Raw genomic sequence first — 100,633 nt, forward strand, 5'->3', positions numbered from 1 at the left:
CCAACTGAATAACACATCCCCGTCAATACGGTTCTCGCTGTACGCTTACAATTAAACTACCTTTCTCAACAGCAAAGGCGGGATAACCCTACCTTCGCAGGGTTTCTACGCCTGGTAATATGCCCATGACAGTCTCTAAGACCGCTTAGAGCGAGAAGCGTAAGTGAGAGTTTGTAATGATTACCAGGATGCAGAACTAAAATCGGCCGCTGATAATCAATGAAGAGCAGGTCAGGGTGACCAGCTCCCTTCCGTTTATATATTTCGGGCAGGCGAGCATACGTTTTTACTTAATACTCGTTCACTTTAAGGCTTCGTCTCTGCCGTGATACCAGGTTTCAAAAGCATCAGGGGTCATCGGTTTGGCAAAAAAATAGCCCTGAACTTCATCGCAGCCCAGCCTTCTTAAAATATCAACGGTCCTGGCATCCTCGACGCCTTCGGCCAGAACGATATAGTCGAGCTGCTTGAGGAGTGTGATAACGTTGCGAACAATAATGCGGCTGGCATTGTCGTCAGCAACCTTACTCACAATAGAGCGGTCAAGCTTGATGATGTCCATCGGGATTTGTCGCAGGTAATTAATGTTGCTGTATCCGGAACCAAAATCATCCAGAGATATTTTAAATCCGCGTTGTTTGAGCATGTCCAGGCCGATAAGTGCAGCGGGGCTTTCCAGCATCTTCTCGGTTTCCAGACACTCCACCCCCAGCAGGGCGGGATCCAGACGCGCGTCCAGCATTTTCTGTTCCAGCTCATCGCAGAAATCTGGTCTTGAAAAATCACTGGCAGCCAGATTAATCGACACAGGGAAAGAAAGTCCACGGCTTTGCCAGGCACTCAGTTGCACAATAGTGTGATCGATAACCCATGCTGTGAGTTCACGCATCAGGCTGGTCTTTTCGACCAGAGGAATAAACACACCCGGCAACACTTCGCCATTTTTAGGATGTTGCCATCTAAGCAAAGCTTCGGCTCCGGTTACACGCCCTGTCACCAGTGAGATTTTCGGCTGATAAACCAGATATAAGCCCTGGTTTTCTTGTAGCGCTTGTCTAACTTCAGTAAGAAGGCTGAAATCAGTCTTCTTACGGCTATCCAGTGCGTCATCATAAACTGTAAACTGGCGCCCCTGACTTATCCCTTCATGCAATGCGCTGACTGCACGGCGCAGTATTTCATTCGATGTCAGAGATTTATCGCAAAGCCCGGAGTCACCCATGTGAATATCAAGATCAAGGGGAACTTCAGGGGTAAGCCTGGCCTGGATCCCCTGAAGGCTTTGAGAGATATCTTCTAATGTCCGAGTTTTTTCCTTATGGGTAAAAAAGGCAAATCGTCCAACTGCCACGGCGTAGAGCGGCCCTTCTAAAGGTAGGCGGATCTGCAGCTCTGCGACCATATTACGAAGTAGATTTTCTACGGCAGTCATACCGAGTGAGCGAGCCATTTCGTAGGCTAATGGCATATCAATACAATCAATAATGACGAGCCTGAATACGCCTTCAGTTGAAACCTCTATATCCTTCAGCAGTCGCTGCCGGTTTGGTAATAGCGTGACTATATCGAGGTAGCCGACGGAGTGCCACGAGGCCAGAAAATCCGATATAAGTCCTGCAATCTTTTCAAAAAGATCGAGCTGCTCGTCTGAAAGTTCCCTGGGCTGAGTATCGAGGATACACAAGGTACCTATGGGTACTCCATCCTGGGTTTTAAGTGGGCAGCCTGCATAAAAGCGAATGAATGGAGCCTCTTTCACCGCGTGATAGTCACGAAAGGTAGGGTGCAGATGAGTGTCATGACAAATGAATGTCTTACTCTGCTCCTGGGTCTGTACGCAAAATGCCTCGCTCAGGCTGATTTCAGTGACGGCAACATTTTGGGCTGATTTGATGTATTGCTTTTCTTCATCGAGAACAGAAACAAAGCCCATCGGCATGTTCAGCAATTGGCATATTAGATGAGTATATTTTTTTAACGCATCATCCCGGCCCTTGTCAGGATTTTTCAACAAGTCGATTGCCGCAAGTCTTTTACTTTCATCTCTGCTGAGATCGGTCAACATGGCAAGACATCCTCCGGCGCAATAGGCTTCTGGTTATTCCACACTCAAAGGTAGCATGCATCATTCTTCCAATGGCATATGGTAATACATACGCTGTGACCTGCATAAACTCTCACATTAAAATGTTTCCAGTTGATTGTCTCCCGGAAATGTCGCCCCCGGCCGCCCGGTAATCCATTTGCTGGTTTTGTTTGTGTCAGTAATGTCCGCTCCTGGCACAAAGCAGACGTTAAGACTTACAGCATCGGGAAGCTTCTGGATGCCGCGTCAGCGGCATGGAGGCGCCAGATGAGGCTACATGTGTCTGTGGAGTCAAATGGCGCCGAAAGCCCGGCGTAGCCGGTTACCTGGCTATAAACTCTGCCACCCTACCCCCTGCCCTGATTAGCCTTAACCCGCTAACAGCAATAAAGAAGTAAAAGTAATCCCTTTTAACCCCGGTGAGCGGGCTTTACGGCGTTTACGACGTAAAGGGCGTGATTTCCGGGGCCTAAGCGGCGGCAGCTTGCTGCTGACGCTTAGGGGGATGTTCAAAAAAAATTTCAGCGACATCAGGGAACTTAACACGGTAGCTTGTATCTAACCGTTTGTGGTGATCAGCCACCACTTCTGAAGCAGTGTGAGCCGCTCCCGTTCAGCAAAGAACGTAAAAAAACCGACTAACGGCGGTTTAGCTGTCTGGTCAGGAAGTTGCGCTTGCGAGCCGAGCTGCAAATCCAATGAAGAACATCCCTACCAGCGCGTTTCCGATGGCCGATAACCTCCGGTTTCCTTTCAGACGGCTTAACAGGTAAGAGCCGCAGAAAACGAGGAAGCCGAAATAAACGAGAGTGATGCCTGGCCTCGCTGGGGTCAGTTTGGATATAGAGAATTATTGTACGGTAAGCCTGTGTTTTGAACAGGCTTACCTCTCGCAATGATGTACTCCCGCGCTATACGCCGTTTCCCGTGAATTTTCCTTAATCGGATAACCTAAATGCGATACAGCAAGAGCGGTGACTTAAAAGCGATCGTAGCTGAGGCAAAATCAATCCCTTACGCATCAATATTGGTTAAATAATGCGCTTAACGTACAAAAGTTTCCGATATCCAAACTGACCCCTCGCTGAGCGTGCGTTGCGGATCATCCGCGAATGTTACGCCAACTCTGGCCCGACATTAACCTGCAAGAAGCTTGTTGAGATTCATGATCTTTAGGAAGATCACACCAAAGGCATTGAGGCTCTGCCCCGGATCTCACCTGGCATCATATTTTGCTGAACGGGCATTACACATCAAGAGAAACAATGAGATTATTGACCTGGATGCGCTGGTACCGGGCTGAAACTGAGATGACGAAAAAATTTGAGGTTCCGTCGTAGAACCCCAAACTGGGCCAAAAAAAAATTTAAGTCAGATGTAATCTGTCAGACACCTGTATAAATAACCGGTAACTGTCAGATCAGGCCTGAGCTAATACAGATAAATTCCGTTTGCCAAGCGATCCCTCCTAAGTCCAATCCTGGTAACCGTTTTCGTGAATCCAGACAAGCCCCGCAGGACAAGCATCAGATAAAAACCAATACCCATTAAAAGCGCCACACTCCATCTCTTCAGGCGAATTTGGGAAACTTTCTCTAAATTTAGAGATCTGTTCTTTTATTGTACCAGTCCAGAACACGCCCCCGTTTCCAAACTTTACTTTCCCCTCATACATCAAACGCTCGATAAACCAGAAAAATAACTCTTTCTCTTCATCAAATGACAGCGTTATCTTACCTGATAGGCTAGCTGGGTGAATGTTTTCCCAAATCGTAACCATTGATGCCCCTTCAAGGGCTTCCTTCCTTTTTTCATATTCATCATTCGTAATCATATATAACCCCCTATCTAAACTTGATTTCAAACTTGTTGTCAGAGAGGTTTGAAACTTTATTTATATCTTTATTCCCTATAATATCAATTGTCCATCGAGCTTTAGACTCTTGCGCAATAGTAGAATAATTTCTCAAATTTATAATTTTTCCGTCATACTTAGCGTAGTACACAACACCTTTTGCGTTTCTCACCTCGATAAGAGGTATGCCTCCAGTAAGTGATTGTGCATAAGTATAGATATCTTTCTCATTAAGTGCTTCTGAAGCAAAAACTTTTGTTGTTCCTTTCCTATTACTTCCTCCATCGCTCAACACTTGTGCTATGGACTTGCCAAAAATATTAATATTACCATCTGGTTGTGATTTATCGAAGAGTTTAACTAACTGGCTAGTATTAACTTTCTGAATATCACGTACATAATCTGCTGTTTTCGTTGACAAACCGGTACCTGCAGCCGTTTCGCCTTTAATAAAATCAGCAACAGGCTGAATATTTAGTGTTTTTGTTATATTCAGTTCATCGTAGGCCTTCACTAACTGCTGTGAAAGCTTCTTCAAGTTGTCTTCAGTTTTACCCAGAATCAATGTGCTGCCGGTCGTTACAGCGCCTGTAGGCTATGTTTACCTCATGATTGCACAATGTTTAATCAGGGGCATATCCAGGGGAAGTCCCTTCCATTCGGTAAGCCTGCTTGTTGAACAGACTTACCTATAGCAATAGGGTGTACTCCCGCGCTATACGGCATTTTCTGGGGTTTTGACCTTAATCGGATAACCTAAATACGATAACCGCTGACGCAAAATCAATCGGTTACGAATTGTAGTTGGTTAAATAATGCGCTTAACATACAAAAATTTCAGATCTCCAAACTGACCCCTATTATCGAGTTCGGTGACCGCCTGAGCGATCACCTTTAATACATTGGCAGTTACACAGAATTACTGACAGGCTCCTGAGATAATACACCTAAGTCCAATCCTGATAGCCGTTTTCGTGAATCCAGACAATACCCGCTGGGCAGTTTTCACTTAAAAACCAAAATCCTTCAAATGCATCACAATCCATATCATCCTCAGTTTTGGGAAATGCCATTTCAAAAGCTTCGATCTGTTTGTCGATGCTTCCTGAGAGGAACTTTCCATGGCGAGCAAGTTTGATCTCACCATCCTCCAGCAAACGCCTAATAAACCAGATATAAAGCGATTTTTCTTCTTTATAAGTTAGCTTATAGACGCCATCAACACTTTCGGGGTCGATATTTTTCCATAGCATGGTAGTAGAAGCTCCTCGAAGAAACTCTTTCCTTTCCTGGTATTGTTTTTCGGTTAAATACGTCACCTTACATCCTCTCCTATCTAAATTTTACTTCAAATCTGTTTAATGATGTTTTGGAGGCAGCTTTAATATCGGGATTACCAATGATATCAATTGTCCACCTTGCTCCTGTTTTCTCTGCGGAAGCTGAAAACTCTCGAAGATTGATTGTTTGATTATCGTTTATTTTTGCATACATCAGCCTACCGTCTGGAAGAATCTGCTCTTTAAATGGTATTCCACCAGTTAGAGATGTAGCAAAGCTAATAATTTCATTCTCAGTTAATTTTTCTGAAGCAAAAACTTTAGTTTTACCTCTGGTATCACTCCCTCCAGGCCCCAAAACTTGTTGTAATGACTTCCCAAAAACATTTAATTCAGCGTTAGGGTTTTGTTTGTTAAAAATACTTACTAGTTTGGCAGTGTTATCTTTTTGCAGGCTTTTGACATAATCTGCCGTTTTCGTTGACAAACCGGTACCTGCAACCGTTTCGCCTTTAATAAATCCGGCAACAGGCTGAATATTTAGTGTTTTTGTTATATTCAGTTCATCGTAGGCCTTCACCAACTGCTGTGAAAGCTTTTTCAGGCTGTCTTCGGTTTTACCCAGAATCAATGTGCTGCCGGTCGTTACAGCGCCTGTACCAATGATGGCCTCTGGTGCCACAATATCTGCCGCATAAATACCCGCCTGATTCAGGCAGAGCGCAGGATTTGTTTTACAACCGGCGATAACCAGTCTTGCTGCCAGAACCAGCTCGGGTGCCGCACCAACCAGAGTCATGCCACCTGCGGTCAGCGCCATACCTCCACCGCTGGCAGCAGCCACGATAATCGCCGCTTCCCGCCGGGCCTGAACGCGTTTAGCTGCTTCCTTATCCCCTTTATCTGCCGCCAGAATATCCCGCTGATTATCCAGGGCATACTGTTGCAACATATGCTCCGTCATATTGTAACGGTAAACATTTTGCGCGCTGTCCGCACCGCTGTATGCGCCTTCGGGCGTATGCGTGGTCAGCGCGCCGGTCAACGCGCCAATCACGCGGGCCGTTTGCTCTTTTGCCTCATTACCGTTTAGCGCTTCCTGCAGACGTTGCAACTGGCGCTCTTGCTCATTCAGATTAGCGGGTTCGAACAGCGTGATCTGCATCACGACGCCGGCCAGTTCCGCCGCCAGGGCGCCAGCGGCCGCGCCTTTACCATCACCCCGCCCGATTTCCGCGCTGATGCCAGCAAGGACCGCATGGCTGACCGATTTTCCGGCCACGCCTAACACTTCACCGTTGTCCCCAATCAGCCCTGCGCCTTCGGCCTGAACCTGATTACCAATATTTGATAACAGCGCATTGACCAGATTGTCCTTAAAGCTGCCGCCATTGATGCCGGTGTTCAGGCTGGAGCTGATAACCGACTGCCCGGCCACACGCTGGACAACCTTGCTCCACCCCTCATCCTTTGTCAGAGCCGGCAGACGCGCCTTGTCCGGCGACACACTGACGTTCATCACCTCATCGAATCCGGCCAGCGTCCCGCCTATAGCCATGGAGGTGGCCAGCGATTTGACCGAACTGCTGCTTCCCAGTGCAGACAGGGTTTTTGACAGATTACCCTGGTTTTCAACCAGCGCAACCGCCGCCTGGGAAACCAGGGATGTCATACCCGCATAGGCTGAGCCATACACTGCCGCGGAAGCCGTTGCACCCGTGACGCCGGTTGCTGTGATCGCGCCGCTTCCAGCCAAAGCAGCGAGCCCCGTTCCGGCAGTCACTGCAGCAGCCGCTATCGCAATCACCGCGGCGACAGCCGGATTCAGGCTCTGGCTTTTATAGTTCCAGCTGTCGTAGGCATCCTTGACCACGTTCCACTGTACATCATTGCGGGTGTTCAACCCATTTAGCCATTCGGTACCCGGCTGAACGCCGAGTGCGGTAATGGCTCCCTGCAGCGCCTGACCATTTTTGGTTTTAACATCAGCACTGATGCCGCTTGCCGCATCTACCGTCAGCTTACCGCCGGCGTAAACGGAAGGCAGGACCCATTTCCCTTCGCTGTAGCCCTTATTTGCCTGTTTAATATAAAAGCCTTTCGAGGTGCTGACGGTCTGCTCGAAGGTCGTATTCTTTACTGCCAGGAAATTGACTTTTCCGTTGGTACTGGTCAGCGTCGCATTTTTCCCCGCCTCGATTTTACTGGCTTCATAGGTACTGTCATCGCGACTCAGCAGGTTAAGATTGCCTCCGGCAGTAAACTCCGTCACCCGATTGGTGGTCGTATGCTTTGTCTGCTTAACCGTGGTTTTCTGTCCCCACCATTTCCGTTTGGTGGTTTGTTTCTCATAATGGCTGGACTCTTCCATCGCCTGCGCATAGAGCCAGCCACCTTTCGCCGCCACGTCCATCGTGCCTTTCGCCAGCAGGCGCGATGCCTGGAACAGGATACTGCCGCCAGAAATCACCGTCAGGGCACCGCCCGCATTCAGCGTCACTCCGGTCTGGCTGACGGTTTCCGTCCAGCTGTTACCAGATTCACGATAAACGGTTCCCCGCGCGGACTGAAATTGCATATTTCCGCCGGAGGTCAGCGTGATATTGCCATCCGATGTCAGGGTACTGCCGTTAGCCTGAATACCGCCGTTTGCCGCCAGAGTGATGCCCTTCACGCCCTGAAGACGGGTCAGGACATTCAACTCATCCCGGTTGTTGTCATTGCCGCTGTCCGTCACGCCATAGCCGTAGGCTCCCAGCCAGATAAGTCTCCCTGCCTGGAGGGTCGCCGTTTTCCCGGCCGAAATATCCGCTCCCTGTAGGCCGATATCCGCCGCTGAACTGATCAGCAGGTTACCTCCGGCTTTCAGATGGCTGCGTAACTCGGGTATCCGGTTGTCCGGGAAAAAATCGCTGTAACGGTCGCTGAAACTCCGCATATTCAGGTCCGTATTTGCGGCTGACGTAAGACTGATATTGCCCCCGGCATCAAGACTTGCGCCATTGAGGTTCAGGTGCTTGCCGCTGAGCGTAATATCCCCGGAAGCACGCAGCGGCTCTCCGGGCAGCATCCGGTTAAACAGTTCCTGTTTGCGGGCCTGGGTCAGGACGACGCCTGGCTGTTCATGGCCCAGCATCGCTTCATTTTTATCCAGGGTGATATCACCATTCGCAACCAGAGAAATATTCTGACTCTGAACCGGAAAGCGCGTATTTCTCAGCAGAATATTCCCACCCGCAGAAATTGACAGATCACGACTGGCTTCAATGCTCCCTAGCCAACGCACACCATCTGCATGGAAATAGTTCGGTTGTTCACTGGTATGCGAGTTCACGTCGCCATTGCGGCTGACGAGAGTGATATTCTGTCCCTTAAGTTCACTCTGCCAGGACTCCACCGCGCCACCCGCCACTACGGAGAGATCCTTCCCGGCCGTCAATAGTGCCAGTGCGACCTTGATACCTTTTTCTGACTGAAGGGTGATATCTCCCGCGGCTTTCATCACATCGGTGGTGATAATTTGCCCTGCATGCAAGAAAATGTTTTTCGCCGTAATGGTATCCGGGCGCGACATCACTCCGGAATACTGCACACTGGTATCATAGGGTTCATTACTTTCGATACGATCAGAAAAGTCAGCCACAAAATTTCCACCAGCAATGACTTTACTGGCTAAATGACTTTGCGGGCTCCAGCTATATCCTTTTTCACCACTATCAAGATAGCTCATCGGAGGATAAGGCCAGCCCAGCTGATCATATTGCTTATAGGCTTCAGTATCCGGAATGAATTTATTGAATCGTTCTTTGATCCCTACAGGATAGCTACTGGAAACAAACGTTTTCCCTGTCAGGATGATGTCGCCCTTGGCTTTAAGGATACTGGCATCGTTCAGTAACAAATCAGCATTAATGAAGCTGTTTTTACCCGAGTCAATAACTGCCTCAGGCGTACTCATTTTAACAAAGGTACGAGTACGTTCATCTGGTATCCATCGATCGATATTTCGGGTGACGTATGTGCATTCTTCAACCGAATCGCAGGGTAACATCCATTTTTCCCGCTTCGCATAATCCTCCTGATAAAGGTCTTGTCGGTTTTTTATATCACCATTTTTATGCGCATTAAAAAGTACGCCATAAATTCTCATGCCTTCATTATCTACTGCTTCAGACTGAGTCACTATGGTTAAAACATCGCGCACATTGCTGAGTTTATTGGTTCGTATCACCAGGTCGCCGCTATTCGTCTGGATCCTGGCAGAACGGTTCTCCACCAGAGTCGCTTTGTTGCCCAGGGCATCCTTCTGTATCCACAGATTGTTGTTGCTGTGCAGCGCCGCCCCCTCGCCGGTGTTACGCACCGTGGAGGCAAACACCCGCATATCCCCGTGGGCGGTGGTATTGCTGCGGTTGTCCACGGTAGTGGCCGCCAGCGTCATATCGCGCTCTGCCCGCACACTGCTGCCGGCGGGCGTGACGATGTCCCGGCCACTGACGTTCAGGTCTGCCTGTGCTGTAACATTGCTGAGGGTGATTTTCCCGGCCGTCGTCAGGGAAATATCCCGCTGGGTTGAGGTCACGCTATTCAGGTTGACCCCGACGCCGTCCTCAGTGGCGACAAGGCGGATTTTTCCGGCGTACATGCCGCCCAACGCCTTCGTATCGACAGCAAGCTGAGGCTTTGCGCCCTCACCGGTAATGGGTTTTACCGTGCCATCCTTAAAGCTGACCTGGTTCGCCCCCTGGGTCAGGGTAAGCGTTTTTGCGTTAATTTTTCCGTTCAGCTCGGTTGCCCGGCTGATAATATCAACATACTCCGCGCCGTTTCCGTCAAGGCCGTTGCTGCCGATAATCACCGAGCCTTTCTTAACGGCTAATGCATCCAGAGCCCCTTGTTTATCAAACTGCGGCCTGCCGGTGGTCAGGGTAACCGAAGGCGTATTGATAAACCCGCATCCGTCACAGGTGATACCGTTCGGGTTGGCTATCATTACGCCAGCTTTATTGCCAAAAACTTCCAGCTTGCCTTTTAACTCCGAACGATTGCCGCTGGTCACCTCGTTGATGATAAGTTCGGCCGGTTTGCCTTTTAAGCTGGCGTTACCGTTGTCAATGGTGACGCCCAGCTGGGTTTTTCCGCCCTGCGTCGCGTTATTTAACACGGCGCCGGGGGTCCCTGTGTTGAAATCCTGATAAGTGTTATGTGAAATGCCGGCGGCGTTGGGCGTGGCAATATTCACCACCGGTACATTGCCGGGCTTCATGACAACCTGGGTATTCCCGTTGGCCGCAACGATCCCGGCGGCAATCGCGGGATGTAAAGGCTGAACGGCGGTAAGATAGATCAACAGCCAGCTGGCGCCCCGGGCCAGCGGATGGGCAAGCTTATCCATATCTGAACATCCTTTATTCTGGAGCCACAGGGCCCCTGCTGTGTGCCGGCAGTTAAAGTGAAACGGTGGCCTGCCAGTAAACCACCTGTTTATCCGGGTTCAGTCGGTCGGGATACGACAGCGGGATGCCAAAGGTCAGAGACTGGCTGAGCCAGCGGCCGGCCAGCTCCAGTCCGAGGGAGGTTCCCGTTAGCGTTCCACCCTCGGTTATCCTTTTCTGGTTCACCACGTGCCCGGCATCCAGTGCGACCGTTGCTGACAGTGTTCCCACTTCAGGAACGGTCATCCATTGCCATGTCAGTTCATTGCGCCAGTAGCCGCCGCGGTTGCCGCTGAGATACTGTTCTTTAAATCCTCTGACCGAGTATTGCCCGCCAGCGGATAGCTGCTCGCTGGCATAAAGGCGATCGGGCGTGGTTTGTCCGTATGCGGACGTCAGCCAGTAGAGAGAGGGGGTCAGAGGATAAAACCAGCTTGCACTTGCGCTGAAACGACGAAATTCGCTGCGGGGCAGGTCCGGGTGAGCTGGGTCATCCCGTGTTGCACCGGCGAGAGAGACGCCCTGAGAAAGGGACGGGCCAAAGGTGAGGTAGCCTCCGCCGGTACTCCGGCTGTAGCTCAGTCCGGCGGTCACACTGCTGAGGGTCGGGCTGCTGACGTCAAGGCGTACGCCGCCCAGCCGGTTTTCGGTTTCCCGGCGGGACAGGGCCATATCCAGCGCCAGACGTTGCTTACCGTCCCGCAGTAATGTCCGGCTGGCCGCCAGTCGTTGTGACTGCACGGTGCCTTCATAGCGCCAGCGCAGCGGGGACTCACCGACGGAAAGCGTCTGATAAAAATCAGACCACGCATACTGCGCGCTGAACAACCAGTATCCGTAAGGAACCGAAACGCCCCCCTGCATACTGCGGCTGCGTCTGTCATGGTGATACTCACTGTCCCTTCCTGCCGCCAGTGTCCACTGGTCTGCCAGACCCAGTAGATTGTCTGCCGTCAGACGGGCATTCATCTGCCCGCTGCCGGTGCTTTTCTGACCACTGTTATCTGCGCCCACATCCAGACTGACGGGAAAACGCTGACTGACCGGTACCAGCTCTACCCGGGAAAATCCCTCCCGGCTCCCCGGCAGAATATCAACGGTCAGTGACCGGGAGTTCAGACGGTTGAGCTGTTCCAGCCCCTGTTCAGTGTCGCGGAGATTCAGTATTTGTCCTTCCGCCCGGGGAAAGACCATTCTGAGGGCATTTTCCTGATGACCATCCAGCGTGAGGGTTTCCACCTTCCCTTCCGTGACGGCAATGACCAGGGTGCCTCCGGAAATATCCTGTTCCGGCAACCAGGCGCGTGAGGTGATAAATCCCCGGGAAAGGTAATCCTGGGTGACATCCCGGACCCGCTGCCGGATATCCTGGAGGGTCATACATCCTTCCGCCGGTAGCCTTATCAGTTTACGTTGTGCAGATAGCGGGAGAGCCGTGACGTTCTCCAGTTGGATATACCGGAGTTCAAAGCACGGCCCGGCCGCTTCAGGAGGGGGAGTTTCCGGCAGTGAGGGGGCGGGAGTGGAATAGCGGAGCATGTCGCGCTGCTGTTGCGTCTGCTCCAGTAAAGCCTTCTGTTGCTGCTCAATAGCATTCTGGTCAGCAGGGCTCAGTGTGGCTGCCGACAGGCCTGCGGATATCATACCAGCCAGCAGAAGCCCAAACCTGGCAGAGGATAAACACGACATCAAAAACTCCGTTTTCTGAAATGTTGTGAAATTTAATGTAATTGTTTGTAATTAAATATCCATTAAAATATCACAATTTAATGAGAACTATTGTCATTTCTCGTAGCGCAGGGATGCCGCCAGGCGGCATAAAAGGCGGTGCACCGGATGAAAATAGGCCTCAGAAGTCAGTCCGCCGAAGCCCGGCGTAGCCGGCTACGATTTGACAGGTTCTGCCAATCCTTATCCCCGCCCTGATAAGCCATACCCACTGATAACGCATCAGGAGCTGCTGTACGCGGTCGGAGTGGTCCCGGCAAGGCGATAGCCGCAGTCGGGGCGTATCTCCGCGTTAGCGGGCCGCAGGGCCGCTTACGAGCGTGTACCAGACAACTGACCGCAGCTCCACCCACAGCGATGAAGAAGAGTAGTTACAACACCCATCATTAAAAGCGACACTACTCCCGGCCTTCGGCCGGGGGAGGCGGCGCTTTTCAGTGGTGGGGAGGGGCTCCTGGCCGGCAAACCGGCGCCGGTTTAATGATGGATTTCCTTTTGAATGCTGTAACTAATTTAATTTTCCGGCGGGGGCCCGTCGCGAAGCGATGGGAGCTCTCTCTGATGTTGCCGAACCGGCGCGACCGTCAGGTCGCTGCAAGGGCGGACATTATCCTGAGCCTGTCAACAGGGCAGGCGATGAACAGGTTATGGGTTTACAGGATTTATTAAAGGATCTTTAAAAGAGATACAGAGCTGATGTTTAAAAGGAACCACGCGCCCTGAAAGTCAGACGGCTGGCGCTTTGTGAAAACACCGATTGGCGCTATATGAAATACTCCCTTGCAGTTATATGTGGATAACAGAAATCGGCCGTCAAAAGTGACGCCGGCGATAACATTTAAGGCCACGTTGACGCGAGGAAGACCGGAATTATGGTGAGGAAAGGAGGCCTGAAGATAAGATAATACGTAGTAGCCGGACAACAGGCGTGCGAAAGCCTCCGGCGCCGGCCGGATTTTTTAAGGAAGGAATGTTATAGGGGGACAGTGGCCAGTCGCGTGTAGTTGTTCCCGCGCGACAGCAGCATGCGCTCCTGCACACGGCGCTCAACCTCACGCTTCAGCGCTTCATGATCGCCCCTGAAGCGGCCGGTGGCGTATTCCCGGGTCAGTTGCTGACGCACGCGCGTCTCGATGTCATGACGCTGCCGTGATGCATCCCGCCGTGCAGTATCCCGCTTCCGGCCGTGAGATTTACGCTCAGCCTGATAGCTGCGAAAACGCTCACGCACAAACCGCCACGCTTTAGCGATCAGTTCGTCCATATCCAGCGGTTTCAGTTTCTGCTTTTTGCGCTGCAGGTTTTCCCACTCCACACGGCTGCGGCGCGCGGCCACCACAGCCACCTCAGAAACGTCAAGCGCGGAAAACAGAGCCGGGGTGAAGGTGATATCGGTCGGGATGTTACAGCCGATCTGCGGGTCATATTCCGTCTGATAGGTGATGAGCCCCAGCTCCGCCAGAAACTTCAGCGCCCGGGTGGCACGGCTGACTGACAGGTTGCCGCTCCTGGACTCGGTGGCCAGTCCACACTCGATGGCCATATTGGTAATCGAGCGCTGCACGCGATTGGCCAGCGGATCATAGTGAAAACACATTGCCTGCAGTAGCGCGTCAATTGCACGCCGGCGCAACAGTGGCGGCATCCTGTGCCGCTTACCCAGCGAACGCAAAAACGCCACATGAATGGAAAAATCAAAACGGGACGTGAAGCCTTCGGCTTTCGCCATCAGCTTACGGCAGAACGGCAGTGTTTTTTTGCCTTCACGCGCCATAAAACGTGGCTCAGCATTTTTCACTTGCACGTAATGAAACGATTTTTGGGGATTCTGTTCTGTCACCGCTTCCTGCGCTTATGTTGCACAGAAGGAGTAAAGCACAGAAACTGATCTTGAAGTTTTCTGAGCATGTACATATACTCCCTGCATAGAGCAACACGTTCTATGCAGTTTATGAAGGCCCCGTTAATCTTTTCGCTCCGCCAAGAATGAAGAAGATTATCGGGGTTTTTGCTTTTTGATTCCGGGGTCAAACCTCAGCAGAACCAGTTCCCTGCCACATTACGGCGTGGCCAGCCAAGAATATCTAAACGATCAGTAATCTAGCACCCATAGCAGGTATGATCAAGAATGTGACGTCGTTACGTCAATTCCTAGTTTCGCAGATTCCCTTTCAATCAGCCTCTCAATCATTTCTGCTTGAGTAATTCCTTCATTCTCACACATGATTTGAAGCTGGTTTTTAAGCTTATCCCGCACAAATACTCTCACCTCTTTGTGCGTCGCTTTTTTTCGGGCAACAGCTTTCTGCTGACGTTCAGCCGCAGAAACAGGATTGCCCTTTCTATAGGGACGTTTAGATGAGGAAGTAACTCCGTTAACGACCTGTGACATCTCTGCCTCCTCAAGCATATAACTGAATACTTGAACAAAGATACTACACGTCGCTACATGCAGCGAGAGTTACGTTATTTTTTGTTATATAACCAGCCCTTGTTGGCGCAACGAGCAGGTTATTGAGCGAGGGGGTTAATACGAGGAACTCCAGTCTTTTCCCGTCTCCCAACGAGTTTGCCAGTGCTGCAGATAGCGTTGAGCAACGACTGGATCATCCCATACGACAAGCACGTTCTCTGAATTGCCCCGATCGGCGGAGCGGGTGAAGTTAAAGGACCCCACTTCAACATTACGGCCGTCGGCAATGATGACTTTGTCGTGCATGATTTTGTACTGCGACACTGTGCGAACCGGGATGCCGGTATTGACCAGAAGATTCATGGCCGCCAGGCTCGCCTGGTTTTGCTTGCCGGTATTGGCTTTCCAGTCCAGAACCACTTTCACATCGACACCACGCCGCTTTGCCCTGACAAGCGCACCGGCGACTTCAGGTGAGGTAAAGGAATACCCCATCAGCCGGATTTCCTGCTGCGCAGAATCAATAGTCTTCAGGACCAGCTGCAGAGCCGTTCCTTCCGGAGAATATCCCGTCTCGATGCTGGCGGCATACACGGCCGGAAGAGGTGCACACAAAGCCAGGCTGATAAGCCCCGGCAGACAACATTTGCGGAGTGTACGGTTAATTTTTTTCACAGTATTTCCTTAACGGGTGTTTTAAGAAACGCCGGGAGCGGGGGAAACTGGCTTTTCCCCGCTCCCGGGTTGGACAACGACGCCATGCGGAGGCGTCAGGATTTTGTGGTATGCCTAAACCAGTAGCAGACGGGTCCATCGCCGGTATCGTGGACAGAGCCCAGAAACCAGCTATCATCATCCGGCGGTTCCGGTATCCAGCCACGGGCATCCGGGGCTTCATCCGTAAATCCGGCAGCGAAAGCTTCTGGCGCTTCATCGCGCATTGTCATCACAAAGCACTGAAGTTTATTGGTTCTGAGCCAGTAGCTTAATTCTGCGGAAGTTTCACAGCCACTTCGTGCCAGCGCAGGATGTGTCCAGTACCCCTGTTCATCACGTTTCACTTCGGCGGCGATAATCATTTTTCTTACTCCTGTTCATTTTTATTTGATAATTAACACTCAATAAGAATGCCTGTGCATTTCATAAATCACGCGTCGTGATGCAATGAAAATATTGAAATCAGTTAAATACTGAAAGTGGATGATTTAAATTGAAAGTTGAGCACTTATAAGCGTCACATTCCCCCGGGACGAGGCAGTCCCGAATCGGCCATTCAGTGTACCGAACGGCTTGTCATTCTTCGCGTCTGCCCATACCCGGGCAACACACACGCCTCAGCCACAACGCCTTTCACCCTTTTACCTCTCTTTCGTTTGAATATATTTTTCTGACTGTGAGACAATAATAAACACAAAAGACCTTTCCGGACGGGAGTAATACCAGAACGGACGCAGTCACATATAATAACCACACCATACAGAGTTAATGTTTTTAAGATAATGTGGGATCTGTCAGGTCGTGGATATTTACAACCTGACAGCCTATATTTATTCCGTTATAAATCTTTCCAGTCAGGTAATTTATTCACCTTTCGCCGCCACAGATGAAACAGTGCCATCGTCAGGCCAAATAACACGCCCGCGATAAGACTGATTTTGCAAGCGAACAGGGGGGGCATCCCCTGGGCCCGCCACACCATCCAGTACATCCACAGTCCGTATCCGACGGAGAAAGAGCCTGTCATCACGCCAAAAACCTGCCAGAGCGGAGCAAACGGCAGCGGGGGAATGTTTATCCCCAGCCGCCACAACAGTCGTATCAGAAGCGGTGCATAATTGCTTTTCCACATCTTACGGCTGGCCATTATCGCCAGCGCCTTTTGTTTCCGCGCTTCAAAATCCATTTCCTCACCTCTGTTGTATTCAGTCAGCAGACTGGCTCCGCATACGCTCAGTTCGCAGTAGTTCTTTCATCATGCGCTCACTGGCGTACTGCGCTTCCTCTGCAGTGACGGTCGCGACGGCGTTCCCCTGCAGATCATAGCGGGAGGCCCCCTCCTTCATCCGGGACAGGTAGCCCGCAGACCGGGTCAGACTCTTCAGGCATTTAATCACCTGTTTATGCGACAGCGGCAGGTCGCGGTTCACAATGTCGGCAAACAGCTGTTCGCGCATTCCTGTTGCCAGCAGGCGGGGGGAGTTTCCGTCGAACAGCTGTGGCCAGAACGCCTTGAGGGTCATGATGGCCTGTTCCGGCGGCAACAGGCGAAGATAACGCACCGGAGGTGGCGTCTTTTCCGCTTTAACTGGTACCGGCGCAGCGTTGCGCGCGGCGGCTTCGGCCGCTTGTTTAAGCTTCTCAAGTTTCTCTTTTTTTGCCTTCCAGGCCGGCGGGGACGAGACCACCACGACCTTCTTTCGGCGCACCACACCTGGAGCAGGGGTTGCCTCTGCGGGGGCCGTACTGTTCTCCGCCGGTTTTCGTTTCAGGCTCAGTACAGGGCGTTTTTCTTCTGCCATAACAATTGCCTATCGTTCAGCTAATAAGAGCTACTATACCTGAACGACATCGTCCTTTCCTGTTCCTGCGTTCACATTGAGACGACAATACCCAGTACCGCCAGGTGCACGGCATAGAACATCACGAAGAACTGCCGCGGCCAGAAGCGTTTCACACGTTCTCCGGCAGATGAGCACACCATCAGCGTCAGCAGCGCTATCGCCAGCCCGGCCACTGATTCACTCACGTCATTCATATTCATCAGCAACACCATGAGGGCCCACAGCACCCCGTATCCCAGCCGTTCCTGTGCATGCTGTGCGCGACAAAGCAGCCAGCTGGCGGTGAGCATGCCCACTCCGGCCATGCCGTAGCTGCCGGTTGACAGGGGTATCCAGGCGACCAGCAGTCCAGCCGCCGGGAGGGTGTAAAACCAGGACGGCTGGCTGACCCACCGCAGGACCTGGCCCGTGATGGCAAAGGCAAACAGAATATTCCCGGTATACCACGGGTACCCGATGAGCATAAACGACACCTGGGCAACCAGCGCCCAGACCCACAGGCTGTTGAGCTGCGACTGGCGTATTTCCGCGTGCCGGGCCAGATTCATTCCCCATGCCAGACCGAACAGCGGAAAACAGCCCCGTCCCAGAAGCCGCATTATCTCGTTATTGTGTACCAGCAGTAACCCGGCATGGTCGGTGACCATCAGGACCAGGGCCACCGTTTTAATCATATCCGTCTGACCCGGTGTCCAGGTCAGTAATGCCTGCAGCCAACGGTCAGCGGCTCTGAAACCCATTGTGTGTGCTGTCATATCTGTATCCTTCTCTCTTTTTTCCGCACCCCGGCAGGGCCTCCGGTGTTAACCGGAGCCCCTGCCGGGGCAGACAAGCCGCAGGCGCGTCAGTCGCCCCCGAGGGTTTTCTCGCGGTTCAGGTCACGAACCATGTCCCGCTCAACAGCCTGCAGACGCTCACGCTGCAGAGTTTCTGAGGCCACCTGCTGAATCGCCGCCTCCTGGCGCCGGAACTGAGGATCATCCGGTAGCGTCGTTTTCTCCGTGCCCGGCCGGTCACGCTCCAGTCCGCGGATGACGTCCCCGATAACCTCTTTCACCCGGTCCACCGGCTCGCCGGCTTTACGCGCCTCCCCGGCCACTTCCCGGGCAGTCAGTTCCGCCTGTTTTTCCATTTCGCGGCGCTGCTGTTCTTCTGCTGCCCGCTGCGCCAGAACCTCTGGCGGGAGGATAATGTCAGCCCCGGCCTGCGGTACCGGAGCCACCGGCGCCGGTTCAGCCCATACCCGCCCGCCGGTCATGGCCCCGGGGTTCCAGGGACGGTCATCACCGGCCAGCCGCACCACCACCCCGGTATCGGGATTGTCGCGGGCCATTCTGACCCCCTCTCCCATATTCCCGGCCAGCAGGCTTTCACCATTGCGGCTGTTCTGCAGCGCCACGAACCGGGCGTCTTCATTGCCCATAATCCTTCCCTCTCCGCCGATAGCCTCCAGCCGTCCGTCCCGATCGGTCAGCGGGCTGAGCCAGATACCGGCGGCTTTCCCGTTCTTATCGAATGCCGGCAGCGCCACATGCGGCTGAGGGTACTTTTTCCCCGGAGAAATGAATTTTCCCGGTGAACTTCCCTGTGCCAGGCCGGACTGCTGCAGGGCTGCCCGGCCAGCGGCGGTTTCATCCAGTGGCCTTGCCCGCCCGAACAGCAGATCGGCGGTTTTCACCGCCCGGTCGTTACGGGGTTCAAGAATATCGTGCGCAGTCGCTTTCTCAGGTGAATGCTGGATGGCCTTTATCCAGCCCTCACGCCTGTCGGTATAGACCTGCACATGCTGTTTCATGCGGGACAATCCCACGTAAGCAGACTCGAAGCTGGCCATTAGTTTTCGCGCCCCCACCATACCCTCCAGCGCGATGGCATACGGTTCGCTGGCCCCCTGGGCGCCGTGAGCCGTGATAGCGTAGGCGAGGTCGATATGCTGCTGTGCTTCATCCGCCTTCGGAGTCAGCGTGCGGGTGGTTTTGCCATCAGACAGCGTGACACTGTCACCCGAAACAGACTGCACCTCCCAGACGCTGTTGGCCACATAACCGCGTTCCGGGTCACTCTTGCTGAAACGCATTCTGTCCCCCTGAGACACGGTGATCTCTTCCTGGCGATAAAGCGTCACACCTTCAGCAGAGGCTTCACGGGGAGAGATATATCGCTCCTTTCCTTCACTGTCAGTCAGGGTGATCAGCTGATTATCCTTATCCACATTGTCGATACGGTGGTATACGTTATCAACCAGCGCCACCGCCCCCTTGTGAGCTGTCCAGGTCGACAGTTTGCGCAGTTCACCGTCACGGATGTTGCTCGTGACCAGCACCGGCAGGGTGACTTCCTCCCTGCCAGTTTCCCCGTTCTCCCGCCTCGCTTCATGAATCAGACCGTTCAGTGCCCGCCGGTCATTATTCAGATGGGTTATAATCAGCGTCTGCAACTGTGCCTCCGGGGTCCGTCCGGTATAGTCCTTCACCAGTGCCTCGTAGAGCGTCGCGGGCTGGCCTGCCGGCAGGCTTTCCCCCTTGCTCAGCGCCTTACGTATCTCCTCTTCCTGCGTCGGCGTGAATTCCACCACTGAACTGCCCGGCACCCAGGCGCCTTCTTTCCTCGGTACTCGCTCCGGCGTGACCTGCTCGATGGTGGCCAGAGCACGATCTATATCCCGGTCAATCAGGCTGTAGACCGCTGGTCTCAGCTCAGGCACCTGGCGCACAATCTCTTTCATGATGGCAACGTCGGCGGCGCTGCGTTGCTGCATCAGCCTGAACGGCTGGCCCGGGGAAATGGACTGCAGCTGGTCGGTATCTCCGCTGAGCACTGAGCGACCTCCCCCGGCCGCAATCAGGCTCAGGGCTTTCGCCGTGTCTGACAACCCCACCATCGAACTCTCGTCGAGCAGGAACAGGGTGTTGCTGAAATCGGGTGTCTGGCCATTGCGCTGCAGCAGCTGCGTGTCGTGGAGGAACGACGCCGTCGTGCGCGCGTCCACGCCGGCACTCTGCATTTCCCCGACCGCGCGATGCGTCGGCGCCAGACCGATGACGCGCGGACGGGTCTCTCCCGGCAGCAGACTGATGGCACTCATGACTGCCCGGAACTGGGTGGTTTTCCCCACCCCGGCATACCCCTGAACCACCGTGAACCGGTCCGTGCTTTCCAGAATCATCCGGGTCGCCGCCCGCTGTCCGGCGGTCAGGTCCGTCATCAGACTGGCCGGCACGCGGTCCATCAGGGGGGCCACCGCGTCTTTGCCTTCCAGTACCCGGGTCAGGATGCTTTTCTCGGCATCCCAGGTCTGACGGGATATCAGCAGGTCGTTACCGTGGCCCGGGGAGACACCGACATTCAGCAACTGTCCGGACTTGATTTGTTTCTTAATGGTCATCTCAATAGACCACATCGGGACCTTATCACCCCCGGTTTCCAGTGCCGTCGCCAGCAGCTGGGGGCGGGTGAAGGTCAGGTCCTGGCTCTCTAGCAGCGGGATGGACAGGTGAATGGCCTGTTCTGCCGGGGTATGCAGTCCGGCCTTCTGCTGCGCAATGGCCGCATCCAGGTCCGTCTCTCCGGATCGGGTCTTCAGCTGCTCTGAGACCACGCTGAAGGCGGTATGCCGCGACAGCTTCTCAGTCGTGCGCGCAGCATCCTGCGCCGAGTACAGCCGGAGATGACTTCCGCTCTGCGCCAGCTGGTTGAGGGTGGCGTTATCCAGCTCACGCTGCGTCACCGACGCAAAGACCGTTGCCGTCTCGCTAACCGACAGGCCGGGACTTTCCACCCAGCCGTGGCCGATTTTAATACCGTTAAACACGCCCGCGCCCACGGCCAGGGTCTGCGTGGTTTTCTGCCCCGGCCGCTGTACCGTCAGCTGCCCGTCCTCCACTTTCATCACCGTGATGCTTTCCCCGCCCTTCAGGCGTGTGTCCGGTATCTTCCCGAGCACCGCCAGACGTTCCCCCTCTGCCACCGGCAGTGTCTCTGCCCGGAACAGCGTCCACTGGCTGTCGACCGCGGAAACCTTCAGATCCAGACGGCCCCCTTCCCGGTCTTTCAGGGTCAGCATATTGCTGCTCGCGGTCACCCGGTCAATAACAAAGCGATCGTGCGCCCGGGTCTCCGGATCCCAGCGTTCCATCACCATCCCCTCCCGGTAATAATCCCGCACGCCCCGGCTTTTGCTGTCCAGCCACACCGGCGTCAGGGCTGTAATGGTCGTGTCTTTCTCACCCAGCACCCCCTCCTGTCTGAGGGAGTCACGGATAAGGCCGTTGAGTACACTCTGTTCACGGGTCCCGCTGATTTGGGCCACGCTTTCCTGCCCTTCACGCACGCTGACGGCAAACTCCTGTGCCAGCCGGCTGTAGCGTGCTCCTTTATCCGGTTCACTGATGATGTCGGCAGTGGTCTGATGGCCACCCTGCCAGCGATACGTATTCACGCCGCTGTCCTTCAGCACCGTCAGCGCGCTGCCGGTCCCGCTGCGCTTCCCGCTGTCGGAGAGCAGGACCTGCACGTTATGGCGCATCGCGCCATCGAGCAGGGAAATCGTTTCCTTCAGGCTCAGCTTCTCCGCCTGATCCACGATGAGTGTTCCGCCTGGAATAAACGCCGTCCCGTCCTGCAGGGCGGATTTACCGGTCACCGTTTCCCCGGCCAGACGCACATCACCGGCGAGAAAATCACGTGAGCGGTTATCGGCCGCCAGGATATGGACGTCACGCTCCTGCTCCCGGGCCATCAGGGTTAACTCGGCCACCCGCTCCCGCTGGCCGGTTGCACCGCCCTGACCGGAAACGATACCCATTACCGGGCGATCCTGCGCCAGCACGCTGACGGCATCGCTGAAAGGGACCTGGCGCACCACAGACGCATCAGGCGTGACTGAGACATGATTCTGGCGCTGCACCTCCTGACTCAGGGCTTTGACGGCGAGTTCATCGAGAACGTGGATGTTTGAGGTGAACAGGCCTTTCTCGCGATCGAGAGGAATAAGCTGCTCCCGTTCAATGGCGGCATCGATGCCCTTTCTCGCCAGCTCAAACACACCGTCCTTCGCCTCCAGCTGGCCGACCGTGCGTGCCAGCAGGTCGGCATACGTGAACTGCACCTTGCGGTCGCTGAGTCCGGTAATCGCTTTCGTCACCACATCCGTGATATCCGGACCGTCAGTGTTCACCGGCGCGGCAGGTGCACGGGCCAGCTCTGCGGCTCGCGCATCGGCGGCCTCACGGTACCCCCGGATGTCAAATCCGGTCTCCTTCAGCGTGTTCATCCACTCCACCATCTTCTCTGCCGGATCGATGGCTTCTTTCGACTTGCGGGTATCGAGCGCGGCCACATCCCGGGACTTCAGGGATGCATCGGGCCCTGCGGCCTCCCTGACCTCCTGAGACCGGGTGGAGAACGGTTCCACAGGGACCCCTTTCATCTCCCACATCCCGTGTTTGCCCACAACTTCCGTCTCATAGCCAAGCTTCTCAACCAGGGGTTTGAACGCCTCCCGGTAAAGCTTCCCGAACGCTATCTGGTTCGCGTACACGCTCTCGATAAAACCTGTTTTACCGATCTTATCTGTGCCGAGAGACTGCCATTTGTCCCCGTTCTGCGTGGCGTTAATGACGACGGCATGGGTGTGTATCTGAGGTTCCTGGTTACGGTTCGTGTCGTGGTTGAATTTCGCCACAATCAGATTTCCGGTCAGCACCGTTTCGCTTTTACCGTCCGTCATGACCCGGGTCGCGGCCAGCGTCTCCAGTTGCCGCACCGCTTCGGTTACCGCCTGGTTGTGGGCATCGATAAGGCGCTTATCGCCGCCCAGCATCGCCATGACCGACACGCTTTTGGGGGCCGAGAAGGTCAGGTCATAACCGGGCCGGTGCTTGTTGGCGCCGTCCTGTATCCGGGTCAGGTCGCTGCCATCCGGCAGCTTCCCTTTCAGCAGTTCCGTAAACAGCGCCTTATCCACGGCTTTCCCGTCGATCCCCAGCGCTTCAGCCCCCTTACCCTGCCAGCGTTCGTCCATGCTCCCTATGACGTAGTAATTATCCTTATCCGTATAGTAATTACCGGCACTGCCCGCCGATTTAACGGAGCCAATCGACATCATCAGAAGTTCCCCCCAATCTCGACATCACCCTGCTCATCGTGGCGGTGGCTGTGGTTGATATTGACTTCCTCACGCCGCTGCATATCCCGCAGTGTCTGCTCATCTGCCAGCCAGGCGTCATACGCCTGCATGTCCTCGATGACACCGTCCTCGTTCATGCCGGCCGGCAGCATGTCCTGTCCCTGTTCCGCGGACTGCTGCGCCAGCTCCTGTTCTGTCCCGCCTGCAGCTGCTGCAGGGATACCGGCAGAGGACGCTGTTGAGGCAGCAGCGGCCGCTGCGGCTGCTTTTGGTTTGATCAACGGTACGGTGGTGACCCGCAGGACGGGCGGCTCCGTTGCTCTGACGGAAGGTTCCGCTGCCGGCATCTTCGTTGTCGGCGGCGCTTTTACCGGTGCCGGAGATACTGTCATGTCTGCTGGCGCAGGCTGGCTGACCGGCTCAGGCTGTTCTCCGGAGTGACTGTCTGTATCAGCCGGCCCCGATGCCGGCGCATCCGGCGTGAAAAGTGCCCTGGCAAGACTCCCTTCAGCTTCCCGCTCTTCAAGCAGCGCACTGAGCCGGGCGTCTACACGCGTATCGAGTCGGCGCGGAATAAATCCCTCGGCAATTTTCGGACGCGGCTTATATTTGAGGGCCAGCTTCACGGCCGGATACGGTCCGGGCAGCGTGACGTAACAGGACAGGTCCGGCAGCGTCTGAATATCGGAGTAACTGACCAGGGTTTCCCGCTCTTTTTCTTTTCCGGTCGACACACCATCACGCACCGGGTCCGCACCGTAGGAATACTGCTCGCTGGCTTTGAGAATTTCCTTCTCGCCAATTTCACCGGCAGCAAACTCCGCAATCTCCTTACTCGGGGAGCGGAAAAAGGCCCGGGTGTTCATCACGTCAAAGAGCGTGGCGGCAGGCTTGACGCCATAGATGTCTTCCAGCTGGGCATAGGACTGAATACCGAACACATAACAGCCACCAAATTTACGCGCCTCAGGGAGGATTTCGACCAGGTCCGGCAGCTTGTGCAGCGTGGGGAGCTCGTCAGCGAAGATCCACACGCGCCGGTTACGGTTCTCCCCCATAGCCAGCAGGCCGCGGATAGCAATCGACAGCCACATCGAGATAACCGGCTTCAGGGAAGCATGGGTGTCAGCGTTGGACGAGATAAACAGCCAGCCATTGGGTCGGTCCTCACGGACACCGCGCATCCAGTCCCGGATAGTGAATGGCTCGCCGTTCTTCTCAATGCCCTGCAGGTAGCGAATAGCCTTGACGTAGTTGGTCAGCACGGCACGAATGGAGATGGCCGTTTTCTCAATTTTCTCTTCAACCAGGTTCGCTGCCGGCGTGTTCTGCAGATAGGCGCGCAGCTTGTCGATTTTAATGGACAGCATGGTATCAACCAGCTTCTCGTAGCTCCGATCGTCGTCTTTGCGCATCAGAAACGCGCCTTCGGCAAAGATAGTGCGACCGGAGCCCTGCCAGAACGGGTCTTCTTTGGTACCCATCGGGATAAGGGTGTTGGAGATGTTGTCGAAGTCCGGCAGTGTCAGGCACTCTTTCCACAAATCCCAGGCCGCGCAGCGCGAGTCCAGCGGGTTGAGGATTTTATCCAGTGACGGGTCGTAATAGCTTTTGACGAACTCACAGGAGCGATCGTAAATGATGGCCATATCGCCCCGGGCACGAACATAATTCAGTAGCCGGCGGATTACTTCTGATTTACCGGAACCCACGGTACCGTGGAGGCAGAAGTTCTGGATTTCGGAGTTTTTAAGAATAGGCAGGTCGCCAATTTTAATATCGGAGGCCATACCATCACGCTTCATCTGACGGGCCACTTCCTTGGGCTTATCGGAAAGCTGGCGCCCGCCGGTATTCTCATCCTCACTCTGCTGTTTCCCCTGGCGGCCCAGCACCCAGCTGGCGATGAAGAACGTCACGATACAGATGACAAGAGAAACCACGGCAGCAAAGACGAAACCGGTCCACAGCTGCTCTCCGCACCAGATAGTATATTTATCGGCCAGGATTTGTTCTGAGGTATATTCCAGAGACTGGCCGTAATACTGAATGGTGTATACCGGCTGGGAACGAATAATATCGCGCATCGGACCCAGCGTCGTACACCACCAGTATACGCAGCCGTTCACAAAGGTTTGCCAGCTAAGCCTATACATCAGCATCAGCCCGCACAGCACCCAGAATAAAATAAACAGCACGTAGAAAATAATATTGGCAATCTGACCAAACATGCGAAAGCGCATATTGGCGATCTGACCGCCCTGCGTCATATCTTTGGCATTGAAACTCATGGCACTAATCCGTCAGTAAATTATTAGGGTCGAAAGGACAAATCAATCAGCGAAAACAGACCTAACGGGGTTGCAGGGAATAATCCTCCCCCACAGCAGGATGTGGAGAAATATCGCCAGGCATCAGTTTATGTGTTTCAAGAGACCTGACAGGTTCAGATATTGCCATAAATAACCTCTGATCAAATAAAGACGAAAAGACTCCGCCGAAGGCGGCAACGCCTCACAGATGCACAAATAAATTGCGCAACTGTTCACCGTTTAGATGTGGAATTAACTGATTATTTGACGAATTAATTCTGACACACCAGAAAGGTGATGCCAGTATGGCCCGGGGACCGGGCCGTGGAATAGAAAGCTTACAGAATATTAGCGATCGATTTTGCCAGCTGGTCTTCAAGAACAGGCTGGGCTTCAGGGAACTTGAGGTTAACTTTATTAGCGTTAGAGACGACGCGAGTCTGGTATTTGTGCTGATTACCCGTTTCAGTACTTGTCTGCACTTTTGCGCCGGATGTTCCCTGACGTAATACGGCCACGTTATCAGTCTGAACCTGAGTTTTGGTTCTTTCCGCGATCTGAACATCGGTGATCATGGTATAGTTCACATCTTCCACCATCGCGTCAGCAGCCATACCAACCAGACCGGCTGCAAGTCCTACTCCCAGAGTCGCCCCTGCAGAACTGGAGTTGTAAGCGGTAATCCCTGCCCCTAGAGCGGCACCAGTCACTGCCCCCTCATAACCCCGGCTTAACCAACCCTGAGATTCACGAAGGTCCATTTTATCGGCCTTGAGCACATTAGCCTGGATCCAGTAGCCCGCCGTATCCGGGTTACTGACGACCTGATATCCCTTTGAAGTGACGGCGCTGGCAATTTTTGCCTGCAGGCCACTCATATCCTTATCGGAGGTATTTTTGATTTGCAGATAAACCGTCTTATTATTTGAAGGTTCCAGCCAGATTGTTTCGCTCATCTGGGTTTTTACTTCCAGATTTCTCTTTTTAATAGCGGTTCCCATTGCACTACATCCAGATAACACCAGCGCAGAGCTGACGACCATCACAGCCATGACTTTATTAAGCTTCATCCTGAATCCTTGTGACATAATCAATACGAGTGAATACACATTCTCTTATAATGTCGGAATGCGCATTCACTATATACGAATTTTAAGCGAGATGTAAAAACCAATTAAAACCTAGACAGCCAATAATAACAAAAAGAAACTTTTAGCCTGTTAACAAACCACCATAATTGATAGGTTAAGTCTTGATGACCAACTCCCAACTTTGACAAATCCATAAGTTTCCATCCCCCCCTAATTTAAGAATAAAATTAAGCCCCTGCCGGATGCGGCAACACCTAACAGGTGCACAAGTAAACTGCGCACCTGCTCACCATTTATGAGAAGAAAAGTCGTATAAAGTTAAAAAGTAAAGAGCGTAAGATTTACTAACCGAACAATTAGATTCGGTTAGCCAAGAACAGGAACTCAGATGTTATTGCAGTTTTACACCTTTATTTCTAACCGATTCAATAACAGACGTCAGGGTAGCCAACTGATAACGACCAAGGTCAATATTCATCACCATAACTGTTATTACAATACTAAACATAGTCAAAACACAGAAACCAACAACATTCCATCCAATTGATGAAGTAGTGAATGCAAACAAAGAAAACATAACTAAAATAGTTAAGCCATAAAGTTTGCTTTTTTTGGATATACACTTAAAAAATATCGACTTCCTCCTGAAATCTTCCGGTAGAGATAGAAACAATGAGCGTGTATTTGCTATCGCAATGGTTGAAAACACTCCCATCGCCCCTGCAAACACCATTGCTCCTAACTTATCCATGCTAGTTGAAAAATCACTGATGCCATAAGAAAAATAGGATGACAGCAGAAACCACAACATACATAACAGACCAGGCCAGACGCAACTCCAAAATGAGGGGATCGTCAGTTCTCTCTCAGTCAGAAGCTGTTTTAACTCTTCGACTTCACTTTGTATTATTTGATGGGTTAACATCCTTTCCTCCCTATCTCTTTGATGTCTCATTTTCTAATTTTCTTGCCTTATCCAACAATTCTTTTGTTGTATCTGCGCCAGGTAATTTAGTCTGACTTTCCTTTTTGTTATTATAAGTGTTTTTGAAATCATTTCCTTTTGTTTTGTGGTCATTTTCCAGTTCAGCATTCTCTTTTTTCACTTCAACGCCTTGCTGTTGTATGTTTTCACGGGTTTCCTGATGCTGTTGTTTATTCTCTGCAATCATCCCATCCACTTTCTGACCCACATTATCCTTAATACCAGCTTCTTGCGTCATGGCATCGATACGACCAGAATTTTGTCCGTAGTCAGCCATTACCGAACCATTGTCTCCACCACCTGACACCCCTGTCATATTCTGACCGATGCTTTCGCGACCCTGTTGATACGCAGCATCAACTCTGGGTTCAACCTGTTCTTTAACGAATTCACGCGCCAGGGCTTCCCGCTGCGCGGCAATTTCAGGAGAACTGGTATTGGTCAGAATGGCCTCTGCATCCTGTGGAGCACGATGCTGAACAAAGTTCGCAAACTGCTGAGTTAGGTTTTCGTTCATCTGGCCACTCATGCTCTCTGTGCGTGAAGCCATTTCACTGTACTCATGGCTGCGTGTCCGGCTGGCTGTATACTGGTCATAGCTGTTTTTGGCACTGGAGAGTGACGCGGAAAACTGGTCAACACGCGAGCTGGCATTATTATCGGTAATATTGCCCGATGTGGTAGTTTTACGGCTGGTAAAGTAATCGGATGCTTCTTTAAAGTCTTTCGCCGCCTGACTACTGGTATCATGCCTACTGTCATGAGATTCCCTTCCAGATTCGTTTGTCGAGTCAGTAGAACCACTAGTTCCACTTAATGCAACACTTCCTTTGAACCCTCCATCAGCAGAAAACCCGGTAGCCAATTTACCCAGTTTCCCGGCCAGTTGATCACCAGAACTCCATTTTCCGCCACCGTATATCTCTCCAGACACAGCTCCCTTAGTGGACTTATCCATCAACTGCTGGAAAGACTCCTCATTACTGATGTTGTTGGCTTTCGCATTAGCAACAACCGCATTCCACATCTTGCTTCTGGCCATCGAATCCTGCGAAGACTCGGTAGTATCGGCCCCGGTCGTTGTTGATGTGCTGTTCCCTTTATTGGTGCCAAATTGCTGCAGACTATTCCAGGCACTTGTCACGCTGCTGTTATAGCCATGCAGCGCGCTTTCGGCCTGGACATCAGACTCACGGGCCATCTGTTGCTGCGCACTGGCTATCTGACGACCGACGTTGATATCCACCGGCAGTTTTGACATTGCTCCACCACTGTCCCAGACCATCGAGCCATCCCGCGTTTGCGTGCTCATGCCTCCATTCGCCAGCTGCCGCGACATCTGTCCGAAACTGGTTGTGCTGTTGGTACCCCAGCTGTAGCCGCTGACGTTCTCCATCTGCATGTTGGCAAACGAGTAATTGCCATCCACCACGCCGGAAGCCGCCTGCGATGTTGCACCAAGCCCGGAAGAAGAAAAATGGCTGTAGGCACTGGAGAAGGCTGCTCCCATGCTCTTCACGATCCCCCACGACAAAGGCGGTATCATCACGGCAATATAGCCCGCGGTGGTTGCAATATCCGAGTTTTTGAGCTGAACCTGCGACAACTCAGAGAGAACGACCGGGACGCCATTTTGCTTCGCATAGTAGGCCATTGCGCTGTTCAGGATGGCGAACAGTAATGGCCACGTCTGCAGCCAGATAAGCGCAAACACATACCCCTTTAGCACCTGCAGCGTCATCATATTAAACATGGCGGCCATCACCATGATCGGGAACATCCCAATCATTATCCCCATGATAACGGTCTGCGTCAGCGGAAGTGCGCGAAGCGCCTGGTGCCCCATTGTGGCCTGTGCCAGCCGCTGCTTTTCAAGGGATGATGTGTTAGCGATATTGACCAGACTGGCGGTATCGCCGCTGCGGGCTGCATAACTCTGGATCCCGCTGCGCAGGGCGTTCATCGTGACGTTCTGGCGGATAATCTGCCCGGCGCTCTGTCCCGAGCTGTAGAAGTAATTGTAGCTATCGCCAATCATCTGGCTGAAAAGCAGATCGGGATTAGGTTTGCCGCCAAACAGCTGACGAACATAGTAGTTCCAGGTTTTACCGCCTGTCTGAGTATCAAGCGCAAGAGCCGATTTCAGATCCCGTGAGGCCTCCTCGCATGTCTGGAACTGGTTGTTTTTATCAAACACGCCACGCAGTGGACTCGGGTTTGCAAAAATCAGGGTATACGGATCAGGTGAATTCAGTAATTCCTCAAAAGAGTACTTATGATTGAGGAAAATATCGCCCATCACACAGTTTTGTACGTAATCGGAAAACAGCGTCGTAATCTGAGGATTTTGTGACAAAAAATCCGTACTTTTCGCGACCAGATTACTGCCAAATAACATCCCCGTTTTACTGTACGTGACACTGTCCGGCAGCGCGAAGACCATCTCATAACTCTGGATAAGCGCGTTTCCCACCCGCGTTGTCAGCGACGCAGGAATGGCCAGACCAATAGGCACATTGTCGACTTTATAGACCTGCGCAACGTTACTGTAATCGATGATCTGCACAGGGGTGCGAATGACAACCAGCATAGAGACCAGAGTGAGGGAAAAGACCCAGCCAATAAGGTCCATCACGTTGTGTTTTTTTACCCAGTTCCCCGCCACAATGAGTACCGAGATGGCGATACACATCTTTTCTATGGTCGACCATGTGCCGGTCCCCATAAACGCCGCAATCGCGTTCAGGTTGCCCCGTAACCAGTCACCGCCAGCAATGGCATATACCTCAAGCATTACTGATTCCCCCCAAAATGATAGTTATTCTGGTAGCGGGTCATCATGCGGGCAGAGACCTGCTGGCGCATGTAACTCATTTGCCTGTCAACCACAAGCAAGGCGTCCTGCTGAACCTGAACACGGGACTGAAAAGCGGCAATCTGGACACTCGCCTGATTGAGGTTTTCCATGATCATATCCATTGTCGACTGGGGATAATTACCGGTTGAAATCATCGCCCGGGCCTGCTGGATAAGTTCCTGAATGTACTGCAGCAGAATGTCGTAGCCGATATAGTCCGTCAGCTGGTAAATAAGTGAGTTAGACACCCCGAGCATCTGCGGATCGACCAGGTATTTGAATACCGGAATGGTGGTGCTGGAGATAAACCCTTTCTCCTGATCCGTCAGTTTTTCATCAGCCACTGCTTTATTCTGGATACTGCTTAACAAAGCGGAAATCTGGCTTTTCAGCGCCTTATTGGAGGTGATGGTCACGGTGGCATCAGCAACGACCTTAAGACACTTATCCGAATCATTGCAGTGGTAGATTTTAGCCGTGCCGCCCTCCATCATGGCTTTAATCAGGTCCTGGTCAGTGGTGCGTGCCGGCAGCGGCGTGATCTCACTGTTCTCACCAAAAATCAGCGTCCCGGTCAGGGTCATCACAAATTCCTTCAGCTCCTTATTGCCGTCAAAGAGCCGGTTTTTGGACAGGGCATTCCACATGATGTTGATATTCTTCATCACACGCTCCTTGTCCTTATCGCTGGCTTTATCCTGCACTTTGTCCATCTGCCCCCCCACCGAACAGCCCTGACGGGAAGCCGCCCAGTCCGAAAAAATGTTGCTCTCGCCGGCAATGTCCTGGCAGACCTTTTGCTGCGCCACCTGGGTCCGTGGAAACAGACCGCCCACAATGCCCTGTGCGGCCTGGCAGGAGCTGAGGTTCATGCTGTTAATGTCGCTCGCCATCTTCTGAAGGAAATCCTTCGCGGTTTTGATCTCCGGAACCGTGGTCTGCAGGGCAAGGTCAAAGAAGTAGCCCGCGGCGTTGGACATAATTTGTTTTGCGAACCGCTGCAGCTGCTCGCTGTTGATATAGCTGAATGACCCTAGATAGGCATCAATCCCTCCGCAGCCGGCATTAATATCAGGGAGCGTCATGCTGACCAGCTGGATCGTTTTCACCTGCGTTCTGGCATACAGCGAACCGCCGGAGGCGTAACCCGCAGCCTGTCCCTGCCAGACCTGCGGCTGGCTGGTATTGGACGCAAAGCCCAGCTTATTGAAGAAGTTATTCATGTCGCCGTTAACATCTGCAGCCGCCGTCAATGACACCCCTAGCAACATCCCACAAAGCACCGATAATGGTTTACGGATGAACATCAGGCTCTCCTTCTTTCATTTTATTTTTCCGTCGAAGGTTGCGGTTTAAATATCGCTGGAAGCTTTTTTCAAAGGCATATTCAAACCAAAAAGCTAATTCGGCAATGAGTACCCCCAGTAAAGCCGTTGCCAGACAACCAATGGAAAGCGAGAAAAGAATAAAGGGAACGAAATACATCAGGACATTCCACTGATTGATGATGTTATTTGCCGACTCCAGTTTTTCCGGCGGGGTTAACAGGTCAGTGAACACATTGAAAAAAGCATGGCTTCCCCACCACAGAAATAATCCGGCAAAACCAAACATAAAAGCGAGACAATAATAAACATCGAATCTCTTTTGCCGGGATAACTTCAGGCGTTTATTTCTTTCCAGTACGGGTATCGAAGAATATATTTTGTTGAGATTATCCATTATTCGGGTTCTCCATCATCTGAAATACCGTATCCACTCTGGCCATAAAGCCCTGCGCATCCGTGGCGCCCTGCAGGATCGGGTACGCTGCCAGCGTGTTTACGTTCACCAGAAACGTGGTCGGGGTGGCCACCGGGATATTCGGGAAAAAGGTCTGCATCACTTCAGGAGGCGCCGGCAGCGCTTCAGGAAACGCGTCATCACCCTGTCCGTCAATGGTGTAAGAAAACACGGAGAAGCCATACTGTCCGGCCAGCTGTTTCAGCACCGGGTCAAATTTATGACAGTAGGGACAGTGCCCCTGCATGAACAGCACCACTTTCCAGCCGCGCAGGTCCACCTGCTTTCCGTTGCTGAGTCGTAACCAGCGAGGCTGAGATGTCCCGCTCACCGTCTGGGGAATGCCGCTCTGCGGGGAAGCCGTTTCAGTACCGGAGATTCCCCGCGGATCCCAGAGCGACTTCACCTCATCGAGCGTTCCCGCATGTGCCATCCCGGCCAGAGCAAGGGAAAGAGCCAGTGCCGCCAGCGGCGTCTTAGCGAGGTTCTTCAGGCTGTTTTTCACAGGCTTTCTCCTCTTTTTCGGCTTCAGCAATCAGGGCGTTAAGAATGCGGCAGCGCATCCGCTGCGCAGGCGCCCTGCGCGATGGGGTTGGCAAACAGGATGGCTTCCGGATTCAGGATGGTGGTGAGGCTGCTGTCCACCCAGGTCGGGTCTATCTCGGACAGATAGGCTATATCCATGTCTCCGCCTTCCAGACAGCCTGCCGAAGTGATGATGTTCAGCCAGTACGTCAGCGGGTACTTGTACCAGTGAACGTGATAGAAGGCGCCGTTCACCTGCTTATCGTCCTTTCTCGCGGTCCCCATACCGGTCTTGCCGAGATTGATACTGAAGCCCCCCAGATTGACCATACAGCCAGGCGAACGGCTGACATCCGTCATGGCCATCGGCTCCCAGTACCCGATGGCCAGGCCGGGGCGAACAAAAATCGGTGGCGGCGCCGGACACAGCTGCAGGGGACTACCCGGATTGCTGGTATCAGGCAGATCGCCTTTACCAACCTGCACGCTGCCGAGTGATAAAGGAAATATGCAGCGCCAGCACACATCGGTGATCGGGTTAACGAATCGACCTTCACACGACGGATCTGCATGTACCTGAGGGACTAACGAAAAAAACAGGAGGATAAACAAAAATGATATTTTCCTCATTGATTATCCCTTCCCCTGTATTTTTCCCAGATGTTGTTTACACCATCTATTATTTCTTTCTGTTTTTTTAAATCCTGTCCCTTAGCGAACTCCTTCAGCACGTTGGAAATAAACTCCAGCCTGTAAACCTTCCGCCAGAACGAGTCCTCATCATGTGGTTTTAAAAGAAAAAGCTCATCCAAATCCTTTTCCATATCGCTGATGAGATACTTTGCTTTTCCTTCAACATACCGACAATACCGCCCCTTCTGTATTTCATAATCGTCAATTCTTTCTTTCAGAAGCATTTCACATTCGCGTCGGTGGTTAATTTCTTTATTTTGTCGAACCACCGTAAGCCACTGAACAACAATTAATGCTGCGAGAGCAATCTCAGTAATAGTCATATATTCACCTGACAAATAATCGTAATACGGAATCGTACGGGTCAACGGACGGGAAACACCTCAATATTCAGCCGTTCACCGGAGGGCGCCGGCGTGACCCGCGCCGGGACCGCCGTCAGGCCAAATCGCTTGCTCAGTACGCCGTTCTGGTCGAAATAGATCCGGCTGTCCAGCGCTGCGGATGTGTCCGGGATACTGCCACGCACCAGGATAATCTTGCTCATCAGGGTTTCCGGCACCTGACGCTTCATCCAGGCCAGCTGGTCGGCATCGTCACCATTGATGAAGTACAGGGTCTGGACAAACGGTACGGTTTTAAGCGGGTTCACCACTTCGCCCTTGCGGGCAAACACCCGCCCCTCATTGTCCTTCAGGTCTTCGGTCAGGCGGATGCTGGGATCAAACCAGCGCTGCTCGTATTTCTCCGCACGCTTAATGCCTTCCACCGGCGCCGGACGCTGACTGTTCTCGATAACCCGCTGCTTAAACGCATCCATCGTCTGGTCCCACTGGCCAGAAGATTGCAGCGACTGCAGACGCTGCGTGATGAGCTGCAGCATGTCCTGCTCCCGGACGGGCCATAAATCCCCCCAGGTACCGAGATCAGCCGCCTGAGTCAGCGGCGATACCAGACAGGCGGCGAGCAGACAGTCTTTCAGTCGTGTCATGACTGTTCTCCCTTCATCCGGCGGGCAATGTCGTGCTGAATGTTGCGGGTCACATCGGGCGCGCCCTGAACCACGGCAGGTGAAACCAGAATGACCACATGATGCTGCTGCTGATACTCCGCCAGACTCTTCTCCAGCGCGTCGTTAAACCGGTCAGAGAGCGCTTTGGACTGCGCCTCTGTCAGCTGCTTCTGGCTGACACTGTCCATAAAGCTGTCGAGCGTCTTCTTCATATCAAAAGCCACCACCCGCGGCGTGGAGTACTCCAGAACCACGCGCGAGAGAAACGCGCTGGTTGCCAGGGCGAAAAGCACGAGAGCAACGATGACGGGTATCCGGCGAAAGGTATGAGAGGTCGTACTGACCGGCTGTTCGGTGTTGTTTTTCATCACTGTTTATCCTCCATGTCATTCACCGGTATTCGGGATTCAAGCTCAGCCATTTCTTCTTTAAAGTTGTGGCACGCGAGGCCGTACACCGCATCGTGGATATCGACCCCCTCTTCCCGGCGCGCTTTCATGTACTCAAAATCCGGGCCTTTTGAGGAGTACATCGCCCGGCTGAGCGGGTCGACGAACAGGCGGTGCCAGGAGCAGTTCGCTTCCACCTGCAGCATAAAGGAGGAGAACCACTGCTCTTTGGCCGAGCCGAAACCGTTAATCATGTCTTTCTCCAGCTTGCTGAACTGGTCGGGGTACAGCTGGTTATACTTGGCAAACTCCTTCGCTGACTGCTTCAGAATGGCCTTGTACGACGAGTTCCCCCAGGCAGCGCGTGCAGCGCTCGATGCGGTCGGGGAGTCGAAGTCCACGATATTTTGCGTGATGGTGATGTATGCGCCGGTGTGTCGACGCGCGGTACGGTAGCCTTTCTCAATAAAGGTCCCGACCTTCTCGTTTTTAAAGTCCAGCAGTCGCCAGCCTTCATCAATAACATTGAGTTTTTTCAGACTGCGGGGAGACTGGTACATCCGGTTCTCGATATAGATGATGAGCGAGAACATCACCGCGACCAGCAGGGAATGGCGCGACTCCAGCCCGCCCAGCTCAAGGACCACCATTCGGGCATCGTCGTGCAGGGACGGCTCATCGGAGTTGAAGTATTCCCCGTACAGCCCGTTCACGGTGTACTGGTCGAGCAGGATGATCATGTCATCAAGACGGCTGCGCACTCCCGGGGAGTCGGCGTATTCCTCACTGTCTTTCTCGCTCTGGAGGAAGGCCACCACATCATCAATACGCGCCTTGTTGCGCTTACTCAGCCAGGCCGCCCGGACCGCCTGCAGAAGCAGACCTTCATGGACTTCATCCAGGTTGCCGTTCGGACTGGCCATCACCGACATCTGGTCGCGGATACGCTCGGCGGACAGGTCAAAGTTAGCGTCGTCGAGAATATTGGCGAACGGATTAAACTTCAGCGAGTCGCCGTCGAGATACACGCCACCCATGTTTTCACACAGGGACTTGTAGCCGTCGCCCATGTCGAACACCCAGGCAAACCCGCCGGAGTCGAGCACGCTGCGAATGAGGGGCTGAATCAGACCGGTTTTGCCCGCCCCGGAGGTGCCGCAGACCGCCATGTTGAAATTGGTATTGTTCATTCCCTCGTAGAACAGGTCGATGAACGCCAGCTGGTTACGGTAGGTGGGGGCCAGGAGTCCCGCCGGCGCCAGCGGACTGTCAGCGACGATCGGTAGTAGGTTAGCCACCTGGAACGTCTCCGCCCGCTTCACCACGCCTGCTGCCTGCAGCTCTTTGAATAGGCCTTCGCCGCATTTGAACGGCATCATGGCCAGAAAATTACGCAGGTGATGGTAGCGGGCCGGGATAAGCTGGAAGCCACCCTTACGGTAACTGTTGAGCACCTGCTGCTCGGTAGCGAGAGAGGCCTCTGCGTTATCGGCGGTATACGTGGTGATGTTAAAGAAGTAGGACACCAGAGAGGTCTGGTTGGTCGCCAGTCGCTGGCGGATATCGCCCCACTCCTGCATTTCCTTTATCACGTTCGGAAAGTACTTCGCGTAGGAGGTTTTGCTTTTCTTCTCCACGTCCATGAATTTCAGGTTGGCTTCGTTCTGGGTCTTTACCTGGTCCTCCACCATCAGCGTCAGCGTGATGACAAAGGGGCAGGAGATGGAGAGCTCCGGGTTCAGCAGGTTGGCGTAGTTGTCCGCAGCGGTCCAGAGAAAGGCGATTTCCGGATCACACTCAAGGTGGTAATTCGTCACCCGGGTCACGCACTCTTTCCCGTCCCGCCCCAGGCGGCCAATTTTCAGATGACCGGCCGTGACCTGCATGTCAAAGCTGTCATCCACGCACTGATAGTTCAGGTCCTGATACGGGTCCAGCTTGTACGGCACCCGGTACATCTCATGCGGATCCGGGTTAATCAGCTCCCGCATCAGTTCGACCATCCCGGCCGCATCGAGGATACGCGTCGGGATGTAAGCCCCGCCGAGCGATGCCCGTAACACTTTAATCTGATTCTCCAGCTCCACAATTTGCGTGGTGGAGTTCTTCTTCCGGGGCACGCAGCAGGAGATGTACACGCGGTAGTTACGCAGCGTCAGGGGCAAATCCAGATTGTCCGGCAGGGGAAATTGTGTTTCCGCCGCCCGGAGATAGTAGGCGCGGGTGATGGCGTTAAACTTTTTAGCCTGTTTACCGCTCCAGCGGAATTCACGCAGACCGTAGTCGATGTCATTGCCGACCAGTTTGCTGGAGACCAGATGAAAACTGACCGGGACGCCCCGGGGCAGTTTGCTGCGCAGTAAATGCTCCAGTGTGGCGACGATACTTTTATCCGCACCGGGTAAAGGACGCGCCTCAAACATAAAACCGACGGTTTTGTTATTAATAAACAGACCGGTCGCGGAATCATAATCCTTATAGGGCAGAATACGGCTGAACTGGGGGAAATTCATGCTGCCCAGCGTGTCATTGGCTTTCGCGGATTCGTCGGGCAGCTTCAGTGCTGATACCAGTGAATTCACAGCCTGGGTGACAGTATCGATGATGTTATTACTCATGCGGGCGTTCCTTTAAGAGCATTTCAAAATAACAAGGGTAATAATTGGCAAGAATAATATTCATGTCCGCACTAGAAACTCCTTCTTATAATGGAAAGCACTGGAATAAAAAACAATAAACACATGGAGGCAATAATCTGACCCATAAAGATCGCATCCAACAACATCGCCCCTTGCCACAAACAAATAAGCAGAGTGATAAATAACAAAACCACATGAAAGAAAACAATCAGGAACAGAATGTTCGCTGAGAACTCCCCATCACTAATTTCCACCTCCAGGCAGAAAAAATAAAAGACACACAGACTACAGATAATATAGAGGCCTTCATGTCGAATACCCTGAAGGAAATCAGGAGAAAACTCTCCTGCCAGTCCATTGTATGTCAGCCTGGCTCCCAGATAGATGAGCCAGTAGACTGGAGGGATAAACAAAAACCCATACTTTCTAAAAAACAGCATCATATCCATCCCCTGATTATTTGCTTATAGCGTTCAGTGCGTTAAGTTGTTTATATTTCTCGTTACATTTAGCGGCAATTTTCTTCGCATCGCGAAGGGTTAATGGTCCCGGGCTATTACGGAGTGCCGTTCGAAAATCCTCACCGGCACAGGGTATTTCATGAGAAATCATTAATAACTGTTCTTCAGTCGCTGTACCGTTATCTCTGTAATCATCGTAAACAAGATACAGCAGACCACCCAAAAAAAAGAGCGGAAAGGCCCAGTTAACAATGTTTTTAACCGCACTCGCGACGTTTACTTTCATTTTTTATTCGCCTGGTATAATTCCCACTGATGGATATACGCATAATACCGCTCACCTGGCACATTAATGATGATGCCATCACAGTCCAGTTTATTAACAGGGCTGGTAAAAGCGCCTGTCGGTATGTTTACTTCAAGTGTATTGCAGTCGTTTTTCCAGTGTCTACCTGCTTCAAGTTCATCCATTGAAAATGAGTGAATGGAGATAACGAACATCCCGCAAAACCCAACCACCGCTATAAGCGCACAGTATATGAATGTATCGCCTCTGTTAACTCGAAGATTGAATTTTTCAGGGATGGCAACCATTGCCAGCGCACCGACCACACCAATAACAAAATGAATCAGGCATATACCGTTAAGCCATGCAACGTTATGTCCAAGTATATAGTACGCTTTCACTTTCTTATTCCTTATGCTGCATACTTTCAAATAACGTGAGATTGTTAATACTGACCATCGGTCTTACTATTCACCTGCCCCCATCCGATCAAAGGAATAAATCAAGACATAAAACATATAAAAGATCACTGTGGCTGTAAAAAATCCCGTTATTACTGACAGCGTCAAATCAGGAGAACCGGCCCACATGTTTTTATCCATGAATACCATGAAAGAAAATAAAGCACTGAGACCTGTAAGCCCAAACAACATTAAAATATAGGCAAGCGCATCTCTTATAAAAACACCCATAATTACATAGCCGTAACCACAGATAATGATTGCCATTGCAAAAAACAGTCGTACATAACCATCACTATCAAAACTTAACAGAGATTCAGCCATTTACCCACCCTCACTCAATGTTTCCATCACGCTGTTCAAAGGCTCGCGTGTTTTAATTTCAATGCACTCTCCTGTATTACTTCCGTAACCTCTGCCTCCACGTGCTTCGAGTACCCGTAGCATTTTTATGCAGACATCTGTATTAGGCATGGGAGTAATATCCCAAATTCCACCACCACTACTCGGCGTCATCAGCACCAGAAAAATAAAGGCATGCATACTTTATTGCCTCTGTTTATATATTAACGAATGAATATTTCTTTCATTGCCTCTGCGAGAGTTGTTTGCTTATCGCTACTTATCGCTCTGTCATAATCAGCCTTGCTGACATTTTCAATAACATCACCACACTGAAGTCGATTTTGCGCAGGAGAGAAAAACCCTTTATCAATATTGGTCTCAAGCAACCGGCAGTCATTTTTCCAGTGATGAGAAAGAGCTTCGGGCACTGTATTACTGTCAGTAGAAAACAGCAGGCTATAACCTGCCAATAAAAATACCAGCATCATCGTCCATTTGAATAATTCATCCATAACGTTACTTACCTTCCGTACTGAGTTTATTAATCTCTGCCTTATCCCTGTATCTCACATCCATATACCGTGTTACGCCATCCGGGCAAGACCAGGCATCTTTTGCTTTAGCCAGAAACCCTGCCTGCTGCGCTTCAAATGCGGAGATTCTGCAGTTTTTCAGCGTATAGATGACATCCTGTTTTCTGGTTTGAATCTGTTTGTATGTTGACTCAGGCTCAAGAAAGCCAAAAACTTCTGTAATCGCGACGACAATACACATTATCAGAATGATTGACTTACCCCACCAGGACACAAACAACCTCTGCAAAAAGAAAGACATTACTACGGTAGTGACAATAACCAGCATCAACATAAAAATATATGACGAATCTTCGCGTAAAAGCAGCCATAGATATTTCATTGAGTCAGTCATTTTTCAAATCCTTTCATTTTTCGTTATCGACGTTCATTTCACACGCTACCGCCCATCCCTTTCAACGCAGAGGGCACTCGTTTTAATTCAGAAATGAGAACTTCCTGCAGCGCCAGTAATGGCGCTGTGAATCAATTAAGGCGAGGTTGTCCCCACGCCGATGGTGTCACGACAAAAAGAACCGTTGCTGGCTGGTGATATACATCATCTGAGTCCACATACGGCGCTATCCACAATGACGTTGTCTCCTCCCCTTTTCTTAATGGCCGGGGATAGTTACCAGGAGCCGTCACCGGAGATGTAAAAGTTGATACACTCACCGGCCTAACAGCTGGCGCTACAGCCACGGGCCGATATACCGGCGTACTGACTATTCTGTTATTCGTCAGCAATCCTGACGTTACTTTATTAGTCGGTGCAGTTGTCGTTGCTCCGGGTTGCATTAAATTTGGCTGTGGCGGCAACGGGTACGAATTAACTGACGTTGTTCTGAAATTACCCTCAGCCAGTTGTGGCAACCCGGCCGCAGCCGGCTTTGCGTCACTGCGTTCCTCTTTCAGCTTCGCTTTTTCATTTGCCTGCTCCATCGTCATACAAGTATCCGACGTCGTGGCATTACATTGAAATTCGGTCTCTGTGCCCGCACACCCGGTTAAGAGCAAAGCGCTGCCCAGAGGAATTAACAGCATTAATTCCTTCATATATTCACCCGTACTTATTTAATTTCTGAAAATTAATTTCCAGTTACTGTTCCTGAATACAGCCTCAGCAACACTACTTTTCCTTAATACAGCTTCAGTAACACTATTAGCAGCCCCTACAAGCTCCTCATAAAGTTTGGGGTCTAAATAATTTGCAGATTGAGGTACAGGCTTAGGCTCCTTTTTCTCCGGCTTCCTGTTCATTCCGCAGTTCCCCCCTGCTGCGCTGAACCCGGAGAGAACTCCCGCGGATCAAGTTTGCCCAGCTTCTTCAGCATCTCGTCAGTATTGAATCCGTTCATACCGCCACCTGACTGATGATGTGCATCAGCCTGCGGTGCCGGCTCCGCCTCCTGATTCTGAGCCTGCTGTTGCCCGTTCTTTTCCGCTTCCAGCTCTTCAATCGTTTTCAGCTGGAATCCATCCTGGAACACGACGGTCACTTCGTTGCCCGCACCGATCGGGATAACTGGGTGATACTGCTCAGAACGTTTAATGTAGTATTCACTCAGCGATGAACCACCTTTGGACGCTCCGCCGCCAATCCCCATTTTGAGTACATCAGCTGCGCCGACAGTTGCCGTGGCGCCCAGCCCCACAGCCGGCTGAGAAGCACGTTCTATTCCCTGGCCAATCCCATCAACAAAACCGGCCCCCCATGCCCAGCCGAGGATTTTTCCGTTACGCATCACCACCTCTCCCTTAACCCCGTTTTTCCCCATAAAGGAAACGTGGCCGTTAATTGGCTGATCGATGGTTTTATCACCTTTGATACAGCTGATATTGCGGGTCCGGACAATGGCGCGCTCACTCGATACGTCGCCCCAGGCTTCAAGCCCCACAAAACACCCTGTCAGGTCGTAGGTTTTGCTGTTTGGCATTTCCACGCGCCCGGTGATACGCAGCTGCATCGGCACCGTGGATTCATTGCCGGTAACAGACGCGTTGGCATCAGCCCCCTCGATAAGCGTGCTTTTTGCGAAGCTCCCCGACGGAATGTACGGCAATGACTTCGCTTTCTTTCCTTTGTCGTAACTGAACGTTTTACGCTGTATCTGGTTTGGTACCGGCACAGACTGGTAGCTGACCTGCGGCGGCGGTGTCATACCATTCCCCGGATAGAATGCCGTCGGAGGCGGTACCGCGGCGCCGGTCTGCGGCGGATAACTGGCTGGCTGCGGCTCACCTTCCGGACCGGGCGGCGGTGACGGAGGAGTCGGCGCGGGCTCGCCACCAGAGACAGCCGGTTTCACGCCCAGCGCCTTCAGCTGATTTTGCATGGCTTCATTGTCACTGCTGAGCTTGTCGATACGTATCTGGTCAGCGGTTCGCGCCTTACTCAGCAGGTCCACTTCCCCCTGCAGGGAGTCAAAACGCTTGTTGAGATCTGCGGCAGTCGCCTGCATTTCGGTGGTCGCGTGCTGCTCCACCTTACTGTTGAAGCTGCTGTCGACCACCCCGGTCATATCCGGCGCGGGTTCGCCCTGAGCCGGGGCTTCCTCATCAGAGCTCATGTTCAGATCTGACAGATACAGCCCGCCTCCGACGGCTGCTGCGCCGCCCGCCAGAATGAGTCCCAGCCAGATATATTGCTTACGTTTGATCAGCGTGTTGAAGTTGGCCATCAGCGCTTCACTCCTTCATCTGACGTCGTGACCCAGATCTGCATACGACCACCGGCGGTCGGCAGGCCCGCCGGGGTACTGAACATGACGGCACGTGTTCCGGGCTGCCAGAAATCGCTTTCACGCACCATACGGGGCGACAGGGAGACATTGTCCAGACTGTAACGGACAACTTTCAGGTGATGACCGACCCAGACCCGATCGGCAGTGGCGCGCAGACCAGCCGGCACCTGCAGCACTTCAGAAGTGACGGGGACAGACTGATACTCATCGGGTACGCTGCCCTGGCGCACGGCGCGATTCAGCGAAACCAGTAACGATTCGTAGGGGTTCGACTCTTCCCAGGCTTTTGCCGGACCGGGTGTCCCCGCCAGCTCGCTGACCAGCTGAATTGTCCGGCCTGAGCCTGCACGGGGCACGGCACGAATGGAGAAGTTCAGCCCGCGTTCGGTTTCCACAATGAAGGTGAATGGTTTTTTACTGACGGTCGCCAGAATGGCGCCGCCGCTGTCGGTCTGCTCCTGGTTTGTCAGGCCGCCGTCCAGGCTGTTTATCGCCGTGATGCGATCGCCAGGTACTGTGAACAGATTCGGATCGGTGTTACTCACGGCAATATTTGCCTGACCGCCATTGGTCAGGGGAACCACTGTCGGCGCAAGCGTACCGCTGAGGGTCGCTGACATCGCGGGGGCGACCAACAGCAGACAGCCTGAAATAAATAACGGGTTAATTTTTTTCATTATTTATTTCTCCAAAACGCGCCAGCCAGCTGACACCATCGACACGACTGAACTGAATGACATAACTTTTAATTTCACTGTAGGGTTTGGAATCCCCAATCCACGTTTTCAGCTCACCCCGGATATCCACGCGGTTCTCTGCCGGCCAGGCACGGATCGACGTCATATAAAAGGTGGCATTAACGTTATTGTCTTTAATGCGTTTCGCATCTTCAGCCAGCTGGACCTTGAGGCTGTTCTGCGAGGCGGGTAATACATACCGGAGTAGCTGCTGATGCTGGGCATCAACCGTTTCCGGGGTGACATTCAGACGCAGGGCAATAAAGGACAGGCCCAGTTGCTCAATATAAGAGGCATCGGCCTGGTTCTGAGACACCGCAAAGGGGGCACTGAATAACATCGGTGTCACTGCCACTTTCTGTTCTGTCTGAAGACGGTAATTATTTATGCCCTGGATAATATTGGTCGCAAGACTGAGGGTCAGGAGTGTCCCCAGACTGATAAATCCCACAGCGATAACGCGGGTGGTATTTTGTCTGGCACCATGTTCCATATGTTATTTCCCCGTTGATTTATTTAATCCACTGCCGGAAACAGGAGTCCGGAACATCATGAAAGAAACCTTTAAGAAGGGTGGTTGGCAGATACCAGTAAATCAGGTCGCGTAGCCAGGAACTGCCCCGCCCTTTTTTCAGTTTCTTGATACCCCAGAAAACCAGTGCCGCTGCAGCCATACCAAAAATGAACTTGCTGGTCCAGAAACCCCAGCCGAGACAAATCACGGCCGGGATAAGTTCATCGAGATATAAGCCAAACCAGCGGGACTGGTTAGTCAGTGTTTCCGGGAAACGGTATCGCTTTAATTCGTCTCCCGTCATCACGTGCTTCCTGTCAGTAACCGGCGACCGACATACCGATGGTGATAAAGGTGGAAATAATCGCGAAGCCGAACAGGAACTTCACGTTTTTGGTCATCATGTACATGATGCCGCCGGCGACAACTTCTGCCAGAACCACCCATTTGACGACGCTGGAAGACTTACCAAACGTGCCTTTAACGGTCGCATCCCCGGACTTCATCAGGTCGGTTGCCGTGGTGGTGGCCATCGCAGCATCCGGGAAGAACGCCGCCACAGCAGCAACCGGCAGCGCAACTTTAGCGACTTTCAGGGCTTTCTTTTTATTGAAAACGCGGGACATAAAAGACGGTTTGGTTTTTTCAGAGACAGCAGAGCCCTGAACACTTAATACAGCATTCATATTTATTTCCTTTAAAAAGAATGGTTGATATATAAAACAGATTTATGACTATGATGTTAAATCACTCTTCCTTTTCACCTCCTGGTATGGTTAGTTCCGAGTTATAAAAGTCCGGAAAACGTTCTAGATGATCTTTCAGTCTCAAATAAGCTTCAGCTGTTTTACTTCTTCTGCTTCTGTCTTTTGCTTTGATGAGTCGACGATTAGTTTCTTCATCTAATTTTAAAAGCACATTTTTTCCAGGCGCAGGTCGTGCGTTGCTCCTAATCGCTCTTTCCAATCGACCTCCAAAGTAAGATTACCAACCTTTAATAAATCTTACATTGGAGGATTTAAAAGTAAACAAACTAAGGAGAAATATTGAGTAAATTATTTTCACAAATCAACAGTACCAATGGTACTATTGATTTAACAAACCATTAACACCAGCTTTCAATATACCCAGCACGTTCGAAACAAACCTTCCATAACTTAATGTATAAATTGATGACAAAATAATGTAATCACGACTATCAAAGTTCAATTCTTTTTTTATTTTGCTAACTGTATTCTTTGATGTTTGTACCTCTATTCCAATAATTTTTGAAATAGAAGCATGTGAAAACCCAACCGCATATAGATTAAAGATAGCCCATTCAGATTTTGCTGACCGCTGAATTCTTTCGATATATCTCTGCATTTTTCTCGAAAATTCATTATATTCCCTTGAAGGCTGAGGAATCTGACCACCTTCCTTGATAAAGACCCACTTACTGTAGGTCTCCTCATTAATTGTGAACGTTTCAATAAAAACAGTCCAAAGAGAATCTACCAACCAAATTTTTTTGACCAGTACAGCAGAACCTTCTGAAAATGATTTCAGTTCTGACTGCATCAGTTCCAGTTTGACTTCAAGGGAGAGATCAAGAAACCAGTTACCAGGTGCACTGGGTGTATCAAATGTTCCAGCGCACCCAGATGTTAAGAAAACTTTATCAAAGGTTGGGCTGGTGTGAATTACGTCGCCCCGGGAATCACGAATAAAGGCAGGGCAAGATGAAATATTAAGCATCTCGCGCATAGAATGAATGGAATCTGTTTGACTGCGTACAGCAATTTGACTACGATCCTTCGCACACATAGGCGCCTCCAGTAAAGGACACTATGGATAGTTGACGTCCGGGGGGACTAGCCCCGGACGTCAACGCTTCAACAAATTTTATTACAACCTTGTAAGTATTCTATATTCCCTATTCTTCCATGTCACTTTTTAAAGCCAGATCATTATTCTTTTTTTACTACTGAATTAATTACAAACCACCAGAAATACACACCGGGTCTTACTCTTCTTCCTGCTCAGGGAAAAAGTGAGAAATGACATCTTTTGCATCTTCTCGAATGTTGCTCACCATGCTACGGAACTCGAATCGTTCATCACCTGTAACATGAGGGCTTAGGGAGCCAATAGCCAAAAGTTTGGATACGGTAAACTGAGTCTTCATGACATTCTCAAGCAAAATCTTATTAAACTCAGTTTGGTTGAACCCAGAGTCTTTTCTTTCCATTTGAGCCTCATAGACTCGAAGTCCTAATTCAAGGAGCATCGAAGCAACACTTGAAAAGCTAACATCCTTTTCCTTTGCTCCTTCAGCCCTTCGCTTTTCAACTATTGCATTAATTTTTTCAGCAACTTCATCACTGGCATAAGCTTGTACCCTGGCCATTTCGGTTCCTTTATTAAAAACAGCATCTAGCAAGATATTATGACGAGAAGATAACGCGAGTTTACCTTCATTACAACTCTAAACTTAAGTCTAGAGTCTAAGTAAGTTGCATTACGAGTCACATAACAACTTAAGTCTAGAGTTAAGTTGCTTTAAACATCTGATTATAAAAGAGTGAGTCGTAAACGAGTCGCTATAGACTTACCGACGACTTACTACTGACTCGCCGGCAACTCACATATATATAAAAAAAAATAACACAAAATAATATAACTACAGTTAAGCCACTGAGGCTAAAGTGAAATCTGCAAAATTTTAATTTTGCGTGGGGTGTGGTGATTTTGTGGTGAGGAGTGCATATCTGTTGAGTCTGGTTCTGGTCTGGGTTAACGTATTTGCAGGAACCGACCCGGAGGGAGTCTTTTGAGAAAACAACTGGTATTAGCTACCCTGCTTTTAATTTCCACACCTGCCTGGTCTGCGGATTGTTTTGATATGGCAGGACGGGACTATCGAATAGATCCCGATCTACTGCGGGCTATTTCATGGCAGGAGTCTAAATGGAAGGTGAATGCCATCGGGAAAAACCCAGGATCTGGCTACGGTGCCGGACTGATGCAGATCGACTCGCAACACCAGGGTGAACTGTCGCAGTACGGTATTAAACCGGGACACCTTCTGACTGATGCCTGTCTGAATATTTACACCGGTGCTTATTATCTGGCACTGGCTTTTAAAAAATGGGGAGTAAGCTGGGAGGCAGTCGGCGCCTACAACGCCGGGTTCCGGAGAACGGACAGGCAGGCCATACGACGACTGGAGTACGCCAGGAAGATTGAGACCATCTACCTTGCTATCAAGAGAAATAAAAATGCCGGCCAGTCATCTTTAACAAAAAACTGAAGACCTCATTCATGAGGTCTTCAGAACAGGGAAGTGATTAATCAATTGCCCGCCATATTAAATGCCGTTCGGGATGCTGAATAATGCTGATATAATCCTTCAGTGCATCCTGCCGTGAAACCAGACGCCTGCAGATCTGGTCATATTGCGGCCCCATTTCAGCCACGTGCCAGGACAGCCTGTTCATAATCATCAGCGTGGCAATAATGCCTGCTGCATCGGCGCTGACCTCACCTTCGAAATAATTTCCCGGGATGCACATCCTGTAACGCTGCTCACCTTCTGGTGCGATATATCCGGTCTGCGTGGTAATGAACTGGATGCTGTTGGGTGCAATATTCCCGCCAACACCCTGTGGAATAACCCAGTAAGACCAGGAACCGCCGTCGTATTCAGAATGCTGGCGTAACCAGCTCGCGGCCATATTATCGGCTAACGGCGTAAAAAAGAGGTCCGGGATAAAATCCAGGCGAGCTTTACCATTGGTTACGGCACAGCGCAGATATTTGTCTGTTTTAAACTGTTCGTCTGATTCACGAGTGGCGGTGTTGACTTTCATTGTGCGCATACTGATTTTCTCCTTCGCGGTTTATTAAAACGTTCGACTTCATCACTGAGCGGCGAAGGGCAATTTGCAGCCGACGGGGAGAAAATAAAGGGGCGCCTGGCGTTCATATACCCCTTTATTTTCGCCACGGCTGATGCTAAAAGCAGCCCTCCGCGAAAGATGAAGTCGGGCGATATCGAGCAGGAGTGAGAATGCGCACAACCCTGAACGTCAATCCGGTGTTTATCGGATTCACGTTCAGGCCCTGGAGTGGCGGGTATTTATCGCCACGGTGAGAGCGGCGCATCCTGATAAGGATGCAGCAAGCGAGATTTTGAATTTGCGTCAGGATGGAAGCCCGAAAGGGCAGAGACAGCTTGCTGGCTCTGTTCACGACAGCCGTGTCCCGACAGGGACGACGCCCGGGTCAGTATTTATTTAATCTTTCATCAGAAATAAATAGCGGAAGAGATACACAGCAGAATATCGGAAGCGATGTAACAGGGATGAATAAAGAATATTGATGAGATACTACCGCGCCGGAGTAATACGGGCGGCGCGTAGCGCAGCCGGTATTATTCAGCGCCACAGGCGCTGCGGCCCTTCAGCGCTGTAGGGCAGGTTATCCCCTGCCCTTCCGGTTATTTACGCGGCCTCCTGTATTCCGCGCATAAAGTCCCGCATAGCCCTGAACCGGCGCAGATCTGTCAGTCGTTTTTCAAAGTCATTGAGGTAGAAAACCGGGGTATACCTTACACGCCGGATCTGCATCGTGAGCGTGTTGCCCGTCACCACTTCCGCGGCTATCCCCAGCAGTGACAGCTGGATGAAGGCCATATCTGCTGCCACTGGATCGATGTCAATGCAGCTGCCGAACATGTGCATGGAGGGGTTAATATCCGCTTCAAGCAGGCACTCTGCATAGGCGATCAGCATCCCTGCGGCCCCACACGCCGGATCGCTGACGGTGGCAATGCCTTCCCGGCGGATAGTGTCTCTGACGCCTGGCATCAGCATTCGCGCCATCAGACACTGCACCGAATACGGCGTAAAATACTGCCCGCGAAAGTTATCGCCCAGATCAAGCTCCATAAAAATCGCGCCGAGGAAATCATGAAATTTCGCCTCCAGCGCACACACCATCAGGCAGAACATTTCCTGCATGTTCGCGATGTCGGCGGCCTCGTACCGGGCGCAGATTTTCCGGCAGTGCTCCATGCTCTCCGGCGTTCTTATCCGGGCCATATCCAGCTCACTGGCGGCGAGTGACAGAAAATCACTGAACACTTCCCAGCGCCCCAGATGGCGGCCCGTATCCTTAAATACGCTGATGAAACGGCCCCGGCTGTACTGCGCGCTCATCATACGATGAACCGCAGGCACCTGTTCCGCGATCTGCTGCCCTGCCTGAATAACAGGGCTGTTATCCGCGGTTTCTCTGGCCAGATTGAACACATCGGCAAAATTCATCTGTGACATAGCATTATTTCCGCTGTTGCCGCTCCCGAAGGAGCGGCTCACCTTGTCAGTTACATGCGCGTTTGAGTTCAAGCGTGCGGAGCACCTGCCCGAAGGCGGTGTTGTTCATCGCGGGGATATGGACACCACGCCCCTTGCGAACGCTCCGGGCAATATGCCGTCCGAAAGCCTTCAGCACCGGGTCAATCTCCTGTGCGGCGATATCATCACGCAGGTTGCGCTGATGACGGCGGGGCTTTACAGCCTCAGTGGAAGGTGAAAGAATAGATAGGTTCATATGTACCTCTTAGTTAATTTGAACAGCCGTAAAAATCGTTACAGCGACTTTTACGGCATGGGCAAAGCAGGGTTTTCCCTGCTTTTTTCATTTCCGGAACAGGTTAAATTCCTCCTTAATGCGCGTTGTGATCTGCGCATGGCTCAGGTTGCACACATCCCACAGCCGGAAATATCTGGCTCCGTAGCGGGCATATATCTCTGTCACGTCACCGCAGACCATCTCCTGCAGCATGAACGTTTCCCACTCGCCGTTCTCACTTGTTGACCAGTTGAGCGGATACATCAGGCCCAGCGCGTCATGGAACGTGTGAACGTCGATTTCTGAGGGGGCTTTAACCGCTGCTTTCTGCCGGCTCAGCCAGTATTCGCGCTCTGATTCTGCTGTAGCCAGCATTCCCGGATGGGCTGAGGATTCGGTCAGGTGTAAGTTCAAACGTCTCTCCTTATGTGGATCACCGGCGGCCCCCGGACCGCCAGATGTTGGGTAAAAAAAGCAGACTCATGGCATATGGGGTTCAGCACGCATTGAGTCAGCAATGTATTTGCGTGCGTCATTCCACGCTTCCTTACCGGTATCACCATAAAGAAGCTCAACGAGTTTCCGGGACTGCAGCCACGGTTGAGCAAGGCCGAAATGCACCTGCAGAACGTCCGCGTGCCAGTCAACCACTCCCGCCCCCAGGACGTTATCAGCCATACGCATCAACGTTCCCCATACCAGTTCACTTCTTTCGCTTTCTCTCAGGCGCTTGTTTTTAAGCTCCGCCAGATACATAAGGAGGCTTTTTTGCTCGCTAATCGCGTTGGCCAGAAGGTTTTCAACCCATCTTTCGGTAGATTCTTTGGTGGCGGTTTTGACGTTGACGTTCTGTGTGTTCATTCTGCTTTTCCTCTGGTCTGGTGGTTAATCCATCTCTCGGTGAGTTCCCTGGCGGCAAAGGGCAAAGGAGCAACGTCGTAAGGAGGAGAACAAGGGGCGGAGACAAAAAGTTTTTGCGGTCCCTGGCAAAAAGTTTTTGGCGGAGTTTATTTACCCCTTGGATGACGACACGGCGGTGCTACGACCAGCCCTCCGCCGGGGAACGGACGAGAGATGACTCACCAGGGGAAGGGATGAGAATGAACACACCCGACACGACGGAACGGCGTGGCGCCATCAGAGTGCCGGCATCGCCGGCACGGTGAAAGCGGCGCGACCGTTCCGGTCGCAGCAAGCGCTGCCGTTGACCTCAGACATCAGACACTAGCCGACAGGCCCGAAACCGCCTGGCGGGTTCGGCGGAGCTTACCGCGTCTTTTCGCGGTTAGCGGAGTGTGGCTCGACGACTGAACCGCGCCAGCGGGTCAGGAGCCGAAGGTGTCCAGTGTTGTTATGCCTTTGACGTTAAGGCCTTAGAGGGTTTAACAGCAAAGACACAGCAGGGAGAAGAAGCAGGAAGACAGCGGGCAGCAAACAGGGAAGATGCGGAGAGGAAATGCGGGCGGCGCGTCAGCGCGGCCCGGTTTTCCCGCCGTGCAGCACGGAACAGGGAAAAATAGCCTTTCCCGGTAATAGCTAATGGATGCGTACATTAGCATTAACATGACCAGAGGGATGGAAAAGGGGCTACCGTCCTGCTCTGTTCCCCGCAGGGGAACTGCCCTTACCGGAAGTTGAGGCGCGCGGTCGCATCGGAAAGGAAAAAGGGGCTACCGGTGAACCGGCAACCCCTTCATAAAGGCGCTTCAGGCATGACAGACATCATCTCCCCTTAATGGCGGGGGTTTCCCCCCGCCGGGGTTAGCTACTTAGCGGATTCGTAAGCCATAAAAGCCGCCACCTCCCTGTTCGTGTCCCTGTACCGGATTTCACAGAGTGATTTCCGGGTGAGGTAAGTGAATATCAACAGTGTGAGGCACACTATTAATACGCACCCGAGCAGAGTGTTTCGCGGCAGTTTCATGGCCTTCTTCTCCTTGCCTCGCGGCATCTAAGAGGCTATCCTGATGTTGTCTAGGCATACAGGTGGCCTCGTGGGTTAATGAAAATTAACTACGGGGCTTTCTGCTTTCTGCCACACAACACGGTAACAAACCACCTTCACGTCATGAGGCAAAAAGCCTCAAGCGCCACCGCCAGTATACCTTACCCGCTGCCATACTGACCAGGCATCGCGCCATCATCGTTCTGATTTGCCGCGAAAATACCCGGGTCTGCTCTCAAGCTCCCGCTCGATCAGCTCGTCGGCAAACAAGGGCGCAATCCTGTTGATGCGGCGAACCAGATTCCGGTGGCGGGCGGCGGCTTTCCGCTCGTCGCTCCAGCGCTTAATCTGCCTCTCGTCCAGAAAATCCACGCATACCGCATATCCCGCGCCCGCCACCCAGCAAGACATCACTTCTTCAGGTGCCGCCTGCCCTGCCTCCACGACAACGGAAACCAGCTCCTGTGGACCCGGGCAGGGCCTGTGCGGCAGTTTCCAGCGCAGGGAATAGCGCCACTTCATCCGTGGCTCCGGTGTGTCAGCTTGTTCGGGACCTGCCAGCGTTCTGCCTGACGCACAGACTCCGGCGTCTCTCTCACAATGAAGCTGATTTCATGCATGACACCATACAGCGGCTCCCCGGCATCCCGCAGCCAGTCCAGAGAGGCCAGCGAGGCATATCGCGATCGCCAGTGCCAGAAGGCAGGGGCAAACTCACGCGCGTCAAACTCACCGGCCCACCGGCGGTACCAGCTGATGACCGTTTCCGGTGACTGGAAATTCAGCTCCGTGACGGCCTGTCCCAGCAGGTTCTGCCGTAATCGCCAGTGATGCACCATTGCGCGTTCTTCCCGACGCATCTTACGGGTAAAGGCGAGGCTGCTGCGCTGTTTCCGGCGCTCAGTCCGGCTGTGCTGCACCTCGGGGAACAGTTCGGCCTGAACATCAACCGGCAGCGGCAGCGGGCAGCACTCCCCGTGACTGGCAATCAGTGCATCGAGCGCCTCTTCCACCTGTTTAAGACTGCTCAGACGATGTTTCGGGTCCCAGTTCAGGCCGGGAATGCGCTGCGCCACGGTCGTGTTCATACGGCTGTTCCCGGTCAGCAGGCGCAGGAAAGTACGCACGTGTGGCGCTGCAGACAGACGAGCACCGCGCTGGCGGGCATTCTCCACGGTCATGATGGCCTGCAGCGCAGCCTGCCGGGCAGGCTGCAGGGTGACAAGGGAACGGGACGAAGGGATCATTGTGCGCCCTCCTGTTCCAGCGTACTGATGATACTGGCGCAGGAATATCCGTCAGTATCGAGACACGCTATCAATGCCAGCGTGTGGGAGATCAACTCCGGGTTAAATGCTTCCATGCTGCGAACAACAGAGAACGGCTGGCCACCACGTGTCACAAAGACGATCATCCAGCGCTCACTCAACTCTCCGGGGCTGCAGACAGCGACATCAAAATGGCAATGGGCCGGAGAAAAGCGGATCTGAACCGGGAAAAAACCGCCAAACTCACTGCGATATTCACCGTTCACGGACCAGCCTGACGGCAGATGCAGAACACGCATCACAGCATGGGTCAGCTCACGGCGAAAATCTTCACCGGCAGCGCGGTAATCTTCCAGCTCGTCGATGGACATGGTTTTCAGGACGTCCAGAGTCAGTAACGTTTTCATTTTCAGTCTCCTTATCGCCGCCCCGCAGGGCGGCGTCTCCGTTATCAGGCAGCGTGTGAAGTCGGTTCGTCAGTGTCCGGGGCAGCATGTGCATCGTCCGGCTTTGCGGCATCCGGGGACTGCATCCAGCCCGGTACCCAGCGGGAGCCGGAGAGCCATTGTTCCGCATGGCTGGCAGCATCACCCTTCTTCATTTTTTCGGCATCCGAGGCGGCTCCGGTCAGCCCGGCCTCCTTCAGCGCCGCCACAATCTGGGCCTTGCTGAGCAGCCCGAGGAAGTTATCCGCTGTCGGCTGCCACCAGTCGCGCAGATGAAATCCCAGCGCCGCCTCCACGCCATCGAGGTCACTGCGGCGGGTATGTCCACATTCACGGGTCTGGACACCGTCTACGGAACAGGCAGTACAGAAGGCCATCAGCGACATCAGGGTCTGTCCGTCGAGGGTAAAGAAGGTGGTGAAATCTTTCTGCCACCCCTCCGGCAGCAGGGCTTCCAGACGGGCTTTCTCCTGCATCAGATACCGCCATGCCTGACCTTCCTCTCCGGTCGGGGCTTCACTGGTCAGGCCGCTGTGATGCACCTCAAGGCGCAGGACGAACGGATGCCGGGTGGTGGTGCAGTAGTCAAACACGCAACTGCACAGCCGCCAGACCATCAGGGCCACGGCTTTCTGTGGCTGCTTAACCAGTTCGGCCTGAACCGCCAGTGTCCTTTCTGAAGACATTTTTTTCAGCAACGGTACGCTGATGCCCTCTGCCGCATCCGGGATACTGCGGGTGACCACATGTACGGCAGCCTGATCGCCACCGTGTTCCCCGACGTCAGAGACCGCCGTCTGGATCTTCTTCTGGACACCACGCTGGACGCAAAGCTCACCGTCATACAGACTGACCACCACGCCACAGGCCGCTTTCTGCTCCGGTGTCCACGCCCGAACTGACGCCGCATTTTCAATCTCATCAATCAGCACCTGAATCGCGGCTTCATCCTCAAAAGTTTCTGTTGCCTCCAGCGTGGCGTACAGTTCATCAAGACGCTGCAGCTCCTCAGCGCTGAATTCCCCCTCCGGCGCCGGCAGCACCAGATAATGCTCGCGGTCATCGCCGTAGTTTCTGACGGATCCCTCACGAGCCAGTGACCATGACCAGCCTTCCTGTTGTTCGATGGCCAGCGCAGCCGCCGCCAGCTTCTCCTGAACCAGACGCTCAACCAGTACCCCGTCAGCCGTTCCGTCTCCCTCCTGGGCGCTGAACAGATCCTCACGCACCACGCCCCCGGCGGCCTCATACGCTTCACGACCGATAAACACGAAGCGGGAGTGGGTTACGGCGATTTCCGTATCCGTGATGGCCCGCTTCAGCAGGTGAGCGGGTGTGCTGCCGTATGAGGTTTTCACCTGGTCATACACCTGCACCTGACGTGCCGGGTCGCTCTCCAGACTCAGGGCCTGACACTGCTCCACGTCGAGTTTGTCCTCTGCCAGCAGGGTGATCAGTTCCGGGGCGAGGTTTGCCAGCTTCAGCATCCGCTGAACGTGACGGGCACTGTAGCCCAGCAGGTCCCCGATTTGAGCCGGGGTTTTCCCCTCTTCTGACAGGGTGCGGAACCCGCTGATTTGCTCTGCCGGATGCATGGCCACCCGCTGGTTGTTCTCGACCATCGAGGCAACCATCGCCATGTCGTCACTGACACGCTTGGCGACAACGAGATACCCGGCATCGATGCGCTGCTCGCTGAGCAACTGTTGCAGGGCGGCAAGACGGCGGCCACCTGCAGCCACCCCTGACATACCGTCCGGCAGCGAGTGAACCACCAGATTCTGGATCAGGCCGATCGCCATGATGGAGTCAGCCATCTCCCGGACACTGTCAGCCGGATAGGGGATCGTGCGAACGTTCAGCGGGGATTTGACCAGCGCCGACAGCGGCACCATCTCAACCTGAGCAGCCTCAAGCGCGGCTTTCAGGGCGGCGGATTCGGCAGGGTTCACCGATTTTTTGCTGGTTTTAACCGGCGCTTTTGCTTTAGACTCGGTCACTGACATAATTGATTTCTCTCCGATATTGGTTAATGTCTGCCGGGCAGACCCATCTGCCCGGCACCTATTACGGCTTATTGCGTTTTGCGTAGTCCGTAGTCCCGGATGTAACGGTTCATCATGTCCTCGCCGCCCGGTTCAAAATTCCAGACGCGCCAGATCATGCTGCCGTCATCCTGATGACGGACGACAAGGCGAAAATGGGTCCCCTGGTCATCTTCAATCGCCACATTCTGATACTGCGCTGCGACAACCTGAGCCTGCTCGCGGGTAAACGTGCCATCCGGCAGGGATTCAAGCGGGGACAAAACGTTATGGTCCATGTGTTTCTCCTTTTCTGCCCCGCCTGAACGGGGCGTCTTCATCGTGGTTTAAAAGGGCGCGTCATCATCTATTGGTGGGAAATCATCCGGGAGTGGCTGAGGCGGTTGCTGAGACGGATCCGCATCCTGACGGCCTTTCTTACCGCCCTTCGCTTTCGGGGATTTAGCCGGGGCCTGAGCAGGTTGTGCCGGGGCGGCAGGACTCTGCGGCTGCGCGGCGCTCTCAGGCACGCCGGATTCACGGCGGCCGCCGAGCATCTGCAGGGTGCCGTTCTGGCCGACCAGCACCTCGGTGACGTAGCGCGTGACTCCGGCATCGTCCTGCCAGTTGCGGGTGCGCAGCTGGCCCTCGATGTAGACCTGCGCGCCTTTACGCAGGTATTCACCCGCCACTTCCGCGAGCTTGCCGAAGATCACCACACGGTGCCATTCGGTGTTTTCGCGCATCTCTCCCGTCTGCTTGTCACGCCATGTTTCAGACGTGGCCAGCGTCAGATTGGCCACTGCGCCCCCGTTGGGCATGTAACGCACGTCCGGGTCCTGTCCCAGATGTCCGACCAGAATGACTTTGTTAACGCCACGTGCTGCCATGATGAATCTCCTTACTCTGTTGTTTTGTCTTTAAAAACCATCACCCGTTGAGTTGCCGGGGCCGCGGTTTTGACTTTGTGCGGGGACCTGCTGAACCTGCCCCCTGGTTGTTACCTTCACCCGTTTGAGAGCCGTTCGCCGCAAGGGCAAAGACGCCACGGCCTGACGCATCTGTCCGGGGCAGGACACAAAAGTTTTTGCGGTTCCATGCAAAAAGTTTTGTGGACTGTTCATTACACCCTGGACAGCCAATGCGACAGGTTGTGGCTATGTCAGCCCGGGCGAATGGACTCAATCGGGTGATTCGGGTACCAGGGGAAAGGAGCAGGCACCCGCCGCAACGACGGAACGCGCGGGCGCGAAACGGCGTTGCCCTGCAGAGTGCCGGCAATCCTTCGCCGGCACGGTGAAAGCGGCGCGACCGGAACGGTCGCAGCAAGCGCTGCCGTTGACACTGGACATCAGACACTAGCCGGCAGGCCCGAAACCGCGTAGCGGGTTCGGCGGAGCTTACCGCGTCTTTTCGCGGTTAGCGGAGTGTGGCTCGACGACTGAACCGCGCCAGCGGGTCAGGAGCCGAAGGTGGCCCCGGGGCAGATTGTGTGAAAAGAAAGTTAAACAGAGGAAGAGCTGCAGCAAGGTGGAGAGTACCGGTAGGTCTGGTCAGGTCAGGTCAGGTCAGGTCAGGTCAGGTCAGGTCAGGTCAGGACTGAGATTCTCCCTTCTCTTTTCTGTACTGAACAACGCAGTACCAGGCAGAAGCCAGGAAAGCGAAAACGGTGATCAGGACACGAAATTCGTCACCCGGCTCTTTCCCCTGCAGCATCAGCGTTATGATGATGCCGGCAACGATAATCCACGCCATGCCACTCCAGAGGCGCAGCTTATCCGCCACGACATTAATCAGAACAAAAGCAACGGCCAGGATAGCCCCCCACAGAGCCGGAACAGGCTGAAACGGAATAAAAAACAGATTAATACCGGTTAAAAGCGTCACGGCAGCTGCTGACTGTTCAGTCGATGTACGCGGAGCCGTTCATGGAAATATTCGCTCAGGTGTTCAGGCTGTTCCCGTTCAACAAGTTCCGGCACGACGGGCTTGCTCATCCTTTCCTGCCAGGCGACAGCAGCGGCCACCTTATCGACGGCAACGTTGTCCTGCTCCTCTTTTGGAAAAGAGGCGATATTCCACTTTGACATATGTATCACCGGTCTGCTTTACAGGAATATATCCCTGATAATACGCGTATTCCCGGGCAACGGCGACTGACAACGGAGAGGAGAGTGCGCGGCGCCGGAGGCGCGGCGATGTATCTCTCCGGCACGCGCAGCCTGCCAGGGTTTTGCGCGCGGGCTGACAGGTGCCCTCCGGCCCGGACGCCTGTCATCGAGCTTACTGATTACTGCCCTTTACCGCCCTGTAAGATGAAGTGCCCGCCGATGTAGACGGCACACTGGCAGGTCATGTAATAGCAGATTTCATCCATCACCTGGGCGGTGGTCAGTTCCCGCTGACCGGCATCGCGGCGGCGGGCATTCATCAGGGCTTTGTACTGTCGCAGGATATCGCGGCTTTGTGGTGCAAGTTTCATGTGCTTTCTCCTTAACCGGCGGGCTTCCCCGCCGGATAGTAATCAGTTGCTGAATACATAGCCTTCATGGAAGACATAGCCGCTGCTGAACAGATCCCGCGCGTAAGCCTCATAATCGAAATAGACGCGCAGGAATTCAGGCACCTCGTTTAACAGGCCGTGATCCTCCACAAAGCCATAAGCAAAATCCTCCTCGCTTTCAGCCTCGCCACAATACGCATCATCAAAGGCGTCATAGTCGCACTCGCCGGTATATTCCGCCCAGGCCACAAACGCGGCGGCGCGTCCTTCGTCCTGCGCCTGCCGGAATGCCTCGATAAACGCCCACTTAACAGAGGATTCAGAGGCAAACTGAGACGGGATCCCTTCCCAGTCCTGAAACATAAACTCGGGGTCATCCTCTGCGGCATGCAACGCCCGGCAGGCGTCATAAAATTCGTCTTCGTCGTCGAAATCGGTTAAATCAAACCATTTGCCAAAAATACTGCCGCCGTTGTACTGGTGATATGTGCCCACGTAGACGGCCGGAACGGTTACTGATGAATTCATTTTTTCGTCTCCCTGCGGGGCGGCATGGCCGCCCCGGTCGTTAATCAGTCCAGCGCGGCGTAAATGGCACTGCATTCCGGGTGAAAGGTAATGTGATTCCAGAGCTGGGCATCACGCAGCATATAAAGGCGGGTCAGGGCCGGATTACTGCTGTCATGATTTGCCGCCAGACGACGGTTAACGGCCAGCGATGTCAGAATAATGCCCGCTGCGTCGGCGTTCACAATGCGGTCAAACCAGTTTTCACTGTTGACCAGATGAACCCGGCCACAATCCGGCATCATGTAACCGCCGCCCTCTGGCAGCCGGATAAAGTGCCAGAACTCACTGCTGTATTCAGGCATCCATTGTTTCGCCAGCGCATACACCTGCAATTCTGCGAGCATGAAATCCGTGCCGAACAGGTACGGCATAAAAGACAGGCGGCCACACTCTTCAACATTCAGGACGGGGCGTGTTGTCACATACTGCATGGTAAATCCTCCGTAATGACATGGACTGCGGCACCGGGTTGTGCCGTGCCGACACGTCAGCCCGGCGGAAAGCGGAAGATGCAGGGGCGACACCGGAGGCCGCAGCGCAGATAAAGCGCGAAGCGGGTCTGGACGGTTTTCGAGCGAAACCTGAGCGAGAAAACGACGGGAAGAACGGCGAGCATCATAAAAAAACTGCGACCGGGTGAGGATGGCGGCGTCAGCGCACCCTTGCATCTGCAGCGGCCGGGCTATAGTGAAGGCACGGCACAGGCCGCACACGGTACAGCGATAACTGAGGGTTGTTTTCACTCAAAAGGCCCGGAAACCGGGCCGGGTAGATGCTGAGCCGACAAGGTGACATCCTTATCGCACCGGACCTCCTGCGCCAGCTGGCTGACAAGGGAGAGGTCCCCTCCTCCCCTGACATTCTGGCCCGTAACATCAGAGATCTGAAGGCTCGGGCCTCTCTGACCACGTCACTTAAAGCCCGGCGATCAAACCGACGGCGGACCGGATCGTCTCTGAAACGCAGCAGACCAGTGATAACCCCTGCGCCCTCAATGGTTTCCTGCCGCTCGTTAACCAGGATGAGCAGAACCAGGCAGAATCGTCTACCTGGATGGGGTCAGTTAAATTGATACTTGTTTTGTACAGAGACTACTGCATTGCGGCCTGACCGCTTTGCTACGTAGAGAAATTCATCTGCGCGTCTGAGTAACTCATTAATATCTTCACCGAAATATTGGGAAGACGCCACTCCTGCTGATAATGTCAAATGTCCCACAAAGGGAAAAATAGTGGTTTCAGTTTGCTTTCGGATACGCTCTGCAATATCAATTACTTCATCAGATTTTTTTTCAGGTATAACGACTACAAACTCTTCACCGCCAAATCGACAGATAAAGTCGTTTTCCCGGCATATTTCCTTCAAAAGAGTCGCAAGCTCTTGCAGCACCTTATCTCCAGCATCATGCCCGAATCGGTCATTTACTTGTTTAAAGTGATCTATATCAATTGCAATAATGTTTACTTGCTTTCCTGAGGAAATGGACTCATACATTTTCTCAAAACCGCGTCTGTTGTAGAGCCCTGTAAGTGGATCTTTTATCGCCTGCTCGCTGAAGGCTTTGAGTTTCGTCTGGGTTGATATTAAATTTTGTTTTACCGCCTCTTTGAGCTCCTGAGCTTCATAGTACCAACCCTTGATATTTTGTAGTACAGAAGGATCGCTACGCTGGCTACTACCAGCCTTTACAGCATTTGCCAGCCGCTCCAGGGGGGTAGCGACTAGTGTACCAAGATATATCATTAAAATAGCGACAAAAAATACGACGAGGGTAATGAATCCAACGATCTTTTTTACCGAATGGTTGACTAACGCATCGACCTCCTTTTCACTTCCGGAAATCCAGATACTCCAGTCAGTTTGTCTTAGTCGTGCAAACCCAGCGACATAATCCCTATTATTATTAGCTAAACTGAGCTTACCACTTTGCGAGGAGTTAAGTTGATAATGAATTTCAGGGGAAATATTTTCAACAGTACCCACTGTATCAGGATCATGACTAAACACCACCATACCATTGCCATCAACTATTTTTACGTCAGTCTCTGGGGGATAAAAATGCTGACTTAAAATATCACTTAATATACTATGTTTTTTTAAATAAATTGTCCCGCCCATATACCCAAGATAAACCCCATGTTCAGAAAAAATAGGTTGTGAAAGAAAAACAACATAATTTCCGGAAGCCGAAATAAACGGCTCAGAAATGGAAGCTACCTGATTTTTTACAGCTCTGATACTGGCATCTGAAGTCAGTATCTTTCCAACTAAACCCAGACTTTCAGGCGAGGTTGCTCTTACAACCCTCTCGCTGTTAACAATGACAACTGAATTAAAAAAGCCAGACTGTAGCCTCAAACGATCCGCCTCACGTACTAGTTCGTCGGAAGCTGAAAGATCGTGGATCTGCCCAGAACTCCACCTCAGCTCACTTTGCGCAATCGTCAGGTACCGATCTGTAGTGTCGGCCAGCTTACGAGCGTATGCGATGTTATTCTGAACCGTACTTTCTTCTATGCTGTCTCTCTGAAACACAATCATTATGCATAACAGCATGGTTCCGGTAAGCACTACAGCGCCTGTAGAAAGGGCTGTAATGAGAGTACGAAGACGAATTTTGTAGTTATTCATGTGTTAATACGAAGACGAATTTTGTAGTTATTCATGTGTTAAGATGATTGTTGTCAGCCTTTAACCGTCTACCACCTTTGCATGACCAGTATCTTTTTTCAATAACGGTATAAATTAAAAGTCTGGTTGTTTTCTGATTCTCATTGCCCAGCCTCAGTCTTAGCTATGAAAGGAGGCCTCAACATTACAAGTGGAAGCTAAGAGAATTCTCCCATAGCCACAAGCACATAGGGCAGCATTGTGCTTGTGGGGAGTCATATTTTCTGCTTATTTGATACTCTGTAGAGCTGGCGTAACACTGATACTTATCCAGTATGTTATTAATACAGTACAGCTGCACAAAGCCGCTACGTGCGAAAAGTGGTCTTTTGCTAATTTAAAAAAAAAAGATAATTGGTATGCTTTGACTGGCCGTCCTACGAAAACCTCACAACAGGAAAGATAAGATGAAACAGGTCAGGATTTATACACTCAAAGATACACAGTCAGCAGAAATTTATTTTCACAGACACTGGCCCCGGCACATGGTCTCCCTTCCCGCTTTTAATATATATGTAAATCATGTCTATCTGGGGAATGAATGTCAGGTTATTGCAACAGTGACTTATCAGAAAGACGCTGATATACAGGCTATAAATCAGAAGTACATGAAAAGCGATGCGTTCATGTCTGACATGGAAGGTTTCGACATGTCTTCTATCCTCCGGGTGGATGAAATCAGCATTAAAGAAGCACTTTTCTGACACTACGACTTTCTTAGCCTGATGCAGGGAGATTCTTCACAATCAGTGAAATGAATAAACAAGAATTAACCTGCAATAAACGCGGGCGTAAGGCAAAACATCCACCAGTTCCGCTATTCGCTTTGAGTTCAATTTATGGATGTAATATACTTATTGGACCGCTCTGCGGATGATTCATAATCTGGCGTTTTTCTGAGCCTTTCGTTGAGCTGTCGGGTAACACAGATAAGTCTTTGCTGGCTGTGAGAAACAGAGATCGTAACGCGATTGTCGCGATTAAAGGTCCAGACCAAAGGGAGGGCACGTGTAAAGCAAAGCCTGCGTCCTCTACATCGTCGCTTTAACAGCAGTCCGTCATATGGCAGGCCGTTAGATATCTCGTTCTGAGCATTACCGACGCTCAGGTTTGTCACTCGCCACAGAAATACCAACATACATACCGATACCCCACATAAGCTGTGAAAGCACAAATATACACTGAGATATATCAACAATCAGCAAAGGAAGAAGAGCAACCGTCACGATCAATATCAGGCGGCTACCGAACTTCCGGCGCACAGGCTCAGCGGCGTCAACCGGGACTCCTGTATATCGCAGAACATGCCTTAAACTCGCGTTCATAACCACTCCACTCAAAACAAATACTCTGTACTTCAGTATATTACACTTTGCTAGATAACGGTTCTCCTGACATGACAAGATCCTTATGGATTTTAGTGACAGTATCAACGGTACTCTTTTGTCATGTGTAGGATTTCTGTGTTGTTGTAGCTTATGAGCGAAAGCAGAAGTCCAGGTTGACAGCCCCAGCCAGTGCCCATGGTGAAATCTGATATATCTCACCAGTCAAAGGTGATTCATGCCAGTAAAAAACACTGAACGCACGTAGACACCCCAAATGTAAGCTGACATCTCTTTATTTCTGACTTATAATTTTTAGAAGGTGATGGCGTTCCACCTTTCCCAACCGCCCCGTCCGGGGCTGATGACGCCTGATATGACTCTTGATTTTCAGGAGGTATGTCAGGTCGTCCCTAAATCCCATCGACCTGTCTGCTTCCCTTAACGGGGATATTCTTTTGATTAATGTATTTGGTCACCTTAATCCTGACAGCGACGCTGTCTGCACCGCTACCGTGACGGCGGGCTGGCTCAACCGGTGTAACCGTCCTGCCCGAGCCTGGCGGCCTGGTGAAGTGAACCCTGAGACACACTATATTTTTGAAGCTGCCACGCTAACCCTACCGCCCTTGCTTGATATCTCACTGAAAGATGAACCTGTATGGCTGGTCGATTTTACCGAACCGGCTCAGGGGCCTGCTGACCTTTTTCAGAGCAATATCATCGGAATTATCGATCATCACCGGCTGGGCGGTCTGATCACCCAATTGCCGCCAGAGGTCTGGATAAAACCGGCAGGCAGCAGCGCGACAGTACTCTGGCTACTGATGGATACAGAAATGCGCCGTACGATGCCCCCGGCCCACGCTATCCTGCTTCTTGGCGCGTTGCTCAGCGACACCGTTAATCTGTGCTCTCCCACCACAACACAAGACGATATCCGTTCCGCCACTGAACTCTGCGTCCTTTCAGGGGTAAAACGCACGGCTTTTGCCCGAGGGCTCCTGACAGCTAAAACCGATATCACCGGAATGTCTGCAGAGCAGCTTCTGCATAAAGACCTTAAAGCCTTTTCGCTCGCCGGTATGAATGTTCGTATAGCGCAACTGGAGGTCAGTTCACCTGACCAGGTCACCCCTCTGCTGGATGAATTGCAAAGTGCGATGGTGCAGTTGGCAGTCATGACGGAAGCCGGGCTTATCGTGCTGATGGTCACTGATATTCATACATGCTGTTCTTCACTCTATTTTGCCGGGCCGGAGGGTATCAGCGCGGCTCCATGTTTCGTAACGGGTATGGTAAGCCGGAAGAAACAGCTTCTGCCCTGGCTCGAACACCATCTCAGTCAAAGCCGGAGATAGCCATGAAAATCTACACACATGCACTTGTTCTTGTTCAGGGGAAAGAGGATGGCGTCCCTCTTCTCGCACTGGCGACAACACTGTCCAGTATGCTGCAAATGAAAATCACCATTGCTCATATCTGTAACGACTACCGGGAGATGAACTACATATCGGACAGTCTGATGAACGATGCCGTATCGAAGGAGGTTGTCCTGGCGAAGGCGCTGCTCAGCGAGCTGACATCGTCTGTAGCTGAGCAGGTTAATGCGAGAGAACTGGTCACCATGCGGCGATTCGAAGATGTACAGAAATGTATCAACGATACCGGCGCGGACCTGGTGATAGCTGGCCACCGGAACCGTTTTATGGGAGCACTGACGTCCCGTTCGGCTGAATACGTTAACCACCTGAACGTAGACGTTTTGATTAAACATATTCATGACTGAGCTACAGGAGAACTGTATGAATTTTCTACTTGAAAAAGTCACCGCCCGCGAAATTCTTGACTCCCGCGGTAATCCCACTGTTGAGGTGGATGCTTTTACTTCTGACGGGCAGATGGCGCGAGCGTCGGTACCGTCCGGTGCCAGTACTGGCTCAAGAGAGGCAACGGAGCGCCGCGATGGGGATACAGGTCGCTTCAGCGGGAAAGGGGTCCGTGATGCCATTAAGGCCGTGGAGACAGAAATCTACGACGCAGTCAGGGGAACCGATGTGCGGGAGCAGCGGCGCCTGGATAATCTGATGCGGGAACTGGACGGCACGGAGACTAAAAGCCGGCTCGGTGCTAATGCTATTCTGGGTGTTTCGCTGGCGGTGGCCAGACTGGCTTCTCAGGTCACCCGTCAGCCACTTTACCGCTATCTCGGCGGACTCAATGCCAGTCTTTTGCCGGTTCCGTGCATGAATATTATTAATGGTGGAGTTCATGCCCGTGGTCAGGGAGCCGATTTTCAGGAATTTATGATAGCGCCGCACGGTGCATCATCGCTGACAGAGGCCATTCGTCAGGGCAGTGAGGTCTATCAGGCTTTGCGCCAGATCCTTCTGTCCCGGAACCTCTCCGCTGCGGTGGGTGATGAAGGGGGATTTGCCCCGGCCGTATCTTCGAACCGGGATCCTCTGGAATTCATTGTTCAGGCCATTGAGAAAGCCGGCTACCGTCCAGGGGAAGATATCAGCATCTGTATGGACCCCGCATCCAGCGAATTTTACCGCGACGGGAAATATCACCTACGTACCGAAAACAGCGCCCTGAGCTCAGAAGAGATGACGGATTATTATGGTGAACTGATGAGCCAGTTCCCGATTGTCCTGCTTGAAGACGGTCTTGCCGAGGATGACTGGACCGGGTGGAAATATCTGCATAATACACTTGGCGGACGAGCGGAGCTGGTCGGTGACGACCTTTTCGTCACGAATGTGAAGTATATCCAACGAGGTATTGAAGAAAACCTTGCCAGTGCAGCGCTTATCAAACTCAATCAGATTGGTACGCTGAGCGAGACATTTGATGCGGTTTCACTGTGTCATGAAAACGGATGGGGTGCCTTTATTTCGCACCGCAGCGGTGAAACCATAGATACATTTATCGCTGATATGACAGTGGCGTTGCGTGCAGGGCATCTGAAAACCGGCGCACCTTGTTGTGGTGAACGCATTGAAAAATACAATCAGCTTATGCGCATTGAGCAGGAACTGGGTAGTGACGCGCGTTATGCAGGTATTAAGGCATTTGTTCGCCGTGGATGATCGAAATCATCACGGCATCTGAGGTGCGTATGCCGGCTGAATCCGGCATACATCCTGCTTCAGAATTTATATTCACCTTGTATGGGGAGATTCTCGTTGAGTCAGTTATTGGCAATTATGATTGGTGGCGCCACTGGTTGTGTCATCCGCTGGTTTTTGGGGATTAAGCTCAACAGTTTTTACCCCTCAATTCCGCCAGGGACGCTTATGGTTAACCTAATGGGGGCTTTTATCATCGGTGCCGCAATGGCATATTTTATGCGCCACCCCCAACTTGATCCTGCATGGAAACTGTTCATCGTCACTGGGTTGTGTGGCGGGCTGACCACCTTTTCAACATTCTCTGTGGAAGTCTTCTCATTACTGCAGACGGGAAATTATTTATCGGCGCTCACATCTGTATTGGTTCACGTCGTGGGATCACTGCTTATGACAGCGGCGGGATTTTATCTGATAATGTTACTCATATGAATGTTACAGCACAACCATAGTCGGATATAACGCGACTCGCAGGCTTTATGTACGCTGTTCAATGCCCGCTTCTGGAATAGTGCGGGTATTATTATTTTGATTCACATTGAGCATCGGAACTTAGGTTTGACAATGATTGAATAACTAAAGTAGGGAGTTAGACTGACATATATTACAGGAGTACCATTGTCCACCGATGTTCTCTTATCGTCAAAAGCCGGCGGTGCTGGCTTCATATCCTAGTGCTGCCAGATGTACATCTGCCATTAATTAAATATCTGCCACTCCATAATATGTAGAAATTCTGCTTCTCTCTCTGTCCACTACTCACTAGCCATACAATGTAATTTGAGATATTCAGGAACACGATCAACCAATCGATTCAGCACACATCTATCATGTTCAGGGTCTGTCTCAGAAATGACTCAATGATTAATAGATGTGCTCAGTATTAATTTTCTCCAAAACAACAGGATGTGTGAGTAAGAAGGTCTTGGGTATAGCTCCGGTACTGACGGTGCAGATGGGACCGTGGTCCCAGGCAGCATTCCGGCGCTGACGGTAAAGGTGGGACCGTGGTCCCAGAGGCAGCATTCCGGCGCTGACCGGGAAGTTGGGACCATGGTCCCAGGCAGCATTCCGGCGCTGACGGTAAAGGTGGGACCGTGGTCCCAGAGGCAGCATTCCGGCGCTGACCGGGAAGTTGGGACCATGGTCCCAGGCAGCATTCCGGCGCTGACGGTAAAGGTGGGACCGTGGTCCCAGAGGCAGCATTCCGGCGCTGACCGGGAAGTTGGGACCATGGTCCCAGGCAGCATTCCGGCGCTGACGGTAAAGGTGGGACCGTGGTCCCAGAGGCAGCATTCCGGCGCTGACCGGGAAGTTGGGACCATGGTCCCAGGCAGCATTCCGGCGCTGACGGTAAAGGTGGGACCGTGGTCCCAGAGGCAGCATTCCGGCGCTGACCGGGAAGTTGGGACCATGGTCCCAGGCAGCATTCCGGTACTGACGGTAAAGGTGGGACCGTGGTCCCAGGCAGCATTCCGGCACTGACCGGGAAGTTGGGACCGTGGTCCCAGGCAGCATTCCGGTACTGACGGTAAAGGTGGGACCGTGGTCCCAGGCAGCATTCCGGCGCTGACCGGGAAGTTGGGACCGTGGTCCCAGGCAGCATTCCGGTACTGATGGTAAAGGTGGGACCGTGGTCCCAGGCAGCATTCCGGCGCTGACCGGGAAGTTGGGACCGTGGTCCCAGGCAGCATTCCGGTACTGATGGTAAAGGTGGGACCGTGGTCCCAGGCAGCATTCCGGCGCTGACCGGGAAGTTGGGACCGTGGTCCCAGGCAGCATTCCGGTACTGATGGTAAAGGTGGGACCGTGGTCCCAGGCAGCATTCCGGCGCTGACCGGGAAGTTGGGACCGTGGTCCCAGGCAGCATTCCGGTACTGATGGTAAAGGTGGGACCGTGGTCCCAGGCAGCATTCCGGCGCTGACCGGGAAGTTGGGACCGTGGTCCCAGGCAACATTCCGGCGCTGACCTGGAAGTTGGGACCACGGTCCCAGGCAGCATTCCGGGGCTGACCGGGAAGTTGGGACCGTGGTCCCAGAGGCAGCATTCCGGCGCTGACGGTAAAGGTGAGACCGTGGTCCCAGACTGACAGGATGAAGGCCAGTTCTGATTTACTGGCCTGAGAAAAAAACTAAAGAGATGGGGTAAAATACAGGAAACAGGCAGAAGGATAAGGCGTGTCCATTTCAGGACTTAGGCTCTTCAAGCGCCTTGAGAATGGCTTCGATCTTCTCAATGCATTCCGCAGGAAGCCGGGACCTGTCAAGGTTCAGGACCACTTTATCGCCTCTGTATAATGCTGTTGCCCCCGGAGCAAACTGATGACGTGAGCTCAGATTCACTCTTGATGCAGGAGACTTTTTTAGTACCGATGTTAAAAGACTTATGACCTCTTCTGCTTCAAAGATTACACCCGCTTTCTTCTGATCGTGGAGAGTTGCGGCCTGCTGCTTCAGTAATTCTTCTTTATCTGCAAAAGCTTTCTGAAGGGCTTCACCTGAGCGGGCAGACAGTTCACCAGGATGAGAGAAAAGGGCGACAACGGATTTCGGGAGTCTGGCCGTATTGATACAGCGAGTAATTATCTTACGAGAGATGTTTTCCGCATCGGCAAGTGCAGAAATATTTCCGGCAAACTCATTCTGGAGACGGTTTGCATAACGCTGACCACGCTCATAAGCACTCGTAGGGCGATAATCGTTGCCCAGTCTGGACAATGCCGACATCTGCTCATCGTCCAGTTCACCGACCAGAATACGATAATCACTTTCTGTCAGGATAGCGGCCTTGCGTCGACGGCTGCCATCTGCAATTTCAATGATATCGGAAACCCGACGGCCAAAAGCCGGAGTCTGCTGACCGGTCAGTAAAAATGAAGGAATGAGATCATCCAGGGCATCTTCGGTCAGTAGTTCCTGATCGCGCTCGTTACCTGACCATACCCGGGAAGCGGTTTCAACAATATCTCCCCGGAGCACCTCCAGGGTAAACTTCACTTCCCGACCACACACCGGTAACGTAATTGCATTGCCACGAGCCATAGCCCCTACACGAGCAATTAACGAATCCACCATCGGTGCAGCTGGCGCTGACGTGTCTTCAGCTGCCTGAGTATTTGCTGTATGTCTTGGAATGACAGGTGCACGCTTCATTATCTAATCTCCCAGCGTGGTTTAATCAGACGATCAAATATTTCATTACAAACAGGTTCCCAGATTGAAAGAGCATTTCGCCATGCGCCGGTCGAAGAACGTTGATCAATAGCCTGTTCGAAAACGGTTCTCATGCGGATCTGGCCTTTACCAACTTCATCGGTTTCACGTACCACATTTTTCAGGACCATGCTTCCCCATGCATCGCGAATTTGTTCTTCCATCCACGGTGACTGCGAACCATTGTTATTACTGTATTTGGTAAGCAGAATACGGACATCCGGCTCAAAGCCTTTAAGATCCACATTCCTGAGCAGATCACGAAGCATATCGAAAAACTGCAGTGCAGAAGTGTAATCGAACAGCTCTGCCGGGGTGGGAACAATCAGCACATCAGCAGCGCATACGACATTAATCGTGCCAATACCGAGGTTCGGTGCGCTGTCGATAACAATCACGTCATAGTCATGAGCAACCGTTTCAATGGCAAGACGGAGCATCAGGTGCGGGTCAGTGGGCAGTTTTCCTTCATCAAATTTGCCCATTAGCTCAGTTTCAATGCGATGAAGTGCCAGGCAGGACGGAATGATATCAAGGCCAGGCCAGCAGGTGGGTTTTATCGCATAACTGGCGTCATCCTTTTCACCAAGATAAAAGGGCAGGAGAGTATCTTCCGCATGTATATGAAGATCGGGCACCCATCCGTGATACATCGAAGCTGTGCCCTGAGGATCATTACCCTCGACAAGCAGAACGCGTAACCCTTTCAGGGCCAGGTCCTGAGCCAGGTGAACAGAAACGGAGGTTTTGTAAACCCCCCCTTTATGAGCGGCAACCCCGATCACTGGTGGGAAAGCATCTTCGGCACGGCGCAGTCGTGTACCGAACACATCCCGCATATGATTGATTTGTTCGATGGTATAACCAACGCGTTGTTCAACTCTGCCACGGGTTTCCATATCCGGGTGGGGCAACCGGCCGGCTTTCTCTGCATCCCTGATTGCCTGAGAAGAAACGCCAACCAGATCCGCCGCTTCACCTATTCTCCAGCGGCGTGTGATCTTCCTGGCTTCCGGACTGTCGTCATTAAACTGCGCAATGGCAATAGCCTTCGTCATTTCATGTCCAGCAGTAATGCACTGGTTAAGTGTGTCCATCAGTCCCATTCTGAGCATCCTTTAATCATCGCTTTGCATTATTTTATTAAATCTTGGAATTTTTTGCAAAGCAACAATAAAATCGCAAAGTCATATGAAAATTGCAAAGCTGACGGTGATGAAGGCAATAAACCGGAGAAGAGGGAGTAAATCACATACCGTAGTAAATATTTCTCACTGCCGCTCGCCGCAGTAAGCGATCTCACGTAGTGAGATCGCGGCGAGGAAGCGGAAAAGTACAGAGGCTGCACAAAGCACTAACGCTACGATGCCAGCTATTTCTCCGGATCAGTCTCTCTTCATGAAATTGACTGTGATATGTAAAAAATTGACTATGGTATGAAACTGAAAGCCGGAGACTGGTTAACAACAAAAGAAGATCCTACATATCGCAGTCAATATTTAATGTTGAATCAGGGAGCGTTACTCACGTGGTACTCAGAAAATCTTTGTAGGACCCAGAATGTAGTGTGGAAGCATATGGTCGGGGATAAGCGTTATTCATTGCTTCGATCCAGTAATTGATCCCAAAGAGATCATATTGAGATCCTAAAGAGATCCCCGGATCGCTGCAGCAGGCGCCGTGACTGGCCTGAACGTCATACTGGATCGACTATGGAATGTAAAATGTTGACTGCTGTATGCAAAATCTAATACTGTGATATGCAACGGTATTTACTGAGGTATGTATATCCGTTGACTGCGATACGTATAACGACATTCTTTTGTGGATAACCGTTGAGGATCAAGATGACGAGCGAAAATAACAGCTTACCTCTCAATCTTCAGGAAGTGGACAAGACAACCGGTGAAGTTGTTAAGCTGGATGTCAACAGTACCAGTACTGTGCAGCCGGTAGCGCTCATGAGGCTCGGTCTCTTCGTTCCAACCCTGAAATCAACCTCCAGGAGTAAGGCGAACCGTAAAAACGTCACAGATGCCACTGAGGAGCTTGTACAACTGTCCATTGCTAAAAGCGAAGGGTACACCGACGTTAAGATCACCGGCTCGCGTCTTGATATGGACACGGATTTTAAAGTCTGGCTCGGCATCATTCGCTCGATGTCAGAGTATGGGGTAAAAAGTGACACCCTGGAACTGTCGTTCGTTGAATTCGTTAAGATGTGTGGATTTGACTCCCGGCGCTCAAACAAGAAAATGCGCGATCGCATCAGTAATTCTCTGTTTAAACTCGCCTCGGTTACTCTGAAATTCCAGAGCGAGACGAAAGGATGGACCACCCATCTGGTGCAGTCAGCCTATTATGACATCAACGAGGATATCGTGGAGATCAAGGCTGAACCCAAGCTCTTTGAGCTTTACCACATGGACAGGCGGGTACTGCTTCGGCTGAAAGCGATTGACGCCCTGCAGCGGAAGGAATCGGCCCAGGCACTGTATACCTACATCGAGAGCCTTCCCCAGAATCCCGCGCCTATCTCCATGAAACGTATGCGGGACAGGCTGAATCTCACCTCAAATGTCTATACGCAGAACCACACGGTCCGAAAGGCGATGGAGCAGCTGCGGGATATCGGCTATCTGGATTACACCGAGTTTAAACGTGGCCGGGCGACTTACTTCAGTGTGCATTATCGCAATCCCAAACTCATCAGTGGGACGGTGAAGGTACCGCGCAGGGAGGAAGAGGAGCAGGCGCCGGAGCAGAATTATGACGAAGTCATTAAGGCACTGAAGGCTGCAGGCATCGATCCTCAGAAACTTGCTGAAGCGCTCTCGGCGATGAAGCCGGAAAATTGACTGCGATACGCATTACCATGACTGCCGTATGCATAAGCGATTAGTTATTGACTGTGATATGCATCACGCATACCACAGTCAATATTCGCTCTCTTTCCTGCATGTGAATAATGGACAATATTGACTGAAGTATGTTATTTCTGGCCAGAGTATGCTGATATTGACTGCGGTATGTAAGTTTGACGGGGATGTTACCCGGCCAGCTGAGTACTCTCCATATGACTGCATCCCACAGTCAATATTTGAGTACATCCCCGGTCCGCACTGAATGAAACTGCTCAGCAAAGCATTGATCCCCGTATTGCCGCTAAAACCAGTCCTCCGAAGTTCGCTAATCCTGTCGTACCCGCGGTCCGCCTGCAATCGTAAAGAGAAAGCCCATGGCTGTCAGAACCGCCCCGGGACGCAGTCACTGACGATATGTTCGTACTGAATAACGACCAGGCTTGCCGGGTTTGAAAGGCCCCTCAGGTATTTACACTGTAACCTGCTCGCTCAGGACTCCTGCTGATATCCGGATCACAGTAATTTTTATTGTCTGCGGTATGAAGATGTCAGTTGATCACCTGAAGACCGGGCCTGCTTAATGCGGATGATGTCATGGTGCGATATGAAGGTGAGGGGGGACTGGATGCGGTATTAGCCCAGACCCGAACAGAAATGATGTCCGGGTCATACCGGATAAGCGTCACGCTTATGCGTCCGGCACGTTGAGCCTCACCCGGGAGCGGAGCGAGTCCTTTCACGTAGCGGCAAAAGCTCCGGCCGCCTGCCCGACAATCTCAGCCGGCGGGTGGCAGGGAACGAAGGATCTCCGCAGCATCTCGACCGTCACCGGTAAAGGGAACGGCCAGGGTGGCTGCCATGTCCAGCGCAAATACCCGGGTATAGACTTCCATCGAGCGCGGATCCTTATGCCCGGCCAGCGCCTGGATGACCTTCCTGGGCTGCCGGTGATAAAGCATGTGCATGATATAGCTGTGCCGGAAAGTATGCGGCGTTACCGGAATCGAAAAATGCACGCCGTCAGCTTCAGCCCGCTTCACCGCCTGTTTCAGCCAGTTGCGCATTGTCTCATCCGTGACCGGCCATAACGGCTCCCGCCGGCGGGGGCGGGTGGTGACCATCCAGCTCTCCATCTGACGCACAAAACTGGCATCCGTCAGCGGTACCAGACGCACTTCATCTTTTGGCGGCCGGCCACGACGTGCCCGCACTTTTTCCGACAGCACCCGAACAAAAGGGCGCAGACCATCCAGGTCGAAGGATTCCGGGGTGAGCGTCCGGGCTTCACCGATACGGATCCCGGTATTCCACATGGTGGCGAACAGCATATGGTGACGCTGGTCCGGCATATACCAGAGGAGGGCGCTCACTTCCGGCGCCAGGAGGTAAGCCGGCGTGGCACCTGTTGAGGTGGCCATCCGCCGGAGTGCCACCGCGGTCGCAAAATCAACGCCCGGGGCGATCGGCAGCAGAGAGACGCGTTCTGGTGAATTCTGCAGGGGAATGATGCTGTTCATGAGTTATTTTTCACGTAGCGCACGACGGGTTTGGATAGAACTATTCTGGCCTGAAGCGGCAGATCCTGCCATCACAATAAATCGCAGCGCGCGGATCCTTTAATTGTCTTATCTCGCATTATTGCGGGTAAAACCAAATACGTAAAGGATCCTTTTTCTGCTCAGATCCTCCATGAAGCCAGTCATGACGCGGGCTGAGGGCCGTTTTACGGTTTTTGGGAGAATTGGGGTAATGCCAATACAAAGTGAGAAACTAAAGTGGTGGGTAAGAGAGCCAGGAAAAAACTCGCCCGGTACAACGCAGGAACCTGCGGGATCTTAAGATGAACAATCTTATACAGCGTTAAGTGTTAACAAAGTAGTCACCCATGATGTTCATTATGCTATCAGATGTTTCTGTTACGGGTTCAGAGTTACCTCTGCTTTCCACTGCCAGTTTCGGAGTTACGGGGAGTGGTGCTACAATCGGCATCGTTCAGTCCGGTTGGTGATTATGGTTTGTTTGTAGATTGTTAGAGTACACAATCCGGGCTGTATTATCTTAAAGTGATCTAATAGTTCGCATAGCTATTAGCCTCTTCTGACTTTAGCCCCGAACTACCGTTATTCTGTCGGATTATCGGTGAAATCTCCAGGGGTTATGTAGAATAAAGCCAAACACCTAGCAGATACAGGGTAGCAAAAATGTTGGTTTCTGACATTACCCCCTCAATAATTACTATGTAAAAGCCACATTAAAACTATTTTACCGGCACCCTCATCTCGAATAGTCTCACTGAACAGCCTAATTCAGAAACGCATAAATAGCTATAGAGACTAAGATGAGAACCACATACCAGCAAACGTTGTTAATAAACTTCGTAAGTCGCGAAGATATCGACGAATGGCGAAATCTTTTTTTACCTAATTTCCCTGACTTGCGTATCGCGAGCTGGGATGACCCTTCAGTTGAGCCTGAAAGTGTTCACTATGTTTTAGTGTGGGAGCCTGAGAGAGGCAAGCTTGCTCAATTCCCAAATTTACGCGTGATATTAAGCGAGGCAGCAGGAGTGGATCATATTTTGAATGATTCGACAGTTCCCGCCAATATTCCAATCACTCGCATGGTTACGCCAGAAACTGAGAGCAGAATGGCTGATTATGTGACTATGGCATGTTACCTGCTTGTACGCCAGATTCCGCTGGTGATGCAGGCGCAGAAAAGGCAGAGCTGGAACAATAAGCTAACAGGCAGACTAGTGAACGAAACGTCAGTAGGTATAATGGGTATGGGACGTCTAGGCACTGCTGTAGCTAAACGCCTGTTGGCCAATGGCTTCACTGTGCGAGGCTGGTCGCGTACCGAGAAAAATTCCCACGGTGTACAATGTTACGCTGAAAACGATCAGTTAGCAGCTTTTCTTCGCGAAAGTCACATTTTAGTTAATTTACTTCCCGACACTATAGCAACACGTGGCATCATCAATGCAGAACTTCTAGAGCAATTACCTCCGAATGCAGGACTGATTAATGTTGGACGCGGCCACCAATTGGATCATGATGCGTTATTGGTCGGGCTAAACAACGGACATTTAAGCGGCGCTGTGTTGGATGTTTTTCCAGTGGAACCCCTACCGCCTGAAGATCCTTTGTGGAGACATCCCCGGATAATCATTACCAGTCACGTTGCATCGTTGATTTCTAACACCGCTAAAGCAAAACAGGCTATTGAGATTATTCAGGCTGATCGTTCTGGATTGCCATTACCTTTGGTATTTAATCGTGAGTACGGTTACTAAATGTACAGAATAAATGCTCTGTGGGAATTAGTCAGAAAAGTTTACGGGAGGAGGGAAGAGGTTGAAACACAAGAAGTATGGCGTATTTATGACGATTACAATGTTAAACTCTTGATCGTGAACGGATAAATTCCATAGAGTCTGGCGAGGAAGAAATGAATGCAAAACAGGAGCAGTTAACAGCAGCGAGGCTTGCTGAAAACTACAAATTCGGTAAAAGGTAATTTTAGGAAACATAGAGTTATGTTCTAGCCTTTTATAGTACTATCACATACAACAAGACTCATCAATTGGTATTTATACAACCAAGGAAGCTTGTAAAATATTTGTTACCCTTCGGGAATCATCCCTAATAACAACTTATAATCTTCATCTAAGATATGCAAAAGTCTTATGTTGTTATAGTTTTTTTTAATTCAGAAGCAATATAATTAATATTTGTGCAAAAGGAATGAGTAAGTGCATAATATTGAAAGTCACCGAGAAAGTTTTACCCCTTGTCTTGAGTAAGAGTTTACACCTGTCGTTATGAATGACTTGGCTTTTGTTTGGCTGAATCCCCATATTGGCGCAGAAATCAAAATGTAACTTACACCGGCCATGCCTTAGATCTTGCCTTTAGGAAGATAATCATTATGTAATGTAACGTCATTCTGAAATTTCACCTGCTGCTGATAGTGGCTTCAAGGATGACATAGTTTCTTGCCGTACGACAATAGTTTCTTACAAACGATAAAGTGTATAAACCAAGTCACTTACTTAGGAAACCTCGTGAACATGAATGAACGTCAAATTCAAATCGCTCTTGTTCCCTCTTCCTGCATGTTTTCCTCTCCATGGTATGGGCTGTTGAGATCAACCACATCCACAACGATACGAATCTGATCTATTTGTGATAAAGCCTGAGGAGCATACGCTATTATGGTTATTAACTGTGAGAACTTACGTCGGGCAGCGCAACGTGCGCTACCGGGCTTTGCATTCGATTATGTAGATGGTGGCGCTGACAACGAGCAGACTCTGAGACATAACAGAGAAGTCTTTGAACGTTGGATGTTTAAACCAACGGTATTAAAGGATGCAAGTGTACGCAGTCTGCATACACCACTTGGAAATGACCTATTAGCTGCACCGCTGCTGATAGCTCCAACTGGTTACAATGGCATGCTGCGTCATGAGGCCGATCAGATGCTAGCGCGAGCCGCCGCGCATAGCGGCATAGGTTATATTCAGAGCACCGTTTCGACGGCATCACTGGAAGAGACTGCAACTGTTAGCAGCGGGCCGCGCTGGTTTCAACTGTATGTTCTGAAGGACCGCGCTGTCACAGCCAACTTGATTGAGCGAGCGCGCCATTCAGGCTGCTCGGCGTTGGTAGTGTCGGTAGATGCAGTGCATTTCGGCAACCGTGAACGCGATAAATCGCACTACCGACGGCCGATGAAGCTTTCGTTCCGTGCGCTGGCAGATGTAGCACGGCACCCTGGATGGGTGTGGCGTACACTACGTCCTGCAGGGATGCCGGGCTTTGGTAACCTCAAACCTTACCTTCCCTCAGAGTTTCAGCGCGGTATGGGCGCGGCCACCTACTTCGCCCAACAGATGGATCCTACATTAACCTGGCAAACACTGGAATGGATACGCGAATTGTGGCCGGGGCCGTTGTATATCAAAGGTATAATGACGACTGAAGATGCATTAGCCGCACAACAACTAAAGGCCGAAGGTATTGTAGTATCTAACCACGGCGGTCGTCAGTTAGATGGAACATTTAGCCCAATGCTGGTTTTGCCAGACATCCGAAAGGCGGTGGGCCCTAACTTTAACGTGTTACTCGATAGCGGCTTCAGACGCGGTACTGATGTGGTAAAAGCTCTGGCGTTAGGCGCAAATGCAGTATTACTGGGACGTCCACTATTATACGCAGTGGCTGTAGGAGGCGAAGCGCTGGTGTCAGCCACCCTAGAGTCGTTGATCGCTGAAATCGATCGTACAATGGCACAGTTGGGCTGTACCGATATCACTGAACTTCATTCTGGACTGCTCCATCATGCAAGGAATTAACCGACGTACAGTTCCGCCTACATCTACACAGGCGGTTATAAGACCCTATTTTTTTTAGGTGTGAAGTTGCAGAAAGTTAGAAGACGGAAAGTACGTTATGATCCTTTACACTTGCTATATGAGTAAGCGTAGAGTGAGAACCATTTTGGCGGGCTAGGCCTATCAGGTTCGTAATACGGTGCGACATGGTATAATTTCGCTGGCAATTGTGTTAAAACTCGTCGAACCCGGTTACGCATTTGTCTGCAATACACAGTTTAAGCCTGCAAGATGGGTCTGCGAGTGGATGACTTTTCTGCCGGTTTGAAGACCAACAACGTAGCCGTTGCTAGTGTTGAGCCTGCGTTGTGGTTAACACGAACCTACGTCCACAACCGCCCGCTCTTCATCTTCGTATTACCGGGCAACAGCACCGGTACGGGCATGTCATCGGTGTGGAGCTTGCCTTCAGTCAGCACAAAGCACCGAAGCCCCCCTCCTGCGGGGTGACAGGAGCTGGCAGCATCCCTCCACTCAGCCCGACAGCAGTGAGCTACTCAGCGGCCGTATACTTCAAACTGACGAAACTGCTCTGTGTACTCTGGGTTAGAGCACGGGCAAGCCTCGTCGTGAGAATAGAATTTGTCTATGGGCAGGGCTCAGTCCAATCAATCAACTTACGAACTCAGATCCCCAGATGGGGATTATCATTGGCCGGTAAATCTTAAGACTGTTTCAAAAAAAAACGTATTCCGATCACGGCATAAGGTATATCAGCAAGCAGATGTCGAGAGATTGGCCCACCCAAATTTCATAAGGTCTTTTTCCATTTTAGGGAATAATTTCTCATTTTTTTATCTTTGAAGCTTTTTTAGTTACAAAAGAACAACCAATAAGAAACACTTATCACATTTTTTTTAACTCTTAGATATAGAAAATAACTAATTTCGCCAATAGAAGATTCTAAGTAATGATACATCTCTTGGTTTTCCTCGGACAACCTCCAGCCTGTAGCCACAATGACAACGGAAGGAAATAGCCATGTATTCTCTCCATACAGTGAAAAAATCAATTAGTGCGTTTTTCTGTGCAGGAATGATGTCAGTTACAACTCTCTCTGTTCATGCGGAAGAAGCCACGCATGTGAAAATGGGGATTGAACCTTGGCTGGGTTATGGTCAGTGGCATATTGCCTCGGCTAAAAATCTTTTTGAAAAGGAAGGTCTAAAACAAGTCGAGATCATTAATTTCGCTGAGGATAAAGATATTAATGCCGCACTGGCGAGTGGGCAGATAGACGCAGCTAATATCGCTACCCATACCGCGATGGGAATGATTTCCGCAGGTCTCCCAGTGAAGATTGTGCTATTACTCGACCAGAGCAATAGCGCAGATGCAATTCTGGCCACTAAAGATATTTTAAGCATTAAGGATCTCAAAGGTAAGCAGGTCGCCTACGAAGAAGGCACAACCAGTGATATTTTACTCAGAAGTGCCATAGCATCTGAAGGATTATCCTTTAATGATATAAAACCTGTTCCTATGCCTGCCGCTTCAGCAGGGAATGCTATAATAGCAGGACGGGTTCCTGTTGCTGTGACGTATGAGCCCTATCTGAGCATGGCCCAAAAAAGCGATACAAATCTTAAGATTCTATACAGTGGTTCCTCTGATCCAGGATTGATCAGCGATGTTCTGGTAATACGTGACGATTTCATCAAGACTCACCCTGATGCCATTAAGGCACTTATTCAGACCTGGGGTAAAGCGCTAGACTATTACAATGCCAATACGACAGAAGGTCGCGCTATTATCTCTAAAGCAGTGGGCACGACTCCAGAAGACTTAAATACGGCATTCGATGGCGTGAAATATTTTACCCTAAGCGATAACAAAGCACTTCTGGCTCACGACTTCACAACGAAAACGTTCCCCCATATTCTTAAAGCAGCAACTGCTGCGGGCATTATCACGCAGCCCATTACAACTGAACAAACCATCGATACTCGTTTCGCAAATGCGCAATAACCACATTAAAGATCTGTCCGCTGATTTTATAAGTGGTGAAGACTTGCACACGGAGGAATTATGAGTTCTCTCGAAACTCAGAAAGTAAATGTCCATGCCAAAAAAAGGCGGTATTCAAACTTATTAACCATAGGGAAAGAGCCTACACGTTCTCAGTTCCTCACAATCTCTGTAGCAGTTTTCGTGCTGCTCCTTCTTATATGGTGGCTTGCGACATCCAGCGGCACCATTAAACCCATTTTCCTGCCAGGAATCGAGAATGTCCTGCTTCGGATGATAACTCTTGCGCAAAACGGAACGTTACAGAGTGATATTGCCAGCAGCCTTTATCGCATGATCATTGCTTTCACTATTTCGTCATTAATGGCAATTATCATTGGTGTTTTAGCTGGGTGCTATGGGTTATTCAAGGCGATTGTTGAACCGCTTGTTGACTTTATCCGCTATATGCCAGTTGTTGCTTTCGTCCCCCTTACCATCTTGTGGACAGGCACTGATGATATACAGAAATTTCTAGTCATCTGGATCGGTACTTTTTTTCAACAGGTACTGATGATGATTGATGCGATTAAACGTGTTCCATCTGATTTTGTCGGTTTGGGCAGGACACTCGGCTTGTCAGACCGAAAAACTCTCCTCCAGATTGTCATTCCTTCCGCGTTACCCTCGATATGGGATGCATTACGCATAAGTCTTGGATGGGCATGGACATGGCTTGTTCTTGCTGAACTTGTAGCATCAACTTCTGGGCTTGGCTATCGGATCGTCGTTTCTCAACGCTATTTTCAGACAGATACGATCATCGGCTACATACTCCTGCTTGGTTTCCTGGGGCTCATTACTGATCAAATTATGCGTGCAGCTGAGCATGTACTTTTCCGTTACAACCGGAGACGTTCCTGATGGCAATTTTGACGCTTAATAAACTGGAAAAAAGTTTCTCATTGGGCAAGACCCGGCGTCAGGTTCTGCATGGCATTGACCTCACGCTCAACGATAACGAGTTCGTTTCTATTGTCGGCTCATCTGGATGTGGAAAAAGTACCATGCTGTCAATAGCTGCAGGTCTGGAGGATTTCGATAAGGGTGATGTTCTTGTTGATGGTGAATCAATAACAGGCCCAGGACTGGACCGTGGAGTGGTATTTCAGTCATACACGCTGCTTCCCTGGCTGACAGCTAGAGGCAATATTGAGTTTGCTTTAAAAGCAGCAGGAACACCAGCCAGAAGATGCCGTGAAATCGCTCAAGAACATCTTGAACTCGTGAAACTGGGCAATGCTGCAGACCACTGGCCCAGCGAACTTTCCGGAGGAATGAAGCAACGTGTTGCCATTGCTCGAGCACTTTCCTACCGACCTAAGATTCTTCTGATGGATGAACCGTTTGGTGCTCTTGACGCCATGACTCGCCATCAAATGCAGCAACTACTTATCGAAATCTGGGAGAAACACCGCCTCACAGTAATGTTTGTTACTCATGATATCGAAGAGGCGGTCAGGCTTTCCGATCGGATAGTGGTAATGGGTCAAGGATATATAGACACCACTTTCCATGTTGAGTTATCTCGCCCTCGACAGGAGGGTATAAATCGTGAACCAGAATTCATTGAACTTCAGCATGAAGTACTGAACCGTATTCATCAACACTCCTAATTAACTGTTAAGGATTAAACATGTCTCCGACATTTCATGACCTTTCGAATTCCGAAGTACTGCCAACCCATTTATTCAAACGCACAGAATCTGATTTGTCATTTTTCATCGAAAAGGTCAAGCCGATAATTGAGGCCGTTAGGTCAGAAGGCGACCAGGCTCTAATCCGTTTCGCTCGTGAGTTTGATGGTGTGCGACCAGAGACCTTTTCTATAAAGGCAGAAGAGCAAGAGTTTGAAGACGCATTTGCCCGCGTTGACCCGGAGGTAATCGAATCAATTCGTTTCTCCGTCGAAAATGTTCGTGCATTTCATGAGGCACAGAAACCAGAGGAAATGTGGTGGAAGGAGATGAGACCGGGGGCTTTTGCCGGTGATCGCCATGTTCCGATAGATGCTGTTGCCTGCTATGTTCCTCGTGGTAAAGGCTCATTCCCGAGCGTACTGATCATGACTGCAGTCCCAGCCATCGTGGCGGGAGTCCCGCTTCCGGTCGTAATCACCCCTCCCGGCCCCGATGGGAGGGTCGATGATGCAACGTTGATTGCTGCGCGTCTTGTTGGTATCAAGAATGTGTATAAATGTGGTGGCGCACAAGGTGTGGCTGCAGTCGCGTTTGGAACTCAGTCAGTACCAAAATGCCTCAAAATCGTAGGACCTGGCAGCCCATGGGTAGTGGCTGCGAAACGTCAGTTATCAAGCCTAATTGATCCAGGTATACCAGCAGGGCCGAGTGAGAGCCTGATTCTGGCTGATGACTCTATCGATGGTGCGCTGGCAGCGCTTGATCTTCTTATAGAATCCGAACATGGCCCAGATTCATCAGCTTATTTGGTAACTTCTAGCCCTCGTGTAGCTGAAGAAGCTATTGCCGCATTACCCATGTACTGGAAAAAAATTGGAGAAAAACGTGCAGAGTTCTCCCAGAAAGTTTTGTGCGGCTCTCACGGAGGTGTGGTGCTGACAAAGGATTTCTCTACAGCTATTGAGTTCGTAAATCAGTACGCACCTGAACACCTGGAGGTACTTGCACAGGAACCTATGGATGTAATGACGAAAATTCGTAATGCCGGTGAAATATTACTTGGCGAACATACTCCAATCACTCTGGGTAATTTTGTACTTGGCCCTAATGCTGTTCTGCCAACAAACAGCGCAGCTAAAACGTCTGGTCCTCTCTCCGTTTTTGATTACCTCAAGAGAATCTCCATCGCCTATGTAACAAAAAGTGGCTACAAAGATCTGGCACTGCAAGCTAAACGCCTTGCAGAGTATGAAGGATTCCCTGGGCATGCTTTAGCCGTTTCGGACATTCGCCAGGATTTGCTAAAGGGAAGTAAGAATGACTGAACTTTTACGCCCACCCTATGCAGCGGAAGCGCGCAGGTTGACGCAGGAAGGCAAGTGGGAGTTGGCCAGTGAAAAGCTCAGCCAACTGATCACCGAAGTTACTGGTGAACAAACATTAAGCCTGCAGATTAATCGTGACCAATATAGTCTGAATTCTTTGAATGGGCGTGTTTCATTGGTAAATGGCCGTTCCTTTTTCTTTAAGTATCATCATGAAGAGGGAGAAGAGCAGACTATTCAAGAATATTACCGGGCGGCACTTTTGCGAGATCACGGTTTTGATGTAGATATCCCCGTCTACGCCTGCGGAGAACCTGGACGCCAAATTCTACTGTATAAGCTTCGCGATGATAAGCGGCTAGCAGATGTTTGCCGAGAGATTGAGACCAAATCGGACTGGGAGAAAATAGGACCGGTTATCGAAGCTCAACGTTATGCTGATCACAACATTTTATCCCATACGTTACCGACCTTGCGCATGGCGTCAACTGAGAAAGTAGCATCTGAACCCATTCATCAGTTGTTCTGGAATCGGCTAGTTTCGCCTGGCCATGACATCGGCCTTGGTGGTCGTGTAGCCAGCTTTTATGTCAATCAGGAATTTATTCTTGGTGACATGCAGTTGGACTGGCAGACACTGAGTAGTCTCCACTGGCGTATAAATGGCGTGTCATATGAAAAAAGTCTGCGAGAGCTCTTTTTAGAGGCTGGTCGTGAGTTAGACCCTCAGAGGTTAGCAGATCATGGAGTCGTTGTTGCTCACGGCGATGCCCATAACGCTAATGTATGGTATGAAAACCATCACAGCAAACCCAGGCTGGTTAGTTTTGATCCTGCCTTTGCCGGAAGTTCCATTCCAGCGTTGCTGGCTGAAATTAAGGCAACTTTCCATAATATATTTGCTCATCCTTGCTGGCTGTATGAAGCGGATGAAGCGGCAGAACGTTATAACGTGAGTGTAGCGCGAGATGGCAATACCCTTACTGTCAACCATGACTGGCAACTGACTCCTTTACGTAAAGCATTCCTTGAAAGCAAAGGGGAATTGTACTGGAAACCGCTGCTGACAGAAATGAAACGAAAGGGATGTCTACCTGATAACTGGCATCAAATTATGCGTCTTGCTCTTTTCTGTTGCCCAACATTAGTTATGAACTTACGGGGTGGTTCTGACAGCGTTCATAATGCAACAAGTTCAGCCATAGGTTTTTCCATTGCAGTCATGCTGGGTTGCGATGGGGATGATTATTTTAGCCGATGGATGTCCGCTCTTATGACGGAGAACTAATATGAAAGCAGTACGCTTATATGGTATCAGGGAAGTTAAAATAGAGCATTCTGCTCCACCGACGTTAAAATCGGGATGGGCTAGAGTTCAAGTACATGCTGCGGGAATATGCGGATCTGATTTACACAATTTCATAACCGGTAAATGGTTTAGCCGGTTGCCTGTTACGCCCGGTCACGAGTTGTTCGGAGTGATTGCTGAAATTAACGAAAGCGAAAGTCTATTCAGAGTCGGTATGCGCGTCGTCGCTGATTCTCGGGTATGGTGTGGAAGTTGCTTTTTTTGCCTTGCCGGGGAAAATAACCTCTGTGAAGAACTAGGCTTTGTCGGTGAAGTATTCGATGGCGGATTCGCTGAAGAAGTGATACTTCCCCTACAAAACTTACTGATTGTCCCTGATAGTGTTCCTGATGATATCGCCGTGCTGAGTGAGCCTCTGGGTGTTGCACTCCGGGTGATTAATCAACTGAACCCATCTGCAGGTGACACGGTTTGTGTAGCTGGTGGGGGGACGATAGGCGGCTTAACCGCATTACTGCTTAGCCGGCTAAAAAAATGCCGGGTTCAGCTACTGGAACCTAATAAACAGCGTTATCAATTACTCTCATCAGTTATTGGCCTTTCACCGCCCGGCACATTTTCATTCGCCGTTGAAGCTTCCGGACACCCGGCCGCGCTCATTGATCTCCTGAGTAGTATCAGGTCTGGTGGACGCATTGCCCTCGTGGGTATTTTTCAACATTCGAAGGGGCTGGATCTTAATAAGGTAGTTGAAAAAGAGATTACTCTTATTGGCTGTAGTGTGTTCCAAGATGAACAGAATGAGGCATTGCAGGTAATGGCTTCACTGGCGGAGGATTTAAGAAAGCTGATTGCGCCTCCCATTACTCTTGATGAGCTACCGGATGCCTATATGTCTCTCATCTCAGGAGACTCTCACTATCTCAAAACGGTGACCAATCAATGAATGTGTTATCTACATTTTCGCTAAAAGGTAAAAGAGCCCTGGTAACCGGTGCGACCAGAGGAATTGGTTATGTCCTCGCCAGAGCTCTGGCACAGGCAGGAGCCAGCGTCATTATAACTGGCAGGCATCAAGCCACCCTCACTAAAGCGGTTGACGCACTTACCATGGAAGGTGCTGAAATCACAGGATTACTTCTGGATGTGACACAAACATCTCGCATTACTGAGGTCATTTCTGGCATCGGTAGAATCAATATTCTGATCAATAATGCAGGCATTGAGCAGGTTTGTCCGTCACTTGAAGTAAATGAAGCGCTTTGGGACAACATTGTCGGGACCAACCTGAAAGGGGCTTTTTTCTGTGCTCAAGCAGTAGCGAAAACCATGGCTAGTACTGGAAAAGGTGGAGTTATTATTAACCTCTGCTCATTAACCAGTTGCGTTGGCGTATCTGGCGCAGCGGCCTACGGTAGCTCTAAATCGGGATTGGTCGGGCTAACGAAAGCGCTCAGTACGGAATGGGCGGCTCATAACATTCGGGTGAACGGTATCGGGCCGGGATATTTTGAAACAGAGATGACGCAAGTATTTTATCAAGATGCACAGTGGCGTAGTACTATGCAGCAAAAGATCCCCCTTGGGAGATTTGGTGAGTTAGATGACCTCGCGGGAAGCGTGGTATTTCTTAGCTCAGAGGCCGCTAAATATATTACCGGACAAACTTTATATATAGATGGCGGCTATTTGTCCTCTATTTAACGCTTTTATTGTTCCGGCGTTGTTAAAGTGGAATGGATCACCATAAATAATGCGCAAAGCGCGAGCAGTACGGCCCCGCCGGTAAGTAGCCACCCGGCGTGATGAAACGCGGTTAAGCTCCCCCGGGTATGGGCAGATCTGACATTGCAGGCGGTCACCAGCGCCGCGCCCGCCATCGCGCCAATGCGCTGGAGGATATTCAGAACGGGTGCGGCATCAGCGACGTGATGGCTGCCAGCCATAGCCAGGCCCGCAGCCATCGCGGGCACTGTTGCCAGGGCTAAACCGAACCCTCTAACCGCTATTGCGCCCCACACAAGCGTATAGCGACTTCCCGCATCAATCATTGCCAGTGGCAATGTGGCAAATGCCGCGAGCAAACCGCCAATAATAAGCACCGTTCGTGGCCCCCAGCTTATCAGAGAAGTAGCCGGCTACCGGAAATCCTATCAAAGCAGAACCATGAAAGTCACTGAAACCCGTCTGGCCACCCTGATCGATAATCTGAACACCCTGATTTGTGAAGACGATCTGCTCACCCACCCGGAGCGTGAAACCCTGGTGCAGGCCGTTGCCGCCATCGGTGCCATGAAAGCACGCGTCAGCATGAAAAAAAGCGAAGCGCCGGCAGCCGCTAAACCTGAAAAGACAGAGAGAAAGGAGATTATCCCCGATCCACGCTTTCCTAATGCCCGTCAAGCCTTGGTGGCAGAAGAGGAAACATTATTACTGAAAAGGTTCCCGTATCTTAACATGAATTGCTTTAAAGTAAGATCATTCCAGCAGAGAAATCACTGGAGCCTTAATTATATCCAATACCCGGATCCGGGCATGTACCCTTCGAACATAAAACGGCGGCCACCTATTATTATTGTTTTAGACATCGAAGTGTACATTTTCTGCTCCGTGTGGATGAAAGATCGATAAGAGTAGTAAGATTTTCGTTTCATGACTGGCTCCCGCTCGATTAAAGCAAAGAACGGAAATTCAGGATAGTTGCCATCGTTGGCTCAATACAAAACTATCCTGTATCGCTAATATAGTTCATTGGCCTGACTGAAGTGTACTAAACTGACGGTTGGTTCTCAGTCTTGTCAAACTCAAGTTGTTTCGCGGTTAATAGTACCAGTTCCCTGTTATTAAGCCACTCGACTAAATGCAAACTCATATCGATACCAGCTGAAATTCCTACCGAAGTCACGATTTCGTCCTCATCAACCCACCGCCCCCCTTCTTTTACGAAAAGCCAGGGAACATTGCACGCAAATCTGTGACATCTTCCCAGTGCGTTGTGGCCGATTTGCCCTCCATGATCCCGGCGGCTGTCAGTAAAAAAGCACCTGTACATACCGATGCGGTTATCGTCGTGGTTAATGCTTGCTTAGCAATCCACTCAGCACGTTTTGCTTCTCAAGTTCAGCGCTTACGGCCCCACCCGGAACAATCAGGCAATCTATTTCAGGGGGATTTTCCAAAGAAAAATCAGGATCTATTTTCAGTCCAGCCTTTGCACGTACCGGGCTTAACGTCTCACCTACTGTAAAAACATTAAATAGTGGAACATCATCCCGGTTAACTCTGGTGGCACAGGTGAAAACTTCGATGGTGGTGGGGCTATTGCATAAGGCCACACATCACTAAAAGCAGACCTCGCCAGACTGGCTGGCGAGGTGATTTATAATGAGGAAGACTCACCAGCCTGCATAAGGCTGTATTTCTTCACGTGTGACCTTCGGGGCATTCCGTATTGCGAGCGATAGTTTTTCTACCGCGCAGGTTATCTCATCCCGGGTAATAATTAACGGTGGCGTTATTTCCAGCACATTCCCCCCGACGTAGTACACCACCAGGCCCTCTTTCCATGCCTGATATACGACTTTTTGCGCGAGCGCCCGGTCCGGATTTTTACTGCCGTCAGGAACGACTAACTCGATGCCAATAGCCAGACCATGCCCGCGAACATCGCCGATCTCGGGTAAGTCCTTCTCCAGCTCACGCAGAAGTTGAATGAAGTAAAGCCCAGCCTGAGCTGCACGTTCAGGCAGCTCTTCGTGCTGCAGCACACGCAACACAGAACGGCCTACGGCTGTACATATAGGATTTCCTGCAGTGGTAAGCAATGCATGCGCTGCGGGACCACCAAGGATCTCTTTGGGTCCCACAGTTGCAGAAAGCGGCAAACCTCCACCTAACACTTTGCCAAAAGTGACGATTTCCGGAACGATGTTCTCATGCTGGAAGGCGTGCATCAGCCCGGGGCGCCCCAGACCCATTTTGACTTCATCGCATATCAGCGGCACACCCGCCTTTACGCATAATCGATGTAACCTACCTAAAAAACCTTTTGGTGGTACGACCATCCCTCCATCCGACAGGATGGGTTCAACAATCACACAAGCCACATCACCTTGATCGAGTTGTTCTTTAACTTCGTGCAGGCTTGCGCTGACTGCCGCGGCGCCTTCATCATTGGTTCTGAATGGATTTGGATAAGTGGCCAGGTAGAGGTCTGGATCAGCTGCGTTACCTGCCGATATATGCACTCCAGATACTTTCATCGCCAGCCCGATACCTCCGTGATACCCATGCGCAAAAGCCACGACCTTACGTTTTCCGCTGGCGAGCCGGCAGGCGCGAAGCGCCACATCGTTGGCATCGCTACCGGCATGTCCGAGATAGACGCAGCGATCCCCGTTGCCCGGGGTAATGGCCAACAGCTCCTCTGCAAGTCCGACCGAATCCGGGTGTACCGCTGAAAGGCCACCGGCCCCGGCTGGATTCTGTGCAGCCCTGGTGATAGCCGCGGTGATTTCCGGGTGACCATGACCCAGTCCTGCCGCGGTCCATGTGGCTGACAGGTCGAGCAATTCCCGGCCACCTGCTTCAGTTAACCAGCATCCCTTGCCAGCGGTAACGGCTAACGGGAAGAAGCGTAACTTCTCAATTCCAGCTACGGACCGGGTGTCTCGCTGATACAAACTGGCTGCTTCGTCAGGAAAGATCTGCTTGCTCATATCCATTCCTTTTGTACTGTCCTGGTTGCCACTTTATCACCTGGGGTTGCAAACTCTGACGCCAGGGACAATCCGATATTTCGTACCAGCTTGGGTGCCGAAATGATGGTGATCAGCCCGGCGATGCACCAGTAAAACGCCACCAGTGCCGGACTAAAGAGCTCTTCCTGGCCTGCCACATTGAAATATAACGACATCACCATAATGACGATGCCCAGTGCTGGCATGATCAGCTCCCATTTAGGGATGTTCTGACCCATACGGGCGATAAAATTAATCACACCAATCTCAATCATCAGATAGGCAATCATCAGGCAAACGGAGCCGATGATCGCAAAATAAAAGTATGCATCTATCGCGCTATTACCCGTTCCCATTGCCGGTTTACCACTCAGCCAGGCCACAACATCAACCAGCAGACTGAGAATAAGTATCAGGGTTAAGGCGTTACGAGGTTGATGATTTTTATCTGACATTTTCGCAAAACACGCTGGACCAAACCCATCGCGAGCGAGCGCAAATAACAGACGGCTGGAGGTGGCGGCGGCAGATAAATTTGCCGCGAAGGCAGACATCATGGCGGTAAACAACATCGCTAAGGTAAATGCAGTGCCAACGTATGTTTGTGATAATGTACCCAGGGAGTTCGCTGAATTTTTGAAGGCATTCAGGCCCGACTCACTAAGGCCAAAACCAAGGGTTTGTACATACATCATCCCCACAAACAGCACACCGGTCAGCAGAATGGAACCCAGCAGTGCCAGCGGAATATTGCGCTTGGGGTTTTCTGTCTCTTCCCCGAGGGTGGCACAGGCCTCAAAGCCAGCCCAGGAGAGGAAAGCGGCGACGACGCCAGCCATTACCGCCTGAAAACTGACGCCATTCAAACTGAACAATGAAGCATGTTCTGCCCCTGTCGCCGGTTGATTTACGACAATCACTGCAGCCAGTACCAGCATCAATACGATGCCGAGCCCCTCAATCACCATCAGTACGCGAGCGACCGTCTTTCCATCACGAGAATTCAGGATCCAGCTAAATATCACCCCAACTGTCGCAGTGATAATCCATGGGATCTGAAAACCGGAGGAGGGGAATAATGCGGCCAGAAAAGCATTGGTAAATGCACCCAGTGCCGCAAGTGTGCCAATCGAAAAGAAAAGATACGTCCCCATAATGGCAAAACCGGAAAAGAACCCGGCGCGAGGACCGACAGTTTTTCCGACCAAACCGTAGGCACTACCAGCGTGATTATAAAATCGGGTCAAACGGATAAAACCATAGGCAATTAATGCTACCCCGATCAGACCTAACACAAACACAATCGGCAATGCTTTGCCAACTGAGTCGATTAACCCCTGCGCATTACCTGACATAGCCAGTGTTGGCCCAACCATTCCCAAAGAGAGCGCCAGAGCCTCCCAGAGTTTTAAACTTCGCTTTTTATTTGATGCATGACTCATCTTCATCACCCTCATAAGCGCAATTAATTTGCGAGATGTGTTATGGGTTGCCCCGATGTTGTTCAGACTTAAACCGACCATGCGAAGCGGAATATCTCCGTGATGGTTTCTAACGGTAGATGTCCCCAGGTATCCTGTTCATGCTGACGTACGGCGATCAGCGCGCCCAGTAGCTCCGGAGGTAACATTGACTGCGCCAGTGAGCTTTGCGCGAGACGGGTTAAGGCCTCGCTGTGGTTTGTGATAAGTCGCTGGATATTCTGCTCATTGCGTTCAGCTTCTGAGAGATCGGCTGGAGCAGATTGTGTAGGCTGCGGTAGGGGAAGTTCGTCTTTCAGACCAGCCAGCGCCATCCCAAGCACTGAGCCACAGGCAATGTAGGGGTTGGCAGCAGGATCTATACACTTAACTTCAAGATGTGCGCCATAAGGGTTGCCCCGATTTGCCGCACAGTAACGTACTGCGGCTTCCCTGTTTTCCAGTCCCCAGCAGGCATACGCGCCTGACCAGTGGCCGGGTTGCAGGCGTTCGGCAGACAATACTGACGGGGCAAGTAATGCCACCATTTCCGGCAGATATCGTACGATCCCCGCTATCAGGCTCCCACCCTCAGCAGTAATACCGTAGATACCGGTACCGCCGGCCAGCAGAGGTTGCCCCTCACGTGTAAAGGAGTAATGCAGATGAGCACCGTTACCTGCCTCATTCGCAAATGGCCTTGGGGAGAAACTGACACGTAAATGGTGTTTGCGTGCAATACGGCCCAGTAAAATACGTGTCAGCACCAGGCGATCCACCATTGTCACGGGATCGGCCGGTGCCAGTGAAAGCTCAAACTGGCAGGAGCCATATTCAGCATGAAATTGTTCCAGGCCGACACTCGCTTCTTCAAGCGTTCTGACGAGATCATTGATCATCGACTCATGTGCCAGTAGCCCCCCTATACCGTAAGCGTGCCATCCGCTATGCCCCGGTACGTCCTGTTCTGGTAACAAATAGAATTCAAGCTCACCGGCTGCCAGAGTTTCGATGCCCTGTTTTTGCAGTGCTGTGACCTGCTGGCGTAGAAAATGACGGCTGCACCAGGCGGCGTGCTGCCCTTCCTGTTCAAAAACATCCACCGGAGCCCAGCAAAAACCATCCTGCAATGTCACCAGTGAGCTGATATCGGCACGAAGGCGATGATCGCCAACAGCCGTGAATGCTGGGATCCAGGCAATCGCGTTATCGGCGCAGAACAGAGCCCAGGAAGGTGATGCTCCCACCCCTGACTGACAAAGGGTTTTGAGCCGATTTACCGGGACAGATTTGCCTCGGATTACGCCCGCAGAATCGACCAGCGAGGTAAAAAGGGTCGTGACTCCCAGAGCTCTGAGGTTCTCACTTATGTCTTGTAAATCAATGAATTCATCATCGACACGTACAGATTGCTTGCCCATTAAATCGAAAACTCCCGTTATAGTTGGAATAAAAAACACCGCTTGATTATTTTTTATGTATGTTACATATATGAAAAAAAATCAATATGTGTAATATATATTATATTCGTATGATTCAGACGTAACGCTTGTGGTAATGTTATTTGCCTGAAGTGGAATGAAGGAGAGCCAGGTGCTGGCACAACAGATAAAAGACAACATGGCGGAGCTAAGTCCTGCAGAGCGTAAAATTGCCAGGGCCATGCTGGCTGACTATCCCGGTGCTGGTTTAGGTTCAGTACAAATGCTGGCCGATCGGGCTGGCGTCAGTCTGCCTTCCGTGGTGCGTTTTGCCCGTCGAATGGGATATGGTGGTTTCGTTGATTTTCAGCAGGCGCTGAGGGATGAAATATCGGAACAGGCTAAAGGCCCTTTACAGCGCCTGGATAACTGGGTAACGACAGAAAGCGCATCGTCGTTGATAGAAGCCGCCATAACATCCTCGACGCTGGCGATACAGTGTTCCTTACGTGACATAGCGGAATATGAGATAGCTGAAGCCACCCGTCTCATCGGTGCTAAAGAACATCATATTATCCTCGGTGGCGGTCGTATCAGCCAGTCTCTGGCAATGTATTTTGGCCGCAACCTGCAACAGGTGAGACGCGGTGTGGAAGTGCTCGCCGAAAACCATCACGATCGTATTCAGCAGATCATAGACGTTAATAAAAATGACGTATTCGTGTTGTTCGATTTTCGTCGTTACCAGCAGGATATGTATCAGCTGGCACAGGAGATTGTGGCACGCGGTGCCACAATCATAGCCGTGACGGATACCCAACTTTCCCCCATAGCTTCTCTCGCTAAAGTCGTTCTGGCCATCCATGTCGAAACACCATGGCTTTTTGATGGGTACGCCGCCGGTATTGTCCTTATTGATGCCATTATCGCCAGCATTATGGAAAGCCAGGGTGATAAAACCGTGCAGCGCCTGCAGCAGTGGGAAGCTCTTGGCCCCCTATCTTTAAATGCAAAATCCAAATGAGGTAATCGAGACGTGAGCTCCCCTCTTCTTTTTTCAGATGAACCTGCTCCGGTAATGATGGAAAACCAATCGGGCATTTCTCCTTTTTTGATCCTTTGTGACCATGGTGGAAAACGTATCCCCCGCCAGCTTGGCGATTTAGGTTTACCGCAGCATGAAATAGATCGACATATCGGCTGGGATTTGGGCGTGCTGGCCGTTTCCCGACATCTTAGCCGTTTACTGAACGCTCCACTGGTGCATCAGATATATTCCCGACTTGTGATTGACTGTAACCGGCAACCAGGTATCCCCAGCTCCATCCCGGAGGTGTCTGAAGCAACTTCCATTCCGGGAAATATCGGCCTGACCCAGCAGGAGCGTGACCAGAGGCGTGACGAAATTTTCACACCTTATCATGATGCTATACGCGCGATACTGACTGAAAGGAAGAAACACGGTATTCCTACCTGTATCCTCGCGATGCACAGCTTTACACCGGTATATCATGGTGAGTCGCGGCCATGGGAGATCGGTGTTCTGTACCAGCATCAGGCTGAATATGCTCTTACGGTGCTGGAGCAATTAAAACAAACCCGGCGATGGTGTGTTGGAGATAATCTGCCTTACTCCGTTTCAGATGTGACTGACTATGCTGTTCCTCAGCACGCCAATAAAAATGAACTCCCCTATGTTGAAATAGAAATTCGTCAGGATTTGATTACAGAATCAAAAGGTCAACGGACCTGGGCAGAAGATCTGGCTCAAATATTCGCAGATAGCTGGAACATTCTCACCAGTCAACAATATAAAAAAGAGGCATAACGAATGTTTAAACCGTCCAGCCGTGAGATCCCAATTGAGAAGCAAGCTGCAACGCTGTTATTTATTGATGTACAAAATTACAATGCTCGCCGTGATGGTGGGGAATATGTTGGGATGTCGACAACCGAACTGAGTGAGAGGTTCGGCTACTTCTTTGATATAATTGAACGCGAAACAATTTCTAATATGCAAAAAATCCAGACTGCATGTCGTGCAGGTCAGGTTGAAGTGATGTATACCGTTATAGAAAGTCTGACCAAAGATGGCCGTGACCGCAGCCTGGACTACAAAATTACCGGCTTTAACGTGCCGCGTGATTCCTGGGACGCGCAGGTTCTGGAAGCTATTGCTCCTGCAGAAGATGAAATTGTTCTGTCAAAAACCTCTTCCAGCGTATTTATCTCGACCAACATTGATTATGTACTACGTAACCTTGGTACCCGTTATCTTGTGGTTGCGGGTTTTCTTACCGACCAGTGTATTGAAAGCGCAGTACGTGACGCCTGTGATCTGGGATACCTGGTAACCTTAGTGACTGATGCTTGCGCGACACTGTCGGCTGAACGCCATCAAAACTCTCTCAACGCTATAAAAGGTTATTGCAGGCAAATCACTACTCAGGAGTTTCTCAATGAACTCTTCGCTGGATAAGCGGCAGCCTCACGATTATCCGGTACTGTGAAAATTTCTTTGGCCGGAGCCGTGTTTACCGTTATTTTTTGTAAAAGACAGCTGAACGGTTCCGCGCCAGAGAGAATAGTTAAAATGAGCTCAACCAAGATTTAATAAAAATGAATAATCGTAATTCATCCTGAGAATTCAATATAATATTGGTATTAAGGCAATTATAATTTTGGTTGCCTGGGATGCAGTAGCGTATTTGACTATTATGAGGGGTTTGAGGCCCAATGGAACGCAAACGTACGTTAAGAAGATAATTCGCTATTTATATTAAAATTTAATGCTCTCAGTTCTCCCTTTACAATATCCTCCGGAAGCGTGAACGTATAATGCCCCAGCATATTGATATGCCCGTGCATCAGTGGGGATAACCGGGCGATATCTTCAACCCCGGTTTCTTCTCCATTACTGCGCATCCAGCTCAGTGCTTCTTGCATATAAAGCGTGTTCCACAGTACCACTGCGTTAGTGACCAGGCCCAGTGCACCCAGTTGATCTTCCAGTGATCTCCTCCCTGAAAACAGTGCCAGACTAAACTGAAGTCTCCGGTCTTTCTTCCAGCTCACAGAGAGGCACCGCCAGAGAATGACGGCGCCTGATTTTCATTGGAAGAAGCCGAAGCCATGCCGTTGATTTAACAAAGACTCTGGTTTATGCAATATCTTCTATCGCTTGGAAAAAAGTATCCTCTGTGAGTTCTTTTTCCGGATGCCTCATTGAGGCCTGCGGCGCCAGAGGGCTTATTGTTGAAATATCCACCTCACGACTAATAGTCCATGTGTGTTCATCTTTTTTCAGCTTTAAAAGAAATCTTTCTACGTCATATGACTTTTGGACTGATAACCGGCACCAACCACCGGCATCGCCGCCATATACGCCCAGCGGGACTTACGAAGCGGATTTCATACCATTCTTAATTGTGACAAAGCTCGCTTTATAATTACTGAGATGTTTCACTTCCGGGACTAAATCTATACTTTCATCCGTAAAAGTGGCTTCGGTGACATCAGTCTTTACACCTGTGTTGTGTAGCCATTCTTCGATTTCCTTAACCAACTCATAAAGAGGCGCACGGAAATTTTGAATATCGCTTTTAACTTTATTCTCCAAATTTGCCATATTAATGCTGCCTTGTTGTACTTTCTTTGTAAAGTCATCTTTAGCTGACATAAAACCTCCAGTATGGCTGGGTGAGAAATTGCTGTGCTTCAAAATGTTACAATCCACATTCTAAGTAGTTTGTTGCTCAAAACAAGATAGGTATCGCAGCATCACGCGAGAAAAATCATTTGGAAATCGCGTTATACAGGCTATGTATAGCCAGAAAAACAGGCTATAGAATGGACTAGACTTTGATTGTGAAATAAATAATTTTAATATATTCATTTGCTAAAGTGTTGTTTCTTGCTTTTGAAGTGGAACACGGCCGGGCAGGTTACGCGCCTGGCGGGCGATCCCCTGCAGGCCGCCGCCTGGTTGCAGGCCTGCCACGATGTGGGGATTGCGGCCCGGGTGCAGATCAATGAGAGTGCAAGGCCGGAGGAGGGCACGCGGAACGTTACCGCGCCGGCGGACCAGACCGGCGCCTGGTACCGCCAGCTGGACGCCGCGCTGCAGGCGGAGGGGATAAACGGCCTGAATGAGGAGATCAGGCAGGCCGCGCTGGCTGACCTGCTGGCACGCACAGGGTTTATCGCCGGCCAGGTCCAGGAGCTGCAGTGGCACCGCATCCGCTGGCCACAAATGAGTCAGGAAGAAGCTGACCGGCGCGAACTGAACAGCCTGCTGGACGAACAGGAGCAGTGCCAGCTGTACTGCAACCGCGAATAGGTAACGGAGATTGTGTTTTCGCCGGTCCGTAAACCCGGCGAGAGCTGGACTGAACGTCTGCAGTGGCTCCTGATGACGGACGGATTCGGGTTCCGCAGTCCGCTGTCGCGTGAAGTGGCCGACCGGGCGCTGGCTATCCTGGCCGGTTATACGGGACGGGAGGTGGCGGAGCATCTGGCCACGGTGATGGTGTGGAACGACGCCGAAGCAGGAGAGTGGCCCTGAGCCCATTGTCTTCAGCAGGCCACGTTCATCCTGACGTGACCGGCACGCGCTGCAAAAACTGACTGACGATCTCCGGCACGGAGCATGAAAACCGGGACTGTATCCAACCACGACAAGGAACAAGAGCTGAACCATGAAAGTCAATGAAACCCGACTGAACACTCTGATCGATAATCGGATGCCCCACCAGTTTACGCTGATGGTTAGACAGGGAGTGCCAGAAAAGGGGGATTAATGTCGGATCTGCGCTAGGTCATCTTCCGTCAGATCGGTCATTTTCATGACGGTATTACGGTCAATGCCATTCTGCAGCATGGTACGGGCAATTTTCAGAGTGGCCTGACGCTCACATTCTGAACGGCCTATTAGCGTGTGCTCCGGTGATTTGCACATGCGCAAATTTTTCAGCCCAAAGGAGGCTAATCATCACGGGGATTACGTTCAAATCCCCTGCGCCCTCTTGCTGCCCATTCAGCATTGAGTACCACGTAACGCTCCCAGCGTTCACGCAGCTGTGCGAGCTTTAGCGGTACTTCTTTAGTGACAAAGGCTTCCGGTATTTCAAAGTCATCAAGATGCCCTTTCAGGTATGCATGTACGCCTTCCAACACATCAATCAGAGTGATGTTGTTACTTTGTTGACCTTCAAGAAGCGGCCCCTGCCAGCTATGCCAGAAGGCCTGATGGCGCAGACTGCTTTCGTCATTCGCGAGCCACCATAAATCGACAAAGATTCCTCGTGCAACTTTGAACGGCTGTTCATCAAACTGTTCGATGAGAAAGAAATAACACGGGATCTTGAGCGCGTTGATACGCGCAATTTCAATTTCAGCATCACGGCGCAAGGCAATCAGATTGCTAAAGCGCGAGCGCATACAGGCGACAGGGTTCAACACCCTTACCTTTTTATTCATTTCAGGCATGCCGGGGCCGGTTGCTTCTACATAAAACGGGGCGGTATACAGGTAAAGCTTTTCCCCCAGAAAATCAGAACGGTCAAAGCCTCCGGGTCGGTCGATAATATCCACCACATTTGGCTCGTCAGGCGCATCCGGTACGGCAAATAAGCGTCCATCATCCCGTTTGATATCGTGTGTATCCCGATCTATAAGCATAAACTGCGCAAGGGATGGGGGCTGACCGTCTTTGTTCTCCCACGTCTTAACGTTGAGCGTTTTTGCTATAGCCGCAATATCATCTTTCCGGGCGCTGTAGTCGCAGTCAACAGATGTGGTGAGACGCTCATCAGGCAATCTGTCGCCGTATTGTGCATGATAATAGGATATCCAGTATTGCACAGCCTGACCGCCAACTGTGATAACAGCATGTTTGAACTGGTCAGCGTTGCAGATCAGCTGCTGATTTAGCAGGTACATCTGCTCATAGGGGGGAATAACGTCTTGAACAGGCATAAAAAAACCATGAGCGAATTATGATTTATTGTGCCTCAAAGTTCAGGATCAGGCAAAAGCGATAGTATGAGAAAATTTGCTACTAGCTGACTTACTGAAGCGGCTTTTCACGGCAGGTTTGTAACCGGCACGACCACGCAAAACCTGCAATGCTACGGCTTCGTAGCGTTCATGCTGCTTTTGTTTAGCTTGTACGGGAGACATAATTTTGTACCTGACGGTGGTTATAAACAAATAAGTTGCAGTAACTATACGTCACGAATCTACGTCACGCAATAGCGTACTATTGTTGCAACTTCGATGTACTTCCAGATTAAAAAGCAAGTCCTGATCTCTTAGCAAATGTGGTGAACGGAATTGCCATTCCTTCAGCGGACTGTGCCGGGGTGGATGTTAATCTGGTAACTCCGGGCTGACTGCATCGCCACGCAGGCGCATGATGGTTTGTCGTGAGGTCCCAAACTCGCGGGCAATGGCGCTGATGCTGGCACCTGCTTTCAGGCGTTCAAGCGCTGCCTGCCGCAGTTTCTGGTTCAGCGCAGGTGGCCGACCAAATCGTTTCCCAGCAGCCCTAGTCCTTGCTAGGCCAGAATGCGTGCGTTCAATCAGCAGGTCCTTTTCAAACTCAGCCACCGCCGAAATGACCTGCATGGTCATCTTGCCGGCCGCGATGGTGAGATCCACGCCACCCAGCGCGAGGCAGTGAACGCGAATATCGGATGCTGCCAGCTGCTCCACGGTCTTTCGCACGTCCATTGCGTCACGTCCCAGGCGATCAACGTTGAAGGATCAGATCACGCATCCTCCCGACAACACAGACCGTTCCGTGGCAAAGCAAAAGTTCAAAATCACCAACTGGCCCATCTACAACAAAGCCCTCATCAACCGTGGCTCCCTCACTTTCTGGCTGTACATGTCCGTACATGGTGGACGGGCACATAACTCATTCTATCTGGTGTTTAGATGATGGACGAGAAAACCCTCTTTGCCCATATCCTCAACCTGTCCGCACCGTGGCAGGTACAATCCCTTTTTCTTAATGAACAATCTGGTTCAGTGACGGTCATTGTCGGCATTGCGGAACACACACACCTGACCTGTCCAACCTGCGGTAAGTCTTGCTCCATACATGATCACCGACATCGTAAATGGCGTCACCTTGATACCTGCCAGTTCGCCACCCTGGTGGAAGCCGATGTCCCCCGAATCATGTGCCCGGACCATGGTTGTCAGACCCTGCCTGTTCCGTGGGCGGAACCGGGAAGCCGCTAATCGTGGTGTATTAATTAACGGGGGTAGATCGCAAGTTATTGACATATAAAATAAAATGTATTATCGGCACTTTGAGGTGTATAGCATTTGCTATACATTGGTGTTGTGTTATTCTTGTATATCAATTGCTATACAAGAGAGGTATGTATGAAATCAGATGTTCAACTCAACCTTAGAGCTAAAGAGTCTCAGAGGGCACTCATCGATGCCGCTGCAGAAATCCTTCATAAATCGCGAACCGACTTCATTCTGGAGATGGCCTGCAAGGCTGCGGAGAACGTGATCCTTGATCGCCGTGTTTTCAATTTTAACGACGAACAATATGCAGAGTTCATCGATATGCTCGATGCACCAGTCGAGGATGAGCCCGCCATTAATAAACTACTGGCAAGGAAACCTCAGTGGGATGTGTAACTGCACCCGAGCCGTTATCCAGCGCCCATCAACTGGTAGAGTTCGTCAGTGGAGAAATGGTACTCGATGAATGGCTAAAACAGAGAGGTTTAAAAAATCAGGCTCTTGGAGCTGCCCGAACGTTCGTTGTTTGCAAGACGGGTACGAAGCAAGTAGCTGGTTTTTACTCTCTGGCCACCGGTAGCGTTAACCATACGGAAGCGACAGGTAGTCTTCGGCGTAATATGCCAGATCCTATACCGGTGATTATACTCGCTCGCTTGGCGGTAGATGTCTCATTGCACGGAAAAGGGGTTGGCGCCGATTTACTCCACGATGCAGTTCTACGGTGTTATCGCGTAGCTGAGAACATTGGCGTTCGTGCGATAATGGTTCACGCGCTTACTGAACAAGCCAAAGGTTTCTATGCTCACCATGGATTTAAGGTATCACAAACTCATGAGCGGACTCTGTTTCTAAAGCTTCCATGACTGGTTGCTGGAGTGGGAAAGTAGTTGGTTACTGTCTCAATATATTGATTTTTATGTTATTTATTTTTATATTTAACATAATCTTTGTTATGCGCACTTTGATTGTAAGGGCTCAATGATAATGTCTATTTGTGGCTCATTAGGAATGTCCAGTCTATAGTTCTTAGACCTGTATGCCTAGTCAACAACTCGCTTTTCCTGATGAGGAGTTTTCTGTGGCTATACATGACACCGGGATGTTCACCGTGAAAGAAATCAACCGCCTCAAAATCCTTCAGGATGTCATCGACCGCAACCTGCGTCCTGGTCAGGCAGCCGAAATGCTCGGTATCACGCCGCGCCATTGCAGCCGTCTGCTGAAACGTTATCGTCAGTCCGGGCCACTGGGCATGAATAACCAGAGTCGTGGTCGCACCGGAAATCGCCTGCTTCCCGCATCATTGACTGATCAGGCCCTGAATATCATCCGTGAACGCTATGCCGATTTTGGCCCCACACTGGCGCGGGAAAAGCTCGCTGAAAATCACGGTATTGTTCTTGGTAAGGAAACGCTCAGACGGCTTATGATAAAAACCGGGCTCTGGGTTCCCCGCAAGCAACGTGCGCCAAAAATTCAGCAGCCACGCTATCGCCGGGCTTGCTGCGGCGAACTGATCCAGATTGATGGTTGCGACCATCACTGGTTCGAGAACCGTGCGCCTGCCTGTACTGCCCTGGTCTACGTTGATGATGCGACGAGCCGCCTGATGCAACTCCGTTTCGTGAAATCGGAATCGACTTTCACCTATTTTGAAGCCACGCGGGGCTATCTGGAGAAGCATGGCAAACCCCTGGCGCTGTACAGCGATAAAGCCAGCGTCTTCAGAATCAACAATAAAAACGCTACCGGTGGCGATGGTTATACCCAGTTTGGCCGTGCGATGCACGAACTGAACATCCAGACTATCTGCGCCAATACCAGCTCAGCCAAAGGCCGTGTGGAACGGGCCCATCTGACGCTTCAGGATCGCCTGGTAAAGGAGCTCCGGCTCAGGGGCATTTCCTCAGTGGATGCAGCCAATGATTTTGCTGATGAGTTTATGACCGATTACAACCGGCGCTTTGGCAAAGCACCCCGGCATAACTTTGATGTTCACCGGCCACTTGAAACTGATGATGATCTGACCGCATTTTTCACATGGCGGGAACCGCGCCGTGTTTCAAAATCCCTGACGGTGCAGTATGACAAAGTGCTCTATCTGATTGAAGACAATGAGTTAAGCCGAAGGGCTATTGGCAAGTACATTGAGGTCTGGCATTACCCGGATGGCCGGAAAGAGCTCCGGCTAAACGGGGTTGTCCTTCCCTACTCCACCTATGATCGCCTTCAGGAAATCGACCAGTGGGCTATCGTGGACAACAAGCGCCTCGGGCGTACACTTGAATTTATCAAACTGATACAGGACAAACGCGACAATAACCGTTCACAGGCTCTCCCTGCCGGAGATGGCCCCTCGCGCCGAAGCAGGAAACCCACAGAGAAGAAATCCCAGCGATCTCTGGACGAAGACGATATGCTCAATGCGCTGAAAACATTACAATCACGTTCTGACGAGATTTTCGGTACAAGGAAATGACATGGAGATGATGGCAGACATAATCCCATCTTCATAGAGCTGCAATGCAAGAGAGTTTAAGGTCCGCTTTGAGCGAACAGCGGACATCGTGACTCGAACAGGATTCATGCTAAGATGA

General features: G+C 51.2%; 95 protein-coding genes, 14 pseudogenes and 1 riboswitch. Of the genes and pseudogenes, 28 read left to right on the plus strand and 81 right to left on the minus strand.

Annotation, left to right across the window (positions count from 1 at the left end):
* Window positions 1-301 precede the first annotated feature (301 nt).
* From AS136_RS21940 to repA, 7 genes are all read right to left on the minus strand, one after another.
* Entirely contained in the window at window positions 302-2,065 is a 1,764-nt protein-coding gene (locus AS136_RS21940; RefSeq protein WP_055323492.1) for a sensor domain-containing phosphodiesterase, read from the minus strand.
* A gap of 1,489 nt (window positions 2,066-3,554) precedes the next feature.
* Window positions 3,555-3,920: a DUF596 domain-containing protein gene (locus AS136_RS21945; RefSeq protein ID WP_040107964.1), complete on the minus strand. Its 366-nt coding sequence runs from the start codon at window positions 3,918-3,920 to the stop codon at window positions 3,555-3,557.
* A 10-nt stretch (window positions 3,921-3,930) separates the two neighbouring features.
* A complete protein-coding gene (locus tag AS136_RS29080; protein WP_228140426.1) occupies window positions 3,931-4,479 on the minus strand; it encodes a DUF769 domain-containing protein in 549 nt (182 codons plus the stop codon).
* A gap of 409 nt (window positions 4,480-4,888) precedes the next feature.
* Window positions 4,889-5,194: a DUF596 domain-containing protein gene (locus tag AS136_RS21955; protein ID WP_049011000.1), complete on the minus strand. Its 306-nt coding sequence runs from the start codon at window positions 5,192-5,194 to the stop codon at window positions 4,889-4,891.
* A 79-nt stretch (window positions 5,195-5,273) separates the two neighbouring features.
* Window positions 5,274-10,616 (minus strand): DUF637 domain-containing protein, encoded by a 5,343-nt coding sequence (locus tag AS136_RS21960; protein WP_063266991.1) that lies wholly within the window; start codon window positions 10,614-10,616, stop codon window positions 5,274-5,276.
* A gap of 52 nt (window positions 10,617-10,668) precedes the next feature.
* On the minus strand, window positions 10,669-12,345 hold the full coding sequence (locus AS136_RS21965) for a ShlB/FhaC/HecB family hemolysin secretion/activation protein (RefSeq protein WP_063266992.1): 1,677 nt from the start codon (window positions 12,343-12,345) through the stop codon (window positions 10,669-10,671).
* Between the two features lie 1,012 nt (window positions 12,346-13,357).
* A complete protein-coding gene (repA, locus tag AS136_RS21975) occupies window positions 13,358-14,158 on the minus strand; it encodes an incFII family plasmid replication initiator RepA (protein WP_309143451.1) in 801 nt (266 codons plus the stop codon).
* Between the two features lie 212 nt (window positions 14,159-14,370).
* Here repA and AS136_RS29395 point away from each other — a divergent pair.
* Window positions 14,371-14,488: pseudogene (locus tag AS136_RS29395) on the plus strand (replication protein RepA).
* A gap of 18 nt (window positions 14,489-14,506) precedes the next feature.
* On the opposite strand, the gene AS136_RS21980 reads toward AS136_RS29395, so the two are convergent.
* The 37 genes and pseudogenes from AS136_RS21980 to traM all read right to left on the minus strand — a co-directional run bounded on the left by AS136_RS21980 (window position 14,507) and on the right by traM (window position 46,312).
* Window positions 14,507-14,776, minus strand: a complete 270-nt coding sequence (locus AS136_RS21980) for a replication regulatory protein RepA (protein WP_025712715.1) — start codon at window positions 14,774-14,776, stop codon at window positions 14,507-14,509.
* A 135-nt stretch (window positions 14,777-14,911) separates the two neighbouring features.
* A complete protein-coding gene (locus tag AS136_RS21985; protein WP_063267016.1) occupies window positions 14,912-15,463 on the minus strand; it encodes a phospholipase D family nuclease in 552 nt (183 codons plus the stop codon).
* Window positions 15,464-15,567: 104 nt separating this feature from the next.
* Window positions 15,568-15,876 (minus strand): hypothetical protein, encoded by a 309-nt coding sequence (locus AS136_RS21990; RefSeq protein WP_063266994.1) that lies wholly within the window; start codon window positions 15,874-15,876, stop codon window positions 15,568-15,570.
* A gap of 476 nt (window positions 15,877-16,352) precedes the next feature.
* On the minus strand, window positions 16,353-16,700 hold the full coding sequence (locus tag AS136_RS21995; protein WP_040088254.1) for a DUF6404 family protein: 348 nt from the start codon (window positions 16,698-16,700) through the stop codon (window positions 16,353-16,355).
* 19 nt (window positions 16,701-16,719) lie between these two features.
* Window positions 16,720-17,316: a fertility inhibition protein FinO gene (locus AS136_RS22000; protein ID WP_063266995.1), complete on the minus strand. Its 597-nt coding sequence runs from the start codon at window positions 17,314-17,316 to the stop codon at window positions 16,720-16,722.
* Between the two features lie 71 nt (window positions 17,317-17,387).
* Window positions 17,388-18,113: a type-F conjugative transfer system pilin acetylase TraX gene (traX, locus tag AS136_RS22005; protein ID WP_063266996.1), complete on the minus strand. Its 726-nt coding sequence runs from the start codon at window positions 18,111-18,113 to the stop codon at window positions 17,388-17,390.
* A gap of 89 nt (window positions 18,114-18,202) precedes the next feature.
* The gene (gene traI / locus AS136_RS22010) at window positions 18,203-23,464 is read right to left on the minus strand and encodes a conjugative transfer relaxase/helicase TraI (protein WP_063266997.1); all 5,262 of its coding nucleotides are present in this window, start codon (window positions 23,462-23,464) and stop codon (window positions 18,203-18,205) included.
* Window positions 23,464-25,776, minus strand: coding sequence for a type IV conjugative transfer system coupling protein TraD (traD, locus tag AS136_RS22015; RefSeq protein ID WP_063266998.1), 2,313 nt, complete (start codon window positions 25,774-25,776; stop codon window positions 23,464-23,466). Before traD ends, traI begins: the two co-directional genes overlap by 1 nt.
* A 359-nt stretch (window positions 25,777-26,135) precedes the next feature.
* Entirely contained in the window at window positions 26,136-26,867 is a 732-nt protein-coding gene (gene traT, locus AS136_RS22020; RefSeq protein WP_004152629.1) for a conjugal transfer complement resistance protein TraT, read from the minus strand.
* Between the two features lie 412 nt (window positions 26,868-27,279).
* Window positions 27,280-27,813, minus strand: coding sequence for a hypothetical protein (locus tag AS136_RS22025; RefSeq protein WP_063266999.1), 534 nt, complete (start codon window positions 27,811-27,813; stop codon window positions 27,280-27,282).
* Window positions 27,814-27,823: 10 nt separating this feature from the next.
* Window positions 27,824-30,667 (minus strand): conjugal transfer mating-pair stabilization protein TraG, encoded by a 2,844-nt coding sequence (traG, locus tag AS136_RS22030; RefSeq protein ID WP_063267000.1) that lies wholly within the window; start codon window positions 30,665-30,667, stop codon window positions 27,824-27,826.
* Window positions 30,667-32,037, minus strand: coding sequence for a conjugal transfer pilus assembly protein TraH (traH, locus tag AS136_RS22035; protein WP_063267001.1), 1,371 nt, complete (start codon window positions 32,035-32,037; stop codon window positions 30,667-30,669). Before traH ends, traG begins: the two co-directional genes overlap by 1 nt.
* Window positions 32,024-32,452, minus strand: coding sequence for a hypothetical protein (locus tag AS136_RS22040; protein WP_004152689.1), 429 nt, complete (start codon window positions 32,450-32,452; stop codon window positions 32,024-32,026). The genes traH and AS136_RS22040 overlap by 14 nt, the downstream gene beginning before the upstream one ends.
* Complete coding sequence (trbB, locus tag AS136_RS22045) at window positions 32,445-33,017, minus strand: type-F conjugative transfer system pilin assembly thiol-disulfide isomerase TrbB (RefSeq protein ID WP_063267002.1); 573 nt, start codon at window positions 33,015-33,017, stop codon at window positions 32,445-32,447. The genes AS136_RS22040 and trbB overlap by 8 nt, the downstream gene beginning before the upstream one ends.
* Window positions 32,989-33,066: pseudogene (locus AS136_RS27345) on the minus strand (type-F conjugative transfer system pilin chaperone TraQ); the annotation flags it as partial. The gene trbB and the pseudogene AS136_RS27345, both read right to left, overlap by 29 nt.
* A 1-nt stretch (window position 33,067) precedes the next feature.
* A pseudogene (gene traU, locus AS136_RS22050) lies at window positions 33,068-33,667 on the minus strand (conjugal transfer pilus assembly protein TraU); the annotation flags it as partial.
* The gene (locus AS136_RS22055; RefSeq protein WP_063267003.1) at window positions 33,664-34,053 is read right to left on the minus strand and encodes a hypothetical protein; all 390 of its coding nucleotides are present in this window, start codon (window positions 34,051-34,053) and stop codon (window positions 33,664-33,666) included. The gene AS136_RS22055 and the pseudogene traU, both read right to left, overlap by 4 nt.
* Before the next feature lie 41 nt (window positions 34,054-34,094).
* A complete protein-coding gene (gene traW / locus AS136_RS22060) occupies window positions 34,095-34,721 on the minus strand; it encodes a type-F conjugative transfer system protein TraW (protein ID WP_063267004.1) in 627 nt (208 codons plus the stop codon).
* Complete coding sequence (gene trbI / locus AS136_RS22065; protein WP_022644935.1) at window positions 34,718-35,110, minus strand: type-F conjugative transfer system protein TrbI; 393 nt, start codon at window positions 35,108-35,110, stop codon at window positions 34,718-34,720. The genes traW and trbI overlap by 4 nt, the downstream gene beginning before the upstream one ends.
* The gene (traC, locus tag AS136_RS22070) at window positions 35,110-37,749 is read right to left on the minus strand and encodes a type IV secretion system protein TraC (RefSeq protein WP_063267005.1); all 2,640 of its coding nucleotides are present in this window, start codon (window positions 37,747-37,749) and stop codon (window positions 35,110-35,112) included. The genes trbI and traC overlap by 1 nt, the downstream gene beginning before the upstream one ends.
* 71 nt (window positions 37,750-37,820) lie before the next feature.
* Window positions 37,821-38,219 carry a hypothetical protein gene (locus AS136_RS22075; RefSeq protein WP_162994809.1) on the minus strand — a complete coding sequence of 133 codons (399 nt, stop codon included), beginning with the start codon at window positions 38,217-38,219 and terminating at the stop codon, window positions 37,821-37,823.
* A 7-nt stretch (window positions 38,220-38,226) separates the two neighbouring features.
* Window positions 38,227-38,517, minus strand: a complete 291-nt coding sequence (locus AS136_RS22080; protein ID WP_023340940.1) for a hypothetical protein — start codon at window positions 38,515-38,517, stop codon at window positions 38,227-38,229.
* Complete coding sequence (locus tag AS136_RS22085; RefSeq protein WP_063267006.1) at window positions 38,514-38,918, minus strand: hypothetical protein; 405 nt, start codon at window positions 38,916-38,918, stop codon at window positions 38,514-38,516. Before AS136_RS22085 ends, AS136_RS22080 begins: the two co-directional genes overlap by 4 nt.
* A gap of 66 nt (window positions 38,919-38,984) precedes the next feature.
* Window positions 38,985-39,302, minus strand: a complete 318-nt coding sequence (locus AS136_RS22090) for a hypothetical protein (protein ID WP_023320103.1) — start codon at window positions 39,300-39,302, stop codon at window positions 38,985-38,987.
* Entirely contained in the window at window positions 39,303-39,521 is a 219-nt protein-coding gene (locus AS136_RS27350; RefSeq protein WP_004171484.1) for a hypothetical protein, read from the minus strand.
* Window positions 39,522-39,544: 23 nt separating this feature from the next.
* Window positions 39,545-39,835, minus strand: coding sequence for a hypothetical protein (locus AS136_RS22095; RefSeq protein WP_063267007.1), 291 nt, complete (start codon window positions 39,833-39,835; stop codon window positions 39,545-39,547).
* A gap of 4 nt (window positions 39,836-39,839) precedes the next feature.
* The gene (locus tag AS136_RS22100; RefSeq protein WP_004152597.1) at window positions 39,840-40,250 is read right to left on the minus strand and encodes a lipase chaperone; all 411 of its coding nucleotides are present in this window, start codon (window positions 40,248-40,250) and stop codon (window positions 39,840-39,842) included.
* A 131-nt stretch (window positions 40,251-40,381) separates the two neighbouring features.
* Window positions 40,382-40,951: a type IV conjugative transfer system lipoprotein TraV gene (gene traV, locus AS136_RS27355; protein WP_074158374.1), complete on the minus strand. Its 570-nt coding sequence runs from the start codon at window positions 40,949-40,951 to the stop codon at window positions 40,382-40,384.
* A gap of 18 nt (window positions 40,952-40,969) precedes the next feature.
* A complete protein-coding gene (locus AS136_RS28305; RefSeq protein ID WP_148718831.1) occupies window positions 40,970-41,155 on the minus strand; it encodes a hypothetical protein in 186 nt (61 codons plus the stop codon).
* Window positions 41,152-42,576: an F-type conjugal transfer pilus assembly protein TraB gene (gene traB, locus AS136_RS22105; protein WP_063267008.1), complete on the minus strand. Its 1,425-nt coding sequence runs from the start codon at window positions 42,574-42,576 to the stop codon at window positions 41,152-41,154. The genes AS136_RS28305 and traB overlap by 4 nt, the downstream gene beginning before the upstream one ends.
* Window positions 42,576-43,316 carry a type-F conjugative transfer system secretin TraK gene (gene traK, locus AS136_RS22110; protein WP_063267009.1) on the minus strand — a complete coding sequence of 247 codons (741 nt, stop codon included), beginning with the start codon at window positions 43,314-43,316 and terminating at the stop codon, window positions 42,576-42,578. Before traK ends, traB begins: the two co-directional genes overlap by 1 nt.
* Entirely contained in the window at window positions 43,303-43,869 is a 567-nt protein-coding gene (gene traE / locus AS136_RS22115) for a type IV conjugative transfer system protein TraE (protein ID WP_020316627.1), read from the minus strand. The genes traK and traE overlap by 14 nt, the downstream gene beginning before the upstream one ends.
* A gap of 19 nt (window positions 43,870-43,888) precedes the next feature.
* Entirely contained in the window at window positions 43,889-44,194 is a 306-nt protein-coding gene (gene traL, locus AS136_RS22120; protein WP_063267010.1) for a type IV conjugative transfer system protein TraL, read from the minus strand.
* A gap of 13 nt (window positions 44,195-44,207) precedes the next feature.
* A complete protein-coding gene (gene traA / locus AS136_RS22125) occupies window positions 44,208-44,576 on the minus strand; it encodes a type IV conjugative transfer system pilin TraA (protein ID WP_063267011.1) in 369 nt (122 codons plus the stop codon).
* A 61-nt stretch (window positions 44,577-44,637) separates the two neighbouring features.
* The gene (locus AS136_RS27360) at window positions 44,638-44,808 is read right to left on the minus strand and encodes a TraY domain-containing protein (RefSeq protein ID WP_032431321.1); all 171 of its coding nucleotides are present in this window, start codon (window positions 44,806-44,808) and stop codon (window positions 44,638-44,640) included.
* Between the two features lie 168 nt (window positions 44,809-44,976).
* Complete coding sequence (locus AS136_RS22130) at window positions 44,977-45,696, minus strand: conjugal transfer protein TrbJ (protein WP_158512114.1); 720 nt, start codon at window positions 45,694-45,696, stop codon at window positions 44,977-44,979.
* Window positions 45,697-45,895: 199 nt separating this feature from the next.
* Window positions 45,896-46,312: a conjugal transfer relaxosome DNA-binding protein TraM gene (gene traM, locus AS136_RS22135; RefSeq protein WP_074181767.1), complete on the minus strand. Its 417-nt coding sequence runs from the start codon at window positions 46,310-46,312 to the stop codon at window positions 45,896-45,898.
* A 390-nt stretch (window positions 46,313-46,702) separates the two neighbouring features.
* Between traM and AS136_RS22140 the strand changes: the two genes are divergently transcribed.
* The gene (locus AS136_RS22140; RefSeq protein WP_040107922.1) at window positions 46,703-47,182 is read left to right on the plus strand and encodes a transglycosylase SLT domain-containing protein; all 480 of its coding nucleotides are present in this window, start codon (window positions 46,703-46,705) and stop codon (window positions 47,180-47,182) included.
* Window positions 47,183-47,219: 37 nt separating this feature from the next.
* Here AS136_RS22140 and AS136_RS22145 read toward each other — a convergent pair whose 3' ends face one another.
* The 20 genes and pseudogenes from AS136_RS22145 to AS136_RS22230 form a co-directional block, all read right to left on the minus strand.
* The gene (locus AS136_RS22145) at window positions 47,220-47,750 is read right to left on the minus strand and encodes an antirestriction protein (RefSeq protein ID WP_023292160.1); all 531 of its coding nucleotides are present in this window, start codon (window positions 47,748-47,750) and stop codon (window positions 47,220-47,222) included.
* 624 nt (window positions 47,751-48,374) lie between these two features.
* Complete coding sequence (locus AS136_RS22150; protein ID WP_046622825.1) at window positions 48,375-49,208, minus strand: N-6 DNA methylase; 834 nt, start codon at window positions 49,206-49,208, stop codon at window positions 48,375-48,377.
* Window positions 49,209-49,254: 46 nt separating this feature from the next.
* A complete protein-coding gene (locus tag AS136_RS27365) occupies window positions 49,255-49,485 on the minus strand; it encodes a CCDC81 family HU domain 1-containing protein (RefSeq protein ID WP_038990977.1) in 231 nt (76 codons plus the stop codon).
* Window positions 49,486-49,572: 87 nt separating this feature from the next.
* Window positions 49,573-49,920 (minus strand): hypothetical protein, encoded by a 348-nt coding sequence (locus tag AS136_RS22160; protein ID WP_038990975.1) that lies wholly within the window; start codon window positions 49,918-49,920, stop codon window positions 49,573-49,575.
* Window positions 49,921-49,986: 66 nt separating this feature from the next.
* Complete coding sequence (locus tag AS136_RS22165) at window positions 49,987-50,367, minus strand: hypothetical protein (RefSeq protein WP_046622824.1); 381 nt, start codon at window positions 50,365-50,367, stop codon at window positions 49,987-49,989.
* A gap of 904 nt (window positions 50,368-51,271) precedes the next feature.
* Window positions 51,272-51,391 carry a type I toxin-antitoxin system Hok family toxin gene (locus AS136_RS22170; RefSeq protein ID WP_223156217.1) on the minus strand — a complete coding sequence of 40 codons (120 nt, stop codon included), beginning with the start codon at window positions 51,389-51,391 and terminating at the stop codon, window positions 51,272-51,274.
* A complete protein-coding gene (locus AS136_RS29085; RefSeq protein ID WP_224230667.1) occupies window positions 51,336-51,488 on the minus strand; it encodes a DUF5431 family protein in 153 nt (50 codons plus the stop codon). The genes AS136_RS22170 and AS136_RS29085 overlap by 56 nt, the downstream gene beginning before the upstream one ends.
* A gap of 158 nt (window positions 51,489-51,646) precedes the next feature.
* The gene (locus AS136_RS22175) at window positions 51,647-51,973 is read right to left on the minus strand and encodes a hypothetical protein (RefSeq protein WP_038992719.1); all 327 of its coding nucleotides are present in this window, start codon (window positions 51,971-51,973) and stop codon (window positions 51,647-51,649) included.
* The gene (locus AS136_RS22180) at window positions 51,970-52,698 is read right to left on the minus strand and encodes a plasmid SOS inhibition protein A (protein WP_046622822.1); all 729 of its coding nucleotides are present in this window, start codon (window positions 52,696-52,698) and stop codon (window positions 51,970-51,972) included. Before AS136_RS22180 ends, AS136_RS22175 begins: the two co-directional genes overlap by 4 nt.
* Complete coding sequence (gene psiB, locus AS136_RS22185) at window positions 52,695-53,126, minus strand: conjugation system SOS inhibitor PsiB (RefSeq protein ID WP_038992715.1); 432 nt, start codon at window positions 53,124-53,126, stop codon at window positions 52,695-52,697. Before psiB ends, AS136_RS22180 begins: the two co-directional genes overlap by 4 nt.
* Window positions 53,127-53,170: 44 nt before the next feature.
* Window positions 53,171-55,171, minus strand: coding sequence for a ParB/RepB/Spo0J family partition protein (locus AS136_RS22190; protein WP_046622821.1), 2,001 nt, complete (start codon window positions 55,169-55,171; stop codon window positions 53,171-53,173).
* 68 nt (window positions 55,172-55,239) lie between these two features.
* Window positions 55,240-55,488 (minus strand): DUF905 domain-containing protein, encoded by a 249-nt coding sequence (locus AS136_RS22195; RefSeq protein WP_040107914.1) that lies wholly within the window; start codon window positions 55,486-55,488, stop codon window positions 55,240-55,242.
* A 48-nt stretch (window positions 55,489-55,536) separates the two neighbouring features.
* Entirely contained in the window at window positions 55,537-56,079 is a 543-nt protein-coding gene (ssb, locus tag AS136_RS22200) for a single-stranded DNA-binding protein (protein ID WP_046622820.1), read from the minus strand.
* A 703-nt stretch (window positions 56,080-56,782) separates the two neighbouring features.
* A complete protein-coding gene (locus tag AS136_RS22205; RefSeq protein ID WP_046622819.1) occupies window positions 56,783-57,076 on the minus strand; it encodes a hypothetical protein in 294 nt (97 codons plus the stop codon).
* Window positions 57,073-57,279 carry a DNA polymerase III subunit theta gene (locus AS136_RS22210; RefSeq protein WP_046622818.1) on the minus strand — a complete coding sequence of 69 codons (207 nt, stop codon included), beginning with the start codon at window positions 57,277-57,279 and terminating at the stop codon, window positions 57,073-57,075. The genes AS136_RS22205 and AS136_RS22210 overlap by 4 nt, the downstream gene beginning before the upstream one ends.
* 200 nt (window positions 57,280-57,479) lie before the next feature.
* Window positions 57,480-57,671, minus strand: a complete 192-nt coding sequence (locus AS136_RS22215) for a hypothetical protein (protein ID WP_040107911.1) — start codon at window positions 57,669-57,671, stop codon at window positions 57,480-57,482.
* A gap of 42 nt (window positions 57,672-57,713) precedes the next feature.
* Entirely contained in the window at window positions 57,714-58,220 is a 507-nt protein-coding gene (locus tag AS136_RS22220; RefSeq protein WP_046622857.1) for an antirestriction protein ArdA, read from the minus strand.
* A gap of 44 nt (window positions 58,221-58,264) precedes the next feature.
* The gene (locus AS136_RS22225) at window positions 58,265-58,693 is read right to left on the minus strand and encodes an antirestriction protein (protein ID WP_046622817.1); all 429 of its coding nucleotides are present in this window, start codon (window positions 58,691-58,693) and stop codon (window positions 58,265-58,267) included.
* Window positions 58,694-59,141: 448 nt separating this feature from the next.
* Window positions 59,142-59,306: pseudogene (locus tag AS136_RS29095) on the minus strand (hypothetical protein); the annotation flags it as partial.
* Between the two features lie 15 nt (window positions 59,307-59,321).
* Complete coding sequence (locus AS136_RS22230) at window positions 59,322-60,893, minus strand: sensor domain-containing diguanylate cyclase (RefSeq protein WP_063267012.1); 1,572 nt, start codon at window positions 60,891-60,893, stop codon at window positions 59,322-59,324.
* A 446-nt stretch (window positions 60,894-61,339) separates the two neighbouring features.
* Here AS136_RS22230 and AS136_RS22235 point away from each other — a divergent pair, with 446 nt between their 5' ends.
* A complete protein-coding gene (locus AS136_RS22235) occupies window positions 61,340-61,636 on the plus strand; it encodes a hypothetical protein (RefSeq protein ID WP_032740681.1) in 297 nt (98 codons plus the stop codon).
* 390 nt (window positions 61,637-62,026) lie between these two features.
* Here AS136_RS22235 and AS136_RS29100 read toward each other — a convergent pair whose 3' ends face one another.
* Entirely contained in the window at window positions 62,027-62,257 is a 231-nt protein-coding gene (locus AS136_RS29100; RefSeq protein WP_032740680.1) for a hypothetical protein, read from the minus strand.
* Window positions 62,258-62,569: 312 nt separating this feature from the next.
* Window positions 62,570-62,638, plus strand: a riboswitch (Fluoride riboswitch).
* Between the two features lie 77 nt (window positions 62,639-62,715).
* Here AS136_RS29100 and AS136_RS22245 point away from each other — a divergent pair.
* The 4 genes from AS136_RS22245 (at window position 62,716) to crcB (ending at window position 65,823) form a co-directional block, all read left to right on the plus strand.
* The gene (locus AS136_RS22245; RefSeq protein WP_040107984.1) at window positions 62,716-63,618 is read left to right on the plus strand and encodes a DHHA2 domain-containing protein; all 903 of its coding nucleotides are present in this window, start codon (window positions 62,716-62,718) and stop codon (window positions 63,616-63,618) included.
* A gap of 2 nt (window positions 63,619-63,620) precedes the next feature.
* Window positions 63,621-64,046: an adenine nucleotide alpha hydrolase family protein gene (locus tag AS136_RS22250; protein WP_032740679.1), complete on the plus strand. Its 426-nt coding sequence runs from the start codon at window positions 63,621-63,623 to the stop codon at window positions 64,044-64,046.
* Between the two features lie 16 nt (window positions 64,047-64,062).
* Window positions 64,063-65,352: a phosphopyruvate hydratase gene (gene eno / locus AS136_RS22255; protein WP_063267013.1), complete on the plus strand. Its 1,290-nt coding sequence runs from the start codon at window positions 64,063-64,065 to the stop codon at window positions 65,350-65,352.
* Window positions 65,353-65,448: 96 nt separating this feature from the next.
* Window positions 65,449-65,823 (plus strand): fluoride efflux transporter CrcB, encoded by a 375-nt coding sequence (crcB, locus tag AS136_RS22260; RefSeq protein ID WP_074446765.1) that lies wholly within the window; start codon window positions 65,449-65,451, stop codon window positions 65,821-65,823.
* Window positions 65,824-67,578: 1,755 nt separating this feature from the next.
* On the opposite strand, the gene AS136_RS22270 is transcribed toward crcB, so the two are convergent.
* Complete coding sequence (locus tag AS136_RS22270; protein WP_032740676.1) at window positions 67,579-68,544, minus strand: ParB/RepB/Spo0J family plasmid partition protein; 966 nt, start codon at window positions 68,542-68,544, stop codon at window positions 67,579-67,581.
* Complete coding sequence (gene sopA, locus AS136_RS22275; RefSeq protein ID WP_000523815.1) at window positions 68,544-69,710, minus strand: plasmid-partitioning protein SopA; 1,167 nt, start codon at window positions 69,708-69,710, stop codon at window positions 68,544-68,546. The genes AS136_RS22270 and sopA overlap by 1 nt, the downstream gene beginning before the upstream one ends.
* Before the next feature lie 741 nt (window positions 69,711-70,451).
* Between sopA and AS136_RS22280 the strand changes: the two genes are divergently transcribed.
* The gene (locus tag AS136_RS22280; protein WP_032740675.1) at window positions 70,452-71,462 is read left to right on the plus strand and encodes a RepB family plasmid replication initiator protein; all 1,011 of its coding nucleotides are present in this window, start codon (window positions 70,452-70,454) and stop codon (window positions 71,460-71,462) included.
* 782 nt (window positions 71,463-72,244) lie between these two features.
* On the opposite strand, the gene AS136_RS22285 is transcribed toward AS136_RS22280, so the two are convergent.
* Window positions 72,245-72,985 carry a tyrosine-type recombinase/integrase gene (locus AS136_RS22285; protein ID WP_001515717.1) on the minus strand — a complete coding sequence of 247 codons (741 nt, stop codon included), beginning with the start codon at window positions 72,983-72,985 and terminating at the stop codon, window positions 72,245-72,247.
* A 118-nt stretch (window positions 72,986-73,103) separates the two neighbouring features.
* Window positions 73,104-73,223: pseudogene (locus tag AS136_RS28335) on the minus strand (serine/threonine protein kinase); the annotation flags it as partial.
* Window positions 73,224-73,806: 583 nt separating this feature from the next.
* On the opposite strand from AS136_RS28335, the gene AS136_RS22290 reads away from it, so the two are divergent.
* Together AS136_RS22290 and AS136_RS22295 are read left to right on the plus strand one after the other, a co-directional pair.
* Window positions 73,807-74,763, plus strand: coding sequence for a 2-hydroxyacid dehydrogenase (locus AS136_RS22290; RefSeq protein WP_049118216.1), 957 nt, complete (start codon window positions 73,807-73,809; stop codon window positions 74,761-74,763).
* 921 nt (window positions 74,764-75,684) lie between these two features.
* Complete coding sequence (locus tag AS136_RS22295) at window positions 75,685-76,827, plus strand: alpha-hydroxy acid oxidase (RefSeq protein WP_049117514.1); 1,143 nt, start codon at window positions 75,685-75,687, stop codon at window positions 76,825-76,827.
* Between the two features lie 234 nt (window positions 76,828-77,061).
* Here the strand turns inward: AS136_RS22295 and AS136_RS29400 are convergent.
* Window positions 77,062-77,408 (minus strand): annotated as a pseudogene (locus AS136_RS29400) (IS66 family transposase); the annotation flags it as partial.
* 439 nt (window positions 77,409-77,847) lie between these two features.
* On the opposite strand from AS136_RS29400, the gene AS136_RS22300 reads away from it, so the two are divergent.
* From AS136_RS22300 to AS136_RS22330, 7 genes are read left to right on the plus strand one after another with little or no spacing between them, the layout of a single operon-like run.
* Complete coding sequence (locus AS136_RS22300; RefSeq protein WP_049117516.1) at window positions 77,848-78,834, plus strand: ABC transporter substrate-binding protein; 987 nt, start codon at window positions 77,848-77,850, stop codon at window positions 78,832-78,834.
* A gap of 60 nt (window positions 78,835-78,894) precedes the next feature.
* Complete coding sequence (locus tag AS136_RS22305; RefSeq protein WP_049117517.1) at window positions 78,895-79,737, plus strand: ABC transporter permease; 843 nt, start codon at window positions 78,895-78,897, stop codon at window positions 79,735-79,737.
* Window positions 79,737-80,489, plus strand: coding sequence for an ABC transporter ATP-binding protein (locus tag AS136_RS22310; protein WP_032445134.1), 753 nt, complete (start codon window positions 79,737-79,739; stop codon window positions 80,487-80,489). The genes AS136_RS22305 and AS136_RS22310 overlap by 1 nt, the downstream gene beginning before the upstream one ends.
* Before the next feature lie 20 nt (window positions 80,490-80,509).
* Window positions 80,510-81,838: a histidinol dehydrogenase gene (hisD, locus tag AS136_RS22315; RefSeq protein WP_055323541.1), complete on the plus strand. Its 1,329-nt coding sequence runs from the start codon at window positions 80,510-80,512 to the stop codon at window positions 81,836-81,838.
* Entirely contained in the window at window positions 81,831-83,126 is a 1,296-nt protein-coding gene (locus AS136_RS22320) for a hypothetical protein (RefSeq protein ID WP_055323540.1), read from the plus strand. Before hisD ends, AS136_RS22320 begins: the two co-directional genes overlap by 8 nt.
* A gap of 1 nt (window position 83,127) precedes the next feature.
* A complete protein-coding gene (locus AS136_RS22325) occupies window positions 83,128-84,093 on the plus strand; it encodes a zinc-dependent alcohol dehydrogenase (protein WP_049117682.1) in 966 nt (321 codons plus the stop codon).
* Entirely contained in the window at window positions 84,090-84,851 is a 762-nt protein-coding gene (locus AS136_RS22330) for an SDR family NAD(P)-dependent oxidoreductase (RefSeq protein ID WP_055323539.1), read from the plus strand. Before AS136_RS22325 ends, AS136_RS22330 begins: the two co-directional genes overlap by 4 nt.
* 5 nt (window positions 84,852-84,856) lie before the next feature.
* Here AS136_RS22330 and AS136_RS29290 read toward each other — a convergent pair.
* Window positions 84,857-85,313 (minus strand): annotated as a pseudogene (locus AS136_RS29290) (MFS transporter); the annotation flags it as partial.
* Between AS136_RS29290 and AS136_RS29110 the strand changes: the two are divergent.
* Entirely contained in the window at window positions 85,314-85,778 is a 465-nt protein-coding gene (locus AS136_RS29110) for a hypothetical protein (RefSeq protein WP_223170082.1), read from the plus strand.
* Between the two features lie 309 nt (window positions 85,779-86,087).
* Here the strand turns inward: AS136_RS29110 and AS136_RS29405 are convergent.
* From AS136_RS29405 to AS136_RS22355, 4 genes and pseudogenes are all read right to left on the minus strand, one after another.
* A pseudogene (locus AS136_RS29405) lies at window positions 86,088-86,482 on the minus strand (DJ-1/PfpI family protein).
* A gap of 60 nt (window positions 86,483-86,542) precedes the next feature.
* Window positions 86,543-87,865 carry an aspartate aminotransferase family protein gene (locus tag AS136_RS22345; protein ID WP_055323537.1) on the minus strand — a complete coding sequence of 441 codons (1,323 nt, stop codon included), beginning with the start codon at window positions 87,863-87,865 and terminating at the stop codon, window positions 86,543-86,545.
* Entirely contained in the window at window positions 87,862-89,328 is a 1,467-nt protein-coding gene (locus AS136_RS22350) for an APC family permease (protein ID WP_055323544.1), read from the minus strand. Before AS136_RS22350 ends, AS136_RS22345 begins: the two co-directional genes overlap by 4 nt.
* A 68-nt stretch (window positions 89,329-89,396) precedes the next feature.
* Window positions 89,397-90,767: a type I glutamate--ammonia ligase gene (locus AS136_RS22355; RefSeq protein WP_055323536.1), complete on the minus strand. Its 1,371-nt coding sequence runs from the start codon at window positions 90,765-90,767 to the stop codon at window positions 89,397-89,399.
* A 172-nt stretch (window positions 90,768-90,939) separates the two neighbouring features.
* Between AS136_RS22355 and AS136_RS22360 the strand changes: the two genes are divergently transcribed.
* Genes AS136_RS22360 through AS136_RS22370 form a run of 3 tightly spaced genes read left to right on the plus strand, consistent with a single transcriptional unit; the run spans window position 90,940 to window position 93,246 of the window.
* Entirely contained in the window at window positions 90,940-91,791 is an 852-nt protein-coding gene (locus AS136_RS22360; RefSeq protein WP_055323543.1) for a MurR/RpiR family transcriptional regulator, read from the plus strand.
* Window positions 91,792-91,845: 54 nt separating this feature from the next.
* On the plus strand, window positions 91,846-92,595 hold the full coding sequence (locus AS136_RS22365; RefSeq protein WP_055323535.1) for an N-formylglutamate amidohydrolase: 750 nt from the start codon (window positions 91,846-91,848) through the stop codon (window positions 92,593-92,595).
* A gap of 3 nt (window positions 92,596-92,598) precedes the next feature.
* Complete coding sequence (locus AS136_RS22370; RefSeq protein WP_055323534.1) at window positions 92,599-93,246, plus strand: cysteine hydrolase family protein; 648 nt, start codon at window positions 92,599-92,601, stop codon at window positions 93,244-93,246.
* A gap of 275 nt (window positions 93,247-93,521) precedes the next feature.
* On the opposite strand, the pseudogene AS136_RS22375 reads toward AS136_RS22370, so the two are convergent.
* Window positions 93,522-93,788, minus strand: a pseudogene (locus AS136_RS22375) (Tn3 family transposase); the annotation flags it as partial.
* A gap of 376 nt (window positions 93,789-94,164) precedes the next feature.
* Window positions 94,165-94,446, minus strand: a complete 282-nt coding sequence (locus AS136_RS22380) for a hypothetical protein (RefSeq protein ID WP_055323533.1) — start codon at window positions 94,444-94,446, stop codon at window positions 94,165-94,167.
* A 246-nt stretch (window positions 94,447-94,692) separates the two neighbouring features.
* Between AS136_RS22380 and AS136_RS29115 the strand changes: the two are divergent.
* Window positions 94,693-95,046: pseudogene (locus AS136_RS29115) on the plus strand (hypothetical protein); the annotation flags it as partial.
* Window positions 95,047-95,118: 72 nt separating this feature from the next.
* Entirely contained in the window at window positions 95,119-95,331 is a 213-nt protein-coding gene (locus AS136_RS29120) for a hypothetical protein (protein WP_055323531.1), read from the plus strand.
* 231 nt (window positions 95,332-95,562) lie between these two features.
* On the opposite strand, the pseudogene AS136_RS29125 reads toward AS136_RS29120, so the two are convergent.
* The 4 genes and pseudogenes from AS136_RS29125 to AS136_RS22400 form a co-directional block, all read right to left on the minus strand.
* A pseudogene (locus AS136_RS29125) lies at window positions 95,563-95,694 on the minus strand (ISNCY family transposase); the annotation flags it as partial.
* Window positions 95,695-95,750: 56 nt separating this feature from the next.
* Window positions 95,751-96,743, minus strand: a complete 993-nt coding sequence (locus AS136_RS22395) for a hypothetical protein (RefSeq protein WP_181401319.1) — start codon at window positions 96,741-96,743, stop codon at window positions 95,751-95,753.
* 48 nt (window positions 96,744-96,791) lie between these two features.
* The gene (locus AS136_RS28870) at window positions 96,792-96,947 is read right to left on the minus strand and encodes a hypothetical protein (protein ID WP_162994842.1); all 156 of its coding nucleotides are present in this window, start codon (window positions 96,945-96,947) and stop codon (window positions 96,792-96,794) included.
* A 189-nt stretch (window positions 96,948-97,136) separates the two neighbouring features.
* Window positions 97,137-97,523 (minus strand): annotated as a pseudogene (locus AS136_RS22400) (recombinase family protein); the annotation flags it as partial.
* 1 nt (window position 97,524) lies between these two features.
* Between AS136_RS22400 and AS136_RS27400 the strand changes: the two are divergent.
* From AS136_RS27400 to AS136_RS22415, 5 genes and pseudogenes are all read left to right on the plus strand, one after another.
* A pseudogene (locus tag AS136_RS27400) lies at window positions 97,525-97,653 on the plus strand (IS5/IS1182 family transposase); the annotation flags it as partial.
* A gap of 56 nt (window positions 97,654-97,709) precedes the next feature.
* Window positions 97,710-98,012, plus strand: a pseudogene (locus AS136_RS27405) (transposase family protein); the annotation flags it as partial.
* A gap of 150 nt (window positions 98,013-98,162) precedes the next feature.
* A complete protein-coding gene (locus tag AS136_RS22405) occupies window positions 98,163-98,429 on the plus strand; it encodes a type II toxin-antitoxin system TacA family antitoxin (protein WP_003026799.1) in 267 nt (88 codons plus the stop codon).
* Window positions 98,417-98,899 (plus strand): GNAT family N-acetyltransferase, encoded by a 483-nt coding sequence (locus tag AS136_RS22410; protein WP_055323530.1) that lies wholly within the window; start codon window positions 98,417-98,419, stop codon window positions 98,897-98,899. The genes AS136_RS22405 and AS136_RS22410 overlap by 13 nt, the downstream gene beginning before the upstream one ends.
* A 236-nt stretch (window positions 98,900-99,135) precedes the next feature.
* A complete protein-coding gene (locus AS136_RS22415) occupies window positions 99,136-100,515 on the plus strand; it encodes an ISNCY family transposase (protein WP_223170086.1) in 1,380 nt (459 codons plus the stop codon).
* Window positions 100,516-100,633: the final 118 nt, after the last annotated feature.

This window comes from Klebsiella sp. D5A (assembly GCF_001620885.1).
In the GTDB taxonomy this organism is placed as follows: Bacteria; Pseudomonadota; Gammaproteobacteria; order Enterobacterales; family Enterobacteriaceae; genus Klebsiella; species Klebsiella variicola.

What these genes read in the sequence shown, in the direction of transcription:
- traD (WP_063266998.1), bottom strand. Translation starts at nt 25,776, where the DNA reads ATGAGTTTCAATGCCAAAGATATGACGCAGGGCGGTCAGATCGCCAAT.
- AS136_RS22165 (WP_046622824.1), bottom strand. Translation starts at nt 50,367, where the DNA reads ATGAACACACAGAACGTCAACGTCAAAACCGCCACCAAAGAATCTACC.
- AS136_RS22095 (WP_063267007.1), bottom strand. Translation starts at nt 39,835, where the DNA reads ATGGATGAATTATTCAAATGGACGATGATGCTGGTATTTTTATTGGCA.
- traA (WP_063267011.1), bottom strand. Translation starts at nt 44,576, where the DNA reads ATGAATGCTGTATTAAGTGTTCAGGGCTCTGCTGTCTCTGAAAAAACC.
- traH (WP_063267001.1), bottom strand. Translation starts at nt 32,037, where the DNA reads ATGTTCATCCGTAAACCATTATCGGTGCTTTGTGGGATGTTGCTAGGG.
- traT (WP_004152629.1), bottom strand. Translation starts at nt 26,867, where the DNA reads ATGAAGCTTAATAAAGTCATGGCTGTGATGGTCGTCAGCTCTGCGCTG.
- AS136_RS22310 (WP_032445134.1), top strand. Translation starts at nt 79,737, where the DNA reads ATGGCAATTTTGACGCTTAATAAACTGGAAAAAAGTTTCTCATTGGGC.
- AS136_RS21960 (WP_063266991.1), bottom strand. Translation starts at nt 10,616, where the DNA reads ATGGATAAGCTTGCCCATCCGCTGGCCCGGGGCGCCAGCTGGCTGTTG.
- AS136_RS27365 (WP_038990977.1), bottom strand. Translation starts at nt 49,485, where the DNA reads ATGAACCTATCTATTCTTTCACCTTCCACTGAGGCTGTAAAGCCCCGC.
- AS136_RS22145 (WP_023292160.1), bottom strand. Translation starts at nt 47,750, where the DNA reads ATGCGCACAATGAAAGTCAACACCGCCACTCGTGAATCAGACGAACAG.
- AS136_RS22395 (WP_181401319.1), bottom strand. Translation starts at nt 96,743, where the DNA reads ATGCCTGTTCAAGACGTTATTCCCCCCTATGAGCAGATGTACCTGCTA.
- AS136_RS21980 (WP_025712715.1), bottom strand. Translation starts at nt 14,776, where the DNA reads ATGTCACAGGTCGTTAACGGAGTTACTTCCTCATCTAAACGTCCCTAT.
- AS136_RS22235 (WP_032740681.1), top strand. Translation starts at nt 61,340, where the DNA reads ATGAAACAGGTCAGGATTTATACACTCAAAGATACACAGTCAGCAGAA.
- AS136_RS22370 (WP_055323534.1), top strand. Translation starts at nt 92,599, where the DNA reads ATGTTTAAACCGTCCAGCCGTGAGATCCCAATTGAGAAGCAAGCTGCA.
- AS136_RS22320 (WP_055323540.1), top strand. Translation starts at nt 81,831, where the DNA reads ATGACTGAACTTTTACGCCCACCCTATGCAGCGGAAGCGCGCAGGTTG.
- AS136_RS22175 (WP_038992719.1), bottom strand. Translation starts at nt 51,973, where the DNA reads ATGAAGTGGCGCTATTCCCTGCGCTGGAAACTGCCGCACAGGCCCTGC.
- traB (WP_063267008.1), bottom strand. Translation starts at nt 42,576, where the DNA reads ATGGCCAACTTCAACACGCTGATCAAACGTAAGCAATATATCTGGCTG.
- AS136_RS22210 (WP_046622818.1), bottom strand. Translation starts at nt 57,279, where the DNA reads ATGTCAAAGTGGAATATCGCCTCTTTTCCAAAAGAGGAGCAGGACAAC.
- AS136_RS22270 (WP_032740676.1), bottom strand. Translation starts at nt 68,544, where the DNA reads ATGAAGCGTGCACCTGTCATTCCAAGACATACAGCAAATACTCAGGCA.
- eno (WP_063267013.1), top strand. Translation starts at nt 64,063, where the DNA reads ATGAATTTTCTACTTGAAAAAGTCACCGCCCGCGAAATTCTTGACTCC.
- AS136_RS22080 (WP_023340940.1), bottom strand. Translation starts at nt 38,517, where the DNA reads ATGAAAGTAAACGTCGCGAGTGCGGTTAAAAACATTGTTAACTGGGCC.
- AS136_RS22075 (WP_162994809.1), bottom strand. Translation starts at nt 38,219, where the DNA reads ATGGATATGATGCTGTTTTTTAGAAAGTATGGGTTTTTGTTTATCCCT.
- AS136_RS22150 (WP_046622825.1), bottom strand. Translation starts at nt 49,208, where the DNA reads ATGTCACAGATGAATTTTGCCGATGTGTTCAATCTGGCCAGAGAAACC.
- trbI (WP_022644935.1), bottom strand. Translation starts at nt 35,110, where the DNA reads ATGAAAAACAACACCGAACAGCCGGTCAGTACGACCTCTCATACCTTT.
- repA (WP_309143451.1), bottom strand. Translation starts at nt 14,158, where the DNA reads ATGGCGCGTGAAGGCAAAAAAACACTGCCGTTCTGCCGTAAGCTGATG.
- traE (WP_020316627.1), bottom strand. Translation starts at nt 43,869, where the DNA reads ATGGAACATGGTGCCAGACAAAATACCACCCGCGTTATCGCTGTGGGA.
- AS136_RS22225 (WP_046622817.1), bottom strand. Translation starts at nt 58,693, where the DNA reads ATGCAGTATGTGACAACACGCCCCGTCCTGAATGTTGAAGAGTGTGGC.
- traC (WP_063267005.1), bottom strand. Translation starts at nt 37,749, where the DNA reads ATGAGTAATAACATCATCGATACTGTCACCCAGGCTGTGAATTCACTG.
- psiB (WP_038992715.1), bottom strand. Translation starts at nt 53,126, where the DNA reads ATGAAAACGTTACTGACTCTGGACGTCCTGAAAACCATGTCCATCGAC.
- traW (WP_063267004.1), bottom strand. Translation starts at nt 34,721, where the DNA reads ATGACACGACTGAAAGACTGTCTGCTCGCCGCCTGTCTGGTATCGCCG.
- AS136_RS21965 (WP_063266992.1), bottom strand. Translation starts at nt 12,345, where the DNA reads ATGTCGTGTTTATCCTCTGCCAGGTTTGGGCTTCTGCTGGCTGGTATG.
- AS136_RS22220 (WP_046622857.1), bottom strand. Translation starts at nt 58,220, where the DNA reads ATGAATTCATCAGTAACCGTTCCGGCCGTCTACGTGGGCACATATCAC.
- AS136_RS21945 (WP_040107964.1), bottom strand. Translation starts at nt 3,920, where the DNA reads ATGATTACGAATGATGAATATGAAAAAAGGAAGGAAGCCCTTGAAGGG.
- AS136_RS22305 (WP_049117517.1), top strand. Translation starts at nt 78,895, where the DNA reads ATGAGTTCTCTCGAAACTCAGAAAGTAAATGTCCATGCCAAAAAAAGG.
- traL (WP_063267010.1), bottom strand. Translation starts at nt 44,194, where the DNA reads ATGACGGGAGACGAATTAAAGCGATACCGTTTCCCGGAAACACTGACT.
- AS136_RS22055 (WP_063267003.1), bottom strand. Translation starts at nt 34,053, where the DNA reads ATGACTATTACTGAGATTGCTCTCGCAGCATTAATTGTTGTTCAGTGG.
- AS136_RS22230 (WP_063267012.1), bottom strand. Translation starts at nt 60,893, where the DNA reads ATGAATAACTACAAAATTCGTCTTCGTACTCTCATTACAGCCCTTTCT.
- AS136_RS22285 (WP_001515717.1), bottom strand. Translation starts at nt 72,985, where the DNA reads ATGAACAGCATCATTCCCCTGCAGAATTCACCAGAACGCGTCTCTCTG.
- AS136_RS22215 (WP_040107911.1), bottom strand. Translation starts at nt 57,671, where the DNA reads ATGAAACTTGCACCACAAAGCCGCGATATCCTGCGACAGTACAAAGCC.
- traX (WP_063266996.1), bottom strand. Translation starts at nt 18,113, where the DNA reads ATGACAGCACACACAATGGGTTTCAGAGCCGCTGACCGTTGGCTGCAG.
- AS136_RS22380 (WP_055323533.1), bottom strand. Translation starts at nt 94,446, where the DNA reads ATGTCAGCTAAAGATGACTTTACAAAGAAAGTACAACAAGGCAGCATT.
- AS136_RS21955 (WP_049011000.1), bottom strand. Translation starts at nt 5,194, where the DNA reads ATGCTATGGAAAAATATCGACCCCGAAAGTGTTGATGGCGTCTATAAG.
- AS136_RS29110 (WP_223170082.1), top strand. Translation starts at nt 85,314, where the DNA reads ATGAAAGTCACTGAAACCCGTCTGGCCACCCTGATCGATAATCTGAAC.
- sopA (WP_000523815.1), bottom strand. Translation starts at nt 69,710, where the DNA reads ATGGGACTGATGGACACACTTAACCAGTGCATTACTGCTGGACATGAA.
- AS136_RS22130 (WP_158512114.1), bottom strand. Translation starts at nt 45,696, where the DNA reads ATGTGTGCGAAGGATCGTAGTCAAATTGCTGTACGCAGTCAAACAGAT.
- AS136_RS22040 (WP_004152689.1), bottom strand. Translation starts at nt 32,452, where the DNA reads ATGGATAATCTCAACAAAATATATTCTTCGATACCCGTACTGGAAAGA.
- AS136_RS27350 (WP_004171484.1), bottom strand. Translation starts at nt 39,521, where the DNA reads ATGCATGCCTTTATTTTTCTGGTGCTGATGACGCCGAGTAGTGGTGGT.
- traK (WP_063267009.1), bottom strand. Translation starts at nt 43,316, where the DNA reads ATGAAAAAAATTAACCCGTTATTTATTTCAGGCTGTCTGCTGTTGGTC.
- AS136_RS22355 (WP_055323536.1), bottom strand. Translation starts at nt 90,767, where the DNA reads ATGGGCAAGCAATCTGTACGTGTCGATGATGAATTCATTGATTTACAA.
- AS136_RS22300 (WP_049117516.1), top strand. Translation starts at nt 77,848, where the DNA reads ATGTATTCTCTCCATACAGTGAAAAAATCAATTAGTGCGTTTTTCTGT.
- traI (WP_063266997.1), bottom strand. Translation starts at nt 23,464, where the DNA reads ATGATGTCGATTGGCTCCGTTAAATCGGCGGGCAGTGCCGGTAATTAC.
- traG (WP_063267000.1), bottom strand. Translation starts at nt 30,667, where the DNA reads ATGCTTGAGGTATATGCCATTGCTGGCGGTGACTGGTTACGGGGCAAC.
- AS136_RS22325 (WP_049117682.1), top strand. Translation starts at nt 83,128, where the DNA reads ATGAAAGCAGTACGCTTATATGGTATCAGGGAAGTTAAAATAGAGCAT.
- AS136_RS22415 (WP_223170086.1), top strand. Translation starts at nt 99,136, where the DNA reads ATGTTCACCGTGAAAGAAATCAACCGCCTCAAAATCCTTCAGGATGTC.
- AS136_RS28305 (WP_148718831.1), bottom strand. Translation starts at nt 41,155, where the DNA reads ATGAACAGGAAGCCGGAGAAAAAGGAGCCTAAGCCTGTACCTCAATCT.
- AS136_RS22330 (WP_055323539.1), top strand. Translation starts at nt 84,090, where the DNA reads ATGAATGTGTTATCTACATTTTCGCTAAAAGGTAAAAGAGCCCTGGTA.
- AS136_RS28870 (WP_162994842.1), bottom strand. Translation starts at nt 96,947, where the DNA reads ATGTCTCCCGTACAAGCTAAACAAAAGCAGCATGAACGCTACGAAGCC.
- AS136_RS22280 (WP_032740675.1), top strand. Translation starts at nt 70,452, where the DNA reads ATGACGAGCGAAAATAACAGCTTACCTCTCAATCTTCAGGAAGTGGAC.
- AS136_RS22350 (WP_055323544.1), bottom strand. Translation starts at nt 89,328, where the DNA reads ATGAGTCATGCATCAAATAAAAAGCGAAGTTTAAAACTCTGGGAGGCT.
- AS136_RS22405 (WP_003026799.1), top strand. Translation starts at nt 98,163, where the DNA reads ATGAAATCAGATGTTCAACTCAACCTTAGAGCTAAAGAGTCTCAGAGG.
- AS136_RS22295 (WP_049117514.1), top strand. Translation starts at nt 75,685, where the DNA reads ATGGTTATTAACTGTGAGAACTTACGTCGGGCAGCGCAACGTGCGCTA.
- AS136_RS29085 (WP_224230667.1), bottom strand. Translation starts at nt 51,488, where the DNA reads ATGCCTAGACAACATCAGGATAGCCTCTTAGATGCCGCGAGGCAAGGA.
- AS136_RS21990 (WP_063266994.1), bottom strand. Translation starts at nt 15,876, where the DNA reads ATGATTATCGCCGCCGAAGTGAAACGTGATGAACAGGGGTACTGGACA.
- AS136_RS21940 (WP_055323492.1), bottom strand. Translation starts at nt 2,065, where the DNA reads ATGTTGACCGATCTCAGCAGAGATGAAAGTAAAAGACTTGCGGCAATC.
- AS136_RS22100 (WP_004152597.1), bottom strand. Translation starts at nt 40,250, where the DNA reads ATGACTGACTCAATGAAATATCTATGGCTGCTTTTACGCGAAGATTCG.
- AS136_RS22290 (WP_049118216.1), top strand. Translation starts at nt 73,807, where the DNA reads ATGAGAACCACATACCAGCAAACGTTGTTAATAAACTTCGTAAGTCGC.
- AS136_RS22000 (WP_063266995.1), bottom strand. Translation starts at nt 17,316, where the DNA reads ATGGCAGAAGAAAAACGCCCTGTACTGAGCCTGAAACGAAAACCGGCG.
- ssb (WP_046622820.1), bottom strand. Translation starts at nt 56,079, where the DNA reads ATGGCAGCACGTGGCGTTAACAAAGTCATTCTGGTCGGACATCTGGGA.
- AS136_RS22345 (WP_055323537.1), bottom strand. Translation starts at nt 87,865, where the DNA reads ATGAGCAAGCAGATCTTTCCTGACGAAGCAGCCAGTTTGTATCAGCGA.
- AS136_RS21995 (WP_040088254.1), bottom strand. Translation starts at nt 16,700, where the DNA reads ATGGATTTTGAAGCGCGGAAACAAAAGGCGCTGGCGATAATGGCCAGC.
- hisD (WP_055323541.1), top strand. Translation starts at nt 80,510, where the DNA reads ATGTCTCCGACATTTCATGACCTTTCGAATTCCGAAGTACTGCCAACC.
- AS136_RS22190 (WP_046622821.1), bottom strand. Translation starts at nt 55,171, where the DNA reads ATGTCAGTGACCGAGTCTAAAGCAAAAGCGCCGGTTAAAACCAGCAAA.
- traV (WP_074158374.1), bottom strand. Translation starts at nt 40,951, where the DNA reads ATGAAGGAATTAATGCTGTTAATTCCTCTGGGCAGCGCTTTGCTCTTA.
- AS136_RS22180 (WP_046622822.1), bottom strand. Translation starts at nt 52,698, where the DNA reads ATGATCCCTTCGTCCCGTTCCCTTGTCACCCTGCAGCCTGCCCGGCAG.
- AS136_RS22025 (WP_063266999.1), bottom strand. Translation starts at nt 27,813, where the DNA reads ATGTTAACCCATCAAATAATACAAAGTGAAGTCGAAGAGTTAAAACAG.
- AS136_RS22090 (WP_023320103.1), bottom strand. Translation starts at nt 39,302, where the DNA reads ATGGCTGAATCTCTGTTAAGTTTTGATAGTGATGGTTATGTACGACTG.
- AS136_RS22250 (WP_032740679.1), top strand. Translation starts at nt 63,621, where the DNA reads ATGAAAATCTACACACATGCACTTGTTCTTGTTCAGGGGAAAGAGGAT.
- AS136_RS22365 (WP_055323535.1), top strand. Translation starts at nt 91,846, where the DNA reads ATGATGGAAAACCAATCGGGCATTTCTCCTTTTTTGATCCTTTGTGAC.
- AS136_RS29100 (WP_032740680.1), bottom strand. Translation starts at nt 62,257, where the DNA reads ATGAACGCGAGTTTAAGGCATGTTCTGCGATATACAGGAGTCCCGGTT.
- AS136_RS22195 (WP_040107914.1), bottom strand. Translation starts at nt 55,488, where the DNA reads ATGGACCATAACGTTTTGTCCCCGCTTGAATCCCTGCCGGATGGCACG.